Here is a 115,343-nt window from a genome sequence, read left to right as displayed (position 1 = left end):
CTGCCAGTGCTGTAATAAATACAACTAATGGAATAGGAAGTCCAAGAAAATCACTGTTCGCAAAATTAGTAAAACCATCTGGAAAGCCCCCAATCCCTTCATAACCAGTCGCACCAGACATACCCGAGAGCAATAAAGCACTGCCTCCATATAAGTACATGGTACCAAGAGTAATAACGAGTGGGTTGACACCAGTATAGAGAATTAATATCGCATTAATGACACCACACAGTAGGCCAACAGCAAGCGTGAGTATTACACATAATTCAATGGGTAAGCCAAGACGGTATACGACACCCAGTACGATGGCGCAGAGACCAATTGTTGAACCTAATGAAATATCGATCCCACCACTGACAATTACCAAGGTTAATGGTAATGCAACGATACCAATATAAATAAAATCACTGGTACTGTAGAGAAGCATATTAATATCGAGCATTCTTGGGTTTATTATTCCAAAGACAAGTATCTCTGCGATGATTAGCATAGCTAATGCACCTTCCCAATTGGCAAATTTACGCATATTCATAATATGGTTCCTATTTTGAATCGCTGGATTTGGCATCGTGACGAAAACGAGCATATTTTTGAACTTTAATTGCATTTTCGATTGAAACTCGCAGGCGACCATCAAAGACCAGAACGGAGAGTAATACCACGCCAGCAATGAAGTCATTCCACCATGCAGGTAAACGGAGCAGGACCAGAACGCCATCAATTAAGGTTAGGAAGAAGGCACCTAAAATCCCACCAATCACAGTACCAACGCCGCCCATGAGGCTAACACCACCCAACACGCAGGCCGCAATCGCTTTCATATCTAGGCCGTTACCCACAGAATTAGGCACAAACCCAATTTGAGAGGTAAAGACGATACCGGCCATCGCGGCCATAATACCGTTCATCGTAAAGGCAATGATGCGGGTTTTATCAACGTGTACGCCTAATTGACGTGCACCTTGTAAGTTGTCACCCACCGCATAAAAGTTACGTCCAAACTGTGTTTTTAATAAGATGTAGGCAAATGACACACCAAGTAAAATAATGCACCATCCTAAATAGGAGATCCCAATAACATTTGATGAGGATAAAATCTTAATTGATTCAGGAAGGCCTTCAATCCATTTTCCACCCGTCCAGAGCAACATTAAGCCACGGAATAATCCTAAGGTACCAAGAGTCGCGACGATGGCCGGAATTTTGCAGATGGCGACAAGGAATCCATTAAAAGCACCACATGTCGCTCCCACGGTTAAGGCAAAGAGACAGGCGACAGGCAGTGAAAATCCAGCATTGAGGGCGGTACCTACGGCTACTGCAGATAGCCCCATGGTTGAACCGACTGAGACATCAATATTACGGGTTAACATGACCATGGTGGCGCCAATGGCAAGTAGCATCAATACTTGTGAACTTGTAAAGACCCGAGTTAAGGTTGCCATTTCAAAATAAGAAGAATCCATGATTCCAAGAAAAACGAAAAGAATCATAATTGAGAATAGAACCGTGAATTCCCGATTATTTTTTATAAAATTAATCATGGTCTGAACCTCCAAAGGCTATTTTCATGATGTTATCGATATTGATTTGGCTCCCCGTCAATTCATCACTCTGCTCCCCCTGATGTAAAACGAAGACGCGATCAGACAATAATTCTATTTCATCTAAGTCTGATGAAATTAATAGCACCGCCACATTGTTTGCTGCGACGTAGCGAATAAGTTGGTAGATATCATATCGAGCCGAGACATCCACACCGCGAGTAGGCTCATCAATGATGAGAAGCTTAGGTTTGGCCTCTAAGCATTTTGCTACAAGTACTTTTTGTTGGTTACCGCCGGATAAGGTTCTTGCTGGTTGATCCGTTGCGGTAGTGCGGATAGACATAGCCTGAATATAATTATTTAATGTATCACGTTCAGTATCAGTGTCGATCCACAGTGCTTTATTGTTATGTACTAAAGAGCAAATATTCCAGCTGAGTGGTGCATCAAGGAATAATCCTGAAGATTGACGATCTTCTGGCAAATACACTAAACCCTGATTCAAACGAGACATAAAGGACGAAGATGAAATGTTATTACCTAAAAAGAATAACGAACCACTGTATTGCTTACGAATACCGCAAAGTGTTTCAGCTAGTTCTGTACGTCCAGCACCGACAACGCCGGCTAAGCCTAAGATTTCTCCGGCTTTAATTGAAAAATTGATATTTTTGAATCCTTCACCTGTTAAGTTATCTAATTTGATAACAATATCCCCTGGTGTGGTATCGCAAGCGACATCAAAATCAAACTCAGCAATATCATCATGATTGCTTTTATCAATTTTACAGTTTGGCGCGATGGCAGAGATAATTTGATCTGCCGTCACATTACTCATGTCGTCCGATAAGGCAATAATGCCGTCACGCATGACCGTGATTTTATCGGATACTTGCATGATTTCTGGAATTTTATGGGAGATAAAAACTAAGCCTACACCTTGATCTCGCAGTATTTCCATTTGGTTAAATAAGTGCTTTGTTTCCTTAGGCGTCAATGATGCAGTGGGTTCATCAAGAATTAATATTCTAGAATCTCTAATTAGCCCGCGCATGATTTCTACTAACTGTTGGTCAGCGACTTCCAGCATATTAGCTTCAACATCTAAATCGAGTGAACAGTTAAGCTCAAACATCACTTGTTTTAGTTTTTCTTCTGTCTGTGCATTGTTAGGTAGTTTAAAGGTTATATTTTCTCTTACAGTAAGACTGGGAAAGATGAGAGGCTCTTGTGGAACTAAGTAAATTCCTAATTTATGAGCATCAGTTGGGGATAAATTAGAGACTAGCTGATCACAAATACGAACTTCACCACCATCAGCTGTTAATAATCCCGCTATGATTTTCATCAACGTAGATTTTCCTGCACCATTTCCGCCGAGTAATGCATGAATTGAACCTTTATTTAGTGTGAAGTTAATATTCTTTAAAACTTCAACACCAGAGAACTGTTTAGACACTCCTGATACGTTAACGAGTGTGTCAGATAATGGTTGTTTGATCACATTAAGCATACCGCCTCCAAGCTTTTGCTTATCGCAATGGAAGTGAACATTTGTATTTTTGATTTCACTTTGTTGGATAATATATGTGCAAATCAGACAAATCTTGAACATTAGTCACAGAATAATTCAAATGTTCAATCTGTTGATATTTTGAACATCAATCACAGATTGTGATCGCAAATTGTACGAATATGGCCTAAATCGCAAGCAAAGTGTTCGTCTGGGGTGGGTTGTGGAAAAGAGTGATTTAATGTCAGAGGAAGAACAAGTAGCACGAGTTGCCTGGTTCTATTACCACGACAATTTAACTCAAAATGAAATTGGTAATCTTCTTGATTTGCCCAGATTAAAAGTTTCAAGGTTATTAGAAAAGGGACGTAAACAAGGCTTGATACAGGTAACCATTAATTCAAGATTTGAAGGATGCCTGTGTTTAGAAGAAAAAATTAAAGCATTATTTGGGCTGCAAGATGTTCGCATTATTCCTGATTATGATCCAACTGAAGCGAATATTTGCCACCGGGTGAGTATTGGTGCTGCAAATTTATTGATGCACCATTTAGTTCAAGGCCAGTTACTTGCTGTTGGCTTTGGTGAAACCATTATGGCAACGCTAAAAAATTTAGGTCGATATTTACATACCGAAGGCATTGATGTTGTTTCGCTTGCTGGTGGTGTGGGGTCGTACATGAAAGGTGTTGCTCACTTAGATGCGAGTTGTCGGGTAAATTTAGTGCCCGCACCACTTCGAGCGTCATCGGCAGAAGTCGCTAACATCCTTTATAACGAACCGAGCGTATGGGATGTCTTGCAGTCGGCGATAACCGCAGATGTTGCAGTGATTTCTATTGGCTCTATTTCACAAGGTGATAATGCCACGATGTTTCAATCTGGGTATATCACACAAGCAGAGCAGAAATTACTGCAGCGAGGCGGTGCGCAAGGTGACATTTTGGGATATTTCTTCAATGAAAATGGAAAAGTACTCGAAGATGAAAAAATTCATCAACAAATGATTTCAACTCGTCCTGAAAGGCTACGTGAGATCCCGTATGTTGTTGGTGTCTCAGGAGGACAGATTAAAGCAGAGGCAATACTGGCGGCTTTAAATGGTGAGTTTATTGATGCACTTGTTACCAATGAAGCCACAGCAATAAAGATAATTCAATTAGCTGAAAAAAGGTGAGGCTATGGATGATGAATATCTACTGGCGATCGATGCAGGAACCGGCTCAGTCCGTGCTGTGATTTTCGATACGCAAGGGCAGCAAATTGCGGTAGGTCAGCGGGAATGGATACACAATGCAGTGGCTGGTGTTAAAGGCTCGATGGATTTTGATTTGGTTCGTAATTGGCTCTTAACATGTGACTGTATTCGTGAAGCTATTGCAACTTCCAACCTTGATGCAACGCAGATTAAAGGTGTATCAAGCTGTTCAATGCGTGAAGGGATAGTTGTTTATGATAGAGATAAACAACCGATTTGGGCATGCGCCAATGTTGATTCACGCGCAGGTGAACAAGCGATATCGCTTAAATTCTTGCAAGATGAACAGTTTGAAGAGCATGTTTATCATGAAACGGGACAAACTTTTGCGTTAGGCGCTGTTCCTCGGCTGTTATGGTTGAAGCAAAATCGCCCCGATTTGTATGATCGTGTTGCTTACATTTCAATGATCAGTGATTGGATTGGTTACAAGCTCTGTAACAAGATTGCTGTTGACCCATCTAATGCGGGAACGACAGGGATCTTAAGCCTTAAGTCTCGGACTTGGAATTCGGAAATTTTGACTTGTGCCGGATTGAAAACAGAGATGCTTCCTGAAGTACTTGAAACAGGAACCATGCTTGGTGGCGTAACAGAACAGGCGGCAAGGGAAACTGGTCTTTGTATAGACACACCATTTGCGATGGGGGGCGGGGATGTACAATTAGGTTGTCTTGGATTAGGTGTTGTTCGCCCGCATCAAACGGCGGTACTTGGCGGTACATTTTGGCAGCAAGTGGTTAATTTACCAGATCCCATGACTGATCCTGCGATGAATGTTCGCGTTAATCCGCATGTTATTCCTACTCTAGTACAGGCTGAATCAATTAGTTTCTTTACCGGGTTGGTTATGCGCTGGTTTCGTGATTCTCTCTGTAATGAAGAAAAAACGGCGGCATTACAACAGGGGAGAGATGCTTATGAGATTCTAGAAGAAATGGCGCGAACCATCCCCGTTGGTTCATATGGCATCATGCCTATATTTTCAGATGCCATGCATTATAAAAAGTGGTATCACGCTGCTCCGTCGTTTGTAAATCTTTCAATTGATCCTGAGCGTTGTAATAAAGCAGCAATGTTTCGATCATTGGAAGAAAATGCCGCCATTGTATCAGCTTGTAATTTGAAGCAAGTATTTGAGTTTTCAGGAGCAAAGCCTGACTATATTGTATTTGCGGCTGGTGGTTCGAAAGGAAAACTGTGGAGTCAAATATTATCTGATGTTACGGGTATGGAAGTACGTGTTCCGGTTGTAAAAGAAGCGACGGCTTTAGGCTGTGCAATCTCTGCTGGTGTCGGTGCCGGTATTTACGCTGATTTGGCTTCAACGGGAGAAAATCTTGTACAATGGGAACATACGTATTTTCCAGACATGGATAATTATGAATGTTATCAGAGCATTAAAGAGTCCTGGATTAAAATATATAAAGAACAATTAAAGTTGGTGGATGAAAATTTAACGGCCTCTCTTTGGAAATCGCCTGATTTATAAGGATAAAATTATGATCAGAACTAGTGAAAATGACCATGAGTATCGCTGTGTCGATCACGGACCGAAATATTTAGTAAAAGATAAAAACTATGATATGGGTGTGGTTGTATTAAAGCCCGGCCAAGAGTTTGATAAACATTACCATGCTATCGCAACAGAAAGTTTTTTGACTATAGCAGGTGAGGTTCACATGCATGTTAATGATCAAATACACGTTCTAAAAGAAGGGGATGTATTATGTTGCGAGCCAAATGATTCGCATTTTGTTATCAATAGAGGTTGCGTAGACTGGAAAGCTGTTTTTATTAAATCTCCTCCTATTGTTGGTGATAGTATCTATGAAAATATGAGTCATAAAAAATAATTAAACGGTCATCTTGAAATACATTAACAATATATCAAATCTTATACTTTATTGTGATTCTTGTTTAATTTTAGCCTAGTTATGATAAGGCATGAAATTGTTTAAATATAAACGTCATTTATTTAACTACTATAAATAACATTGCGTCTGATTATACTCAGGCTCACTCTGAATCTTGAATCTTGAATCTTGAATCTTGAGGTGGCTTGGGTATATTTTTTTAAATGCATGAAATATTGGTAGTGCCTGAGCTTGTTGAATTGAAGGCTTCCTTGCCTTCACCATTAACGTAATAACGCGTTAAATGGCCTCTTCTATAGGTAGCAGATCTTCTTGCTTGTCTTCTTGGGAACAGGAAAGCTTATCAATCATTATCGCTATTACGCCATCGCCTGTCACATTACAAGCGGTACCGAAACTGTCCTGAGCTAAGTGGAGTACAATTTGCAAGGCAATCATTTCTTCGGTAAACCCAAGCATAGAACCTAGCAAGCCAACAGAAGCCATCACCGCACCGCCTGGGGCACCAGGAGCCGCTACCATCGTAATGCCAAGCATAGCGATAAATGGTAAAGCTTCGAGCAAACTAGGTACTGATCCTGCACCCGTCATGATGATGACGGCGACAGCCACACTGGCGATGCTGATCACTGAACCAGACATGTGAATGTTAGCGCACAGCGGCACAACGAAATTGGCAATGGTCTTTGATACGCCATTACGTTTCGTTTGTTGTAACGTTACTGGGATGGTTGCAGCTGAGGACATGGTACCAATAGCAGTTAAGTAGGCTGGCATCATAGTACGCAGGAGTTTAACTGGAGATTGCTGTTGAATAATACCCGCCGTAATAAATTGGAAAGAAAGCCAAAACCAATGCATAACAATGACGGCAAGCAATACAAAACTGAAGGTGTGCAAAGTCGCAAAGACGGTGCCTTTTACTGTCATATCTGCAAATACACCTGCAATATAAAACGGCAGTGCTGGAATGATGACCTTATTCAGCAAGAGTTCAATGATGCTGCACCCTTGGTCACTTGTTTTTTTTAGGTGATCCGAGTGGGTACTTGAGATCCCCAGTCCAAAAATAAAGGCAATCGCTAATGCCGTCATAATACTCATTATTGGCGGAATTTTTAGCTCTAGAAATGGTGTTAGGACTGTTTTCGCTTCAGGTAGTTTTCCGGCACCACTCAGCAATGCGGGGAATAGGCTCTCTGCAACTGTATATGCAAAAATACCTGCACCTAAAGTCGATAAATAAGATAGCCCGACCGTTTTTCCCAGTAATTTTCCAGAATTTCTAGGCAAGTTTGCAATGCCACTGGTGACGTAGAATAAGATCAATAAAGGGATGGTAAATTTAATTAATTCACTGACTAAAAATTTAGCCGTAATCATCACTCTAATAATCATATCTGGAGCGAACATACCCATTAGTATGCCTATTATTATTCCAGATAGTAACTTAATAATTAAGTTCATATATTAACCTCCAGTTTGTTATTTAGAATCTGATGATGAAACATCAATAAGTGCCAGTAATAATTGACAGTTTTAGATTCAAGAATTGTCAAAATTAATTTGTGTTGGGTCATAACAGTGGAAAATAAACACGTATTATCGACGCCAATTACTTAATTTTATTTACAACATGATGGCATAAACGAGAGATGAGTTGCTTAGATCAAAAGATTCTAGCTTTGCTTCTCACCCTTCATTGGCCGATTCAGGGTTTGACAAACTAGACGTTCACCAAATAAATGCAAACAAAAAGTGGGTTATAATAAAACAATCGATGTTCAACTGAATATTATTTAATGTAATCGCCTTATTTTGAATAAAATCCACCATGCGCTTATTTATTGAACGAAAAGCACCAGGGATTTTCACCGGCGCTAGAGTCAGGATGGCATGGGGCGGTATATTATGTCAGGTAAATATTGGTGGAGATGCCTCCACTCTGTCGCAATATCATACAGTGATTTTGCGTGCTTACTTAACGATATATATAGTTGATCGCTATTTAGCTCTCTAATGTTTCCTTGATTTCATCAGAACTGAAGCCATGCGAGTAGAGGTAAGCATAAGCTTTACTCTTATCTTTTGAATTGGCTAAATCAAAGCGTTTTTTCGCTAAGCGTAACTGGCAGTTTTCATAAAAATCGATAGTGCCATCACGCTCTAGTTTATCTATTTGTTCATCAAACTGTGAAATATCAATCAGTTTTTGCTGTAGTTCTCGTCGAATCACAGACTTGCCTTTTAGCTTACGCGCGAGGCGCTCAATCTCTTTTACAATATCGGTCTTATCTGCTTTGATTTGCATTTTTGATGGTAGTGTAGAAGCGACTGGGTGAGACTGAATTGCTTCACGAACATCTGATGACTTAAAGCCATACTTAGTTAATGTTGCATGCAATTTATCACTCGATAATGAGTATAACCGCATGTTTGCTAATCGATTATTGAGCAGGGTAAGCTCACAAATGTTATCGCGATGAATCACATACCAAATCGCGTCATTAATTACTGATTCGTTAATGCCCTTGTCTTTCAATCTAGACAGGATGAATTGGCTGCCTTTCTCCGCGCTGAACGCCATCTCCGCAAAGTTGATAGCAAAGTTTTTGTCTGATTTTAAATAACCACGCTCAATCAAATCATTGAGTACTGTTTCTATCCACTCTTGGTTGTCTGTTTTTGCGACGAGTTTCTTTCGAAGTTCATCAATAGTTCTGTCTTTGGCTTCCAGATGATAGAAAGCACTGCCATACACATTATCAATGGATTTAGCTTGCTTGATAGGACGTTGGCTTAGCATGAGGGCCTCAGATGATGGCAGAGAAGTATTAACTTGACTGTAAAGCAGATCATTATGGTTTGCGAGAGATATATAAGATTCACATTTGGGTAATCGCTTAAAGGGGGTATATACCGAGAATTTATGGAAATGGTTGAATGTTTATCTAAGGTTGATTGTTTGTTAATGGTTTGACTGTTTTGTCACCCTGTCATCTTTGCTACAATCTCGCGCTTGCTTTTAAAGGAGGTTAAATGAAATTACTGTATTGGTTAGATGAGTGGTTAACTCACTCACGTTCACAGCAACAAGCGCAATTGCCAATGTCTGGGGGAGATCTAGTTGGTGATGTGTTTGTAAAATATGAGTTTGTTGATGTGAATAAACCCTTACTATTCATGTTTTCTCCTGCTGGTACCAATATACAGGAACAAGATCTTCATGAGGACTTTGCCCCTTGGGGTTTCCGTCTGGCGCAAAAGCAGCAAGTGAATATTATTGCTTTTCAGCACTTAGGTAAAAGTAATTGGTTTCGCAACCGTAATTTGATCTTCTTTCTTGAACAACTATCAACTTTGCTGGACCCTTTCACTTATCGGCTAGGTTATGGATTGAGTCGTGGTGGGTTTGCTGTTGGAGCCTTTGCAAATTTGCTACAGCTTGATCAGGTATTGTTTTTCCACCCAGTCAGCACCAAAAATAAGCAGATTGCACACTGGGATGATAGAACCAGTACAGAGATAGCACAGCAGTTTGATTGGGAAGGGGATTATCACGATCTGAACTTGGGCAAAGCCAAGGGGTACATCATTTACGATCCCACCAATAACATTGATCGCTTGCACGCCAAACGCTATCCAGAGCTAACCCATCTGCGGGTGTTCGGTATGGGACATGGCACTCATGCGACTTATCTGAACAAGTTTGGTTTCTATAAACAGGTGGCGGTGGACTTTATTCGTCACCAGAAAATTGATATTGCCCAGTTTCGTCAGCAAACTAAAACGCTGCGATTTAAAGAAGACTATTATCAACGGCTTAATAAAGCCAATGCCAGTTCTGCGCATCGTTTAGGGTTGTTGAGTAAGGCCCATAATATCGTTATTGATGAGAAAGAGGCTCATGTACAAGAGCACCAAGCCCAAATTGATGTGCAGCCTCTGATCGATATTGCTCTAAAGCATCAGGAAGAGTATCCGCAGGATGCTATTCAACTGTTAGAAATGGCCCAGCAGCTGGTGCCTGACGATCCACTCGTAGAGCATAAACTCAAGCAGTTGATTTAGTTTTGATACTTACTTTGAGAGGTAAGTCATCAGATAATTACATGCTTATAATCAAAGGCTTAATTAGGTCTGCTTGATTTACGGCATAGTAATTTAAACGCCCCGTGTTGAATGGGGCGTTGCTTATTATGGTAAAAAATAGGTGTTGGGAATTGATGTCTTTTATCCTATGCCGCCTGACCAACATTGCTGATAATATAGAGCAGCTACATCACACTCCGAATAAAAACTAGGAAATATTCCTATATGGCATGTAAGTGCGTGTATGGTATTCTTTGGTGATCTTATGTCGATATATCAGTAAGTTATTAATCAATGAAAAAGCTAACATTGTCACTTAAAGTAGCATACAGTTATCTAACACTGTGTATTCTACTCGCTGCTGTTGGGCTATTTAGTTATAACCAAATGCTCAAATTAAATAATAATACCAAATTCTTCTCAGAGTCAGTTGTTCCATGTTTCTCCATTTTAAGCTCTATTACTACTGATTTTGCGGATTATCGTCGATATCAATATGTTATTTTAACCTCTCATGGAACAAATGAATATCGAGCTAATATTGAGGAAGCGGTCGCTCGGGCCTCTTTAGTTGATGCTGGCTTAGAGAAATATAAAACATTCTTGCTAGAAGATGATGAGCGAATTATTTTCAGAAAATTAGAATCGATATGGGAAGACTATAAAAAAGGCAACCAACAGGTTCTCCAGTTATTAGAAAATAACCAAGAAAAACAAGCTTTGACTGTTTTGGAAGAGACCCATAGTGAATATAAACAAATCCAACATCATTTAGATCAACTTGCTGATATTAACAATCAATGGGCAAAAGATGGTGTTGCTTCTTCTCAGAAAAGTCTTGATATTGCAATCGTAATTATTAGTATCTCAGTGCTAATTTCGATTGTTATTTCAATCATTATCGGGGTAAGTTTCTTAAGAGATATCCGCTACAAGCTTTCAATTATTACTAACAGTGCAACCAACATTCTTAATGGTAACTTATTACGTGATAACCTTTGTGAATCATTAGATAACAATGAATTTGCTAATGATGAACTAGGCAAAGTTGCTGATGCCATTCGCCAAATGAAAGCGAATTTACACCGTATGGTCTCAGATATTACCTCTGCAACTGAACAGCTTGTGAGTTCATCAAATGTAATGACAGAGATCTCTGATAAGTCTGCTGCTGGCATGGACATTCAAAAGCGTGAGTTAGCCCAGCTAGCCACAGCAATGAATGAAATGCAGTGTACTCTTCAAGACGTAGCGGCTAATACAGCGAATACTTCAGAAGATACTATTCAGGCAACAGAACTCTCTAATTCTGGTAAACACATTGTTGTTGAGACCCTAGGCAATATTGAACAAGTTTCTACTGAACTTGAACAAACCGAAGCATTAATTCAAAAATTAGAACAAGATTGTGTGGGTGTTACCTTAGTACTCGATGTTATTCGAGGTATTGCGGATCAAACAAACCTACTTGCACTTAATGCGGCCATTGAGGCTGCACGTGCTGGTGAAAATGGTCGAGGTTTTGCTGTTGTTGCTGATGAAGTTAGAACACTTGCTCAACGTACTCAAAACTCAACCGTTGAAATTAATGAGATTATCTCGCAGCTACAAGCCCGTTCAAAACATGCGGGTAGTGCTATGATTCACAGCTGTGAACGTATGACCACTTGTGTTGATGGGGCTCGAATGGCTGAGAATCATATTTCAGAGATTGCGCTTGCTATTGAAACTATTGCTGATCGTAATACGCAAATTGCAAGTGCCACTGAAGAACAGTCATCTGTTGCTGAAGAACTGAACCGTAATATTCTCAATATTAAAAATGTCTCTGATGATTTGGCCGAAGATGCACAGCAAGGTGAAGTTGCAAGCCAAGATCTAACAGCATTAGTTAATAATCTTCAGGGAATGACGAATAAATTCACCATTTAATATATCCTAAAAATTATTAACTTAATAAAGCGCTTTCCTTATGTTTAAGGAAAGCGTTTTTTTTGGATAAGTGTTTTTTTGATTTAATTATTATGATAATTACATTTCTTCCTGTGTGCGTTTTATAATATGCCATCTAAATCGACTTTACCTATACTCCCTTATTATCGAGCATGACAAAACAGAGGCGCTATACTCTGGTGGCACGGTGAGCAACTGACTGTCGACGATGAGGTAGGGTTGGTTAGCGCAGCTTTATCAGTGACTACTATCTGGGTATGCTCTGCTTTGTAGTCGGTTAGATTATCAATAATGTATTGACGTTATTATTGTGTTATGTGGGATTAATCAGCCACTTATGTATCAAATACTCACTATTACATTTCAAATATAACTGTATGCATATGAGGGATAATTGATGACACTGTGTGAGCTCTAAAAGAATAAAATATCCATTGCAATTGGATGTATATTAGAAAATCAGGAGAACAGTAATGTCAAAATGTCCCTTCAACAACACGACAGTTGTGAACCCTACGGTAAATCCGGGTAACGGTACATCCCCACGTGATTGGTGGCCAAATCAGCTAAAACTAGAGCTTCTACATCAACATGATCGCAAATCTAATCCTATGGGTGATGATTTTAACTACGCTGCAGAGTTTAAACAACTCGATCTTGAAGCGGTAAAACAAGATCTTCGTGATCTCATGACAGATTCACAGGAGTGGTGGCCAGCAGACTTTGGTCATTACGGTCCGTTCTTAATTCGTATGGCCTGGCACAGTGCAGGTACCTACCGCACCGGTGATGGCCGCGGTGGAGCGGGTACAGGTAATCAACGTTTTGCGCCAATTAACAGCTGGCCTGATAACGTCAATCTAGATAAAGCACGTCGTCTAATCTGGCCGATTAAACAAAAATACGGAAAGAAAATTTCCTGGGCAGATCTTATTATTCTAACTGGTAATGTCGCACTTGAATCCATGGGATTCAAAACCCTGGGCTTTGCGGGTGGCCGTGAAGATATCTGGGAACCAGAGCTAGATGTTTATTGGGGCAAAGAAACAACGTGGCTGGCAGACGATACACGTTACGAAAAAGACGATGAGCAGCGGGATCTTGAAAACCCACTCGCCGCAGTACAAATGGGACTTATTTATGTAAACCCAGAAGGTCCAGATGGTAATCCGGATCCTTTACTTGCGGCGCATGATATTCGTGAAACATTTGCACGTATGGCAATGGATGACGAAGAAACCGTTGCGCTTATTGCTGGTGGCCATACATTTGGTAAGACCCACGGTGCAGGTGATGCTGCTCACGTAGGTCCCGAGCCAGAAGCGGCTGATATCGCAGAACAAGGCCTGGGTTGGATATCTAGTTACGAAAGTGGCAAAGCCGGTGATACGATTTCTAGTGGTTTAGAAGTTACCTGGACAACAACCCCAACAGAGTGGAGTAATGGCTTCTTTAGCAGCCTATTCTATAACGAATGGGAACTGGAAAAGAGCCCAGCAGGAGCTTATCAGTGGGTTGCTAAGGGCGGTGAAGTACATCCTGATGCATTCGATCCAGAGAAAAAACACAAAGCGACCATGCTAACAACCGACATTTCTCTGCGCGTTGATCCTGTGTATGAAAAGATCTCCCGTCGTTTCTTTGAAAAACCACAAGAATTTGCTGATGCATTCGCTCGTGCATGGTTCAAGCTGACTCACCGTGATATGGGCCCTCGTGCTCGTTACCTTGGCCCAGAAGTACCTGCTCAAGAGTTTATCTGGCAAGATCCCATCCCAGCCGTTAATCACGAGCTAATTAAAGAAGCCGATATTGCAAAGCTGAAACGAGATATAGCGACTTCAGGTCTCTCTGTACGTGAGCTTGTATCTACTGCATGGGCGTCAGCGTCTACTTTCCGTGGATCAGATATGCGCGGTGGTGCTAACGGTGCTCGTATTCGCTTGTCACCACAGAAAGATTGGGAAGCGAATGAGCCCGCGCAGCTTGACAAAGTGATTAATGAATTAGAAGGTATTCAGGCTCGTTGCGAGAAAGTTGTCTCTCTTGCTGACCTTATCGTGCTTGCCGGTGGTGTGGGTATCGAAATGGCGGCGAAGAATGCAGGCCATGAAATAACAGTTCCATTTGCACCTGGTCGTATGGATGCATCTCAAGAGCAGACGGATGTTCATGCATTCTCTGTCCTTGAACCCATTGCTGATGGCTTCCGTAATTTTGAGAAGAAGAAATTCTCAGTAACGGCTGAAGAGTTGCTGCTTGATCGTGCGCAGTTACTAAAGCTGACAGCCCCTGAGATGACAGTTCTACTTGGTGGTATGCGTGTTTTAGATACTAACCATGCTCATACTCATTATGGGGTGCTTACTCACCGTAAAGAAGTATTAACAAATGACTTCTTCGTCAACCTACTTGATATGGCGACGGTATGGAAAGCAACGTCTGTTGATGAAGATATTTACATCGGTACAGACCGTAAAACGGGTGAAGAGAAGTGGACAGCCACTCGCGTTGACTTAGTGTTTGGTTCTAACTCACAGCTACGTGCGCTTGTAGAAGTTTATGCCTGTGCAGACGCTGAAGAGAAGTTTATCAACGATTTTGTGAATGCTTGGGTTAAAGTCATGAACGCAGACCGTTTTGATCTAAACAAATAAATACTGAGTACGTTATTTAGCTACTTAGCTTAAAAAAGCGCCCTTTGGGCGCTTTTTTTATGTTGAAAAACCATATTTTGTATAACGCAAGTGCTAAGAAATACCAGCAAAAATCATTCAGTGTCTGCTATGACAATGAATATTATGAATATCTGTATATTTATCATACCAAGGTGTTACGTATTTCATCTTTTTTCTTTTCTTTAGCTATCTTATATTATTACTTATAATTCAGTTACTTATCTTAAAGGTGCAAAATAATCTTGATTTAAATTTAATCAATGAGAATGAAAATGGTTATCACTTTCTTTTCGTTGCTTCGTAAGTGTGTCAAAATGTAACAAGTTCTCATTCTCGTGAATGTTGTGGACGCAACCTTGTTGCATTTGATATGGATAAGAAGAAGGAAAAGCCGTGAAGAAGTCAACGTTAACGCTTGCCATTACTGCAGCCGTTTTTGCCTCAGCTGCGAGTGCCGCAGCTCAAGTTAAAGTTCTGGATAAAACCCACCAACCGGCAGGAAATTTTTTAGCATATACTGAGTTTGAACTGTCAGGGGAGCCTTTGGCGGAATCGCTAGGTTTAGATCTTGATGTGTTAGACCCAAATATTGCGAATGATCCAACTCCATTTGATTTTGCCGCGGGTATTGAAAGTTACGAATACTCAGAAGAAGCGATGTACGCGTTGAACTATCAATCACAGATGGGGCCGCACCTTGTCAATGGTCCGGTTAACCAAGCGCGTGGCGGTAAACTTGTCGATTTAGGTCAGCGTGTTATTGAAATGGCAGCTGCAGTAGGGTTTCCTGCAAGTGAAATCCCACAAAATATGTACCCAATTTCGATTCCGTACGTATCGGGTAATCCTGAATTTGTACAACAACCTGACACAACAACGGTTAACGGCGACGAAGTAGAAATTACCACTGCTAGGGGTAACAGCAAAACCGTTCAAACAGTGGTGCCCGCTTATTTCCGTGACTACAAAACATTGGCCTGGGATGAAACAAGTTTTGATAAGTCTTTTAATCCAGCGGCGACTGGCGGTATTTTGCTAAAAGAAGTGATGTGGTCACAAGATTTCTTAGGTGGCATGCACGTTACTACCACGGACGAGGAAGTTGAAGCGCAATCTGCGACTATGGATCAAGACGGTAAGCATAGCTTAGGCGTGTCAGCCGCTGATGGCTTTAACGGCATGATGCTGACAGAAATGTCGATTGATAAGCTACTTATCATGCAACAGCAATTGGGTTTTGATGGTAAAAAACTGGGTGTAGCGTTTGGTCCTGACTATGATCCGGCGAAAAAGCCAATCTGGTTTGCTCATAATGTCGCGGTGACGGAGGGTGAGCAAAATGGTGTTAAGTCCATTGCTAAGCTGAAGGTAACAGATGGTTCATCAACGCTGCGTGATACCTGGTCAACATTGTGGCCGGTTGCTGAGTTCTTTGCATTTAGTGATCAGCGTGAAGCAAACAGCGGACAAAATGCTGCATTCTTAGCGGTATTCGATGGTGCTCCATTTGCAGCTGCACCAGCTGTTAACACCGATGCAAACGACAACAATGATGTGGTCTCCGATGATGCATTCTCGCTAGCCAATAATATTTCTAACTTACTGTTTAAAAATATTGCTGCACTTCATTACAACAAAGCGTATGGCACGTTTGTAACGGAATACAAAAACGGTAAGCAGGGCAATAAAGTTGACACTTATGATGCAGCATACGCGATTGTTGCGTTATCAATTTACCAACGAGCAAAAGATGCCTTACCTGTCGGTTATGCCTCTGCGGAATCGGGTGACGTGGATTTAAAAACCACTGCAGGCAAAGATGCGTTAGCGATGATCGAAGGGCAAGCTGATTTTATAATTAACCATCTAGTTAGTAGCAATGGTTTAGTCTTCGATGGCTTAACGATCAACAAAAAACTCACTCTAAATAAAGATAAATCACTGGATGCACAATTTGCAGCTATTCGTGGTTTAGTCGCGGCTTATTTGGCAACGGATGATGTGAAGTATAAGCAAGCTGCTCGTTCTATCTACCTTGCTGTTGAGAAGAACATGTTTGATAAAAATATCAACACATGGGCGGCAGTACCGGGTAAAGCCACTATTCATACACCATACACAGAAGCTGCCATCTCTGGTGGTCTGCGTGAAGCCATTCTTCACCTCAAAAATGAAGAAGGTGAAAATGAACCAGCACTCGAGCTGACAACACTGACAAACCGTTATGTAAGTTGGTTCCGCACAGTAATTAACGGTGGAATGCAGTTATCTGAGTGGATGGGCGACTCCGGTGAAAATCAAATTAAAGGCAGTCATTCAACGGATACCGATGAAGACGGCGTGCATCAAATTATCGCTGCGGGTGGCAAGTTTGGTACTGCAATGACAATGGCCAATAAAGCCAGTGTTAAATAATCAGTCATCATAATTTACTACGGTTCAGGCAGTGATTTCTTTCGCTGCCTGTGCCATTTAATTGTTTTGATTGTTTATTGTTCTTTTGTCGATAAGTAATAACGGTAGTGAGTAAGAATTGTTATGGCAGCACAAAGCGTGTCGGAACAGCTTTCGAAGTCCGGATGGTTTAATCAATGGTGGTTAAGGTTAGCTTATCACCATAAGTGGGCTGAATTTTTACTGTATATCATGTTTGTTAGTGGGGTATTGCTCTGGGAGCAGGTGGGTATTGTATGGCACATTGAACGCTGGTTACTGCTAGCGCATATGCTTGCTGGGGCAACGTTATTTTCTCTCATTGTCGGGGCATTTTGGGGAGCACACCGTCGTCTGATTGTTAACAGCAACAAGCCTTTTCTTCGACAAACAGGCACCGTGATTGAGTGGCTATTGATTGCGTGCAGCCTTAGTGGTTTCTACCTGTTTTTTTATGGAAACCCAGGCAACACTCTTGGTGTTGTAATTCAAAATATCCATTTCTATTCATCTTGGTTATTGGCTCCATTGGTGTTTCGCCATGCAATGCGTTGGAGCGTGTTAAACCTATCGAAATTGCTCAAACGATGAAAAATAAAAATCCTGTGGGGAAAGCATGTTAGCCAGTTTTTTAATTACGTTGCGCGAAGGGCTAGAAGCCTTTTTGCTTGTAGGGATTGCCTTATCCTACCTTGCTAAACTAAATGCGCGTCAATATAACAAATATATCTACTTAGGGGTTTTTGTCGGTCTTTTGCTTTCAATGTTGGTCGCGGTTGTTTTTCAAGTTGTCGTCGATCAGTTTAGCAACGAGCTATACCGTCACTATTTGATGGCAGGGATCCTCACCTTCGCTACTGTGGTGTTGACATATATGGCGATCTGGATGCAGAAGCAAGCCAAAAATCAAGTTGCACAAATGCAGCAAGATGTCTCTGATATGGTCAGTTCAGGTAACTTATTTGGCTTAGTCTTCTTGTCACTGTTGGCGGTATTACGGGAGGGATTTGAGACGATTTTATTTTTCTCTGCCTTGATGTATTCCAATTTTGGTGAATTTAGCACGCAAGATGCTCTGATTGGTGCGGTGGCGGGGTTACTTCTTTCGTTGGCGATTGTTTGGTTGATGTTGCGAACGACCCGTAACGTGCCACTACGTTCTTTTTTCCGTTGGACCAGCCTTCTTATTATTGTCATTGCCGCAGGATTATTATCGTCGGCGGTGAATATGCTGCAAGCGGCACACATACTCCCCATCATTCATGCTCAGCTTTTTGATGTATCCAATGTTCTTGATGATCGTGGCGTCTTCGGGACTTTTTTACGTGCCTTGTTTGGTTATAACTCTTCACCGGGTTTACTGCAGTTAGTAGTTTGGGGTGGCTACATGGTGACATTTATCTTTTTCTGGAATCGAGGTTATAAGCAAGCATGACGACAGTCGCTAAAAATAAGCACGTGGCAGTATTGGGCGCAGGGCCTGCTGGTTTGATGGCCGCATGGGAGCTGGTAGAAGCCGGTTACCAAGTGACGATTCTCGATCGTGATGATCATGTCGGTGGAATGTGTGCAACCCAGACATTCACGGGCCAACATGGTGAGTATCGATTTGACTTTGGTGGTCACCGTTTTATTACCAAAAACCCAAAGTTATTGGCTTTTGTTGATTCACTTATGGGCGAAGAGCTGTTATTTGCCCAACGTAAAAGCGTCATTCGTTATCGTGGTCGTATTTACCAATATCCATTGGCGCTGGTGGATTTAATCAAGAATGCACCATTACCATTATTAGTGGGTGGAGCGGTCGATTTGGTTAAGCAAATGTTTAAATCCAAGCCTCAAGATCAATCATCGGTAAGTTTTGCTGAGTGGATTGAAAGCCGCTTTGGCACCACCTTGTATAAACATTTCTTTGAAGGTTATACCGGGAAATTATGGGGTATCGATCCGGCATTTTTATCTGGTGATTGGGCGTCGCAGCGCATTAGCTTAATGGATTTGAAAGATGTTGCTCGCCGCTTATTACCGGGGCGTCGATCATCAGTTCGTACTTACGCTCGCCAATATCGTTATCCGAAATGGGGTTTTGGTCAGCTGTATACTCGGCTTGCGGAAGAGCTGGAAAAGAAAGGTGTCACGATTGTTTTAAATAGTGATGTATGTGGTTTGACAGTCAATACACATCAGCAGATCGAGCAAGTGAAATACCAGTATCAAGGTGAAACGAAAACACTTGAATGTGAACACGTCATTTCAACCTTACCGCTACCGCTGATGTGTAAGCTAACAGGATTCGAGAGTGGCCTGGAGTTTCGTTCATTGCGCTTTATGAATATGCCAATGGAAACCCAAGATATTTCAGATAATACTTGGCAATACTTATCTGATCCTGAGCTGCTTGGTACACGGCTGCAAGAGCCTAAGCGCCGATCTTCATTTATGGCACCCAAAGGGCGTTCATCAGTGATGATTGAAATACCATGTAATAAAAATGATGATGTTTGGAATATGGATGGCGCTCGTCTGCAACAACGCGTCTTGGCTGATTTGGCTTCGTTAGGGATTGAGCCGCAGCTTGCAACCGGTGAGTACTTTACCTCGTACACCGAACATGCCTATCCATTGATGGATATGACATATCAAGCGAAACGCGAAAAAGCGATCACTCATCTTTCGCAATATAGCAATTTAATCATGACCGGTCGTCAGGGCACTTTCCGTTATATTTTCACCGATACTGCAATGGAAATGGGCATGATGGCTGCGCAATCTGTGATTGATGGTAAAGACCGCCGTCGTGAAATTTTCGATTTCCGCAATGAAAAGACAGTCATTGAAGTCCAGAGTGTTGCATAACAAGTCAGGAGGAGTAGGGATGAAACGACTAGGAAATACGACATTACTAATGCGAACCTTGATATTTGGCTTCGCATTATTGGCAAGTTCAATGAGCTACGCCTACTCGTATGCTGCTGCGGGTAAAGAGCCGGTAATTGATGGGCGTGAAGCTATTTTTGCGGCTTTGAGCCAGCAAGACTTTGTTGCGGTACAGCAAGCTGTGGATGGTTTAACCAATGAGTTTACTTACTTGCAAAAAGAGCACCACATCGATTTGATTACGCCTATGCAAGCTGCTGTTGCCGCTAAAGATGCGCAAAAAGTAGAAGCCGTGATGGATCGCGCTGTGGTTGAAGAGATCATTCGTCGCTTAGAGGGCGCGGGAAAAAACTTAGCGGATTACCAAGTTGCGAAAGTACTGGTTGTGAAAAGTAAGCTATTTCTTGATTTGATCGCACCCAAGTTGGATGACCAAGATCGCCAGCAAGCAGACTCCGCGATTCAAGGTGCATTGAAAGCGATTGGTAATCCTGGTGTATTCGGTGTGGGACAAGCACCTGCTGATCCAGATGTATTTACCCAGCAAAGTCAGTTGTTGATTGATGCGATCAGTACATTACACCAGTAAGGCCGTGAGGCAAGGGTGTGTACTGGTCGCCATGCTGGCTTATCTTCTGTGGTGGCACTGGATAGGGAATTTTCCGCTGGATTTGAGCAGTGACGATGCGTTGAATTTTGCACGTGGTGTCGAACGCTTTTCTGTGTTGGAATTTCGACCTCACTTCCCTGGTTACCCTGCTTTTGTTGGTTTTTCTCGATTTGCTGCGTTATGGGTTGAGCCGAATACAGCAGCTATATGGGTATCACTAGTTTCTGCAGCATTGATCCCTTTGGTTATCGTCCGCTTGATTTTTTTGTGTTCGTATTCTTTGGTGGCAGCAACGATTGGCGGTGTATTGATCCTGACACAACCATTATTGGCATCGATGGCCTTGAGCGGTTTATCAGACGCCACAGCTATTTTGTTTCTGCTGCTGGCTTTGGTGGCGGCAGTACAAAAGCAATATTGGCGTACAGGAGCGTGGTTGGGCCTAATGCTCGCGACACGGCCGTCTTACGTTGTGCTCGCATTGGCTACGGCAATGGTTCCATGGTGGCAAGGTGTTCATCGTAAGACCGGTGTAAAAGGTGTTCTTCAGGATTACCTTAAAGCGGGTGTGGTGATTATCATTGTTGGGATGATCTGCCTAGTCTTCATTTGGGCTCATGATGGCGTAGCTTATATCGATGAAGGGATCCGCTTTACGCAGGGTCATTTTGCAATATGGGGCAATACGGTCGAAGGTAATGATGCAACGCTGCGGCAGTGGTTAATGGCGTTATACCGTGGTTTTGGATTGCCTCTGTTAGTGGGATTCGTTCTTTCCTTGGTAGGCGTAATCATCGCTGTGAAAAGGCAGTCAACGAAAATTCAAGATCGCGAAGCTGTATTCGGTGAGCAAATTGAGTCGGCCAATTTAGCTGCTTTAGTCAGCGTGGCCATACTGTATTGGATGTGGATTACCATAGGGCAGAATCCCGATAACTTACGTCATTGGGCTCCCGTTCTGTTGCTCTTTATCGTCGTGATTTCGGCACAGCTATCTGTATCTTCATCGTATAAAAAGGTGCAGTTGGCCGTGATTCTCACACTGGTTTGCTATGAAGGCGGACGTAACCTCGAGATATTGTCTTCAGCCTTGCACCAGCGTCAAGCGCCAATCCAACAAGCAATAACATGGATTCGAGAACAGCCACAGATCAAAGTGGTGGGTACCAATTACAGCGTGAATTTATTACGTACGCAGCTTAAAGATCGAGCCGTGTATGACATGTTTTATCCCAGCAGTGAGCGCGCGTTGCAAATGTATGCACAACGAGAGCTTAACAGCGCGTGGCGTTTATCTGGCGTGCCATTAAGTGGGTATAAGCTGCAAGCTCAGTTCCCGCCCAGATTTATGGGCGAAAGACGTCTTTTTTTATATCAGATAAGCCAGTAATGAAAGCGGCTTATTTGACGGTATGTGAGTGTAAAGGCCAATGAAGTTTAATTGTAAATACCAGCCTATTAACCAGTTTATTTTATTGATTATCGTGCTGTTTAGTCAGCCCGGATTGGCGAGCGAAAAAAGCAGTTCAATGCTTTTTAAAAGCAATAAAACTCAGATTGTTAGTGCGAATTTCGATGCGGGGAGTGTAAGCCTGCTCAATTGTGAAACAGGCGCCATAGAAAAAGAAGTGACGGTTGGTCGCGATATTCGCCGCATAGCACTGACAAATGATGATCGTTTGCTGCTGGCGACGGATTATCTTAATGATCAAGTGGTGTTATTAGATGCAAAAACACTAGCTACTAAACAAGTCACTAAAGTTCCGTCTCGTCCATTTGGTGTGGTATTTGATGCGCACAATCAGCAATTTTATGTGACCAGTTTTGAGCGTGATAAGTTATTAGTAATTGATAAAAATGGCATAGTCACTCAAACGTTGGATACCGCTTCCACGCCACGAGGCTTAGCATTGACTGATGATGGCCGTCTGCTGATCACACATGCGTTATCTGGCGAAGTATCAATCTATGACGTGACTCACTCTGCGCCACAATTGACTAAAGTCGTTCAACTGGTTGAGACACCAGAACATCCGGAGCAAACAACGCCTCAAGGTAAGCCGCGGTTATTGGATAACATAGTGATCTCTCCCGATGGTCAGCAAGCATGGCTTCCGCATGTTCTGTGGTCTTTAGGTCATGATTTTCATTTTCAATCGACCGTATTTCCAACGGTGTCAATATTAGATTTGGAACCGGGTAATGAGCATGAAGTCGTTGATGAGCGTAAGCAGCTATTTAAACAAATTAATATTATTGAGAGCGGTAACCGTATTCGTATCGTTTCAAATCCGCATGATGGTGTGTTCACCGATGATGGTAAAAAAGTCATATTTACCTTAGCGGGATCAGAAGATTTGATGGTATTTGACTTATCACGCCAAGGTAAGAAAAACAAAAACCGTCATCGCCGTAAGAAATTTCAAGGTGGGGTGAAAGTAACTCAGATTTACCGCAATGTACCAGGTAATAACCCTCGTGGCATTTTGGTTACAGGTCATGAGCTATATGTACAAAATGCGATGTCACTTGATATTGCTAAGTTTGATACCGGACCTGCTGGGCCATTTGCCAAATTGAAGCTAACTAAAGCAAACTTTGCAAATCTTGTCAGTGTTGATCCTCTGTCTAAACAGCTGCGTCAGGGGAAAACGCTATTTAATAGCGCGAACATGGCGGACAATCCCAAATTCCCCATGGCGGGTGACTTTTGGATGAGTTGTAATTCATGCCACCTTGATGGTTTTAACTTTACCAATCGTCAATTGATGGACGACGGGAAAAAAGATCGATTCAAGAATGCGTTAACGGGTCACGTTGATGTACGCAAGATGATTGCGGGTGACCCTGTTGGCGCTTACATTGATATTATTCAAAAAACACAAGGTGGAATGGGAGGGGATCCGCGTGAAGAAAAGAGGCCCCCCGTCAGTGTTGAACAGCCGCCGTTAGAAGCGGTAAAAATGATGATGGCATTGAATGAGTATGTTCGTTCATCAGAGAACCTGCCTTATTTATCAACATGGTTGCGTCTGGATGATAATAAGCGTTATACCCATCCTGATGAGTGGGTGAACTCCGCAGAGTGTTCCGATTGTCATACGACAATTTACGACCAATGGGCGGATTCGAATCATGGAATGAATATGGATCATCCATATTACCGATTCCAGGAAGATGTTGCAGCGCAGAGTGAAGGTGAGGAGTTCCGTGTACTTTGCCGGGGTTGCCATGCACCACAAATGGTCATCAACGGTGACAATAAACCGTTATCTGATTTTGGTAATATGCGAGAAAAAGGGGGGCAGTCGCTTAAAGAGGCATTTGCGCATGGTAAATCAGTGAGCGAGCGAGGAACGGGGTGTGTGTTCTGTCACCGCGTCACAAAAGCTGAAAATGCGGGTGGTAATACTGATATCACCGTTAACCTGAAAGATCGCGAAAGCTATGTGTTTGAAGATGTTAAAAACAACATGTTGAAGTGGCTGTCAGAGAAACAAATTAATGCCATGCCTGCCGCTCACAAGGCATCATATTCCAACCCTGATCTTTATCAGAGTTCGTTGTATTGTGCGAGCTGTCACAATGAATTTACTACAGGGCAGGGGGCTAATATTAATGATAATTTTGGTGAATGGCTTGCATCGCCGTTTAATGCACCCAATAACCCAGCCCAGCATAAAACATGTATCGATTGCCATATGACCCAAGATGTCACTAACTTTGATAACAAAGTGGGCGGGAAATCAACCACTAACGGGCCAATGAAATCAAACCTACGGTCACATCATTTGGTTGGTGGGAACTACTTCTTTACTGGGATGCGTAATCCTGAGCATAAGAAGATGAGTATTGATATTTTAAAAACAGCACTGCAATTAGCTGTCGTTAAGCAGGGTAATACCCTAACGGTGGAAGTGACCAATGTGAACTCAGGTCATGACATGCCGGGTGGCGCACGCCGTCAAGTTTGGTTAGAAGTGATTGCGACTGATGTTAACGGTAAGCAAGTATTCACCAGTGGCGTGATGCAAAATGGTGTGATCCCGAAAGATGCACGTAAGTTCGTGAAAGTAGGGGTTGATAAAGACGGTAAACCCGTCGGTCTTCGCTTCTGGCGGTATGTGAAAATCGGCAAAGATACTCGTATTAAATCGGGTGAAACCCGTAATGAGGTGTTTGAGTTACCGACTGATGCACAATACCCGCTGACTGTCTCAACCCGAGTGCTATACCAAGTGTTTGCCAAAGGGCTGACCGATAAAGTACGAGCGGCATATCCTGAAGAAAACATCCCGGATCCTGAAGTTATTGAGCTACAGAAAGTCGTGATGACATACACAAAAGTAGAAAATTAACTAGTTATATCAAAGCTCATCAAAGCGAGGGTAATGCTTTGATGAGCCTCATTGACCAGTTCTGGTCATGCATACTTCCTATCCCCATACTGTTATTTGATTGAATAACAATCATAAAATGTGAACTTTGACGCACTATTTTACATTAGCCATCTAAATTGTAAGGTTGTTTGATTTTGCTCAATTTTTTTCGTCGGTGATTCCCTAAGATATAAGCGTAATAACAATACTTATCATTTACACTACTGTTGGTGTTTAGAGCACACAATGTATGAAGGGTATTCAGGGCGGATCTTTAAGGAATGCGCTTTGAAGCTGGCAAGAATTACGACAGAAATGAGAGAGTTTGCGTATTTTGGTGATTAAATGATAACAGAAATAATTTTTATGTCTGTTTGAGCCACCTGCAGAGTAATCGCTGATGATCTACATTTTATCTGGGAAAATTGACAAATGTTTGGATTTAAAAAGAAGAATAAGAAACAAGAAAATCAAACAAAAACATTGTTTGGTGCAACTCTAAATACACAGCATAAGGTAAAGAGCATTATCCAAGATGATAAGGAAATGGCTTATTTCCTTAATACATTAGGTTGTTTTGAAGGTGAGCCTATTACTATTGTGTCTGTATTATCAGATACTTACGTAATAGCACTTAAAGATGCAAGATATAGTATTGATTCTGATTTGGCAAAAACAGTCGTCATCCACTGACCCGTATTTTTATAGAAAACAAGGTATTCCAGTACTACTTGAGGTGGTAGAGGTCGCGTTGAAAGCTTTTATAAAAAGGTAAAAGCTTTACTAACGTGAGGCCGAACTGTATCTCCAATTAGTTTTGGTTTCATACAAGGAGAGATTACATTGAAAATATCACTAGCAGGTAACCCAAATAGTGGCAAAACAACATTGTTTAATGCACTAACGGGTAAACTTGAACGCGTTGGTAACTGGGCTGGCGTAACGATTAGTAAAAAAGAAGCCCCTTTAAAGAAAGAGCTTTTAGCAGATAACAGTGACATTATCATTGTCGATCTGCCTGGGGCATATTCCATGTCCCCATTTACATTAGAAGAATCTATCACGAGAGATTACATTAAAAGTGAAAACCCAGACGTTATTTTAAACGTAGTTGATGCAACTAACTTAAGCAGAAGCCTTTTTTTTACCACTCAACTTTTAGAGTTAGGTATTCCTGTTGTAATCGCCCTTAATAAAAGTGACTTAAACAAGAATAGAAACTCACTGATCGACACCTCGACATTAAGTCAGCTTCTCGGATGCCCCGTTATCGAAACCGTTGCCCTAGAGCAGAAGTATGGTGCTTTTAACGACCTAATCGCGAAAGCAATTGAAGTGAGTGGCCAAAACCAATTAGCTCCTTTTACGCAGGAATGCGCAGACGTAAAAAATGTAGAAACCATTCAGACATTTGATGCAGAGCGTTTTGAATTTGTGAGGCAATTGGTTGAAAAAATTGAAAGCCGACAAGTTAGTAGTACAGAAAAAACTATTCATGATCAAGCGGATAGAGTATTGGCGCATAAGTGGTTTGGCCTGCCAATATTTGCTTTAATTATGTGGGGCGTTTTTTCAATTTCACAAACTCATGTGGGCCCGTTATTTGCTGATATTTTAGGTGGCTGGATCGATGCATTTTATGGTTTTGTACAGAACGCCATGGGTGAGAATGTGTCGCCATTACTCAGCGCATTGTTACTTGATGGGATCATCGGTGGTGTAGGTGCAGTCGTAGGTTTCCTTCCCCTGATCATGGTGTTGTTCTTTCTGTTGGCATTACTGGAAGATAGCGGGTATATGGCGCGAGTCGCGATCATCATGGATAGATTCTTTAAGAAAGTGGGCTTATCTGGTAAGTCGATCATCCCTATGATTATCGGCACGGGTTGTGCGATCCCTGGAATCATGGCGACGAGAACCATTCAAAACGAAAGACAACGTCGAACCACTGCAATGTTAACACCGTTCATGCCATGTGGTGCAAAGTTACCGGTTATTGCTCTATTTGCAGGAGTATTTTTCCAAGATGCAGCTTGGGTGGGTACAAGCATGTACTTTGCTGGTATTGGCTTGATCATTCTCGGCGCTTTGCTGGTAGTCCGAATTACGGGTGAGAAAAACACACGATCGTTCTTCATTTTAGAGTTGCCTGAATATCGCATCCCAAGCATCAAACTCGCTGTAACATCTACATTATCAAGAGCAAAAGCGTTTATCATAAAAGCAGGTACTATTATTTTGCTTTGTAATGCTGCGATACAAATCATGCAGACATTTACCTGGCAGTTTGAACTTGTTGCAGAAGGTGCAGAGAATACCAGTATCCTTGCAGGCTTAGCATCACCTTTTGCGTTCGTATTGATCCCTCTGGGTTTTGGTGCATGGCAGCTAGCAGCGGCAGCTATTACCGGTTTTATCGCTAAAGAAAACGTGGTTGGTACCCTTGCTGTTGTTTATGGCATTACCAATTTTATTGATACGGAAGAGCTCGCTTTAGTATCAGGCAGTGCAGATGTTGCAACAGTGATGGGGCTGTCTTCTGTCGCAGCGTTGGCATACTTAATCTTCAACCTTTTCACGCCGCCTTGCTTTGCAGCAATTGGTGCGATGAATGCTGAGTTAGAGAATAAGAAATGGTTGCTTGGTGGTATCAGCTTACAATTTGGCATTGCTTATGTATCAGCGTTTACTACCTATCAAGCGGGGACTTTCTTTATTACCGGATCCCTTGGTGATGGCTTCATTTATGGCCTCATTGTTTGTCTTGCACTGCTTAGTATCTTAATTAGTTTAGTGATGAAAGGCTCTGCAAAAGAGAAGCAGAAATTGACGCTAAGTTTCGAGTAAGGGGGACTAAATGGCGAATGTTATCGTATTGCTGGGTATCGTTGTTATTCTCGCACTATCAATCTATAAAATGGTCATGATGAAGCGAAAAGGCTCAGGGTGTGCCGGCTGCGCTCAAAGTGGTAGTTGCCCTTCCCAAAAACATAAGCTGAAATAGGGAGTAAATACGCAATGAGTGGGGCCTTATTTGGCCTCACTTGATCACTCATTCCAATATCCCCCAGAATCAGAATAAATTGCTGACTTAGCCTGCATGTAACTGCTCCGTCTCTAGATGTTTATCCACTAAGCGATAAGCCTTCTACAATTATTTTTTCATTGCTTCTTTTACCGTGTTCTTTAGCTTTTGCATGAAGTTTTTAAAATGCGGCATAAAGTCTGAAAAGAGTGGATGCTTACGGTTTCTCATCATTTCTGGACCTAGCAGGCGCAGCGCAAGACCCAGTTTTGTCGCTGTGTCTGGCTCTAGGCCACTACCATGTTTAAGGTTGTCTATTATTTTGAAGAGGTCTTCACGGTCGTGAAATTCAATCCGTCGTGTTTGCAATGATTCTTGCTCTGCACCGACTTCCTCAACCGTGATGCGGTAATGTTTGTCTTTCCGAATTATGGGGTTCATATCAGTTACCTTTGCTTAATCGTTATCCATCTTGAAATGGTCATTAACTTAGTTGATAATATCAACTATAGTGTTTTGGTTGACAATGTCAACTAGATTATTTGGAGGTCACCTATGCTTGGTAGTCAATCGCAAGAGAGCCTGTTCAAATTGGTTCATTGTCTAAAGCAAAATGTGCTGGAACAAATCGAAGAGCTGGATCTGGACATTGCGCCTATGCACGTGCGTGTTTTGAAAATTATTTCGAGAAAACCACAATGTACTGCTGTTGATATCGCTAATTTTTTAGAGAGAGATAAGGCTCAGGTAACACGTTTACTGAATAGCTTGATAAAGCAAGAATTGGTTGTGAAAGCGCCCAACCCAGAAGATAAGCGCAGTCAATGTCTGCGTATTACTGATTCTGGTCTGGTAATCATGTCCAAGATTGCTGGGGTAGATAAGGCTATGCTTGAGAAGATGAAGCAGGGTATCTCAGAGGAAGAAATGGAAAAATTTCAACGTATTATGGCTAAAATGATTAGCAATCTCAGTAATTAAACGCGGAGATTCACTTGTTTTAAGGTTAGTTATCATACGAGAATTACATTTAATAAATTAATCCTGATTAGTATGATTTTCCGCCTCATTGTCGTTAGTTTTAAATTATAGGTATAAAAAGGCTACTTAAAAATGGCCTTTAATTATGTAGAAAAAACAAAAATCTAATTTTTTGTGCATTCATGTCATTCTCTTCCGATAATTGATATTCTGTTTACTTTGTTAATTCCAGTGTTTATTTTATTTCGTTACCAATACTATTATATTTAACTAGTCTTCATAAATATAGTTAAATATTCGTAGTGGCTTTTACATATAGATAATACATGGCTATCAATATGTTATCTATTCGTCGATGGAGGTAAATAAAGCTAAATTGTAAATTTAACATGAGTAAACATCAGTTAGTATAGCTTGGTTTTGGATAACTGACTATAGACAGTCGCTATGTTGATGTTAAAACACCATTATAAATAACCGCCCATGGAGACGCATTTCCGTCAATCAAAAGAAAGATTATGAGGTGGTTGTAACGATGATTATCGAAATTGACATCATAAATTGCTGTTAAGACTAGTAATTTGAGACTCTACGCACTATTAACAATATTATTTATTGATAGCATGTAGGATTGTATGCATGTAAAGCATACAGTGATGAGGTTGATTGTTATCTCATCATATTGTTATTGGTAGGTTAAGGATTGATGATGAGTAAGGTGGGTTTTAAGCAAAGAATTATGTTGGTGATGACAATGCTAGTTGTTATATCATTAACAATATCTAATTTATTCTCATATACAAATGTTAGAGACGAGAGTATAGCAAGTGTTGAAACGCAAGCTAAAATGACAATAAACAGTGCTAAAAGAAGTATAGAAAATTGGATTTCAGGGAATATAAAAATCATCAGAAACGCTAAGATTCTACTTAATGATAATGATGTGGAAAAAAAGATAGAATCAGCAAAATTACTCGTTACTAGTACGACATTAGATGCGATTAATATTGCTGATTCAAATGGCCTTACAGTCGGTAGTGCCGGTTTGATTCCTGACTATGATGCAACTCAGGAAGACTGGTATAAGATGGCAAAAAAAGCTGACAAATTAATTGTAACTGATATTTACTTTGATAAAGGAATATCAGATAAATATATGTTTAGTGTGTTAGATGTAGAAAATGATGGTGTTATTGGTGGTGATCTTTTTTTAGATACAGTTAATGAATTAGTTAAACGTATCAACTTCCCAGGAGCGATCGTCAGTATATATGATGGACATGGTGGTCTGATTTCGACTACAGGTAGTGAGCAGTTTGGAACAAAAATATCCAGCAGGAATAATCTGATTGATTTTGAAAAACACGTGTTATCAAATAACAATGGAACCTATAAATATAAAGCAAATGGTCAGAGTAAAATAGCGTATTATAGCGAGATTAAAATTGTTGATGGAAAATACTGGCATATTGTAATAGATATCGATGAATCTATTGCTTATGCAAACGTTAACAATGCACTAAAAGAATCCATCATAACTGCATTTACATTAACAATTGTGACACTTATGTTACTTCTATTCATACTAAATAAAATGTATAAACCAATAGTATTGTTAAAAGAAACTATTGTTGGGTTAGCAGAGGGAAATGGCGATCTTACTCAACGATTAGCTGTTAATAGTAATGATGATTTGGGCCAAATAGCACAGGGGGTTAATGGATTTATCAGTAATATCCAGGCCATGATGGTAGAAATATCTTTAGCATCCACTCATATTACTCAAGGTGTCAATCAACTTAATGTGCAATCAGAACGAAATAACCAAGCTTTAATTAATCATGCTTCTGAGACAGAGCAAGTTGTTTCTGCCGTTACTGAAATGAGTTCAACCGCTGATAGTATCGCGAAAAGTGCGACAGAGACGTCCACTAATACCCAAAAAGCTAATGATATGGCACTGTTGTGTAAAGACACTGTGCTTGGGACGTCTAGCAGTATGGTTACCCTTATGGGGGAGGTAGAGGCAGCATCGTCCAGCATTAACACGATGAGTGAAAACACTAATCAGATTGTTAGTGTGTTAGGTGTGATAGGCGAAATTGCAGATCAGACGAACCTTTTGGCTTTGAATGCCGCAATTGAAGCGGCACGTGCCGGCGAACAAGGACGTGGTTTTGCAGTGGTAGCTGATGAGGTACGTTCATTGGCAGCACGGACCCAAATCAGTACTGCAGAAATTAATGAAATATTAGTTAAGCTACGTCAAGATGCTTCCAGTGCAGTAGCCGCGATGACATTGACGAAAACAAGCTGTGAACATACGGTTGAAAGTGCTGAACAAGTAAAAGATAGCTTGGAAATTGTGACCAATTCTATTATTGAAATTAATGATCTAAGTACACAAATTGCGACTGCTTCTGAGGAACAGAGTTTGGTCACTGAAGAAGTCAGCCGTAATACCAACAACATTCGTGATGTGGTTTACGAGTTGACGCAAAATGGACAAGCGACAGTAGACAGCACGCAAAATCTGGCTGCGGCCAACGCCCAACTAGATGCTCTAGTGAGAAAATTTAAATTACAATAGTTAATCGGAAAGAGAGGGCGTTTTAACAGACCGTTACGACAGAAATATGCATCCTTAAAACTAGCCGTGAATCAGTATTTTTGGCTTATGTGTTTTAAATCTGTCGCCACTTTACGATTTTAGGTATAAAAAAGGCCACTCAAAAGTGGCCTCTAATTACTCGAAGATACCGAGTTTATTCTTTACCATACACGTTGTTTTCTTGCTCTTGAACGCGGATGAAAGTGGTGCGTTTTGTTAGCTCTTTAAGTTGCGCTGCGCCGCCACTCTGTTCGTGACCTGCTAGCATACCGCCTAGCATCACGAACACAACACCCATTTTAACGCGAGTAGTACAGGCAGGACGAATCAGGATATCGTATTAAGTGCCTTTAAACCTTGGTAAAGTCTTCGGAAAACTGGTTTACTCGCTTGGCTAAAAAGTCGATACTTTGCTGCCAAAATTCAGCGGAACTGGCGTCTACATTTAGGTGTTTTTTCATCAATTGTTCAATCGTCATTCTGCCTGTATCGCGCAGCATAGCAGTATAGAACGGATAAAAATCAGCACCCATCTGCTGCTTTTTCATCAGCAACCCATTAGCAAACAAATAGCCAAAGACATACGGATAGTTATAGATGTATTGATCGGCTTTGAAAAAATGTAGCTTCGACGCCCATAAGTTTTTATCATTACTTGAGGTGGTATCACCATACCAATGCTGCCAGCTGTTGTTCATCAGCTGTTCGATGTTCTCCTGGCTAACCTCACCATGTTGGCGCTCCGCTAAGAAGCATCGCTCAAAATCAAAACGAACGGGAATGTTGAGCAAGAAGTTTGAGATGGTTTTAAGCTCTTGCCATAAGATTGAAAAACGTTCGGCTTGGGACGTTGAGTGTTCAAGTAACCAATCTCGCACCTGACATTCGTTAAATGTGCTGGCAGTTTCTGTCAGCGTCATTGGAAATACAGTTTCTATGGTTGGCAAATCTCGCATCAACCAATAATGCCAAGCATGTCCGAGTTCATGAGCTTGCTGAGTAATATGGGAAACGGTTCCCATGTAGGTAGAAAATACCCGTGGCTGTTTTAAATGGTCGAATCGAGTATAAAATGCGCCACCAATTTTGTTGTTACTTTCCCGCCCTTCAATCCACTGATTGTCGACCATCATTTGAACGAATTCAGCCATATCTGGATGTACATCCATTAAGCTTGTTTTTACGGTCGTGATGGCTTCAGGATAACTGTATTTTGACACTGAATCAGGATAAATCGCAGGGGCTGGTGCGAGTAAATCACTGACCGCTAACTTCTCGTCACCAAAATAAGGGGCGCGTAACCGGATTGCTTGTTGTGCTAATGCGCGGTTATCTTCTAGCACCTGCATTATTGCCATTAGTGTTTCATTCGATAACTTGTTCTGTTCCGTACTAGGCGTAAGATTATCGACCCCTGCTTTCTCAAACCACGCCAAACGAAGACCAGACATGGCATTTAGCGTGTCACAATACGCTGCCTTATGTTTATCAATGTAGGCATTTTGTGCCTCAAACGTGGTTGCTCGCAAGGTACTATCTGGTGAGCCTTTCAAAATACCAACTACAGCGGCATTGTTGATGTTTTTTTTGCTACCATCTTCCGTTTGCACTGCCAAGAACATGCTGTTGGATAATTTGGCATAATCTCGATTTAATTTCACAAGGTAAGTGTTGTAATCGGTTTGATATTGTAACTGTTGTTCGGCTGAAAGCTTTCTCAACCAACTCTGGCGCTTTTGTTGCAGAGAAAATTGCCAATGAGAGATGGCAGGATTGCGTATTTGCTGAGCAAAAGCTTCCACTGGCATACTAAGTAAATATTGCTCAAAGGGTAGAGCAATTGATTCTAACTGGACCGCAATAATTTGGCTTAAGTGGCTGTTCATTCTCGCCGCGTCTTGGTCGGTATGATCAATGCTGATACAACACTTGCAAAATGCTTGCAATGAAAACAGTCTTTCATCTATTTTATCACGCAAATTAAGATAGCTGACGATGGTTGATGAGCTAATTTCACTTGAGGCGTATAGCTGGCTGATATCTTCAATCAAGGTTTCAATTTCTGCCAGCTGGTTAGTAAACACGGGATGATTAACATGATGATACGCATCGTCTAATCGCCATGCTGGCTGTTGTAGCGTCTGAGTCATAGTGCCTCCAATGCCGCCTACTAGGGTAGACGGCATAATGGGGTTGAAAAAGTAAATTACTTACATTGATAGAGCAAAAGCAAAGAAATGATGCGCGATAAGGCCAATGATACATGGCACTGAGCTGCGCTTAACTAACTCAAAAGGAGACACTTTTAATATACCCGCAAGTGCAACGACTACCCCAGCTACCGGAGACAATGGACGAGCAATAGTCGACGCCTGATGCATCGGTAAAACTAACATGACCGCGGGCACATTGAGCATTTTTGCCATATTTGGGACCATTTCAATAAGTGGGTAAAAAGATGCCCCGTTTGAACCTGCAATAATGGCAACGACCGAAGTAATCATAACCAACAATATAGACATGCCAACACCGCCGATACCAGCCATTGTTGCTAAGTTGACTAATGAATCCAACATGCCAATTGCTTTAAAGCCCTCGGCAAATACACCCGCAGCAATAACTAAAGACACAATCCCGCCTAAGCTTTTACCCATGGCTTGTAAGAAGACACGCATGCCGTTCGCCAGCTCATCAAAGTTTCCACGATGGCGGATCACTTCACAGAACATACCTATCATAACGGACAAAAACATCACACTCGCGATATGTAATGATAATCCGTCTAAACCATATTTGGAGAATAGAACCACAAACACCATCGGTAAGAATGGTAAAATTGCATACACCTTAGGGACTTTCGTACTTGGCCTTTCGATATCGACTTCTAGTTTAAAGCTGTCTCCAACATGATCGGCAACTATCCAGCCATCTTTTTTATCAAGATAACGTTGCCAGAACACATGAGTCAAACCGATAACAATTGCAGTAGGAACACCAGCAGGTAACTTGTAGATAAACACGTAATCGAGAATAGACATGGCTGATGCTTCAGCCGATGCCATGGTAGAGGCCCCCACTAATACTAGGCTCGCTGCACCAGAGGTTGCAAATACTGCACCGATAGCGACAGGGTTTAATCCGTATGCGATAAGCGGTGGCCCGAGCAGGGCCAAACAAAGCACACCAAGCCCAGCAGCACTAGTGATAACCATACTTACAACTTTGGCTAATACAAAGGCAACAAAAATCATTATGTATGGGTTCTTAATCAACCCCATTGGCTTAATTGCAATGTTGACGAATGCATCGTTTGCACCGATGTAAGTCATATAGTTAGCAAAACCGACCATGACCATAATGATCAAGCCTAAGCCCGCCAGACGATAAGAGAACATGTAACGAATGAATTCGACGATATCCAAGTATCCATTACCGGTAGCCATCGCATTAGCAGGTAAAAAACTGCCAAGGTTGAATGCTACCGAACAAGTTAGCATTACAATACCAGCAGTAAATAAAACTAATTGAGGGTATTTCCCCTTTAATATTGCCCGGCCAACAAAAAACACGACCACAAGGCCGATAGTGACTCCTAACATAACCACTCCAAGAAAAGGTGTTAAATATAATAAGCAGATTTGGTTCGAAATAGAGTTTACATAGCGCTAGTGCAATAACCTCTAGTTGATAAATGGCAATCGAAAGCCAAAGATTAACCAGGAAGATAATTAATAAAACAGCAACCGTTTTTCATATGTACTTTAAAAATACTTAAACATAAAAAGGGTTAAAAAGTTTCATTGATTTAATTAATGCTACCTTTATACCACTATTGAGTTTCGGCTTGCTGGCATAGTCCATTCCTTTTACCAGCAAAATTTCACCATTAAAAAGTATACTTGATGAAATAAACCACAATTAAACTTCGTCTCGCAAGGGAATTGAATTTTCCCTAAAGAAATGTGTGAACTACTGCTAAATACACAATTTAAAAGCGATTATAAAGCCAAAATGGAAGCAAAAAATCGCGTGTTAAAAACACTGATTGTTGGCGTGCAAGATAGGGTTATTTTTGTTAGTTAAGTCTGTAACGTAACGGTGTAATGAATTGAGCAGATTTATGAGCAGGAAGGAAAATTATACTTAGCGTATTTAGCTTTACATTAACGTTGAATATGCAGCTCTTGGCATATTGACAATCCAGTGATTTAGGTGATTCCATTTATTCATTCCTAAAGGAGAAACGCCATGTCATCGACGCAGCAACATCTCCATGGCCGTATTAAAGCAGGAATACCACTTTACGATTTCAGGTATAAAAAAGGCCACTCAAAAGTGGCCTCTAATTACTCGGAAATCTCGAGCTTACTCTTTACCATACACGTTGTTTTCTTGCTCTTGAACGCGGATAAAAGTGGTGCGTTTTGTTAGCTCTTTAAGTTGCGCCGCGCCAACGTAGGTGCAGGTTGAGCGCACGCCGCCCATGATATCCTGGATGGTGTAATCAACCGATCCACGGAAAGGCAATAGCACGGTTTTACCTTCAGCTGCACGGTAGTTAGCCACGCCGCCTGAGTGCTTGTCCATCGCGCTTTGTGATGACATGCCATAGAATTTCATGAAGGTTTTGCCATCTTGCTCAACAATGTCGCCGCCACTTTGTTCGTGACCAGCCAGCATACCGCCTAGCATTACGAAATCAGCACCGCCACCGAAGGCTTTAGATACATCACCCGCACAAGAGCAACCGCCATCACCAATAATACGACCACCCAGACCGTGGGCTGCGTCAGCACATTCAATAATGGCTGAAAGCTGTGGGTAACCCACACCGGTTTTAACACGAGTGGTGCACACTGAACCAGGGCCAATACCAACTTTAACGATGTCAGCACCAGCAAGAATTAGCTCTTCTACCATGTCGCCAGTGACAACGTTACCTGCACTGATCACCTTATTAGGGAATGCTTCACGCACTTTTTGTACATACTGTACTAGATGCTCTGAATAGCCGTTGGCGATGTCGATACAGATAAAGATAAGATCATCCGTCAGGGCCATGATGTCTTTGGTTTTTTGGAAGTCAGCATCAGAAGTACCGGTAGAAACCATTGCGTTGTTTAGTACGCTTGCATCAGAGGTTTCAATAAACTCCGCCCAGTCGCTGACAGTATAGTGCTTGTGAATGGCGGTCATTACGCCGTGGGCAGCAAGCGCTTGAGCCATCTGGAAGGTACCAACAGAATCCATGTTGGCAGCAATAATAGGGACACCAGACCATTGACGACCGCTATGTTTGAATGTAAAATCGCGGGTTAATTCAACTTGAGAACGGCTTTTTAGGGTTGAACGTTTTGGACGAAACAGTACATCTTTAAAACCTAATTTCAAGTCTTGTTCGATACGCATTGGTCTTTCCTTATTTAACGACTTTTCTTATCGGATAGTTGCTTTTGGGCATCTTGCTATTGGCAGATAGCAGTTAGATCACCGAAAAGCAGGCACAAAAAAACCGGAGCGTTGGCAGACGCTCCGGTTTTCAGCATTATAGGCCCAGAAACTTTATTAACAAGTCTGATAATGTAATTTTTTTTGTGTTATCTTTACGAAGATAGCGACTATGAAATCATAGATTTACTTTTTGTTCACTTCTTTTTCTTTGCTTACGTCAACTTTCTTGCTCTAGAACTGTGATCTCTAGCACTTGTTTAGTCTCTGCCTGAAAATAATCCTGCCTACTCATCGAAAAGAACAGTCTGTAATACTCAAATTATCTCAAGATACGCGTTTTCGTGAGATAGCTTAGCGTTTAATTAAGCTCGCGATGGGTAGATAAGTGATTGGTAAATCATCGTGGCTCTACGTTAAACACTGAAACGCAGAGTAGTCGCGAAGGCAACTCGTCCTCTGGGAGATACTCTGCATATCCCTGAGTGGCAAATAAGCGGGAAAGGGAATCGCTATTCTCGCGCTTGATGCGTTTCTGATTGCGGCAATATGTATCCAACCGCTCAGGTTTGTTTATATTATTTAACTTTTACACATAGTATTGTTGTTATGTTAATGGAAATTAATATCGTTCGACGTGATTTTGATATCTATATTCTCATCTGAAGTATATTGCCTAATTCCATAGTGACACCCCCCCCTGCTTTGTGAGAAAATTTTAATCTGTTAACAAATTAAATTTTTCTCATGCATGTCAATCATCGTGATGTGAATAATATTAGATATTTTTAATAGAATTTAGGTATTCACTAGGCATCTATGAGCACTTTGTTGCTTTATTTTATAAAAATAAAAATTAGAGGTCATACAATATGAGCGAAAATATCACTTCTCGTTGGTCAAGGAATGTCCCGATCAATGTGCTAATTATTTTCCCCGTGATCGCCACGCTTATTTTATTTGCAGTGGTTGCATTTGTTATTAATAGCAATATTTCGATCATTAAAGATAACATTAGCTTGACGGATAAACGAACAGAACTCAGTAATGAACTCGCTAATATTGACAGCGACTGGAACAGTGCTCGCATTCAGACTCGTGATTTGGTTAGTGCGGATAGTGCTGATATGGATCAGAGATACCAAGCGCTATCGGTCACCGTGAATGGCGTTAACGATATGATAAATAAGGTCATTGATGCTCAAGTGTTGACTGAGCAAGGTCGTACTGAAATGATGAGTATTGTACCAATGACGAAGAAGTATCTTACGGCACTGAAAAGCGAGTATGAGCTTTATAAAGTTATTGATTCGCATTGGTGGCATATGCCGCTATCGTGGCCAGCGATATTTCCGATGCTGAATTCATTAACATCTGAAAATATTGATAAGTCGCAATTGAATCATGATTCTGCAGGATTTGTGAGCGATTTTAATGCTTTCTATCCTCGTTTGAGCCAAGTTGTGTCATTACGTGAATTAACTGATGTCAATAATATGATGCGCTATTTGAATGGTGCTCAATCTTTCGTTAACAAATATAAGCAATATCCAGAAGTTAATACCTTTGATGGTGCAATAATGCACAAATATTTCGATGGAACTAACTTAATTGTTAATAACTTGAAGCGTGCTGCACAATATAAGGCAGAACGTGATGCCGTCGCGAAAGATATTCGTGAGCGTATTGTGACCGTTTATGACCGCAATGTTAAGATGGTTGAGGGCTTAAGTACTACAAGTCTAGATTCTGCGTATAAGTCTTCCCAAGTACAGTTATGGACATGGTTCCTTGCTGCTATCGTTTCTTTATTGATTGGCATGTACATTGCTCGTCAATTTGCCACGATTTTTGGCTTACTTTCAGCATCACTTAACGCGATGGCTAGCCAAGATCTGAGTGTAAGAACGAAGATTGATGGCACCAATGAGATTGCACAGCTGGGATTAAATACTGATAAAACCATTTCAGATACCGTTCGGGTGATCACGCAAATTCGAGACCAAAGTAACGAAGTCGCATCTTCTGCCACTGAATTAGCGGCAGTGATGGTGCAAAGTGCGGCAAATGCGGAAGAGCAAAGTGGACAGATAGAGCAAATTGCAGCAGCAGCGACGGAGCTGTCATCTTCGGCAGAGATGGTCGCAACATCGGTAAATGGTGCAGAAGCTCAGGCTAATGAGGCGATGTCATTGTGTTTGTCTGGGCGTGCTATTGCAGAAGAGAGCAAAGTGCGGGCAGAAGAGCTGACACTGCAATTAACGGAAACCTCGGTTGTTGTTGAAACACTGCGTAGTCGTTGTGAAAGCATCGAAGAAGTGGCGACTGTTATAAATAATATTTCCGATCAAACCAATTTGTTGGCACTTAATGCGGCGATTGAAGCGGCGCGAGCGGGCGAGTATGGCCGTGGTTTTGCTGTTGTTGCAGACGAAGTACGTTCTTTGGCTGCAAAAACGCAGGATTCAACGGTACATATTAAGAACATCATTGAAGAGCTGCAAGGGCACTCTATCGATGCACAATCTAAAGTAAAAGAGTGCTTGGATAAGATTGAATTGACCAAAACGACATCGAATGAATCGTATGAGCAGCTAACTTCTATCTATGGTGCGGTATCGATTATTTCGGAAGGTGCCTCAGAGGCAGCGGTAGCGGCTAACCAACAGTCGTATGCGGCAGAAGAGATCAGCCAGACAGTGAATTTGATCAAAGATGTGATTAGCCAGAACGTCGCAGGTATTACCCAATCGACTGAAGCGTCAAATTTCTTATCTGAATTGGCAGAAAAGCAGAACCAGAATTTGAGCCGATTTAAGCTTAATTAATTCAAAGTAAAAGTTTGCTAGCAAGCCCGTGAAGATTATTCATATTATCTTCACGGACTTTTTTATTCTGTTGTTATATTCAAGCTATCTTACTCAGCGTTTTGCGTCTTGAGTCAAGTTGGTTAAATTCGTTGAATTTAGAGGGTAAGCCGTTCAGTTACCTGATCATTTGCTGAAAAATGTACAGTTATGTCAAAACTCACGGGGATCTTGCGTATTCGCTTCCATTCTCAGTCAATCTTTGCATAATTCTGATGACAGGCTGGTAAGTGGATAGATTGATCTTGTTTCGTAGAAAAAAAATAAATAAAACGTTTCCGCTCGATTTTTACGGTGAAGCGGGAAGTTGGCGATTTATCATCCGAGCAGAGCAGCCGAGTGAAGTGCTTGATGCCATGTATTGGCGAGCCTATATATCGTGCCACCGTAAGGATTTTGATTTGTTGCATATGGCGACAGATAAATTTAATTATAAATACAACTATTCGACCTCCGATGTGTCCGAGTTACATTTTGCTGCGGGGACATCGCCGCTCAGGGTTAATATGATGGGGCCAATTGTGCCTATTTCGGTCATTCTAGACCGAGTAAATCAAGTTCCCTCTACAACCTATATTTAAAAACGCATTAGCCGTACCTTAAACCGCTATAACTCATGTTGATACGCTTAAGGTGCGGCTGAATGCTTCTTATCCTAATTACGCTATAGATCAGTAGGCATTGCCATAACCGTTAAGTCTGGTGAGATAATGAGTTTGGCCTCGGTTGCTGCCTGAATATCATCAAGGGTGACCCCCTCTGCCAATTCTATTAGCATCATTCCCTGTGGTGTAATTTTAATAACGCCCATTTCAGTTACAATCAGATCAACCTGATTCGCGGCCGTCAGGGGCAGGGAGCATTGTTTTAGCAATTTAGGACTGCCTTTTACCGTATGCTCCATCGCAACGATTACCTTTTTGGCACCGACCACTAAATCCATGGCTCCACCCATGCCGGGCACCATTTTTCCGGGAATGATCCAATTGGCGAGGTTCCCCTGTTCATCCACCTGCAGCGCACCCAGTACAGTCACATCAACATGGCCGCCCCGAATGATGGTGAAGGAATCAGCACTGTTGAAATAACAGGCGCCGGATGTGGCCGTTATTCGTTGACCGCCGGCATTAACGAGATCAGGATTGCTGGTGGCTTCTGTCGCCATTTCACCAATACCGATCAGTCCATTTTCTGATTGCAGTAATATTTCAATATCTTGGCTGGCTTCATTAGCGACCAGAGAGGGAAGGCCGATACCTAAGTTGACGACATCGCCGTCATTGAGTTCTTGTGCTACTCGCCATGCGATCATGCGTCGAATCTGGTGTTTTTCACATTGGATAGTCATGATCTCAGGCTCCTTGGTAAATATGGTCAACAAACAGGCCTGGTGTGTGCACCGCTTCAGGTTCAATGCTACCAGCGTCAACAAGTTGTTCTGCTTCTACGATCACCGTTTTAGCCGCCGTTGCCATTAATGGATTAAAGTTTTGCGTGGTCTTTTTGTAGAACACATTTCCTTTTGTATCAACGACTGATCCGCGAATAAGCGCGAGATCAGCATGGAGCGGTTTTTCAAGCAGGAAATCCTGGCCATCAATGTGCATTACCTGCTTACCTTCAGCAACTAACGTACCCAAACCGGTAGGGGTTAATACGCCACCGAGGCCTGCACCTGCCGCTCTGATCCGCTCAGCCAGCGTTCCTTGGGGAACCAGTTCAACCTCAAGTTCACCACTGTTCATTTGCGCACCCGTTTCCGGGTTGGTGCCAATGTGTGACGCATAGAGTTTGCAGATGCGTTTTTCGTGGATCAGCCGGCCGGATCCCGTTGTCGGGGTGCCTGTATCTGTGCTGATCAGGGTAATATTCTTTACGTTTGACGCCAGAATAATATCGATAAGCCCTTCAGGTGCGCCGTTGGCCATGAAGCCACCAATCATAATGGTCATATCATCATGAAGGAGTGCGGTGATCTCAGAGGACGTGATAGATTTTTTCATTTCGAACTCCTGTTATTCTGTCGGGCAACGACGAACGATGATTGCGGTACCCATGCCACCGCCAATACATAGCGATGCTAAGCCATATGTCTGCTGGGTACGCTGAAGTTGGTATATCAAGGATGTCAGGATCCGGTTGCCAGAGGCACCCAGCGGATGGCCCAGAGCAATGGCACCGCCATTGATATTGGTACGTGCTTTAAGCCACTCGGATTCGACACCATGTTGTTCGGTCAGCTCTTTCATTACCCCAAGTGCTTGCGCGGCAAATGCTTCATTGAGTTCGAAGTACTCTATGTCACTTAAATGCAGGTTGGTCTTATCTAACGCATTAGCGATAGCAGGGACAGGGCCAAGTCCCATCAGTTTTGGGGATAGCCCGGCTTGACCACATGCCATAATTTCAGCCAGAGGGGTCAGGTTATAGCGTTCAACGGCTGCGTGTGAGGCGAGAATAATTGCGGAGGCGCCATCATTGATCCCGGATGCGTTACCAGCGGTAACTGTGCCGTCATTTTTGAAAGCGGGACGTAATGATTGAAGCGTTTCGAGCGTGCTATCTGCTTTAGGGTATTCATCAACCTCGACAGTGTATTGGCGGCGACGATGGGTGACGTGAACAGGGATAATTTCAGTGCTAAAACCGTGGGCTTCAATAGCTGCCACCGCTTTTTGTTGACTGGACAAAGCGAATAGGTCTTGTTCTTCGCGGCTGATATCGTGCAATTGTGCGATGTTTTCAGCTGTTATCCCCATGTGGTACTGATTGAATACATCGGTTAAGCCATCTTTGATAATGGTGTCTTCTAGCGTCTGATGTCCCATTTTCACCCCGTCACGTAGTTGACTTGATGAAACAAAAGGCGCTTGAGACATGCTCTCCATGCCGCACGCAAGTACAATCTCTGCTTCGCCAGCTCGGATATGACTCACACCATCCATGACGGTTTTCATGCCGCTTCCGCAAATCATATTGAGTGAGTATGCAGGTACCGTTTCTGGGATCCCGGCGAGTATTGCGGCTTGACGCCCGGGGCCCATGCCCATACCAGCACTTAGAACATTACCAGCAATAACTTCATCAATAAGGCTGGGATCGAGATGACATTGGTCTAGCGCACCTGTGATAGCAACAGCACCAAGCTGAGGGGCTGACAATGGGGATAATGAGCCATTAAAACTTCCAATCGGTGTGCGCTTCGCAGCCACAATATATACGGGTTCCATACAACGTCCTGTAACAGATTAACTGGGTTGGATGTAGTCTATTGAACCTGCGGAAGAAAGTGTTATAGCCAAAAATTCAAATCGTACTTGCGTAAATGCAAAGATAGGATGCGAGTTATATCACTCCATTTCAGCGTGGATGGCTCTAGGCTAGGTGACTATATATTAAGTCACGCGAGGGTTTACCAATGAGCTATTTGATTGCATGTGCGCCATGTTGTTGGGGCGTGGAGTCTTCTGATAATCCGCATAATCCTAATTGGATGACTGTTTTGGCTGAAACGAAGTTAGCGGGTTTTTCAGGTATGGAATTGGGCCCTTATGGCTTTCTGCCTTTGAATGCCGATATGTTAAACACGGCATTGTACCTTAAAGAGTTAGAGGTATGTGCAGGCACCATTTTTGAACCCCTTTCAGATGCTAGTTGCTATCGCGATATTTTGACTAAAACGAAGCGGCTGTGTGCACTTTTGCAGAAAATTGGCTGTGAAAAGCTGGTGGTGATTGATTGCGTGAATGATATTCGCAGTCGCTATGCTGGGCAGCCTGATCTTGCGCCAAGGCTGGGTGATCAACTGTGGCAGCAGATGATGAATACGATTAGGGCCATTAGCGCGATAGCTCGACAATATCAAATCAGAGCCGTGGTGCATCCTCATGCTGGTGGGTATATCGAATATCAAGACGAGCTAGATCGCATGCTGGCAGATTTGGATACCAGTGAAGTTGGCCTCTGTCTCGATACCGGGCATTTGTATTATGCTGGCATGGATCCGGCACAGAGCCTGATTGATTATGCTTCGCGCTTAGAATACGTGCATTTTAAAGATGTTAATCAGGCGCGCTTACAAACAGCGATTTCAACTCAGGTTGGATTCTGGCAAGCCTGCGCGGATGGCGTGATGTGCCCGCTGGGGGAAGGGGCGGTGGATTACGATCAGGTCGTTACTGCATTATCGAGCATTCATTATAGCGGCTGGATCACAATTGAGCAGGAACGAGATCCTCGGCACTCCGCGTCAACACTGCCGGACATTAAGAAAAGCCGCCAGTTTTTGATTGATAAAGGATTAATTCGTTAGTTTGAGGATGGAGTCGTGATGATAAAGGTAGCATGTGCCCCCTGCAGTTGGGGTGTAGAGAGCTCTGAGCAAGGTGATAACCCGAGTTGGGGCAAAGTGTTGATGGAGACACGTGAAGCAGGGTACGACGGGATAGAACTTGGACCGTTAGGCTATTTCCCCGATGATCCTGCAATACTCAAAAGTTCGTTAAGAGTGCGAGGAGTGACAGCGTGTGCGGGAAACTTGCATGATGTTTTTAGTAAACCGGAGGCCAGAGACAGCATTCTTGCCAACGCCCAAAAAGAAATTGATCGGCTTGTGGCTATAGGCGTCGACAAGCTATTGATTATGGACAAGGCAAATGCAATACGTGATGCATATATCGGGCATGGTGCGATTGCACCGAGGTTATCGTTCAGTCAGCAGCAAGCCATGATTGAAACCATGACCGAGGTTGCGCGATTAGCTAGCTCGCATGGGATACGTACATTACTTCACCCCAGCTCAGGTGGCTATGTGGCTTTCCCTGATGAGATTGAGGCTGTTATGAATGCTATTTCGCCGCAGTTGCTTGGGTTATGCCTCGATGTTGGCCATATGTATATTGATGGAATGAAACCCGATGAGATGCTACGCCAGTATGCTAACCGCCTGGAACATCTGCATATGAAAGACATTGATGGTCAGCAGTTACACATAGCATTGCGAGATCGCTGTGGGATCACACGGGCGTATAGCCAGGGACTGACGCGTCCACTGGGGCAGGGTAATATTAATTTCAGCAATATTTTTAATGTGTTGCAAGAAATTGATTACCAAGGGTGGTTAGTGGTTGAGCATGAAAGGCCTGTGTACGATCAGCTGAATGTGAAAGCGGATCTTGCAAAGAGTCGCATGTTTTTGGCTGAATGTGGCGTATAAGGTATTCGCATAATGGTTGTTTCCGATCCTTGGTTTTATATTACAGCAATACCCGCCGTTTTGATTTACGGGATCGGGAAAGGGGGCTTGGGAGGAGCGCTGGGCATCATCGCCGTGCCTTTAATGGCCTTGGTGATTTCACCAACCCAAGCTGCCGCCATTTTGTTGCCAATACTGTGTGTGATGGATGTGTTTGCAGTCAGGCAACATTACCGTTCCGCCGATTATTCGGTATTGCGGCAGATCTTGCCGGGGTCATTATTGGGTGTGTTGCTAGCCGGGATTTTTTTAAGTGTAACACCAGAGACCGGGTTAAAGCTGCTGATTGGCGCGTTATCGCTAGTGTTTTGTCTGCAGTATGCGCTGCAAGGTAACAAAGAGAAAAAGAAACCGGGCCGAGCCAGTGCTTGGTGGTGGGGGGGATTAGGTGGATTTTCCAGTACCGCTATCCATGCTGGTGGTGGTCCTGCAAGTATTTACTTACTTCCCCTTCAATTGGAGAAGGTCACGTTAATTGCGACCATGGCTGTGTTGTTTGCCATTATCAACCTAGTGAAATTGGTCCCCTACAGTCTACTGGGTGAATTTGACAGTACCAATCTGATGACCGCACTGATTCTGATGCCACTCGCGCCAGTTGGTGTGTATATGGGGGTTTGGTTATTACACCGGGTTAGTCAGGATTGGGTTTACCGGTTGTGCTATGTATTTTTGTTTGTGTCGGGGCTAAAGTTGTTTGCAGATGGATTATTAGATAGTCATTTTCTATAAATTATCTGCAACGGATATGAAAGTTAAATACTGCTTGGTTTGTATCATTATATAATTTATATATGGCTCGTTTTCGGTTGAAGCATGGTTTTTCATTCATTATTGAACATTAGTTATAGGGTGAATTATCAATTGTGAATTGCTTCACATATTATTTATCTTTCCATGTATATAATTAAATTACTTCTTATAGGGAATTTGAGATGAAAATGAATGTAAACACATTAATAGTTTTTATTCAGGGCATACTACATGCTCTGATTAATGCTATTTATTCGTGTGTTTGCATCAATAACAATGAAACATTGCTCTCCAGTAGTGATAAAGAACTGGATGAGTTGGCTTCAAATTATAATCAGCTCTACATCAGTGTTGGTGACTTAATCAGCAAGAAGGTTCGCCATTGGTACGGGGTCAGTTGTACCCGTTGGAAGCGTAATTTCTTAACTTGTGAAGCACAGATAAGAACCTTGCTTTCCGTTTTATCATTGATTTACCTGTATTTCGCTAAGCAGGTTTCAGCGAGCGCTTTGGTGAGTTTTTATCGCTATGCGCCAGGTAAACTATTGGTGGCTGAATGTTCAGTCATGGCTTCTTATGATCGTGAAATTGTAAAAAAAGACTTAAATATCAATCAAAAAAGCAGCAATTACCGTGAGGTGGTTGCTGCTTTTTTTGTTTTGTCAGCAATCAACAGCTTAGAAGGCTGTTAATGAGGTGAATATGTTTATTGTTTGTGTAGCTGCTTGTCCTACTGGTATTGCCCACACGTACATGGCGGCAGAAGCGTTAGAGCTGCTTGGTAAGGAACGTGGCTGGGAAGTGAAGGTTGAAACACAGGGAAGCACCGGTATCGAAAACGAAATTACCGCAGAAGATATTGCGCGTGCCGCTGGTGCAATTCTCGCCACGGAAATAGCAATAGACGGAGCCGAGCGTTTTTCGTCTTTGCATACATTGGAGTGTGCCGTTGCGGACCCCATTAAACAACCCGCAGCTGTTTATGAAACGATGATGCATATAATAAATAATAATTAAGGATAAATATTATGGCCCTACTATTAAAAAAAGAAAAATCAGAATTAGATAAGTTACGCGAAGCATTAATGACAGGGGTGTCTTATATGATCCCGGTTATTGTTGCTGGTGGTATGATGTTAGCTTTTGGTTCATTGTTCGAAACAATGACTGGGGTTTCTTTAAAAGAAAGTGATTCACTGATAGCGCAATTAATAAATGACTTAAAAACGTTTGGTTTATATGGATTAACCTTGTTGTTTCCTGTTATTGCCGCATTTGTTGGATTTGGTTTAGCGGGTAAACCTGCAATTGCACCTGGATTAATTGTAGGAATGCTTGCGCGTGATATGCAGATGGGTTTCCTCGGCGCCTTATTAGGCGGTTTGATGGTCGGCTATCTGGTGCGCTGGATGCTAGCCAATATCAAATTGCCAAAAGAGTTTCGTAGCTTGTTGCCAATGGTCATTATTCCGCTGATCGGTACTGCTATTGTTCTGTTCACCATGAAATATATCGTTGGTTATCCATTGATTGCGCTCAACACCGGCATGGAAAATTGGCTAATTGGTATGTCAGGCGGTAACAAGGTACTGATGGCTGTAGTACTTGGGGCCATGGTGGGGTTTGATTTAGGTGGCCCAATCAATAAAGCGGCGATCACCGTAAGTTTGGGACTCTTTGCGCAAGGGATTTATGAGCCAGTCACGGCATCACATATCGCCATCATGATTGCCCCGTTTGGTATCGGTGTATCAACTATCATTGCCAAGCATTATTACACTAAAGAGTTGCAAGAAAACGGGCGCGCCGCATTGATGATGTCATGTGTCGGGATCAGCGAAGGCGCTATTCCATTCATTCTGGCTAATCCTGCGCTTATTTTGGTTAATACCATCGGTAGTGCGATCTCTGCCGCATTAGTCATTATGTTTGACTCGATTGTCCAAGCTCCGGCGGCTGGGATTCTCGCCCTTATTTTGTCGTCAAACTTTTTTACATATTTGATTTCCATTGTCGCGGGTGTGGCCTTTGTTGCGGTAGGAACAACGTTTTTGATGAAGCGCCAGTTTATGAAAAAGCAGGCAGTTGAAACCGCCGAAACTAAACAAACAGAATCAGCATCAGCGTAGAGGCAAGAACAATGTCATTGAATAAGAAAGCGTATATTGTGCCGCATACCCATTGGGATCGTGAGTGGTACTTCAGCACCGAAGAGTCTCAGGTTTTGCTGGTGTTTACAATGCAGCAGATGCTGGAACAGCTGGAGCAAGACGAAGGTCTGCCTTGTTTTGTGCTGGATGGCCAATCTGTCATGCTGGAAGATTATCTCAGTGTCGTGCCTGAGGACACCGAACGAGTAGCGGCATTGGTTAAGCGCGGCAAACTGTTGGTGGGTCCTTGGTATACTCAGACCGATCAGTGCGTGGTACACGGCGAATCTCAACTGCGTAACTTACTTTGGGGTTGCCGGGATGCAGAGCGTTTCGGCGCCATCATGAAAATCGGATATGTGCCGGACTCGTTTGGTCAGAGTGAGCAGTTACCGCAGTTGCTTCAGCATTTTGATATTGATAAATGCGTATTCTGGCGCGGCATCTGGGAAGGTATTACGCAAAATACCGAATTTACCTGGCGTGCGCCTAATGGTAGTGAGGTTACTACGGCGATATTGGAATTTGGCTACAGTGCATTCCAGGGGATGAAGTCGATGGATTGTCATTTAGATGGGATTGACCAAAAAATGACAGACCGTTTCTGGCCCGGTGAACGCGAGCACTTCCTGTTTATGGGTGGGCATGATCAGAAACCGTGGCAGTGCGAAACTGTGGCGGCTATTCAATATGCCAATCATGATCGGGAATACAGTTATCAGCTATGTGGGTTTGATGACTATTTTGCGGCAACGACCCAAGGTACGTTGCCGGTGGTAGAAAGTGAAATGCTTTACGGCAAATATAGCCGGATCCACCGTGGGATTTATTCCACCCGTTATGACATCAAGAAGTTGAATAGCGACGTTGAAAACCTGATGGTTAACCAGCTAGAGCCGTTGCTAACGGTTGCCAATACGTTAGGACTGAAATATCCCTACGGCTTGATGGAGAAGAACTGGAAACAGCTGATGCAGAGCCATGCTCATGACTCAATTGGCGGCTGTAATACTGATTCGGTAAACCAGCAAGTGCAGGCGCGTATTAAGGCGGTGCGTGAAAATGCAGACCGGCTAACGGATATTACCCTGAAGCAGTTGGCTGATGCATCAACCAAAGGGCTGGATGGGGAGTACGTCCTGATCTTTAACCCGCTACCTTACTCGCATGATGCGATGGTGGCATTGGAGCTGGTATTGCCGACTCGTCACTTTGCCATACATGATGAAGGGCGTCCTGTGGCAGTGCAGTCGCAAGATTGTCAGTTAGTAGACATTAACTCGATTGTGCAAGATCCCACCACTTTGGGTGATGAGCGTTTTAGATCTTGGTATCGTCATCGTGTTATTGCTGCCGTTCAGGCGCTACCAGCTTGTGGTTATCGTAACCTAATGATTGAACGCTTGGAGGATGATGGCCTCGATTTGCATACACAGAGCGACGTCGCGGATGAGCAACCACAGCTGAAGACGATTGAGAATGACTACTTAGCAGTCACAGTGGACAGTGCCGGTAAGGTTACGTTAACAAATAAGCAGTCTGGTGAGCATTGGCACGATGTCCTTTCATTAATTGATGGTGGTGATGATGGAGATAATTATGACTTTTCTCAGCCGTACAATGATCATCTTGTCTCATTCGCGACAAAAGCCTCAGATATTCAGTTATCACAAGGCCCGTTGCGATCAGAGATTTGCATCACCTATCAGGCCAATCTACCTCTAAATTTGCAAGAGCGTGCTGATAAGTTATGTACGACGACACAAACCGTTGTGATGGTATTGTCGCTCGATCAAGCCAGCGATCAGATTGAGGTTAATATTCAGCTTGATAACCAAGTCGATGACCACCGTCTGCAATTAGTCGTTAACGGCGAGTTTCTGGGTCAAGAGAGTATTGCCGATCAACCCATTGGCCTGATCCGCCGTGGTAATGATGAGCACGCGTTATCCGTGTGGCAAGAACAGGCATGGACATCGTGCCCTGTGCCGATTTATCCGATGCAAAGTATGGTAGCGGGAGAAACCGCGCAGGGCGGCATTGCTATATTAACGGACGGGATCCGCGAATATCAGCAGTATCCCAATGCCATTGCAATCACTTTATTCCGCGCGATGGGCTATGTGGGTAAGCCAGAATTGAAATATCGGCCAGGACGTTTATCTGGCCTGCCGGATGCAAGCCCAGACTCACAGTTGAAACAGCCATTATCTTTCCGTTTGGCCTTAGCACCTTATCAAGGGAAAGCGATGGATGCCGGTTTGTGTCACCGGGTGAAACACTGGTTAACCGACCCGTTAACCATCCACAATGGCGTGGTACAGCGTTTTATGATTGCAGCGCCAGCGTTTGAGGCACCACAGAGCCTGAGTTTATTCTCGCTATTTAATGCAGAGCTCGCCGTCAGCTGTATCAAGACCTGTGAAGATGATCGCCAAGCGCTGATAGTTCGACTGATAAACAGCAGTAACCAGCCAGTTGCTTTGGGTGATTTGCCGCAGGGATGGCATGTCGACGTTGCTAATGGGATGGAGCAGCCTGTTGGTGAGGTGAGTGCGACAACGACCATTCCTCCTCAAGGATTAATTGCCTTGAGACTGCGCCAAATCAAACAGTAATACCCTATAGGCCAATACGTACTAAGCCCTCACCATGATATTGATGGTGAGTGGCTTTCTACACCCATTTTCAGGTGGGAAAGTTGAGGATCTGATATGACAAAACAATTTGAATTTATCAATGAGCTGGCCAATGGCATTCATGCCAGACCCGCTGCTGAGATAGAACGCCGTACACAAGCATTTCAATCTCACATTACCTTGGTAAATAAAACCAAAGGGTTAACCGTTAACGCGAAAAGTGTGTTGGCGCTGGTAGGGGCTGACGCAGTACTGGGTGACCGCTGTCAGTTTATTTTTGATGGTGAGGATGAAGCGACGGCTTATGAGGCTATTCAGCATTACATAATCCAAGAATTCAGACACTGTGACGAGCCACTGGCACCCATTGTGTCAAATGAGGGGATGCCACTGCCTGTCTCATTGGCGATGGCAGAGCCGTGCTATTTACGCGGTAGCGTTGTATCCCAAGGTATAGGACAAGGTAGACCGGTCTTTTGTCGCCAGATCAATCTTCATCAACTTGCAGAGGAGGCTCCATCACAGAAAAGCGAAACGGTGACTCAGCATTTATCGGCTGGGCTGGAGGCATTGCAACGGCAGCTAGCCACTGCTTTAGCAGCAACAGATCCGGCAGCAAAAGAAGAGTCTGCGATTTTGCAGGCACATTATCAGATAGCCAGTGACAGTGTCTTTTGTGAAACGCTGCTTAGCCATGCCGGACAAGGTCATTCCCTCAAGGCCATTGCCGTGGCAAGCGATGAGCTGAAAGCTCCGCTGCTTAATAGCCAGAGTCAGTACATGAAAGAGCGGGCATTGGATATAGAAGATTTATGTACCCAACTAGCGGCGATTGTGATGGATAAGCCGTTAAAAATCCCATTGGTGTTAACCGATGACAGTATTGTGATTGCAGAGAACCTGACGCCTAGCGAATTGTTGGCGCTGGATAAATTATTACTGAAAGGTATGGTGCTGACCCAGGCTGGGCAGACGTCTCACACGGTGATTTTGGCCCGATCATTTGGTATTCCGGTATTAACAGGGATTGAGCATCTTCAGTCATTTCTCCTCGGGGCTGAGTGGATGATATTGGATGCGCAATACGGTTGTCTGATCCGGGAGCCGGATCAAAAAGTAGCCATGTTTTACGCACTCGAAGCAAGAAAATCAGTAGCAAAATCTGAACTATTGGCTCCTTTTATTATGGCAAAGGGAAAAGCAAAAGACGGTCAACCAATGGCGCTATACGCCAATATCGCTGTGGGAGTTGAAGCAGAAGCGGCGTTTTCCCAAGGTGCGGAAGGTGTTGGTTTATTTCGTACTGAAATGCTGTTTATGGATCAGCCAGAAGCGCCGACGGAAGACATTCAGTTGGCCATCTATCGTGACGTTGTAACGGCATCAAAGGGTAAGCAAGTGATCATTCGAACCCTCGATATCGGTGGCGATAAACCCTTGCCGTATTTAGCATTACCAGAAGAAGAAAATCCATTTTTGGGTTACCGGGCCATACGGATGTATCCGCAGTACCAAGGTCTGATTGAAACCCAGCTGCGGGCGATATTACGGGCAACTGAAGTGGGTGCTATTGATATTATGATCCCGATGATCGCCTGTGTTGAGGAAGTGAAGTGGATTCATCAGCTCTGTCAGCAGTGTGCTGATCAATTGACTCAAGAAGGTCATCAAATGGGTACGTGGCGGCTGGGGATCATGGTTGAAGTGCCATCAGCGCTGTACTTGCTGGAAAAGGTGGCGGGCTTTATTGATTTTGTCTCTATCGGTAGTAATGACCTGACTCAATATTTCATGGCATGTGATCGTGGTAATACGCACATTAATGCCTTGTATGACAGTTTGAATCCGGGATTCATTGCCTTCCTGCGTGATATTGCCGTAACGGCAAAGCGGGCTGGGCTTGAGTTAGGTATTTGCGGTGAAATGGCAAGCGACAGCCGTGCATTACCGCTTCTATTAGCGATGGGATTTGATGAAATCAGCCTGTCATCACCGAATATTGCCATGTTGCGCTCACAACTGAGTCAGCTTGATAGCGCGGCATGCCAAACCTTGTTGACTGACGTTATTGGTCAAGAAAATGCAGCACAGGTCAGGACAAAAATTGATCATTTCTGGCAGCAGCAAACCAGACCGGAGATATTAGATGAACGTTTGGTAGTGTATTGTGATGGTCGCGATAAAGCCAGCGTGATCAAAATGTTGACAGACAATTTGGATGTCCAGGGACGAGTAACGCGAGGCGATGCAGTCGAGCAAGCCATTTGGGATCGTGAAGCGATTTTTGCGACCTCATTAGGGTTCGCGGTGGCAGTGCCACACTGCAAGTCAGAACATGTGCTGCATAACAGCATATCAGTGGCCCACCTTTCAGAACCGATTATATGGAATAGCAAAGATAATGAAAGTGTTTCGACCGTGATTATGCTGACGATTTCCAGTCATGATAAGGATGGTACTCATATGCAAGTTTTCTCGAAGTTGGCCCGAAAGTTAATGCATAGCGACTTTAGGCAAGCATTAATGCCAGCCAACCCTGAGGAAAAGAAGAGCCCAGAGCAAACAATTGCATTGCTTAAAGGGTGTTTGTTTGAACAAGTGGCTTGATGCTTAGTTGTAATTTAGCCGAATTGAAGATGAATTGAGTAAAGTAATGAAGATGTTTTCTTTAAATGTGATGGTCGCAATCAGTGTGTGTCTAGTGGGTTTTCCTTTTCTTTTAGAGAATCCTACCTTGCTGGGGAGTTTAGCTGCTGCCTGTACAACACTGTCCTTTTTGCCACAGGTGATTCACACGATAAAGACGAAAGATACAACAGGCATATCATTGGCGATGTACATTATGTTTGTTTTTGGGGTGTTCAGCTGGCTAGTCTATGGTTATATATCTAATGACTTGCCATTGATGTTGGGAAACGGAATTACACTGATATTATCCAGTGTTGTTTTATATCTTAAATTGAAACATTCAATTAATTCTAATTCACAGGTTGAATATGATTTATAAAATTCACAGTGATGAACTTATTGATAATAAACATTATAATTGATTGTCAGTAATTCGTTCACATCTATAATGATATTATTAAACTTGTAAAGAAGACTATTAGTAATGTGATCTTGGTCTTGGTGTTAAATGGATAATACTGTTACGATTTAATCGTTAACTATTAATCTTGTCGGTGAATGTAATGTTCAATGGAATGATGATATTAAATAAGGTATTAGAGCAAGGGAAAGCTTGTTTGCTTCCTATGCTACTATTACTTGAAAATCTCAGCATTTCATTGTTTCCTGAAACGGACAAGTTAGAAGCACTTGATGATAATGAGCACGATGAGTTAGATGACATTGCGATGCAGTGGTCTAGCTTGTGGAATAGTTTAACTAAGCAGCGAAAGATACGAAATCAGTATTATGTACAAGGTGCTGATTTTATGGCAATAGATGCGGCAAAGACTATTGTTTTGCTTCATGCTGTTGATGTTAAATTACTTTCTCATGTGTACGAGGATTCTGCGGTTAAGCGAATTCAGGCATGTCATCATAATGTGGGTGATCCTGCTCTGGCTAACCAGATTCGTTCTGTCGGCGCTGTATTCCCTTCATTTTATACCTTCAATCAGAATAATATTACGTATATTAAAAAGCACAGAAAGACCATGTTGTCTTTGCTGTGCTTTTTTTATTTTAATCCAGTGAAATATAAAAGAGGTACTTTATGTATTTTGTCTGTGTAGCTGCTTGCCCAACAGGTGTAGCGCATACTTATATGGCCGCTGAGTCATTGATGTTAATGGGAAAGCAATTAGGTCATGAAGTGAAAGTTGAAACTCAGGGAGGTCTTGGTATTGAAAATACAATAACGGATGAAGATCTTATTCGAGCAGACGGCTGTATTATTGCATCTGAAATTGCCATCGCAAATAAAGAAAGATTCTCAAGGTTACCGGTTTTGGAATGTGCAGTGTCTGATCCAATTAAACATGGTGAAGCCGTATTTGAAGCATTATGCGAGGAAATAAATAATGGCTAAGTTTACGATGAATAAACAAGAAAAGTCATGGGGAACCGAAGTAAAGCAAGCCATCATGACCGGCGTTTCCTATATGTTGCCACTGATCATTGCCGGTGCGGTGATCATGGGGATAGCCCGTATTGGGGCCTCATTCTACGGCATAGATAATATTTGGGATGGCAGCCATGCCGATGCCGCGAGCGCTTTGGTGCGCATGTTCCATGCTTTTGATGGTTTTGGGGGCTTGGCGCTGGGGTTAATGTTGCCGGTGGTTGCGGGCTATATTGCGTTCTCTATTGCGGATAAGCCGGGGATTGCCCCGGGCATGGTGGCCGGACTACTGGCTAAGGACTTGGGGACTGGCTTTCTTGGCGCGTTAGTCGCTGGTTTTATTGCGGGCTATATCGTTCGGTTGCTCGTGACTAAGATAAAACTGCCTAAATCGATTGCATCAGCCGGCCCCATTTTTATCATCCCTGTTGGCGGTACACTGCTCTCTTGTTTGATCATGATGTACATCATTGGTGACCCATTAGCCGCCATGAACCGCGGACTCGAGACCTGGCTATTGAGTATGTCGGACAGTAACAAAATTCTATTGGCAGCGGTGGTTGGCGGTATGGTCGGGTTTGACCTTGGTGGCCCTATTAATAAAGCGGCAGTGACCACTGCGATGGCAATGCTGGCATCGGGTATTTATGATCCGAATACTGCCGCGCAGGTTGCCATTATCATTCCGCCGATTGGTATCGGTTTAGCCACACTTATTTGGAAACAGCGTTTCCCACACTCCCTACAAGATGCAGGTAAAGCCTCGACATTAATGGGGTTGATCGGTGTATCAGAAGGTGCCATCCCGTTTGCGTTAGCAAATCCAAAAATCATTATTGTGAACGTACTGGGTTCCGCGGTTGGTGCTGCATTAGCTGTAGGGTTAGGGGCGGTAAACCGCGCGCCAATCTCCGGATTTTATGGCTGGTTAGCCGTTGAAAGCTGGGGAGTGTATGTGCTCGCAATAGCGGTCGGCTCAGGGATCATAGCTGTGGGCTCTTTGCTGGTGTTTAAAGGTGAAGAACTACCGGTAAAGAAAGAAGAAGCAAAACCGAAGTTTAAAGTTACGAAAGCACAATAATAAAAATCATGGAGACTCACGTAATGAAAACGTTCGCAAAAAGCACTGTAGCACTGTTACTTTCATGCGGTCTTGGCTCGGCCATGGCCGCAGAGAATATCCAAGTGGCTTTTATGCCAGATATTCATTTTCACGATGTGTATGGTGAATTTAAAGATGGTAGCTATCAGGGGCTAAAAAATAGCAAGAGTGGTGAAAACGCGACAATTCGTAGTATGCATGCCCAGCTTACGTCTACTCGGTTATTCAATGAAAACTACTTTGCACTGCTGGCGGCATTGGATGATGCCGTCAGGCGAGGTGTAAAGTATATCGCGCTACCTGGTGATTTTAGTGATGATGGCCAGCCAGTACATATTCGAGGCTTGAAGAAGATTTTGGATCAATACGCCCAAGAACACGGCATCGAATTTTTTGCCGCACCGGGTAACCACGATCCTGTCAGGCCGTTTGATCGACCAAGTGGTGAGGGGGACTTCCTTGGTATTGAGGGCAAAACCCAGCGCATGTACAGCAAAGGTGCCAAAGAGTGCCAGGGATACGCTGGTCAATTCGCCGTTATTGATGCCGGTTATGAATTACCGACAGTGTGTACGGAAGAAATTCGCGAGTTAGGCTATGAAGGCTTACTGGCTGAATTGGCCGATTTGGGGTTTTATCCGCAAGCGTCAAACCTTTATTGGGAAACGCCGTATTCAACCTATAGCCAAAAAAATTATACACATGATGTCGCTACGACACAGTCAGTTTTTGCGAATCGTCAATATGAAATTTGCCATCAGGGTATTGGAGGTAAATACAAACAAGCTGATTACACGGCATGCTTTATGGTGCCAGATACCAGCTATTTAGTTGAACCGGTGGAGGGGCTCTGGTTGCTCGCTATTGATGCCAACGTCTATCTCCCCAATGCGGATGCCGATACCAGCCAACCCGCTTTAGCGGCTAATTTCGGTGGTTCAGGTAACTCGGGCTACAACAAAATGCTGACCCACAAAGCCCATGTCATTGAGTGGATGAAAACCGTTGCTGAGCGTGCCGACGCTCAGGGTAAAACGCTGGTGGCATTCAGCCATTTCCCGATGACGGAATTCTATAATGGCGCAGCAGAAACCATTGAGGATATCTTTGGTGCCGGGAAGTTCCAGCTAGCACGCTCACCCAAAGAGGATGTCAGTAAGGCGCTGGCACAAACAGGCATTAAATTGCATGTGGGCGGTCATATGCACTTTAATGACACGGGTGTGAAGCAATACGACGATGGCTCGTTCTTGATTAATGTTCAGGCTCCCTCAATGGCGGCTTATGTACCTGCGTATAAGCTTTTGACGTTTAAACCCAAGCAGCAAGTGGAAGTGGAAACTATTATTTTAGATACCGTGCCTCGCTTCAATGAACTGTTTGAGCACTATGAGCAAGAATGGCAGCACTTGAATGCCAAAGGGGAAAAGCAAATCTGGAATAAAGATGTGCTTACCTCTCGTGATTACTATGAGTTCACTAACTGGCATATTACTGAACTGACTCGGATGCGTTTTCTACCTGAAGAGTGGCCATGCGATCTAAAACAGATGGTCTTTGCATTAAACGGCAGGCAAATGATGGTATTGAGCCAGTTAGATAGTCCGCTTACCCAGCAGCAAGTCGCTCAGTTAACTAATGGGCGTCAGTCGATTGAAATTTGTCAGGCATCATCAGTACCTACGCAATTTGAATCCACCACAATTGCTGATCCGGCATTTGCAATCGCATGGGAAAAAGCGACTCAAAAAGCAGAAAAACTGGCTGAGCAGCATGGCCTGAAGTTGACTGATTTTGCTGAGTGGAACGGGTTTGATCTCGCCGTTGATTTCTATCGGTTAAGAAATGCTGATGAACTGGCATTTAAAGATATCGATCGTTCTCGTATGCCGCAATATGAATTAATTGCGACGACGTTAGCACAGCATATGGCTGTGAATGATATATCAGAATCAGCTCAATTTGGTGAGGTATTCAAGCAGCGATTTGGTGGTTTGTTTGGCATCCTGTCTAAATTTGCCAGTGGTCAGCCTAGCTATCATTTTGAGCTTGATTTAGAGAAGGGCACAATTTCTGACCTTAAAAAGTAAAATCATAAATAGCACTAACAAGTAAATACAGAAAATTATAATACCGTAGGCAGTCAGTTGATAAAATTCAGAATATTATTGGGTTCCTCTGCGTTTGTCCGTTGATTGCCTTTTATTTGTTAATAATAAGGTTATGTTATGAGATTACATTATATTTCGTTAGTCGGTCTACTTATTTTTCCGTGTGTGGATGCTGCAGATTATCCTCGATTAGATGAGGCCTTACCACCAAATGGGATCATTAATGATCTAGAACCTGTTTTTGATTTTGATACTGACGGTTGTTTACCCTCTGCGGGTATAAGTCGCTATGGCGAGCAAAATCTAGGGCTGAATAACTCAGGCCCGATAACAGGTGAGTGTCGTGATGATAGTTTTTTAGATACTTCGAACACATTACATCGCTATGCATGTATGGAGAGTCAAGGTGATAATTATTGCGGCCATTTCTATTCACTGTATTTTGAAAAAGATCAAACAATGGAGGGGTGGGATTGGTTTGGTCATCGGCATGACTGGGAGCATGTGGCGATATGGACTCTGAATGGAGAGATTACCCACGGAAGTTATAGTGCCCATGGTGATTTGAATACCAAGCCGCGTAGTGAGCTGCCGATGGTGGGTGAGCAGGTGAGATTTGTTTATCACAAGGATGGTGGCTTAACTCATGCGATGCGTTTTTCCAAGCCTAACGAAGTGGCTGAAAATAACTATGGTCAATTTGTCACGCCTGTTGTTATCAGTTGGTATGACTTGGTTGGCGATGGTATCAGTAATGAAATGATGAGAAATAAATTAAATAGTTTTGATTATGGAAAAGCAACCATACCGTTGAAAGACAGTAATTTCAGAACGAATTTAAATACATATAGACCTGCCGGATACCCGGAATTTACCCAGGAAAGTATTGAAGCATCAAATTTAAACCGTAACTAAATGCAGGACAGCGAATAATCATTCCTTTTATATCTTATATGGAGATACTAATGAAAAAATTAGCCTTATTTATTATTGCCTCAATGGCGTTGCCTGTTTTTGCTGATGATTTTAATGTCATGTCATTCAATATACGCAATAGCAAAGACAGTATTGTTGGCAGTGAATATGATGGAAAAAACACATGGGATAACCGCAAAACAATTGTTACCGAGATCTTTGATGAACAAGATATCGATATTGCGGGTTTGCAGGAAGCTTTTAGCGATCAGATCATATATCTAGCCCGAGAGTTACCCGATTATGGTTGGGTCGGTGTAGGGCGTGATGATGGCAATGCTAGCGGAGAAGCGGTGCCAATTTTTTACCGTAATGATAAGTACATTAAACTCGGTGGTGGCACATTTTGGCTGTCTGAAACACCAGAAGTGGTTGCCAGTGTTGGCTGGGATGCGGAACTGACGCGGATCACCAGTTGGGTGCGTCTCGAAGAAAAAGACACAGGGAAAAGGGTCTTAGTGTTTAATGCGCATTTTGACCATATAGGTAAAGTTGCTCGCCAGCAGAGTGCGAAGTTATTGAGTGAAAAAGCCAAAGAGATTATCGGCACAGGTAATGATGCCGTTATTGTGCTGGGTGATCTGAATTTTGAACGCAAAGACACCGCATCGTATCAGGCTATCACTGATTTATTTAATGATGCACGGGATATCACTAAGAAGCCTTTCATTGGTGTTAATGGGGTAGAGGGCAAGACGTATACCTACCATGGTTATGATAATGCCCCAACTGAAGATATCGATTATATTTTTGTAAACGACAAGCTGAATGTGAACAGTTTTGAATACTTGAATGTCATCAAGAAAGGGATTTATGCTTCTGATCACTTAACGGTACTATCAAACGTCTCGTATAAGTAAGAATAAAAACAAGAAAAGAGAAGGGGGCTTAAAGCCCCCTTTGTGTGTTTATCTCGTTACTGTACTGCTGATATTTCAACAATCAGTTGTTAACCAAGGAATGATGGCAACATGCCTAGCATACCCATGAAGTGGAATGCGGCAGTTAACAGACCAAAACCGATCACGATGGTGATCATTGCTTGCCCGCCAGGTGCCATGAAACCAGTATTACCCGCGGCTAAGGTACGTGATTTCTTTGCTAGTAGGGCAGGGATAATACATGCCCAAACGGTTGCTGCCGCGCCAGCATAGCCAATGGCAACCACGAAGCCGAATGGGAAAAGCACTGACATGACAAGCGGTGGTAAGAACGTTGCAAGCCAAGTTTTGGTACGGCCTTGCTTGGTGTCTTCAAATTTGAAGAAATCGGCTAAGAAGTCAAACACCCCTAGACCGACACCAATGAAAGAGGACAGAATAGCGGCCATTGAGAAGGTGTTGATAGCGTTAGACACTTTCTCAGACTCAATCACTGAACCGAGTGATTTAAGTAGAATATCAACGTTACCGCCTTGTTCAATAATAGGACCAAATGCATGGCGAGGAAGGTTGCCAAAGATACTGAATAGCCACAAAACATAGAGTGCCAGAGCGATAACCGTTCCGCCCAAAATAGCTTGTTTGGCTTTCTGCTCTTCGCCGTAGTAGGCGCGCATGGTTGAAACCGAGTGGTGGTAACCGAAAGAGGTCAACGCAACAGGTAATAGTGCCATGGCATACGGTGCATAGTTTCTTTCTTCATTTAAGGTATCAAACAGGACGGACATGTCGACTTTGATCGCCAGACCAGATACGCCGAAGACGAAGCTGAGAATCATGAAAGTAATAAGAACAACAGAAATTCTATCTACTGCACGTGTGGAGTGCCAAACGAAGGTTGAGAATACCAATACAAATAAAACAGACGCGATTTTTGAATTGATCCCCAGCATATCTTGTAAAATAAGACCAGAGGATGTGATATAAGCATATAAAAGAATACCGCCAACAAAGTAGACGGTTAAATTATTAATGAAATTGATTTTGTCACCGAGTAGATCTTTGGTGACAGTATTAAATGATACTTTCAAGTCGTAGGATTTAAATGCCTCTAATAACATCCAACCAGAAATAGTCATTACGATCATTGTTATTGTGATTGCGAGGAAAGACCAAACTGTCCATGCACCGGCTCCTGCACTTGGGAGGCCCAGCATGCCTGCACCGACACAGATACTGGCAATAATGCAGGCGCCCCCTAATAAAGATGGACTCTTATTCATGATTTACTATCCTTGAAATTTCACGTTATTGGAATTGTGACTCTAAACGTTATTGTCATATGGGTATGACTTATAAATTATTACGCTTAGCAAAAAGCGCAGCCGGATGGCTGCGCTTTAATTATTATTATTATGCTTCTTCTAATACTTTTGCTTGTGGTGCGGTGTTAGCTTCTACGGTTTCAACTTCTTTTAAGCGAGCGGTAAAGTGACGTAATACCGCTGGCTCGTACGTGAAATCCAGACCTTTAACATTGTGTGCGTTCTTCTTCACTTCACCGAACGCTTCTATGATAAAGTCCATGTGCGTCTGCGTATAGGTTGCACGTGGAATAGTCAGTCGTAGTAATTCCGCCGGACATGGGTGCTGTTTGCCTGTTGCTGGGTCACGACCCAACAGTAGAGAACCGATTTCAACAGAGCGAATACCCGCAACTTTATACAATTCACAAGCCAGTGCGTGTGCAGGGAATTGATCGGCAGGGATATGTGGTAGTAACTTACCAGCATCAACGAATGCCGCGTGACCACCCGCCTGCTGGCAGACTACACCAATGGCTTCAAGGCCATCTACAAGGTACTGAACCTGATTGATACGGTATGCTAACCAGTCTTGACGCATACCGTCGTACAGACCAACAGCAAGACGTTCCATTGCGCCGCCTTCTAAGCCGCCGTAAGTTGGGAAACCTTCCTGGATAACACAAAGGGTACGACACTCAGTATACGTATCCATCATTGATGCGTCTTTGAAGCAAAGTAGGCCACCCATCTGTACCATGGCATCTTTCTTCGCTGACATTGCTAGGCCATCAGCATACTTATAGGTTTCGCGGGTAATTTCTTCAATTGTCCAGTCTTGGTAACCTTCTTCACGCTGCTGAATGAAGTAAGCATTTTCAGCAAAACGAGCCGAGTCCATAATCACTGGGATATCATACTTCTGGCCAATTTCGTATACCGCTTTTAGGTTGGCGATAGAAACAGGCTGACCACCTGCTGAGTTACAAGTAATGGTGCTGATAATGTATGGAACGTTCGCCGGACCCGCTTCAATAATCGCTTGCTCTAGTTTTTCTAAGTCAAAGTTACCTTTGAAATCTGCATTTACAGATGTGTCGAAAGCTTCTTTAGTGTAAACATTTTTCGCTACACAGCAGTTAACCTGAGTGTGGCCTTGGGTAGTGTCGAAGAAGTAGTTAGACAGTGCCACCATTTTAGTACGGTCAAGGCCTTTTTCGATTTCACGCTTTTTGATCAGTACAGGAATGTAGATCTGTTCTGCGCCACGTCCTTGGTGAGTAGGGATGGTTAGCTCATAACCAAAAATGTCTTTTACCGCATTTGATAGTGCGTAGTAGCTACGGCTGCCGCTGTACGCTTCATCACCACGGAACATTGCCGCTTGCATTTCTTGAGTGATTGCACCAGTACCACTGTCTGTTAGCAAATCAATAAATACATCTTCACTGTCTAGCAAGAATGGGTTCATACCTGCTTTTAAGATAGCTTCTTCACGGTATTCACGAGTAGTGCGCTTTACTGGCTCAATAACACGGATACGGAATGGTTCAGGTAAGTGCTTAAAGTTTTCCATGATATATTTTCCTATTATTTTATTCTTTAATACTGGTCGTTTATATTATTCAGCTAATAAAGAATATAATTATACTTAATAACCTGAGATATAATCACAAGGTTGTTTTTAAATAGATGTATTAATATCGAATAAGTAATTACCATATGACAAATTAATTGTCGTGATGAAAATCAAATAATTGATATTTTAATGTGCACGTACAGAGATGTGCGAGAAAGAATTAGTTTGCAGGAAAAAAGAAGGCAATTTTAAAGTCGAGGGTAAACCAGCGACTGTTGAATTTAAGATTATTCATGTTACACCTATTTGAAAATCCACGTTTTAGCTTATAGATATGATTATCTATAAAAAATGAAATGCGTCATCTAAATAAAATACATTTTGAGAACTCACTAACAAAAAAAACACTATAGTGTGCGTTAGGTCAGGTTTGATTGGTTTATTATGTTGATGGTGATCACTAATAGCCTGATATGGCGGAGGTAATTAAATTATTAAGCAGGTGATTATGCTGATAATAGCAAAAGATTTGATATGACTGGCGAACTTCGGGATTTATTGTTGGTATACATTCATAGTCAATGACAAAAATGCAGGCTTATTACGAGATAAGCCTGCAGGATTTAGAGGAATGTGAGCTACGCGTTTGCTTTAGCGGTAGTGACAGGGACTTTTTTGCCCAATTTGGCAGCCATGACTTCTTCCATTTTCTCCAGGCTGACACCTTTAGTTTCAGGTACGTATTTCACGACGATAACCATACAGATAATGGAGAGAAGCGCGAATAACCAGAAGCTAAATGCACCATTGAAATTCTCTTTTAGGTAGGCATTTTCATTGAGCATCGGGAATGATTGGGTCACAAGGAATCCCGTGAACCATTGAGCACCAACTGCAATTGACATTGCACGAGTACGGATACTGTTCGGGAAGATCTCAGATATCATCGTCCAACAGGCACAGCCCCAAGAGGTCGCGTAGGCAACAACATACAGACACAGTGCGAAGAGCGCAGCGTAGCCTTCAGTTTGAGTGTAGAGAACGTAACCGACTACGAACATACCTAAAGCACAGCCTAAAGTACCGTATTTCATTAATGGCAGACGGCCGACTTTATCAATTAGATACATACCCAGAGCGTTACCGAGAATAAAGACGATGCCGACAAAGGTGGTTTGGAATAGCGCGTTTTCAGTACTGCCTGTAATTGGCTTAAGGATCTCAGGGGTGTAGTACATGATGACGTTGATACCAGTTAGCTGCTGAGCGGCTGCAACGAAGGTACCGATAATTAGAATAGCAAACAGTAGTGGTGAACGTAGACTGACGCGTTTTTTATTCGATGAATTTGAATCAACCAGCGAGTCTTGAATTTCACTGATTAAGCGATCCGCATGTTCTGGGTTAGAGATACGAGACAAGGTATCTTTGGCTTTTTTAAGTTGTCCATTGAGTACCAACCAGCGAGGCGATTCAGGAATAAGGAATAATAGACCTGCAAACAGGGCGGCAGGGATCATTTCAGAACCTAGCATCCATCGCCAGCCTAAATCAACCAGCCATTCTTCAGACATTCCTTTTGCAATGAGATAGTTAACATAGAATACCCCTGTCTGACCGATAACTGCAGATTGTTGAAACATACTAACAGCGCGGCCGCGGAAGTCTTTAGGTGCGACTTCTGACATATACATGGGGGAGACAACACATGCCAGACCGACAGCAACACCACCGACAATACGGAGCCAAACATAGAAGGAGAAGGTTTCAGCCAGTGCAGAACCTATTGCTGAAATCATGAAGAGGATAGCGGCAATGAAAAGGGTATTACGGCGGCCGTACTTAAGCGCGGACCAACCAGCGCCGAGTGCACCGAGAATACTACCAAGTACCACACTGGAAACCGCCCAGCCTGTTTGCGCTGCAGATAAGTTGAAGTGATCACGTATAGGGCCAATCGCTCCCGAGATTACCGCTGTATCATAGCCTAGTAAAATGCCGCCTAACGCCGCGATACAACAGATTCTTATAATATAAGCGATATTATGTTTATGGGACAGTGCCCCGGTAGTGGGTGACATGTTCTACTCCTTGATGAGATTCCCGTCTCTTACTCAACCATCGAATAAGTTTGAGTTGGGTAGTAGTCCGATACATCTATTACTGTAGGGTATGGGTATCGGTAGATTATTTTTCGCCAATATTGTTATTAGTGATATTTTTCTTTGAAAATATTTTTCCATTTGGCGATGGTCAAATCATATGCCTTCCTACCTTCGTCTGCTATAGCTGAAAAATGGTTTTATCTTAAAATGTTATCTCAGTCATGTTCTGATAAATATTTTTCAAAATATAGATTTAATGTAACTTGTTGTTTTTTAATTACTTATACCATATGTGATCTTGCTCATAAAACCATCAAAAGCCGCGTGGTTACTGGGTTTTTTCAATATTTAAGACGCGGTTTCAGATCTTTTTTAGTGGTGAAAAATATTTTTCAAAATTATTTTTTCGGTTATAGTGATTTCCAGTGAAGCAAAGGTGAAGATTGAAAAATGATTTTCGGGAATATGACGAAAATATCACCCGGAAAACCAAGTTCAATTTCATCATCTCAATATTAAAAATGACTTTGTTGGAGAACAAACATGAGCAATGTGCAATATGGAATCAGCCCTCTTACTTGGACTAACGATGATATGCCAGAACTTGGCGGTGATATCCCATTGGAAACATGCTTGAGCGAGATGGCTGAGGCTGGCTTTACTGGTACAGAGCTTGGAACGAAATACCCTCGTGAGCCAGAAGTGCTAATTCCGTTGTTAGAAAAGCATGGTCTTGTACTTGCTTCTGGTTGGTACAGCGGCAACCTGATGACACTCACAGCAGAAGAAGAAATTGCAGCAATGCAGAGTCACATTAAGCTTCTGAAAGCCGCAGGTTGTAAGGCAATGGTATTTGGTGAAGTGAGCAACACAGTTCACGGTGATATCAATACTCCACTGTCACAGCGTGTGATTTTAACCATGGACGAGTGGAAAGTGTACTGTGAAAAGCTAACTGTTGTAGCGGATTACTTGCTTAATGAGCACGACATCAAGCTATCTTTCCACCACCACGTTGGCACCATTTGTGAAACAGAAGATGACATCAATCTGATGATGGAACTGACTGGTGACGCGGTTCACTTAACGCTGGACACTGGCCACATCACTTACGGCGGTGGTAACCCAGTGACAATGATCAAGCGTTGGGGTCACCGTATCGGCCATATGCATTTTAAAGACCTGCGTTTGGATGTCATGAAGACAGCGCGTGATGCTGATAAGTCATTCTTGAATGCTGTGCTTGACGGTGTATTTACAGTCCCTGGTACGGGTGATGTTAACTATGACGATGTCTTTGCCGCACTGAAAGAGCGCGACTATAAAGGTTGGCTACTGGTTGAAGCAGAGCAAGATCCAGCTAAAGCCCACCCATTGACTTACGCAAAAACAGCATATGAAAACATCACAGGCTACGCCAATAAATACGGCCTGTAAGTTGTAATCTATGCCTGGGGGTGAAAGCCCCCAATGACACACTGGCTGTCGCAGGATATGGAATAGCGGATAGTCAGAATAGGGATGGCATATTTTTCGGGTAACGAAAATCGAGGAAGACAATGAATACTGTACGCCTGACTGTTGCTGAAGCGCTTGCAAAGTACCTTGCAGCACAAATGATTGAAATTGATGGAAAGAAAGAACAACTTTTCGGTGCTGCCTTTGCTATTTTTGGTCACGGTAATGTGACGTGCTTTGGCCAGCAGCTGAAAAATATCGAAGACAAAATTCCAACTTGGCGTGGTCAGAATGAACAGTCAATGGCGACAGCGGCCATTGCGTACGCCAAGGCTAACCAGCGTCGCCGTATTGGTATCGCAACCAGCTCTATTGGCCCAGGTGCAACGAATATGGTTACAGCGGCGGGTATCGCCCACACTAACCGATTACCATTGCTGCTTATTTCTGGTGATGCGTATGTCAGTCGCCTACCAGATCCTGTTTTACAACAGCCGGAGAATTTTGAAGATCCGTCTGTAACATCAAACGATGCCTTTAAGCCCCTGACTCGCTATTGGGATCGTATATTATCGCCATCTCAGTTAATGCATACGCTTCCTCAAGCGCTGGATACCATGCTGGATCCTGCTACGTGTGGCCCTGTATTCCTTGGCCTGCCACAAGATATCCAGGGTGTTGCGTATGATTTCCCTGAAGTGTTCTTTGCCGAAAAATTGCATCGCATTCGCCGTCCAGAGCCAGAAATGGTGGTACTGGAAGAAGCAAAAGACATCTTAATGCAAGCGAAGAACCCTTTGATCATCTCAGGTGGTGGTGTTCATTATTCATTGGCAACTGATGAGCTGGCTGCTTTTGCTGCCAAGCATAATATCCCAGTGGTCGAAACCATTGCTGGCCGTGCCACGATGCTGCAGGACAATCCGCTAAATGCTGGCCCAATTGGGGTAACAGGTTCAGATTCCGCTAACCATATGGCGAATGAAGCTGACGTTGTACTGGCTATTGGTACGCGCCTGCAAGACTTCACAACCGGTTCTTGGACCGTATTCCAGAATCCAGAAATGAAGTTGATCAGCATTAATGTGGCAAAATTTGATGCGATTAAGCACATGTCATACCCGGTCTTGGGTGATGCGAAAACCTGTATGACTAAACTGTCAGTACTGCTGGGTGACTGGCGTGCAAGTGATGACTGGTCTGATAAAGCTAAAGCTGAAGCGGATGAGTGGAAAGCGTTAGTACACCGCCGTACTCACCCTCAAGAAGGGGATTTGCTACCGGGTATGTCTTCTTATGCAGAAGTGATCGGTAAGTTGAATGTGTCGATGGAAAAAGGCGACACCGTTCTCACAGCAGCTGGTGGGTTACCCGCCGAGCTGTCAATGAACTGGCAAAACTACCAGATTGGTAAGTTTGATATCGACTTTGGCTACTCATGCATGGGTTATGAAATTGCCGGTGGTTGGGGCGCGAAGATCGCCAACCCAGATAACGATGTCGTGGTGCTGGTGGGGGATGGCTCTTACATGATCCAGAACTCAGATATCTACTCATCAGTATTGACTGGCCATAAGATGATTGTGGTGGTGTGTGATAACGGTGGATTCGCGGTTATCAATAAGCTCCAGAACAATACCGGTAATGAGTCATTTAATAACCTGCTGGCAGATTGCCGACGTCCTGCCGGTGAACTCGCCCGTGTTGATTTCGCCAAGCATGCAGAAGCACAAGGGGCAATCAGCGAGAAACTCACATCGATTGATGAGTTTGATGCTGCCTTTGCCCGCGCCAAAGAAGCTGACCGTACTTATGTCATTGTTGTTGATATTGACCCAGTTTCACCAGCAGCATGGTCGGTGTGTGATTGTTGGTGGGAAGTCGGATTGCCACAAGTGACTCGCAATAAAGACACCGCGGCCAAAGTTGCAGGGTGGGAAGAAGGGCGAACACATCAGCGTCGTGGCGTGTGAATACACAATTTATTCAGTAGCAAATTTAACTTTTCCAATAATTTAAATGCAGGTATCGCGGGTGCAAAGGGATGATTTGTTCATTCCGCGATATCGAGCAAGGAGCAAAACCATGTTTAATGAAGAACGTCATTTTGATCAACCAATCCGCTGGGCAATGGTCGGTGGTGGCCGTGGTAGCCAGATCGGTTACTCACACCGTAATGCGGCACAACGTGATGGTCTGTTCAAGTTAGTTGCCGGTGCATTTGATCTTGATGCAGATCGCTGCCGTGATTTCGGTACCAATTTGGGTCTGGCTAGCGACCGTTGTTATGCCAGCTACAAAGAGATGTTCGTAGCCGAAGCGCAACGTGAAGATGGCATTCAGGCTGTGTCTATCGCCACCCCTAACTCTACCCACTACGAAATTTGTAAAGCGGCACTTGAAGCCAACTTGCACGTGGTGTGTGAAAAGCCAATCACGTTCACGACAGAAGAAGCAGAAGAACTTAAAGTGATTGCGGCTAACAACAACCGCGTTATTGGTGTGATGTACGGTTACTCGGGTTTCCCAATGGTTCAGCAGGCGCGTGAAATGGTTAAGCGCGGCGATTTAGGTGAAATCCGTATTATCAACATGCAGTTTGCCCATGGCTTCCACAACGAAGAGTATGAACTCAATGATCCTGGCCTGAAATGGCGTGTAAGCCCATCAGTATCAGGCCCGACTTATGTATTAGGCGATATTGGTACTCACGCATTCTACTTATGTGAAGTCATGACCGGCCTAGAAGTTGACCGCCTATCTTGCATGCGCCAGAGCTTCATTCAGTCACGTACACCGCTTGAAGATAACGCCCATGTGATGATGGAGTTCAAAGGTGGCGCAGTCGGTACACTTTGGGCATCAGCCGTGAACGCTGGTTCTATGCATCAGCAGAAAATCCGTATCGTGGGCTCAAAAGCGTCTATCGAATGGTGGGATGAGCAGCCAAACCAACTTCGCTATGAAATTCAAGGCGAGCCACCACGCATCCTAGACCGTGGCATGGGTTACCTATACCAAGATGTTGCAGGGGTCGCATCAAACCGTGTCGGTGGTGGTCATGCAGAAGGTTACTTTGAATCTTGGGCGAACTTATACCACCGTTTTGCATTGGCATTTGATGCCGCAAACCGTGATGACCAGCAAGCACTGGCTGATATCTGGTTCCCAGGTATTGATGCAGGTATCGAAGGTGTACGCCTTTGTGAGAAGTGTGTTGAATCTGCAGATCAAAATGCAGCATGGGTAGAGTACAAGTAATAGGGCCTTACTATGACAAAGATTGCACTTCAGCAAGATCGTAAGCTGGATGCCATCGTGTTAGGTCGTGCGGGCGTGGATCTCTACGCCCGTGAATCCAACACCGACATGGCAGATATCACTGGATTTAATAAGTTCGTCGGCGGCTCGGCAGCGAATATTGCCGTCGCTATCAACAGACTGGGCGGTAAAGTCGGGTTTATTGGTTGTGTTGCTGATGATGCATTCGGTGGTTACGTTAAACAGTACATGTCAGGTCAGGGAATCAACCTTGATGGCATGATGACTGACAATTCAGGTTCACGCACGTCAGTGGCTTTTACTGAAATGAAGCCAAGTGATTGTACCGTTCTGATTTATCGCAACAAAGCCTCGGACTTGACGATTAAGCCTGAGCAGGTGAGTGCCGAATATATTGCCAGTGCCAAAGTACTGGTGGTAACGGGGACAGCCTTGTCAGAAAGCCCAAGCCGAGAAGCAACACTCATTGCCATGGAGCATGCACGTCGCAGCAATACGCTCGTGGTGTTGGATGTCGATTACCGTCCTTATTCGTGGCGTACTGACGTGGATGCATCGATTTACTACGGTATTGCGGCAGGCTTGTCAGACATCGTGATTGGTAACCGTGAAGAGTTCGACATGATGGAAACCGTGTTGGCTCCGGGTAATACCGATGATGATGCAACGGCCGATCGTTTCTTACGCGCCAATACACAAGTTGTGGTGGTGAAAGCAGGGGAGTTGGGTTCGAAAGTCTACTGCCGCGACGGCCATAAGTTCCAGCAAGGAATTTTCCGTGTCGAAGTACAAAAACCATTTGGTTCCGGTGACTCTTTTGCTGGCGGGTTAATTTGGACCTTAGTGAACGGCGGCGCACTGGAAGATGGCGTGAAACATGGCTCTGCAGCAGCGGCGATTAATGTCAGCGGCAATAGTTGCACCGAGGCCATGCCAACCAAAGAACAGTTATTTGATTTTATTGAGACCAGGGAACAACGCCTTTAGTGATGGGTTTTGAGTAAGTGATTATCTCAAAGCAGTAGCAAAAAGGTATTTTGGTCAGCCGGGCCAGTATTAAGCACTGGACACGTCTAGAAGTGATATACGCACCATCGAGGCCCGGCTTTTTTATTTTTACATCAATGCTTTATTTGTCAAAAAATTAGGCGTTAAACGTTTTGATGTCAGTTATTTAAATATCCAATAATTCATACACGCAGTACTGGCTAGCGAAAGCGAGAGGTAGGGCTGTAAGGAGAAAGAAACATGGGCAAGCATATCCCTCCGTTTGATAATAAGAACCAACCTATCGTCGATGTAAATGATGAAGTTACTCCGCTGTGTTATTTCAATCAGGTCCGTCTATCTCAAGGTGAAAAATATACCCATCAGGTTGTAGGTTATGAATCCGTTATTGTATTAGCGGGTGGTACCTGCTCTATCACAGTCAGTAATGGCGAACAGTCGGTCGTATTCGATAATATAGGTCAGCGCAAGTCAGTGTGGGATGGCAATCCAGAATCTGTGTATGTCCCGCTGGGGTATAGCGCAGAGATCGAATGTGTCAGTGACAATGCCGACATTATGATTGCAGGTGGCAAGTTTGAAGAGTCACTGGAGCCGTTCTGTATTCGTCAGGAAGAAACTGACATTGTCCAATATGGGTCAGATGACACTAAAACACACCGTAAAATCAAGCATGTACTTGGTCAGTCAAATGCGGACAAACGTGGCCGCTTACTAGTGAGTGAACTGTTTACAGTTGGTGCGGGTGGTTGGTCGGGCTTTCCGCCGCATAAACATGATGAAGACCGAATTAAGCCTGACGGCAGTAAAGAAACCCTGTACGAAGAAGTCTACCAATTCCGTTTTAATCCCGATTTCGGTTTTGGCGCGCAGTTTTTATACGAGCATGAAGATGATTTTGGCCCGGTATATCATGTACGAACCGGTTCGGTGATAGCGATAGATAAAGGTTATCACCCGAGCGTGGCCGCCCCCGGTTATGAAATGTATTACTTCACTATCATTGTGGGTAAAACGTCTAAATCGCTGGTTCAGCATTTTGACCCCCACCATGAGTATCAGGTGAATACAATTCCTGGCATCAAGGACATGATTGCCAAGTTTAAATAAGGAGAGATGACATGCTTGTAAATTTAAATGATTTACTGCCTCAGGCAGCAGCATCAAATTACTCAGTGCCTTGTTTTAATGTGTTTGGTTATGAAGATGCGCGTGCCGTGGTTGAAGCGGCAGAGGAAGTGGGTAAGCCCGTGATCCTCGCTTGCAATAAAGATGTGGTGGAGTTTTATGGTGTCGAAGTTGCAGCCGCAATGTTCCTCAACCTTGCCTGTAATAGTACTGTGCCCGTTTGTTTGCATTTAGATCATACCTATGAAGAAGAGATCGTTTTTCGCGCATTGAAGGCAGGGTTTAGCTCGGTGATGTTTGATGGCTCTCAGCTATCGCTGGATGAGAATATTGCCCGTACTCGTAAGGTCGCCGATGTGGCGCATGCGCTTGGTGCATCGGTCGAAGGTGAGATTGGCTCTGTGCCTTATGATGAAGGGCGTGATCATATCAAGACCATTTATACTGAACCTGCAGACGCAGCACGTTTTGCACAAGAGTCAGGGGCTGATTGTGTCGCGATTTCAGTGGGTAATATTCATCGCCTGACAGAGCCTACATGTAGCATTGATTTTGGTTTATTAGATCGTATTGCCAACGCGGTGTCTATTCCTCTGGTCATTCACGGTACCAGTGGGATCCGTGATGAAGATATGCAAAAGTTGAAACTGAGTCGGGTGTCTAAATTCAATATCGGTACCTGCTTACGTCAAGCATTGGGTCATAATTTACGCGATTATATGAACAGTGAACCACAAAAGTTTGATCGCATTTATTTTATGCAAAAGGCAATGCCTTATGTGAAGCAAGAAGCGATTCGCAACTTTATGTTATTGTCATAGAATACCCCTCCCGGGTGGTTATCACCCGGGCATTTTATTTTTACTTTTTATTTTATTTATTAACGGGATGGCGATGGGTTATGGATGTTGAAGAACAAGTTCCCGTGGATTTGGATACGTTACGTGAGTTGATTGTGAAGCGCTATGATGGGCTGAGTCAACGGCTCCAGCAGGTCGCGGATTTTGTCATGGCGCAACCTATGCTGGTGGCTGTTGAAACCATGGCAACCATTGCCGAACAGGCGAATGTACCATTATCTACCCTGAGTCGTTTTTCGAATACCATGGGGTATTCGGGGTTCAGCTCTATGCAGGTGTTATTCCGAGACCAATATCTTAATCGCCCCCGCGACTATAAAGAGCGAGTAAGAAAAGCGCGCGAAAGTGATGAGGTGAGCCAGTATTCCCCTATGGCTATCTTTCAGGATTTTGGTCAAGCCAATATCGATGCCTTGGAAGAACTTCAGGTGGCGGTATCGCCGCAAAAGTTGGATCGTGCCGTTTCATTATTAGAAGGCGCTGAAACGATTTATATCCAAGGTATGCGACGTGCGTATCCTGTTGCATTTTATCTGTGGTATGCCTTGATGAAATCTGACAACAATGTGGTTTTGCTAGATGATCACGGCGGTATGTTGGCACCACTGACTCGGCGGATGACAGAGAAAGATGTGTTATTCACGGTAACATTCAGCCCCTACGCACCAGAAACCAGTACCCTGATTGATGCAGCGCACGAAAAAGGCGTTCCCATTGTTGCGATTACGGATAACCAGATGAATGCTCAAGGCAGTAAGATGGAAGTTTGTTTTGAAGTCCAGGAGGGGGACGTGATGGGCTTTCGCTCGCTCAGTTGCTCTATGTACTTGGCGCAAACCTTGGCTGTGAGCTTAATGTGCCAAGATAATAAATAACGCGGCTTAAATTCTTTTTTAATTACAGTTTCTCTCCTCGTCTTTTAATTCAACAGACGCTATCAATTGGTAGCGTTTGTACCTCTAATATCGATGACACAATGTGTCGCTAAGGATGGACTATGCGTTTTGCTCTGCATGGAATGTGTTCGCTATACAGCAATATTCTCTCTGATATCCGATTAGCTAAGGAAACGGGTTATGAGGGGCTTGAAATACATACTGATAAACTCTGGCGCTATTTAGATGCGGGTTTAACCAGTCAGTTGCTGAATGAGCGCTTGCAAGCTGCAGGTATTAAACCTTCTGCCATTGATATTATTGGTGGCGTTGAAGGCGCAACAAGAGAAGATCAAAAGCGGCTGTTTGAACAAACCGAAACCTTATGCCTGGTAGCCAAAGAGATTGGTGCGCCAACGATTCAGCTTAACGCTTTCGAAGGACTCAATGGACTTTCTATTGCTGACAATATTCGTCTGACAGCTGCGAACATTAGAAGTATTGCTGATATTGGCCGTGATTTTGGTATCCGATTCCAGTATGAAGGGGCAGCCTGGACGCCGATCGCGAGCTTAGATGATTATTTACGCCTGCATGATGCGGTATCTCGTGATAATTTTGGTTTTGTTCTCGATACATGGCATCTCTGGGCTTGCCGAGGTGCAACCCCTGAACAAGTGGTAAAAATCGATAAAGATCGTATTTATAATGTGCATTTTTCAGACGGGAAACGGCCTGCTATCGGCGAGACTTGGCCGAATGAAAGGGCCCTGCGTGGTTATTTATTAGGCGAGGGAGATATTCCCTTACAAGAGTGGGCTAGCGCAATTTTAGAAACCGGATATGATGGCTTCTGTTCTGGGGAATTTCTTAATGATCAGCTGTGGGAGCATGATCATTATGAGCTTGCCAGTCACATGCTTCAGGGAATGAGAGCATTGGTTAAGTAAGGAAAATCAGTCTGTTTATTGGATACATGAATTGGACACATTATTTGGAGGCCGAGTGCCTCCTTCTTGCACAAGGAGCGTTTTACAATGCAATTAGAACGCCGTGCGGATTTAATTCTCGTCGGAACCACGCTGTTAGCGTCCGCGGGATGGATTTTCTCAAAAGAATCAATTCAAGGCCTACCACCGTTTGGGTTCATTGGCTTACGATTTGTCATGGCATCATTTTTTTTACTGCCTTTTTGCTATGCCAAATTTAAACAAGTCGATAATCGTGATATGGCGAAAGCAATGGGAGTTGGGAGCCTGTTGGGAACCGCACTATTGATATGGATTCATGCCATATCTATCAGTGATACCCTCGGGGAAGGGGCGTTTATCATGAGTCTCTCGATGCTGATTGTCCCATTGGTGGCTTGGATTTTGTTCAAAACAAGGCCCCCCCGCGTATTTTGGTTAGCACTACCAGTTGCGTTGTCAGGTCTGATCATGCTGTCGTTTGGTGATGGTGCAGCTTGGCAGTTTTCAGCGAACCAACTCGCGTTTATGGGTTCGGCAGTGATGATGGCAATCCATTTCAATCTCAATAGCAAATACGCCCGTCGGATCCCAACATTATTACTGACTTGTTTGCAGCTATTTGTTATTGGGTGTATGGGGTTAGTTGCATCAGCATTATTTGAAAGTTGGCCTGTCTCTGTGAGCACTACGACATGGGGCTGGTTTACGTTGAGCATGTTGGTGGCAACCAGTTTACGCTATGTTATGCAGACCGCAGGACAAAAAGACAGTTCGCCAGCAAACGCTGCGATTATTATGATCCTTGAGCCTGTATGGACAGTCATACTCAGCGTTATTTGGTACGCAGAACAGATGCCAGCACATAAACTAGTGGGTTGTACGATGATCTTGCTGGCCTTGCTGACCTACCGTGGTGGGCCATTACTGTTTAAACGTATTTACCATCGTCCTTCGCCATTGTAACGTTGGTCTTTGAGTGTCAGCATCTTAAACGTAGTTATTTTGTATTTATTACGGTGTTTATGGCTTTTTCATTATTTTTTTCGTTTGATAGCACAATACCTGACATAACGGCTCCTAATTGAATATATTGCTTGGGTACATGCGCTAATGTAACGCAACAGTATTCGCTATAAAAATAGGGATAATCTATTTCATCAATAGGTATTTGCTATTGGCTTAATCATGCCAACTTTTCACCGTTAACCATCCTGATGAATGACTTGTTATGTTCTCCACAAATTGAATCATTCATTTCATTATTGTTTTGAAATGATAATTCCATTTCTTTAGTATTTGAAATATAGAAGCTGAAAATAAGTCATGAAGGATCGTGATATGTCGAAGTTACTTTCAAAATACAGCGCACCAGATCCAGTCGGAAATACTCAAGCTATCACGCCTGAGTCTGCCGGGTGGGAGTACGTCGGTTTTAACGTGTTTGAGCTAGAAGTCGGTCAACGGCTCACATTATCAGAAAGTAGTAATGAGCGTTGCCTCGTGCTTATTGGCGGGTTTGCTACTGTTTCAACGTCGGAGAAGTCGTTTGAAAATATCGGCGACAGGATGAGCCCGTTTGAACGTAAAAAGCCGTATGCCGTTTTCATGGCAAAAGGTGAAGCAGTGACAGTGGTAGCGAATACCACACTTGAACTTGCGGTATGTGAAGCACCAGGTTGGGGGACTTATCCAACACGGTTAATTACACCGGATGATATTGATGCGGAGCAACGCGGTACGGGCAATAACCAGCGCTATGTACATAATATCCTACCTGATTATAAAGAAGCTGACAGCTTACTGGTGGTCGAAGTGTATACCGATGAAGGGTGCACCAGTTCTTACCCCAGCCACAAGCATGATCAAGATGCAGAGCCAAATGAAACCTACCTTGAAGAGACGTATTACCACCGTCTGAATCCACCCCAAGGTTTCTGTCTGCAGCGAGTGTATACCGATGACCGTTCACTGGATGAGTGCATGGCGGTGTACGACAAAGATGTCGTGAAAGTGCCAAAAGGTTATCACCCGGTCGCGACGGTTGCCGGTTACGACAATTATTATCTGAATGTTATGGCGGGTCCTGTTCGCAAATGGCTGTTCACCTGGGAAGGGGATCACCAGTGGGTGAATGAGAACAGCTATGTAAATAAACATGCATCAAAATGATGTTGTAAGTAATGCACTACGCACAAGCATCTCTTGTGCATCTTCTTTTTAGACTAAGGAGTAAGTCATGTTCAATATTGCGTTATTCGGCGCTGGCAGGATTGGCCAAGTCCATGCTGTTAACATTGCGAGCCACCCTGAGACGTGCGTGTATTCGATTATTGACCCGTATCAGGAAGGCGCTCAAAAACTGGCTGATAAATACAATGCTGTGACTCAGAGTGTTGAGCAAGCAATGGCAGATCCGAATGTTCATGGTGTGTGTATCTGCTCAGCAACGGATACTCATGCCAATCTTATTGAACTTGCAGCACAACATGGCAAGGTGATTTTTTGTGAGAAACCGATTGATCTTGAACTTAGCCGAGTCAGAGATTGTTTAGCGGCAGTGAAACAATATAACGTGCCAATGGTGGTGGGGTTTAACCGTCGCTATGATCCACAGTTTAGAACGTTAAAAAATCAACTTGAAGCAGGGGTTGTCGGAACACCAGAATCTCTGGTAATCACGTCTCGTGACCCATCGCCCCCACCAGCGGAATACAGCAAGGTCTCTGGGGGAATGTTCCGTGACATGACGATTCATGATTTAGATATGGCGCGTTTTATCATGGGTGAGGATCCCGTTTCTATTACCGCGCATGGTAGTTGTATGGTTGATCCTGCGATCGGTGAGGCCGGTGATATTGATACTGCAGTGTTAGTCATGGCATTTCCTTCCGGAGCCATAGCAACGATCCATAATAGCCGGCGTTCTGGCTATGGCTACGATCAACGGATAGAACTGCATGGTTCACAAGGGGTCTTACAAGCCAGCAATATGAAAGAAAACCTGCTCGAGTATTGGGGGGATCAGGGTTGTGTTGCCGCAAAACCGCAGCATTTCTTCCTTGAACGCTACCAAGCGGCTTACATTGCAGAATGGCAACATTTTGTCGATGTGCTCAATGGTCAGCAGCCTGAGTGTACTGGTGCCGATGGTGAATACGCCCTGATGCTTGCCGATGCCGCCATTCAGTCAATGAAAGCGAGACAAACCGTCGTGCTGTAGTGCCAATTAACGACGGATATAAAAACGCCTCGCTGTGACTTAGCGAGGCGTTTTTTTGATTCATGCTGTAGGGTTAATCGCAGTGGATTAATCAATACTTGTCTGAGGATTAACCTTCCGCAATTTCACTGGGGTGTCATTGTTTTTATAGGCCAGTGATACCGCTAAGGTTTGGGCTAGGCACATAGAGGCAGATTGCGAGCGGAACGCGTCCACTTGTGCTTCTTTAACCACAAAACAGACATCACTAAATGCGGCTAATGGGCTGATTTGGCTGTCTGTGATGACAATCTGTTTAGCGCCGGATTGAGAGGCAACCTCACTGAGGGTAACCGTTTCTTGTGCGTATGGGCTGAAGCTAATCGATATGACGACATCGTTAGGCCCAATCATACTGAGTTGTTCTTTGAACATCCCGCCGAGGCCATCAATAAGGAAGGCTCGACGCTCTAGATGGCGTAGCGCATAGGTCAGGTATGAGGCTACGCTGAATGAGCGGCGCAGGCCAATAAGATAGATGTTTTCGGCTCGGCTAAGCATATCGACAGCTGCTTCCAGTTTATCTTCTGGTGTATGTGCAGCAAGCTGCGCCATTGCTTGTCCATTGGCTCGGGCAAATTCTTGCAATATGTGTGCGGGTTTTTCGGGTGTTGGTGAGTCGGTATCGAGTTCTTTGAATAAGCGGGCGCGGTCCGTATAGCTGGCTGTTTCCTCAACCAGATTTCGACGAAATAGCTGTTTCATCTCATTGAAACCACTGAACCCAAAAGCGCTGGCAAAACGGATCAACGTCGAAGGGGGAACATCGGCCTGGTTGGCGATAACCGCGACAGTATCGAAAGCAACACTGTTACTATTATCGAGCACATAGCGGGCGACCTGTTGCAGACGCTTACTCAAGTCGCCATACCTGGTGCGGATTTGGTCTTGTAATTCAGTGAGGGTGGTGGCAACAGTCATATCAAATTCCCTAATGTATTTATACTCAAGTAACCTCAAGATGAAGAATTCAGAGTGAGCTTGGCACGTTTTATTTCAGGGAAATGGTACACAATTGACTATTCCCTTTTAAGCGCATTTTCCCCTTGATCGACTTCACGTTACTTAGCGATATTGTAGAGATTTATCGGTTAGGATGAAATTAAATTTTCAAAATTTATGCTAATTTGCAATATTTTTGGAACGTGCATTTCATTTTTGGTGGTAAAAAAAAGCCACATAACAGGAGAAATATGTGGCTACCTTAATAAAAGGCCTACAGTAAAAGTAATTCTGTAATATTAATTTTTAATATCAATGTCTTGTGACTGTAGTTTATTAATTATTGGCTCTTTTTCTGGCGTTTCATATCGAAAATAACAGCAACGACGATAACTAATCCTTTTACTACCTGTTGCCAGTAAGCGGAGACGTTCAGCAAATCGAGGCCATTTTGCAGCACACCCATGATCATGGTACCGATGATGGTACCCTGAATTGTGCCGATTCCACCCGCGTGTGACACACCGCCGACGGTCGCAGCAGCTATCGCATCAAGTTCGTATGACACGCCTAACCCAGGTTGTCCGGAGTTAATGCGGGCAGCAAGGATCAGAGCCGCAATACCGGCCAGCAAGCCGCCGTAGCTGTAGATCAATACTTTGTATTTATTAACGTTAATCCCAGACACATAGGCGGCGGTTTCGTTACCACCGATAGCATAGGCGTATTTACCAAAGCGGGTATAGTTCAGCAAAATGTAAGAGATGATCGCCATGACAATAAAAATGATAACGGGAACGGGAATACCGATGATGGTACCTTGTCCTATCCATTGGTAAGAATCGATCAGGCTACTGACTGGACGACCATCAGAGTACAGCAATGCCGCACCACGAGCGATGATCATCATACCCAGTGTGGCAATAAAAGGCGGGATCCCGGTATAGGCGATGAGCGCACCGTTAATAAAACCACACAGCGCTCCGACAGCGAGAGCTGCAAGGATCGGGATAATGACCGGTAACTCACCCAAGTTAGGATACATTCGCATACCCCAATCAAGGCTTTGCGCCATACTGGCTGATACCACGGCTGCAACCGCTAGTACAGAGCCGGATGAAAGGTCAATCCCTCGTGTGATAATGATGATGGTGACACCTAGTGCGAGCAGGCCAATACTGGCCATTTGAGTGACCACGTTTAATAGGTTTGCCACGGTGAGAAAGACGGGTGACAGAATTGTCATTACCACGCACATAGCAACAAAAACGAAGTAAATCGCGTATTTTGATATAAACCGCGAATAGTTTCGGGGCGATTTTTCATCTGAGGTTGCTTCAATTATTTTTGCAATCATAACAACTATCCTTGAAAGAATTAGTGCAATTAATTCCCTGAATATCAGGAAAATCGTCAATATTGAGTACTGTTAATGACCACTAATTCAGTGCCATTGACATGATTTTTTCTTGACTGGCTTCGTGTCCGTCCATCATTCCTTTTAGCTTTCCTTCGTGCATGATTAAAATGCGGTCGCTCATTCCGATAACTTCAGGTAATTCGGAAGAGATCATCACTAAGCTTTTACCCATTCCGGTGAGCAGTCGCATCAGCTTGTAGATTTCAGACTTTGCACCGACATCGATCCCACGAGTCGGTTCGTCGAGAAATAGGATATCGGGTTTGGTGAGCATCCAACGGGCCAATAAAACTTTCTGTTGGTTTCCGCCACTTAAGTTATCGATGGCCTCATGCATATCAGGCGTCTTAACTCTGAGTTTTTGGCAGTGGTTTTCGCTGTCTTTACGCATTCTGCGCACATCAAGCACGTTGACGACTTTGTTTCGATAAGCGTCTAGGTGGGCGATAGAGGTATTAGCGAAGATATCCAGCATGAGATAAAGCCCTGACTGACGGCGATCTTCGGTTAAAAAGGCCATTTTGTGTCGAATGGCGTCTTGCGGCGTATGGATCTCAACGTTTTCACCGTTGATCCAAATTTCGCCACAATCTTTATGCCTAACGCCAAATAAGGTTTCGATCAGCTCAGTTCGGCCAGCACCGACTAATCCGGCAATGCCGAGGATTTCGCCTTCATGCAATTTGAAGTTAATGTCAGTAAAGGCGCCGTTTACCGTGAGGTTTTTAACTTCGAGTCGAATTTTTCCCGGTTTGGCTGTTGGAGGCGGGAACACGTCACCGAGATCGCGGCCTACCATCATTTGTACTAATTCATCATTGTTGGTGCTTTGGGCTTCGCGCTCACCGATATAGCAGCCATCACGAAATACCGTAATATCATCACAAATTTGGAATATTTCCCCCATCTTATGGCTAATATAGACAATCGCGACCTCTTTGGACTTAAGCATTTCGATGATTTCAAATAAATGCGTCACCTCTTTATCGGTCAAGGCAGAGGTTGGCTCGTCCATGATGATAATTTTTGAGTGGTATGAAATAGCCTTTGCGATCTCAACCATTTGCATGGTGGCAACGGTTAATTCATGCATCTGAGTGCGAGGGTCTAGTTTTAAATTTAGCCGTTGGAGTAACTCTTCTGTATCACGATACATTTTTGCGTGATCAATAAGTTGTAATGGCCCTTTGACGGGTTCACGGCCTAACCAGATATTTTCGGCGATATTACGATGGAGAATAGGGGATAGTTCCTGGTGAATCATGGAAATACCGGCTTCGAGTGCTTCTTTAGCCCCCGTAAAATTAACGTGTTCATCTTGGTAGAGAATCGTGCCGCAATCTCGCTGATAAATACCAAACAGTACTTTCATTAAGGTTGATTTCCCTGCGCCGTTTTCCCCCATGAGTGCCATTACGCGACCTTTGCGCAGGGTAAGCTGAACATTATCGAGGGCTTTTACACCCGGAAAGGTTTTAGTAATACCGCGCATCTCAAGTAGTACGTCGTTCATTCCTGTTGCTCCGAAAGTGGGCTCTGTTATCTATGTTATTGACCGTTAACAGAGCCGGTTTAGGAAGTGTCGTTGATGTTGAGAATCTAGGAACGTCTGTGTTGCGGGTAGAATGATTTAGCCTTGTTTTGCATTGAATGCCGCTAAATTGTCTTTGGTGACAAGCTCTGCCGGGATCCAAGTGATTTTCTCGAAAGGCTTGTTTTGAACGGCGCTTAACGCAGCATCAATCGCGCCACGCGCTTGGCCACCACCATCTTGGAATACTGTGGCACTGAGGCTGCCTTTTTCGATAGCCATCAAGCCATCAGGGGTCGCATCAACACCAACGACGAGAGTCTCTTTGAGTTTCCCTGCTGCTTGGAGAGCCTGAATGGCGCCCAGTGCCATATCATCGTTGTTGGCAATAATGACATCGAGTCTATCGCCAGAATTCAGCCAGTTCTCCATCACCATCATGCCTTGTGCGCGTTGCCATAGGCCGGTTTGTTTACGGACAACTTTGAAGTCTTCGCTGTTTGCAAAAAAGTCTTCGACGCCTTTGGTTCGCATGATGGCCGCCTCTTGCGTCAACATACCCATGAGGATCCCAATATTGCCGCCTTTTATCGATTCCGCTGCGAATTTGGCCTGAGTCTCGCCGAATTTAAGCTCATCAGAGCCGACATAGAACACGCCATCAGGCATGTAGGATGGGCGACGGTTCAGGAACACTAATTCAATGCCGGCTTTCGATATTTGATCAGTCATTGGCAGTGTTGCGTCAGTATTTACCGGTACCAAAATGATGGCGTCCATTTGCTGAACGATAAAGTTTTGAATTTGACCGAGTTGTTTAGCGGTATCTTCTTTGGCATCAACAAAGGTGAGTTCTAGTTTGCCATCGAACTGTTTTGCATAGTTATCCATGGAATCTTTCATGTACACCATAAAGGTGTCATCAAAGTTAGGAATGGCTACGCCGATACGGGTGACGTCACTATCAGCCTTATCACCACCGCAGGCCGTTAATACAAGAAGCCCTGACACTAGCATCATATTTTTCAGGCGTTGTTTGGTGTGATGGGCAAGCGTCATGAGTGTGCTATGTAAAGCGCGAGGAAGTCGAGCAGTAAATCCGTTAATTGCTGATGGCATGGTAGCCTCCTTCATTTATAAAGTCATACGGGTCGCCGAACACGGCTTGAAATGTATGTTTCATTATGTCAGGCGTTTGTATGCAATTTACTTCTCAGCGGAATAAACATCATAGAGTGAGAAGCGGGTTTTACGTTGGTTGAAATATATTTTTTATTGGAATGAGAGAAACTATATGGCTATGTGTAAATAATAACCACATATTGTGTTGTGGAATTATTGGAAGTGTTAACTTGATCTCGTTGGAACTATTGTTTCATGTGCTGAATCAGGTGTAAGTAATTGATTTTGAATGAAGTAATATTTAATCTCATTGTTGTTTGCTTTTAAGTTATTGAATTACAAATGAATATGAAACTAATATTTCAAGTTGAAAATACGCTTGTCGCATATGGAAAATATTTATCGCCATAATGATCTTTATTGCGGAAGTGAAATAAGAAGTAAAAAGTATAGCTGGATCACAAAGCAAATCTCTTGTTTCGCAATTCCTTGAAAATGAAATGTACGTTTCGTATATTGGCTTTAAGCGATGACTACAAGCTGGCTATCCGCAGTGTGAATATGATGGCTAATAAAAGGAACTATCAATGTTGGCGCCGGGGTGTTGTATCGGACCATTGGCAAGGAGTGAGAACATGTGTACCAACAGTAAGCAGCTCGATCTTATTTGTATGGGGCGAGTAGCAGTTGATCTTTATGGTCAGCAAATTGGGGCCCGTCTGGAAGACATGGGCTCGTTTGCGAAATATCTGGGCGGGTCTTCGGGCAATGTTGCTTATGGTACCGCACGGCAGGGGTTGAAATCGTCAATGCTGGCACGGGTTGGTGATGAACATATGGGGCGATTTCTGCGTGAAGAACTGCAGCGGGTCGGGGTTGATACCAGCCATTTGATCACAGACAAAGAGCGCCTGACCGCCTTGGTAATATTGGGCATTAAAGATGAAGAGACGTTTCCGCTGATCTTCTACCGTGATAACTGTGCCGATATGGCGATTACTGCTGATGACGTTGATGAAGAGTACATCGCTTCTGCGCGTTGTCTGGCCATAACGGGGACGCACCTTTCTCATCCCCATACTCGTGAAGCGGTGCTCACCGCACTACGCTATGCCCGTAAACACGGTGTAAAAACCGCCATTGATATTGATTATCGCCCTGTTCTTTGGGGATTGACGACACTTGGTGATGGTGAAACCCGCTTTATTGAATCAGGCAAAGTTACTGAGCAGTTACAAGAAGTGCTTGGATTGTTTGATTTAATTGTGGGAACAGAAGAAGAGTTTCATATAGCGGGTGGGTCAACCAATACTGTTGAGGCACTACAGGCTGTACGTGCGGTTAGTCAGGCTGAGTTGGTTTGCAAGCGTGGGCCATTAGGATGCTCGGTCTTTACTGATGTGATCCCCAATGATTTGGATGAAGGGATCACCGTCAATGGTGTACGTGTTGATGTGCTGAACGTACTTGGGGCAGGTGATGCTTTCATGTCAGGTTTACTGCGTGGGTATCTCAATGAAGAGGGCTGGGAGAAGGCCTGTACTTATGCCAATGCTTGCGGTGCCCTAGTCGTGTCGCGCCATGGCTGTGCCCCTGCGATGCCATCAAAATACGAATTGGATGATTACCTGCAACGCGCTCATGACGTCGCACGTCCAGATCAGGATACACAATTAAATCATCTACATCGCGTGACCACGCGTGATAAAGAGTGGGATGAGCTATGCGTGTTAGCGTTTGATCACCGCATTCAGTTTATCGATATGGCCCGTGAAGAAGGGGCGGATATTGGTCGGGTTAAGCGACTTAAACAGTTAATTCTTCAAGCCAGCCGTGATGTTGCAGAAGAAGCTGACTTGCAGGGGAAAGCGGGATTACTTTGTGACAGCAGTTTCGGTCAGGATGTATTGAACGAAGCTACCGGATCGGGCTGGTGGATTGGTCGCCCTGTCGAGTTACCCGGTTCTCGGCCGCTAGAATTTGAGCATGGCAATATTGGTTCTCAGCTTATCGACTGGCCATTAGAGCATGTAGTGAAGTGCTTAGTCTTTTTCCATCCGGATGACCAGCATGCTCTGCGGCTGGAACAAGAGAAGAAAGTGCTCGAGGTGTACGCGGCCTGCTGTAAAACCGGACATGAAATGTTGCTTGAAGTCATTTTACCCGCCGATATGGCACACAGTGATGCCCTGTACTTACGGGCGATGCAACGCTTCTATAACTTAGGTGTGAAACCTGATTGGTGGAAATTGCCGCCGATGGCAGCCGCCAGTTGGCAAGCTGTCAATGAGTTGGTTCAGGCTCGAGATAGCCATTGCCGAGGTGTTGTACTGCTCGGGCTGGATGCCCCAGAAGCCGAACTGAAAGCGGGCTTTAATGCCGCTGCCGGCCAGACCATCGTTAAAGGATTTGCCGTTGGCCGTACGATTTTTGGTCAGCCTTCACGTCAGTGGTTGGCAAATAAGATTGATGACGCAGGCTTAATTGCGCAAGTGAAAGCGAATTATCACAACCTGATCGCGCTATGGCGAGCACGTGGCGAGCAAGGAGAATAATCATGATGAAAGAAACCACCATTCGCCTGACCATGGCCCAAGCCTTAGTGAAATATCTCCAGATGCAGAAAGTGGATATTGATGGTGAAATAAAACCGTTGTTCGCCGGCGTGTTCGCTATTTTTGGTCACGGTAATGTTGCGGGGTTAGGTGAGGCGCTTTATCACGCGCAAGAGAGCTTGCCGACATATCGTGCGCACAATGAGCAGGCGATGGCACACAGTGCAATTGCTTTTGCCAAAGCCAATAACCGCCAGCAGATGATGGCAGCGACAACATCCGTAGGACCCGGCGCGCTCAATATGGTGACCGCAGCCGCGTTGGCCCATGTGAACCGCTTGCCTGTATTGTTATTGCCTGGCGATACTTTTGCCACTCGTGAGCCAGATCCTGTCCTGCAGCAAATTGAAGACTGGAATGATGCCACGATTACCCCTAATGATTGCTTTAAACCGGTGAGTCGCTTTTTTGATCGTATAACCCGTCCGGAGCAATTGCTGAACAGTTTGCCGCAAGCGATGCGAGTGTTAACTGACCCGCTTGAGTGCGGCCCTGCAACCATTGCTATCCCGCAGGATGTACAGACGATGGCATTTGATTATCCGTTGCATTTCTTTAATGAGAAAGTGCATCGGGTTCGTCGCCTAGGAGCCGATGAGGCTGAATTAGCCGCCGTTATCGATATCATTCAATCAGCAAAACAGCCTTTGGTGATTGCTGGTGGTGGGCTGCACTATTCCAGTGCGCTGGAAGAATTCCTCCATTTCGTTGATACCTATCAACTGCCTGTTGGCGAAACACAAGCGGGTAAAGGGGCACTGCCATGGGATCATCCATCGAATCTGGGTTCAATAGGGGTAACAGGATCGACGGCAGTGAATACTTTGGCAGCAGAAGCTGATGTTGTGATTGCCGTTGGTAGTCGCTTGCAAGACTTTACGTCTAGCTCTCGTGCATTGTTTAAACCTGAGGCCAAGATAATCTCACTGAATATCAATGGCTTTGATGCTAATAAGCATTATGGATTGCCGTTAGTGGCAGATGCCAAGCGAACGTTGCCTCAGCTAACCGCAGGGCTAAGAGGGTGGCAGGTAAGTTTTAACTGGTTGACTCAGGCTGAAATGTTGCGTCAGCAGTGGAATGAAACCGTATCCATCGCGATGACGGATCGCGGCAGTGACTTGCCGACAGATGCTGAAGTGATTGGGGCGGTGAATCGTGCTGCGGGAGATCAGGACATTGTTGTGTGTGCCGCGGGGGGACTGCCTGGTGAGTTGCATAAATTGTGGCGTACCCAGTACGACAAAGGCTATCACGTTGAGTATGGCTTCTCGTGCATGGGGTATGAGATCGCTGGCGGGCTAGGGGTCAAGATGGCCAAGCCGGATTCAGAAGTCTTTGTCATGATTGGCGATGGTTCCTACCTGATGCTGAACTCAGAAATAGCCACATCCGTCATGCTGGGTAAAAAGCTGGTGCTGGTGGTGTTGGACAATCGTGGTTACGGCTGTATCAACCGTTTACAGCATGCCTGTGGCGGTGCGGGGTTTAATAATCTACTCAAAGATTGCAACACCGTAGAAGAGGGCGCACCGAAAACAGATTTTGCCGCTCATGCCCGTTCACTGGGAGCTGTGGCCGAGAAAGTTGCCAATATTAATGAACTTGAGCAAGCCCTGAATCGCGCCAAATTGTCATCGGTCACTTATGTGATCACGCTTGATACGGATCCATTGAGTACCACGGAGTCCGGTGGTTCATGGTGGGAAGTCGCTGTCCCCGAAGTCTCTGAGCGTGAACAAGTACGAGCAGCCAGAATACGCTATGAACTGGCAAAGCAGCAGCAAGTCATTTAAGGAGAAGAGAAATGGCTGTTCAATTAGGTATCAATCCACTGACATGGACCAATGATGACTTACCGTCATTAGGTGCTGAAACACCATTAGAAACGTGTTTGACAGAGGGACGTCAAGCTGGATTTGCAGGGTTTGAGTTGGGCAATAAGTTCCCCCGTGATGCCAGCATTCTGGGGCCAATTTTAGCGAAGCATGATGTAAAACTCGTATCCGGTTGGTACTCGGGAGAATTATTAACCCGCTCGGTAGAAGAAGAGATTGCGGCGGTACAACCTCACTTGACACTTTTGCGAGAGCTTGGCGCAACGGTGATGGTATTTGCTGAAGTGACTCACTGTATTCATGGTCAGCAAAATACGCCAGTGCGTCTGCGTCCTGTTTTTCCGGCAGAACAGTGGCAGGAATACGGTCGTAAGCTGACTGAATTTGCTCAATACACCCAAAGTATGGGAGTACAAGTTGCCTATCACCACCATATGGGCACGGTGATTGAATCCGCTGACGACATTGATCAGTTGATGGCGCATACCGGGCCAGAAGTCGGATTACTGCTTGATACCGGTCATTTGACCTTTGCTGGTGAAGACCCGGTTGAAGTGGCTTGTCGTTGGGCACACCGTATTAACCATGTGCACACCAAAGATGTCAGAGCTGACGTACTGGCATATGTGAAAAATCGCAAAACCAGTTTTTTAAATGCCGTACTTGATGGCGTGTTTACCGTTCCCGGTGATGGTTGTGTGAATTATCCGGCAGTATTTGAACAATTGCATAAAGCAAACTATCAGGGATGGCTGGTGGTGGAAGCGGAACAGGATCCAGCCGTTGCTCATCCAATGACTTACGCCACACTGGGTTTTAATAATCTACATCAACTTGCGCTTGAAGCTGGCTTGCTTCGCGATTAAGGCTAAATCAAATTTAGGAGTTCAGAATGGAAACGGTACAGAATTTTATTGATGGTCACATTAGCGAAAGCCATAGCCAGCGCTTTGCACCGGTATTTAATCCCGCGACAGGTGAACAAACCCGTCAGGTAGTGATGAGCTCTGCTGCTGAAACAGCAGAGGCGATTGCTGCGGCTCATATTGCATTCCCTGCGTGGGCTAAAACATCTCCGCTGAAGCGTGCGCGAGTCATGTTCAGGTTTAAGGCGTTGCTTGAAGCTAATATGGATAAGCTTGCCCGTATTATCTCGAACGAACACGGCAAAGTGTATTCAGATGCGGTGGGTGAGGTGACTCGTGGTCTTGAGGTGGTGGAATTTGCCTGTGGCATCCCGCATCTCCAAAAAGGTGAGCATTCCGCCAATGTTGGTGGCGGCGTCGATAGCCATTCACTAATGCAGCCTCTTGGTGTGTGCGTTGGGATCACCCCGTTTAATTTCCCTGCAATGGTGCCGATGTGGATGTTCCCGATTGCATTAGCCACGGGTAATACCTTTATTCTTAAGCCATCCGAAAAAGATCCGTCACTGGGGCTAGTGTTGGCTGAATTGCTCCAAGAAGCCGGATTACCGGACGGGGTTTTCAATGTCGTCAATGGTGATAAAGAGGCGGTTGATGTGCTACTGACAGATAGTCGTGTTCAGGCTGTCAGCTTCGTTGGATCGACACCGATTGCAGAATACATTTACACGACAGCATCTGCGCATGGTAAACGTTGTCAAGCTTTGGGTGGCGCGAAGAATCATTGTATCTTAATGCCTGATGCAGATTTGGATATGGCTTCCAATGCTATCATGGGAGCGGCCTATGGCGCGGCGGGTGAACGCTGTATGGCTCTGTCGGTAGTGGTGGCAGTTGGTGATGAAACGGCAGAGTCAATCATCGCCAAGCTATCGGAGCAGATCGGTGCGATGAATGTGGGGCCCGGCATTGTTGATGGTCGTGAAAATGATATGGGGCCTGTTATTTCAGCAGCGCACAAAGCGAAAATTTGTGACTACATCCAAAGCGGTCAGGATCAGGGCGCAAGCTTACTGATTGATGGTCGAGATATTCGTATTGATGGTCATGAAAAGGGTTATTTTGTCGGTCCGACATTGTTCGATAACGTGTTACCCGAAATGACGATTTATCAGGAAGAGATTTTCGGCCCGGTATTGTCGATTGTCCGTGTACCGGATTATCAAACAGGGTTAGAGCTGATCAATCGTCATGAATACGGCAACGGCACGGCAATTTTCACCCGTGACGGTGAAACTGCGCGGCAGTTCAGTGAAGATGTGCTAGCCGGTATGGTTGGGATCAATGTGCCAATTCCTGTCCCTATGGCATTCCATAGCTTTGGTGGCTGGAAGCGCTCGGTATTTGGTCCATTAAATGTTCACGGTAACGACGGTGTACGTTTCTATACCCGAATGAAAACCGTGACCAGCCGTTGGCCAGCCAGTATCCGTCTTGAGCAGCATACTAGCAGCTTTGTGATGCCAACGATGGATTAACTGATCACCGAAGTGATGACATTGGAAAGATAGAACGCCTGAGCTTGCTCAGGCGTTTTGTTCTGTCTGGTCGATATTACTTGTTGATAGCCTTATAAATTATTTCGCATGCCGTCTAATCACGCTAAAATGTGTCATTATCTGATTCGTCGTTACGTTGAGCGACTATTACCCGAGAGGGTGAGAGTAATTAATGCAAACCAGCTACCGCACACATTTGGACACCTTACATTCGTTAGGGATGAACGCATTCAAAACACACAGCCAAAAAATCAACCCGGGTGATGTGTTCGTTTGTCGTCAGGGATTAACATGGGACAGCCATCTTTCTGTTGATGATGCGATTGAGCGAGGAGCGATCGGCGTGATTGCCAATCGGCCTCTGGATATTGATGTGCCGTGTTTGATCACGCCCAGTCACAGTACGGCGATCAGCCTCATAAATCAGTATTATGCATATCCTCAAGACAAGATTAAGCATATAGGTGTGACTGGTACCAATGGTAAGACAACGGTAGCCTATTGTTTGAGTCATATGCTTAATCTTCAGGGTAAATCGGCTTATACCGGCACATTAGGCAGTAGCTTTGATACTGCATTTTACCCACTGGATAACACAACGCCTGATGCCATCACCTTGCTTAATTTGTTCCATGCGATGGAATGTGCTGATGTTTCACACCATGTGATGGAGGTGAGCAGCCATGCCTTGTCACAAGACCGTGTGACTCATATTGATTTTGATGCGGTGATTATTACTAATATCGGCACCGATCATCTGGATTATCATAAGCATCGCGAAGATTACATTCAGGCAAAACTGCGCCTTATTGACCGATTAAAGCCGGGTGGTATTGCGGTTGTGAATCTTGATGATGAGCAGGTTTTGTCAGTCATGGAGCGCTGTCGTAGTCGTTGTGATGTCGTGACATTCAGTTGCGAAGACCGGAGTGCTGATCTTTTTGCCGATGAGATAATCTCTACCTGCCAAGGCAGTCACTTCTTACTGAATTATAAGGGCGAGGTATTTAACGTTGCCTCGCCGTTGCCGTTTCGTTTTAATGTCGAAAATATCCTTGCGATGATGGGATTACTCGTCGCGATAGGTTTCACTATGAGTGACGTGATTGACAGGGTAGCGGAGCTAAAAGCAGCACCGGGTCGCAGCGAAGTGTATCCGTTGGTTAACGATATGACTGTGATTTTAGATTATGCTCACAATCACGACAGTCTGCAGAACTTGTATAAAAATGTCCGTGAACACTGTCAGGGGCAGGTGGTTACCGTGATAGGTGTTACGGGGGAGCGTTTGGCGGATGCGCCAGAGATAGGTCAGTTGTGCAAAGCACAATCAGATTTCGTTTTCTTTACGACGGATAACCCGTTGGGAGTTTGCCAAAACGCGTTGTTTGATGCGTTGTTAAGCAAGATTGATAGCGGTACTCATGTAAAATGTATTCATGATAGGCAACAAGCGATACTGGAAGCGGCTGCATTGTTAGAACAGGGTGATGTGTTACTGCTTTGTGGTAAGGGGCATGAGCAATATCAATATATCAGCAACAACAAAAACGATGCTGAACTTTATATCGGCGATCTGGCTGCCTTACAGCTAGCCGTAAGTTAACTCAACGATCACTGCTGTCAGAGTGGTTATCAGGATGGGGGATAACACGTAACCAAAAACGATTAATGGGTTTTGGTTACGTGTTATAAATTCGTTGCAGTGTATTAGAAGTGTAACTGGATCACAGATTCAGCCACACAGCCAGGGCGGCGAACACCTTCAATGTGCACAGTTAATTCTTGTACTATCTCAAGGCCACGCTTAACAGGAGTGACAGATTTAATTTTGGTTGTGGCACGAATACGGTTATTCGATTTTACCGGGTAAGGGAATCGGATCTGATTGAACCCCATGTTCACAGTCATTTTAGCTGTTGGGTATTTTTGCTTTTCAGGATCAACACTGTCTGTCAGTACCGATAACAATGACAGTGTAAGGAAACCGTGTGAAATCGTCGTTTTGAATGGAGACTCTGCGCTCGCTCGCTCTGGGTCAGTATGGATCCATTGGTGATCTTCAGTTACGTCTGCAAATTTATTGATACGCGTTTGATCAACCATTAGCCATTCGCCGGTATGGATAACTTCACCAAGAGATTCAGTCAATTGGATATACAACGCTTCAGCTTCAGGTTTCATAACGATAGCAGCAGGTGCCGTTGCAATCACTTCACTTACTGCAGGTTGAGTGGCGACATCATCATTTGACGCTGATTGTTTTTCAAAAATAAACGCGCCTAACTGTGACTTATTTGTTTTATTGACAAAATCAAGCCAGTGCTCGCGTAAAGACGGTGAGAGTAAGTCTTTTAGCTCAAACGAATGTAGTGATAGACCTTCTCGTTTTTGCTTTAGAAAATCGACAACTTTCATGACTTGGAACCTTATTAAAAACTGCCCATATCTGGAACAAGGTGGTGTATTGTAACGGTAAATACAAACAATAAAAGGAAAATGTGTCACGGATCTCAATAATGCACAGGTCAGATGAGATAAATTGATTAATAATCAATAGCTTGCGGGTTGGTGATAATTGGGGCAAAAAAATAGACTGTTGATTGAAATAACATCAAACCTGACAGAAGCTTAACAAATTGGCTATTTTTGAGCTTACAACTGTTTCGCTATCCGCAGTATTATGTGATTAAAAGGAATAGACGTTATCCACTATTTTAAGCGTACACGTGTACGCAAAAAACAGTATTTTTAATTTAAAATAAACTATTCGCTAATTTAATAACCTGATTTTATCCATTTATTCTAGAGCAAAAAGAGTTACTTTTCTTATGGATGACGTCATATTTTTAATAGCATTGATTCTCATTGGCGAGAAGTGAGTATCATGGCCTTAGCAACTACGCTTATTGTGGTTTTCTGCTCAGGTAGTGATATTGATGAATGGGTATCAGAAGCTGTGCTATGCAACATATTTGACCATCTCTACCCAAAGCATTGCCGCGCCGCACGATCAAATGGCTATAGAGCTAGATAAATATGTGAAGGGAGTGGTAAGCAAAGGGGTGCCGGGTGCATCGTTAGCGGTTGTGATCAATGGTGATATTCGATTATTGCGTGGTTACGGCGTCACAAAAAAGGGAGGAAAAGAAAAAGTCGATTCAGCGACGGTATTTCCTTTGGCTTCTATTTCAAAGACATTTGCTTCTGCGGCTGTATCTATTCTTGTTGATCAAGGTGTTATTGAGTGGGATACACATATTATTCCGTATCTTGATGGGATTGAATTTAATAATGTGGAGTTAGGGAAGTCACTGACCTTGAGGCATGTTCTATCCCACACGACAGGGTTGGTCCCTCAGGCGTATTCTGATTTACTGGAAGATAATGTCAGTTATAGCCGAATATTACAGATGCTGAATCGGGTAAAGTTTGTTTGTGATCCGGGTAAATGCTACGGCTATCAAAATATTGTTTATAACCTCTCTGCTGACATGCTAAGTCTTGCTATTGGTAAAGATTATCCATCTTTTGTTAAAGAGCAGATATTTATTCCACTCAACATGGAACATGCATCTTATGGTATAGAGGAGTATAAAAAGGCTGACAATCGTGCAACGCCACATGTGCGAGTTAAAGCCGGTTGGGCGGCAGTAAAACCCGCACCTTATTATTACCGTGTGCCTGCTGCTGCTGGCGTGAATGCAAGTGCACAGGATCTGGCAAAATGGATGCTGGCACAGTTTGGCCATAATCCATCACTCTTGTCACCATCATCTTTGGCGGTTATGCATAAGCCTCATATTCGAGCAAACCAATATCGCTATCGGTCTAAACTAAGCAATGTACATTATGGCTTAGGTTGGCGAGTATTTGACTATCAGTCAATTACGGGGTTTATTCATCATGGCGGCTGGGTAAAAGGGATCCGGACTGAAATGGTGTTTAATCGTGTAACACAAACCGGCATCATCTTTTTGGCAAATTGTGAAACGGTTGCAGCACGTGAAATTGTGCTGCACTTTCTTAAATTGTATCGGCAGTATTATCCACCAGCCAAAAAATAAGCTAAAATCGGTTGAGTCCATAGGGGGAACGAGATGACCCTAGACCAAATGAGGAAACGATGATGAGTAAGTACAAATTGAAAGTCGCTGAGAATATTCAGCCAAATGGGCAACAGGGTACGCCTGAAGATACAGATCATGGACGCGGTGTTATTCGAGATAATGCATTAAAGGCCGTTGTGACCAGTACACTATTTCGTACCCGTATTGTTAAAGCGAAAAAAGGGAAGGGCAGCTTTCAACGTAAAGACAAACATTTAGGACGAGAGTCCTATTCAATAGCCGCTTAATTAAGCAACTACTGAATAGGACTTTTATTCTTAACTGAACAATTTGCTGCTGGCGTAAGTAAGCTGTGAAAATTGTCGTGCTAGTTCACGGTTAAGCCAGAGATAACCGAAGTAACTGATGTCACTGGTATCATCGTGTGGATGAGGGTGGCGTTTAGGCTGTAAGCTTAAAATGGTAATGTCTTGGGCAAGTACAACAAGGATTGATTTTTTTGCAACTTGTTCGCCCAATCGTTGAAATTGATTCGCTAATTGTTCTTTGGCGTGAGTTAAATCCGGCATATTGCTGATTTTATCTTTACCTTGCTGGGTGTCCCACTGCGTACTGATTAACGTTTCTAAATCAGCATATATCCGCTTTTCTATTAATAAGATATCTGAATATGTACTACTATTTTCTCCCGCTTCTTTTAGCACATGGGGCAGTAGACCTGCTTGCTTGTCAATAATACTCGCAAGTTTATCTGCGTGCATTGGGTCGAAAATATTGAGTGCCATCTCTTGGTTGTGGCGATGATAGTACAGGCAACTTTCTTGCAAAAATTGATTGAGTAAGTAAGTGAATTGGCTGGTAGCGCGGGTCGGGAAAATATAAAGGCTGGCGAGGATAGTCAAGATTCCTGCCCATAACACATTTAATACCCGCCATATTGCGGCATCAAAGTCTTCTGGCCCGCCACCTGCAACAACGACAAGCGTGACAGCAACAATGAGGGCGGCATAAGTGTATTTTTCTTGGGTGTAATACATCGAGCCGATGAGTAACGCGAGGAACATTAAGTGATGGGTCCAGTGCCATTGCACGGGGATGAGGAAAAGAGCCAGACCAATTACACCACCGATGACAGTACCTAAAATACGTTCTTTCGCTTTAGATAGCACCCCCCCGATGTATGGAATGGTACCTAAGATGGTAACGGCTGTAATTAGCGCCCAGTAGCCATAGGGGATATTGAAAATTCGGACCGTGAGCAAAATAAAGCTCATAACAATAGCCACACGTATCATATACAACAGACGTATATGCTGAATGGCAAAAAGTTCATAACGCATAATAAAAAGTACTTTGATGAAACGTGATCTTCTAATCATATAAAAAGTAGAGATAGATCACGAATTTTTTCTAATAGTGATTTTGTAAGTGAAAAAAAAAGCAGCAAATCAAATTGCTGCTTTCTTGTGACGAGGGGTCTTGCTTAATTAAACTGACGGGCAGTATGATGACGTGTTATTGAACAATTTCACCGCTTTCTACAACAGTTTTACGCACTTTGTCAGCAAACTTGAGTGCTTCTTCGCGGATCTTATCTTCATCAACCGTCAACATAGTACGATCGCTCATTAACACCTTACCATCGACGATAGTGTGCTTAACATTGGTCGCATAAGCTGAGTAGACTAGGGTTGAGTATGGGTTGTACATAGGCACCATGTTAGGTGCTTTTGTATCCACGACGATGATGTCAGCTAATTTGCCTTTTTCTAGTGAGCCAATGGAGTCTTCCATGTGAAGGGCACGCGCAGCGCCCATGGTTGCCATTTCAATCACTTTTACTGGGGGCATCGCTGCTCGATCTTTGTTGACCAGCTTATGGACTTTGGCAACTTGGTTGAATTCATCAAAGGTACTGATGGTGTTGCCAGACATTGGCCCATCGGTACCTAGGCCGATACGCAAACCATCATCAAACATTTTCAGTGCAGGCGAAACGCCTTTGGCTGATTTGATGTTAGCGCTCATGTTATGAGCCACACCCACATCATGCTTTTTCAGCAGTGCAATGTCGCTGTCACTAACATTAATCACGTGGGCACCGACAAGGTTTGGTGTAAGGGCACCAATGTCTGCCATGTATTCAACCGGTGATTTACCGCCACTGCGCTCAGCAATAACTTGATTCTCACGCTCAGATTCCGCTAAATGGATCATTACAGGTACGTCGTACTTCAGTGACAGCTTGGTGATTTTCTGTAGTGTTTCAGTTGTATTGGTATACGGAGCATGCGGCGCAAATGCAGGTGTAATACGAGGATGATCTTTATATTCTTCAATAAAGTTCACCGCATAATTAATGCCTTCGTCGGCATTGGCGGCATCAGCAACAGGGAATTTAATGACAGTTTCACCGAGTACCGCGCGCATACCGATCTCATCAACGGTTTTAGCCACTTCATCTTCAAAGTAGTACATATCAGCATAAGTTGTTACGCCACCTTTGATCATCTCAACATTACCCAGTTGAGCGCCAATGCGAACCATGTCACGAGAGACCAACTTGCTTTCAAGTGGGAAAATATAACGGTGCAAGCGATCAGGCACGTCATCAGCCATTGAGCGGAAAACTGTCATTGAAACGTGTGTGTGGGTGTTGATTAGGCCTGGCATCACAATGTCGCCATCGGCATCAATGATTTTTTTCGCTTTGTATTCTTCGATATCAGTGCCATCAGTTACTGCAAAGATTTTATTTTCTTTTACTGCAACTAAACCGTTTTCATACACGGTTTTGTCTTTGTTCATTGTAAGAACCGTTGCATTTTTGATCAAAAGGTCAACGTTTTCAGCTGAAAAAGCAGAGGTACTTACAAGGGATGTCGCTGCCAATGAAACAGCGAGAAGAGTTTTCTTGAACATGGTTACCACTAAACATCGATAGAATTGCGCAAATAATACCTAATGGCGATGTGTTTGAAATGAGTATTGTAATTGGGTGATACAAACTGTGACAAACGTCACTGAATGGCAGTCGTTAAGCAGTCTTTTCGTTTAAAAAAGAAGCCAATTAGAGCAGCGAAACGTTTGCTTTGCACGGTTTGTCGAGATTTATATGGTACAAACCAAGATGTGTGGTGTGACCCATACACATCTTGGTGATGCTGTTTTTGCGGGGAATTTATCTGATAATATTAGTCAATCGCATTCGATTCACGAATTCGATCTAATCGTTCCAGCTCTTCATTAAAAGCAGCGCTAATTTCGTCAAGCACCGTATCGACATTCACGACGGATGTATCATCCTCAAATAAACCGGTTAAAATGGTTTCAGGCGTTAATTCACCTTTTTCGTACAATGCCCACATTTCATCTGCATATCTTGTCTGGCGCAGTTCAGGTGCAAATTGTGAGTAATAATTGCGCATATTATTCACGTCACGGGTAAGCATGGCTTTGGCGTTGTTGTTGGCTGAAGCATCAACCGCTTGCGGCAAATCAATAATGACAGGACCATTTTGATCAACCAGCACGTTAAACTCGGATAAGTCACCATGAACAATACCGGCACAGAGCATTTTGGTCACGTAAACTATCATGGTAGCGTGATCGTTTAATGCTTGTTCTGCTGTTAGGGTCACGTCGTTGAGACGTGGGGCAACATCACCATTTTCGTCGGTGATTAATTCCATCAATAGTACGCCATCAATACAGGTATATGGTTGGGGAACTCTTACACCAGCAGCAGCACAGGTATAGAGAGCATCAACTTCGGCATTTTGCCAGGCTTTTTCTTGTTGCTCCCGACCGTATTTGGAACCTTTTTCCATCGCCCGGCTGCGACGGCTATTTTTACTTTTTCTACCTTCTTGGTATTGGGCCGCATTTTTAAAGCTACGCTTAATGGCATCCTTATATACTTTAGCGCAAGAAACCTCTTGGCCACATTGAACAATGTAAACAGTGGCTTCTTTGCCACTCATTAATTGACTGATCACCTCATCAACAAGGCCATCGTCGACTAGTGGTTGTATACGTATTGGTGTTTTCATAGCGTCGTTATACCTTACTTGGACGCAGAATATAAGCGATATATTGACCGCGAATACTCTTTATTATTTCTTTTCGTAATCGGCCCAATAATCACGTCAACAAGTATGGTGAGGAAGGGGCGAAATGGGATGATGGATTACTGCCAGCAATGTGCAGTAAGTAGTAGATATTTATGAACTATTTTACTACCGCTCTCTCGTTTTAATGGGTGGTGGATCTGAAACTGACACTGCGTCAACGGTAGTTTGGAAAGCTGTTCGGCTAAACTCATCTCCGGTGAAAGTAAACGGATACCGTCTTGCTGATAGTCCAATACATTGTCAGGTAATGCGCCTAACCACCAGGCCGGAATTTCTTTGCTGGCTTTACTGCGATCAAACCAATGATCAGCGACTATCACTAAGTGTTGTGGTTGGTTATCAGGCATCATTGACTGGGTGTTCATGATGGTGTTAACGAGGTTTTGTCTGCATGCGAGGTTGGCACTGAGTAGTCGATGCGCAATAACCCAGACAGTAAATTCATTGGTTTGAATGTGAAAAACAGGTTGTGGCAATAATGCACTATTTTGATGCTGAGTTAATTGGGCATGAATACCTGTTTTTTCCAGTGTGGTGACAATGCGTCGGCAGAGCGCTTTACCTAAGTGGTTTTCACACATACCTCGGTTATGAACCGTTGGATAATGCTGTTCACACAGCTGTAAGCAATCAGCTTGAAACCGTTGAATGCTAGTTGAAAGAATGTCAGAAAACAAATAGTGCCCTACCAAACCACAATGTTAACTAGAGGGGGAGTCCGTGCTTCCTCCAGTCATTACACAATAAATAGATCAATGCGTTTTTTAATCGAAAAACGCTAAACAATAATGCGTTGAATATCGTATCAGAAATCATGACTTCTTCTATCACATTTCAATTGTTTAGTGATCTTAGTGGTGGCTTTAGCGCCGAGTTGCTGATAATGACGACCAAGCCCGCAGAAATGTTTTATATCGATACGCTAATAAAATCAATGCAACGAGTATGTAAAGCGCAGGTTCAGTCACTCCCGATTTTACTGACCAAAAGTAATGGATAGGGGAGAGAAGTAGTGCAAGGTATACCCAGTTGTGCAGTTTTTGCCAATTAGCCCCCATCTTGCGCTGAATGTCCTTGGTTGATGTGATCGCGAGCATAAGTAGGATCAACCACGAGATTGCACCCAACGCTAAATAGGGACGGCTGATAATCTCTGAGACAATGAGCATGCCATTGAAGTTGAGGTCTAACGCCAGATAAATAACGAGATGAAGCACGGCCCAGAAGAAACTATAGAGCCCGATCAATCGACGGACTTTCATTAATTGCCCCTGTTTGAACTGTTTAGAGAGAGGGCTGATCATTAGCGTAATCAGTAATGTATTGAGTGCCGCTTTACCTGTAAAATGGCTTAGGCCTTGTACGGGATCCGCCCCTAGGCTCCCTGACAGGGTGAGTATGATAAGCTGAGCGAGAAATCCCAGAGAGATAACGTGAATGACTCCTTTTAACCATACAATGTGTTGAGGTGTCAGCCTTGGGATCTTACGGTGAAAGTCAGATGAACCTTGTGCCTTTTCCATTAATAGTTCCTCTTCAGATCCATGCCTTTGTATAAGCTGGCGACCTCTTCGGCATAGCCATTGAACATTTTGGTTGGCTGGCGTCGACTACTGAATAGATTTCCTTCGCCAATAAAGCGTTCACTGGACTGACTCCACCGAGGATGGTCAACCGTTGGATTGACATTGGCATAAAAACCGTACTCACTTGGGCCCAATACATTCCAAGTGGTAGGCGGTTGCCGGTCTGTCAGGGTGATTTTGACAATCGATTTGATACTTTTGAAGCCATATTTCCAAGGAACGACCAGCCTTAGCGGCGCGCCGTTTTGCGGTGCTAACGTTTTCCCATACAGCCCGACAGCAAGGAGAGTGAGTGGATGGATTGCTTCATCTAACCGTAACCCTTCAACATAAGGGTAGTCAATTCCTCCACCGATACGACGGGAAGCCTGACCAGGCATCTGTTTGGGGTCATATAGGGTTTCAAAAGCAACGTATTTAGCCGTACTGATTGGGGATACTTTTTTAAGTAAGGCAGCTAAAGGAAAGCCAATCCACGGAATATTCATCGACCAAGCTTCCACACAGCGTAATCGGTAAATACGCTCTTCTAACGGAAAAGCACGAAATATATCGTCATAGTCTAATGTTTGTGGGTGGCGAACCATTCCACCAACTTGTATTTGCCATGGGTCCGATTTAAAGTGCTGAGCCCGCTCCGCTGGATCGGATTTATCGGTGCCGAATTCATAAAAGTTATTGTATTGCAGTATCTTATTTTCAGGCGTTAATGCTAATTTTCGATCAGAGAGGGGAGATAACTGCGTCTCTAGTGGCCGTCTGTTATCGTTTGGCTTGGTTTTCTCATCACTGAAAATATCCAATATGCCAGCATGTGCCTGACTGGCAAGTGGCATTCCGATAAGCGTTATTCCCAGCTTTTTTAATATATCACGTCGTTTATGATAGATAGATTCTGGTGTGGCTTCGTTTTCTGTGAGCGACCAGCGCGCAGTTTTCTTGATCAGCATAGCTCTTCCTTATTTGGACATAACGCACAGTATGTCGCTCTAGAAAGATATAGACCCGCGACGAAGATAAATAATTTCATGTAGTCGTGTTAATTACTGTTGATAGATCGAAGGTTCAAGGGCTGCTGCTGGCGTAACCGTATCCTCATTTACGATTATGTTAATAATGAAATGTGTTTTATTTCTTGATATTAGATGAAAAATCAGTAGTGTTTCCCCGAAATTCGGTTACCTATAGCTAATTCTGTTGAGGTAACTTAGTTATATACCCAAGCTATCTCAAGACGCTCGTTTTAGCACACTTACTTCGGTGTCTAATCTACTTGAATGGGAATAGTCATTCCGCGCTAAAAATCCTTGAATGGAGCGAACTGACTCCACTCTGAGTCCTGCATATCGTGGTAACTTGGGTATAAGTAGTATCAAGGAACAATAAATGAAAAAGATCGGATTGTTTTGTGCCGCTGCTTTAGCGTTTTCGGTACAGACTCAAGCAGCCACAATGCCTTTTACTGCTGGTGTGTTCTTGGGGACGCCCACATCAGGTGTAACGGTACAATATTGGGATAGACTCCAGTTTGCGGTAGGCCTAGATACCTTCAGCGTCAGCGCTGATGCAAAGTGGTATTTTAATGAATTTACGGGAAGAACAGATTTAGCACCGTTCTACGTCTATACCGGTCTGCAATGGGTTGACGATAATCAACAAGAATGGGGGCCGCGTACCGGTGTTGGTGCTTCGCTTTATTTCCCTCGCTTTCAACTTTATGCAGAAGGAGGCCCAACATGGTACCTTCAGGATGAATCCAGTGTTGAATTTGAAGGATCGCTTGGGGTAAGGTTTCACTTATAACACGCTTTTAAGCTAAAAATTTGTAGTGAGTGAGTAAATGCAAGCCGTCAATGATTTCCATGCCAATTTAGAGTTGCAACATATTTACCTTGAAGCGTATTCAGAACGCTATCACTCACTGCGTCAATATTTCGAATCTTATTACTGCTATCGACACAACTTGATCACCCGCCAAAGTAAGCCTGACTGGGAGCAAATTTTTACGGTTGCGCCTCATTCACTGGAAGCTCTGTCATGTGCCGATCGGAAACAGACAGTTCGTGAATTGATGTTGCCACTGGTGGTTTTGATCGGAAAGCTTAAGGTCTTGGTCCGTGATGAACAATTGACCTTGGCTTCTATTCAGGCATTACTCGATGCTGAGCTTGATTATGTGATTTTGTCTCGCTCACAATGGCAGCAGTTGAAAAAAGAGGGCTTGCTAGAACGGATGCCTGCAGCATTTTATCAGCCTGATAGCCCTTATTATCGAGATTCCCTTTGCCGTTTTACGCTGGCAAATATTCAATTTTAGCGTCGCCGTATATCTGTTTTTTGTTAAGTATCTGTTTAGATATGGCTATTATTATAGAGTCAAAAAACAGAGGTAATGGTTATGGTTGAATTGGAACCAACGAATAAACCGGTATCTGCATTGGTTGTAGAGGGCGGTGCGATGCGTGGCATATTTGCCGCCGGTGTGCTTGACCAGTTTATGGATGTTGATTATCGACCATTTGATTTTTGTATCGGTGTATCAGCCGGGTCTACCAATTTAGCGGCTTGGCTTGCCAATCAGTATCGACGTTCTCACCGCGTGATTACCGACTATTCCTGTCGTACCGAATTTATTGATTTATACCGTTTCATTAAAGGCGGTCACTGGCTAGATTTAGATTGGCTTTGGGATATCACCATCCGTGAAATTGCCTTAGATCGCGAAACGTTGATGAATCAGCCAATCCCGTTATTTGTCGTCACCACTAACATTAAAACAGGAGAGGCGGCGTATATTCAGGCAACGGCTGAGAACTTACATGATTTGCTTAAGGCATCATGCTCGGTGCCCATTGCTTATCGGGATTATCCGACAATCGAAGGACAGGCAATGACAGACGGTGGTGTCGCTGATTCCATACCTGTTGTAAAAGCGTATGCCATGGGCGCAAGAGATATCACTGTCGTACTATCACGACCACGTGGATACCGGAAAGAGGCGCCACGTAGTCAATGGTTAGTGAGAAAATTGTTGGCAGATACACCCGTATTGGCGGACGCGATGTTGAAACGGGCCGAAAACTATAATAAAGCCATGGACTTTATCGATAACCCTCCATCGGACTGCAAACTGACTATTATCGTACCGCCTGATGATTTTAAGGTTGGCCGATTAACCACCGATCTCAACAAATTAGAACTCGGTTACCAGCAAGGTATGCAGGCGGGGCAACTGGGTCATAGTATAAGATAAGGTTAGATTTACCCCACTCACGTTGCTATTTTTATTTAAGTGTTTAAAGACATCCTTCGAATTTATATTGAACCGCTGACCATTAGCGGTTCATTGCTATTAATCATCTCAGACCAGATTAAGAAATAATGAAGTTTATCAGTTTCATTTTTCTATTAATAATCTCCACACTTGTTTATCTCCCTCTTGTTTTAATCCACATAATTCGTATTGTTATTCGCATATTTGCACGCCCGATACTGATACGGGAATAGGTGTTTTTGTCTTACTTTAATTTAGAACAAATGGGGTTGCACAATGGGAAAACCTGCCGCTCGTCTTGGTGATAATCATGTCTGCCCTAAGGTAACGTCTAAAGTGCCGCATGTGGGTGGGCCAGCTGCTGCGGGCTCTCCCAACGTTTTCATTAACGGGATGCCTGCCGCTCGTCAGGGCGACATGATGGTATGTATTGGCCCGCCAGACTCGATCAAAGGCGGCTCGGCCAGTGTGTTCATCAACGGAAAACCTGCCGCTCGGATGGGAGATACAACTGAACATGGCGGGATTATCATTAGTGGCAGTGGCAATGTGTTTATTGGTGATAAAGCAGGGGCGAGTGCTGGCCAAACGAAAACCTTATCATCCTCAGCGCCATTCTGCGAAGAATGTGAAGCGTGTAAGGACGGCGAGTGCGCGATTTAATTGTTGAGGGAAACGACGGTTGAAAAGGTGCTTAGTGTGCAGTTAGTGAGGTCGCATGCCGAGAAAAATGTCACCCAGGCGGATCATTCGGCCTCCGTCACTGTGGCAGAACAAGCTTTGGCTCAATGGTTAGCTGATGTTCCACTATCAGATCAGATTTATGCGGTAGTGAGCGGTGTTTGTGAAACAGAGCCGTTTGAACGTTATCAAGCACTAGAGCCACGACCGCATTTTTCGCCGCTTTATACTATTGAACCGTACGATATGTGGCTGGATGTCATGCCAAGGCTGGTCGCTATTGAAAAAGAATCACCTTTCTTGGATTGGTGTGCTGCTCAACCGTCGCGTGAATGGGGATGGTTGTTGAGTTCGCCGTTACCCGCGCATACGTTAGTGGATTATTTTTCCGGTTTAACCCAAGTAAAAACACAGCAAGGAAAAGCAGTGTTTTTTCGCTATTGGGACGGTCATTTTTTTAACATTATTTGCAATGTGATCGGTGATGAAATGGCACATTGGCTGCCTGTGGTGAATCGTTACTGGGTAAATGGTATCTCTTATACCACGCCAGCGACTTCGCCTGTATCACCGCCTCAAGTTTCACTATGGTGGACGTTGCCAAGGGGTTTGATGGAGGCCATTGCCCACGCAGATCCTGCGCCAGTCATTGCTAACTTATTGCAATTTATCAAGGAAGAAAAAGCACACCTGTATTTCAGTTTTCCTGAGCCAGCAGTTAGAGCCAAAGTGACACACTTTTATCATCGTTGGCAACAGCAGGAAGCGCACTGTGCTGAGCGGGTAGAAGATAACTTAAGCAGAAATAACAACGTGTTATTGTCTGCATTATGTCAGTCATTAAGCGATGACATGATTTTATAACTCTCTTCTTATTTAGCTACTACCAAAATAAAACGGAATGTCATTGAGTATGGATACCAACGCGACCTTGTTACCTGTCGATCAGATAAAAACTGATATTGTCGAAAGTTATCGCAACTGCCTATCTACTTATCGAGAGCAGACAGAAGAGGTGTTCTACAGTGGTTTATTGCGTGGCTTTCGTATGGACCAGCGATTGGTTGTCGAAGGCAATAATAAGAACGCTTCCATCATTGATATGGGTGATGGCCGTGCGTCAGTTACAGCAACATGCCCTAAAAGCGGCAAGTTAACCATCTACCATACATTCCAGTCTGTTTATTATTTGCCTATTGCTAATACACCATTTCAAGTGCGAAAAGGGGCAGTGCGAAATAGTTCAGGTTATGGTTATACCCATGGTGAGATTGTAAAAACAGGGACAATTGGTTCTGACGGTAAAGCGACCATTGAAGGCTTAGAACCCGGTGAGCGTTATCAGGTCGTTTTTTATCCCGATGTAAATGACGGGGATCTAAAAGGACTCTTTTCCTCTTACGATACCGTAATCAATACCAATATTGGGTGGCTGAATACACAGTGGGCGACCTTTGAACCTGAATGGGATCATTGGCTAAGTTTAACTGAGGGAGAGCAAGCCCTGCTGTTAGCCGAAAATACGGCAGAAGGGGTGGTAAAAGGCATTGGTGCGATATTGGAAGGCATGTGGGGAGTGCTAAAGAGTGTATGGGATGCACTGAAAGGGCTCATGAACTTTCTGCTTGATCCGATAGGAAATACTTTTAGCCTCGCAGAATCCATGATGGATTTTGATTTGAGTCAAATCCCCGAGTTACTCAAAAAAGCCAACACTTCAATCAGTAATGGCTTAGCCATTTTACAAGATGAAGCTTACCTGTATTTATTTGGTGCTGCATTTATTGCTTGGGCCAAAATGATCCCACCACAAACATTAGCGGCACTCGCTGGCGATCTGTTGATCGGCATCGTGTTTGATGTGGTCATTGGTGTCGTGCTTACTGGCGGGATAGGGCTAGCGGTAAAATACGGGGGTAAAACAGTAAAAACGGGCGCTAAGTTGGCGGATAACCTCAACGGGCTCAGAAAAGCGCCGGATGAAGACACGATCATCGCTGCGGTTGCCGATTTGCTCGGCAATGCCAAAGCATTGATGAAGCCGCATTTAGCGAAATCTAAAAAAATTCATGGTAATTCTCTCGCACCATTAGACCCAGACTACAGTGGTGAGACGCAATACAAAAAACCACAAGGTACCTCAGCCGCACAACAGCCCTCAGTCAGCACCTCACAACGTGACGTTGCCCCAGAAGCCCTATCAGGTAAGCAGGAAGACTTCATACCGAGCGATGAGCCTTCGACTTCGGTAACCAATGAAGGCCAACCACACACCACATTGGTGGAATCAAAATTAACCGATTCGGAAAAAACATCCAGTACCAACGACAATGGTGATGTTGCTAAGTCCGATAGTAAAACGACCAAAAAGAGTGAACCCATCTCCATGGTGACAGGGGAAGAGTTACTAACGCTACACGATGCCTCGCTAAAAGGGATGATGGCGTTTGACTGGCAACGCTATTACCGCACCAGTGCGGTTGAGCAAGAAGGGGTATTAGGCCACGGCTGGGTACACAGCCTAGAGCATCGACTGTGGGTTACCGATGGTCAGGTCTATTGGCGTGATCATGAAAGTCGTACCAACCAGTTTTCTGTACCGACTGTCTCTAAACCTGCGATTGTGAACTATAACGCAGGTACCGCGATCTACTTAGGGCTATCCCCAACATCGAGCGAGCAAGCCCAGGGGGTCATTGCGGAATACATACTCTGTCAGCCCGGGCAGCCGTTCTACCATTTTCGTATTGTACGCTCTGAAGATGCCTCACTGGAGGCCACAGGCTACCTAGTTGCATTGAGTGATGCATACAATAATCGTTTGGCTGTGCGCTACGATAAGCACTCGCGCATCAGTACCCTTGAAACCGAGCACAACACCGCGTTGCGTTTTAGCTATCAGAAGGTTGCCACTCGTACAGGCTTAAAAAAACACCCTCGCGACCGCTTAACGAGCGTTGAATTTGAATCTCGCGTTGACTATTTCGCCGACCCCAGTCGCACGACCCTCATGCGCTATCACTATAACGATGTGGGCCAACTCACGATTGTCGAAAATGCCGCCGGTGAACGGGAATATTACGACTACGACGCCGATCATGTGCTGATTTCCCGCCAATTTGGTGGCGGGCTGAAAATCCAATGGCAGTGGCAGGGTAAAGGCAAGCAGGTAAAAGCCCTTGCGTGTAACAGCAAAGCTCCCGCGCTCAAGGCTCAATTCCAATGGAAACCAGAATCAGGGAAATCCGTCGCGCGTTTTGATGACGCCACCGGCATAACCTATTTTCATGATGAATACGCCAACTTAGTCAAACAGGTGGCGGCCGATGGCACCACCACATTGTATGAGTACAACGACGATGGCTTGTTGCTGCGCGAGGAAGATCAAGATGGCATCGGCAAATCCTACCATTACGACAACAACGGAAACGTCAGCACACTCATCGACAAAGACGGCACCGTCACCCACTTTGACTACCACAAAGGCTACCTCCGTAAGGTCGAACGCGGTGATCAACGCTGGTTGTATCAACGCAATGATCAAGGCGACATTATCGCCAAAACCGACCCAAGCGGCGCGCTCACTCAGTATCAATATACCGAACAGGGCAAACTCAAAGAGATCCGCTATCCCGATGGTGGGTTGCATCAACTGGAATGGAACCATAGCGGCGAACTGGTCGCAGAGCGCCTGCCAACTGGGGATCACCGCACCTATCGTTATGATGAGCGCCACCGCCTGATCATACTGAAAGCTGAAAATGGTGCGATCACTCAATATGAATACGATGCCCTTGATAGGGTTATCTGTTTACGCGATTCAGGTAACCACACTCAGCATTACCGTTATAACGCGTTGGATAAAGTAACCCGCTATACCGATGAACTAGGGCGCACCACGCAATATCTCTACGATGTCGATACGGGGTTATTGCGTGAACAACATAACCCCAATGGCACGAAGCTACGTTATCAATATGATGAGCAGCGTGGCTTAATCACCGATGTCGAAAATGAATCTGGCGAGCATTATCGTTTAAAATACGACGTCAATGGTCGTGTCATTCAAGAAATTGACTTCGCGGGCCGTAACACCCAATACAGCCTCAATGCGCAAGGCTACCTAATAGCCAAAAAAGAAATCGGCAGTGCTGCGTTTGACTCCCCTGAATTAATCACCGAATTTGACCGTGACGTCATGGGGCGTATTACCCAGAAGCGTTTAGCTGATGGCAGGGTGATTGACTACCAATACAACGAGCAAGGCAAACTGCTGTCGGTGGACGATGGCGAACGACCATTGTTCTTTGAATATGACGAACTTGGCCAGCTAACTGCTGAGCATCAAGACTTCGCCACCTTGCGTTATGGTTATGATGAGCAAGGGCGTTTAACCAAAATGAAGCTGCCCGATGGTAACCGCCTCCGCTATCACTATCAGGTTGGCAGCTTACTCAACGGCATTGACCTAAACGGCGAGCCGCTCACTCGCCATGGCTACCAATACGGGCAAGAGATCTCACGTCGGCAAGGACAAGCACAAAGCCATTATACTTATGACGAGCAAGGGCGATTAACCCAGCAACAGCTGACCTTTGGCAATAGTCATCACGCCAATACCCGCGTACACCATGGCAGTGATTACAGTAAAGTGTTGCAACAACGCGACTACCGTTACAACGCCACCGGGCTGCTGGCAGAAATCACCGACAGCCAAAAAGGCAAGCTGTGGTACGACTATGATCCGCTCGACCGACTCACCGCTGTGCGCGGCGCGGTAGAAGAGCGGTTTGAGCATGACGCTAGCGGCAATGTGCGAGGCATGCACAACCAAGACGAGGCGCATAGCCAGGACAGATACGCGTCCAGCGAAGTAAAAGGCAACCGCCTGACGGTACAAGGTGATCGCAAGTTCGCCTACGACGCCTTTGGTAACGTTGCAACTGAATACCGTGGCAAAGGGCACAAGCTGGTCACCCATTATGAATACAACTGCCAGCATCGCCTAAGCAAAGTGCACCTGCCTAACGGCACCATCGCACAGTATTTCTATGACCCCTTCGGACGCCGTTACAAAAAACAGGTGAATGGCACTGAAACTTTGTATTTCTGGCAAGGTGAACGGTTAATCGCCGAAGAGGTAGCAGGTCAAGGCTACCGCAGTTTCATTTATGAGTTAGGCACCTTCCGGCCACTGGCGCAATTGGAAGGGGAAGGGCAACACGCCGAGTGTTATTACTATCAGTTAGACCACCTTGGCACACCACAAGAACTGTTCAATGCCAACGGCAATCTGGCGTGGATGGCCCAGTACCGCGCCTACGGTAATGTGAAGCGAAAAGTGGTGCACATGGTTGACACGCCACTGCGCTTCCAAGGGCAATATTTTGATGAAGAAACCGGCCTGCACTACAACCGCCATCGCTACTATAACCCCAGTACCGGCCATTTTTTGACCCCCGACCCAATAAAGCTCGCGGGCGGAATAAATAACTACCAGTATGTGCCTAACCCGATAAACTGGGTGGATCCGTTGGGGTTAAGTGCGGAAACGGGTTGCCCACAACCTCCTACTACTGCAGAACAAGATCAAAAGAGGCAAAAGCAAAATAATGAGATGCTTCAGGGAGTTGAACCTACAACTGTAGATTTTTATGTCGGCCCATCTGGACCAAGCTCAACATTACCGAGCACGGCATATAGATATGACCGCTATTTAAATGATGATGGCACCTTGAATGAGTGGGGGGGGAAAATGCTTGAAACAAAACAGGGGCAAGTTACATATTTTGGTTTTGATAAAATAGACTCTGCTAGTCAAGTTGCTGATGCATTTCAAATAAAAACATTAAAACACGTTGATACATCTGATCCATTTGATAGATCTTGGAGTGATGCTAGATTACGAGGTGAATTTAATACTCTTCAATTATATGATGAAAATGGCGTTCCAAAAGTGAGAGTTCCTAGAAAATTTGGAGATGCTGAGGATGAAGAGTTTGAGTATTTCACAGAAGCATATCCAGAATTTGGTAGTGGTGGAGCGCAACAATTACATGCTGATAGAAAGGTTATATATTTTGATGAAGTTGATATTCTTGAGGATTAAGTTATGGGTATGAGAAACGATTATCCATATCAAGAGGCAATATCTGATTTGGAGAAAATATTTGATAAATCAATATCGGATAAAAAGGTCAGGAGAGAAATGCAAGATCTATTAGATAAATGTAGGGAAAAAAAATCAGTACCTATGAGGTATATATACGAAAAATTTATCAAATATAGACGTGATACTTCTGACTTTACTGACGCTTCAGATGAGGATAAAAAAACGATAGATGATTTATTTCATTTTTGGGGATAGCCAATTTCACAAAGTGTAGTGGAATGGTAAATTTGGCCTTCTAATTGAAGGCTTTTTCGATCTTGGGGTAAATATCATCGTTATTCGGTCTGTTGAGCACATTCAAAGCGTTGTGTTAAACCGAAAAAAGCTAAAATTGAACAACAACTGGAGATTAAAAGGGTATACCCCAGCGAAACCACTCACCGCCCCGCATTGCAGTAGTTGCAAAACCACTTATAATGAACCAAATTGGGGAACCAACTTAAAATAAACCGATTTGGTGATAATGATGCTGATCCGTGCTTACCTGCGAGCTTCGACCTCAGAGCAAGATGCCCACCGGGCAAAAGATGAATTACGCGAGTTCATTACTGGCTTTAATCACCGCATTGCCGGTTACTACACCGAAAACCAATCCGGCACCAAGTTGGAACGGCCAGAGCTCAATCGGCTGATAGAAGATAGTGAATCCGGTGATGTAGTGCTGATTGAAAAAATGGATCGCCTCACGCGCTTGCCCTGGGGAGAGTGGAAAACCTTAAAGGCAAGGATCATGACTAAGGGGTTGGTGATAGTGGTGGCCGATCAGCCTATGACCCATGCCGTATTCAGTTCGGGCAAGCAAAATAGTATTACTCTCGCATTAACGGAATTTATGCTCGATCTCGGGGCAGCCATGGCCCGTGATGATCACGAAACTCGCCATAAACGCCAAGCACAGGGAATTGCTAAAGCTAAAGCCGATGGTAAGTATCGTGGCAGGCGTGCAAACGTGGCCTTGCATCAGGATATACGCGATCAGTTAACGTTAGGCCGCAGTTATTCGCAGATACAAGAGAAGTTGGGGTGTAGTCGGGCGACGATAGCGCGAGTGGTGAAGGAAAGTTAGGGTTTTGGTTTGATATGGGGGGGCTTCATAACACGGTTATGCCCCAAACCTTCTCAGCCCCACGAACTGGCCGTTTAACGATCACTGTAATAAGATGATCAAGGTCGCTCCGGCGGCCTTTTTCGTTTAGCGCGATTAGGGTGATCAGTTAACGTTAAGCAGTAGTCAACAAGATAAGTTAGGGGTAGCGGGGTGGCGCTACCCCAGTTTAGCTAATGCTTCTGGCTGTCTTTAAGGTGCTGTTTTATCAATCCAAAATAAAGAGATCAACACCATTAAAAAATCGCGAGTAGGTCAGTTTCATATCTTAATCCTTTAAACAGATGTTGCTCACAGAGTTCTTTAAAATGTTCCGTCGCATAAAGGGCTTGGCATCCCTGAAGCTTTGACTTGAAGAGGTAACGTCCTGCCACATCTATGTCGTCAAAAAAGAGTGTATCTATCCCATCTTCGATCCCATCAAGGTACTTTTTTACACAGGTAGTTTCGTCTTCTTGCCCAAATGACAGGCAGTTGAAAATATAATAATTTTCACCATCAGCTGTAATCGGCAGAAACTCACCTTCATTACACAGTTCTTCATTTAATGAAGCATAGGCTTTAGCGTTTAAGACTAAATATGTGCTGGCCCAAAGTGAGACATCCGGTACAACAGAATCCTTGCCTAATACATCGCCAAATGTGGATTTTACGTTTTTCCAGATAGGTAACAAAGATGTGTTTTGAGATCTTTGTTTATGTAGCGCCATTAGGTGCTCTTCACCAATCTGCTCAAGTAAATCATCGAGTCCAAGCTGTAATTCTCTAAAATCTTCAGGTCGTTCTTTTAATTGGTAGATTTGCATCATTCACCTTTCCACTCTAGGGTCTTTTTCTCAATAATCTGTGTTGGGTATGTTCCTGTTTTAAGTTTGTTTTTTATACTCCTTAACCGATTGACATAAACAGATTCCGGCAATGAATCGTTGGATAATAAAGAGGTAATCCATGTTTCGTAGTTATAGCGGTGGATCTCTTTATGAGCCGGTGCAAGTGGTGATGCCCAATGCCCTTTATCAGCCTTCGTTCTCGGTAACCAAACACCATTAATTGGGTCGTTGATTCCAATGCCAAAGACATGGAGATTTAATCTGGCTAACATCATTTGCATCTTACGAAATCGCCCTGTCCCCATGACGATGTGATGGGGATCGTGAATAGTACTCGGTTTCGGCTCACCTATTGCGGTAAGGTTCCGTGATAATACCGTTGTAGGGTGATGCGGCTCTTTTTTTAGCTCATTGGGGGACTTTTCTTTATTGCTTTCACGGTACTCTGTTAGTGATGTTTGGATCTGAACTTGCGCTGCAAGCATACGCCTCTGTCGCTTGAGGTGTTCCCAATCCTGGTTAAAATCTTTTTCTCTTTTAGCCTGTGACTTTAACGTTTCATTAACGACAGATTGTGCCGCTCGTTTGTTGTGAAACGTGATCGCTTCACTTCATAACGATGTATGGCCAACTCAAGTGGTCTGGGGTTAGAGGGTCGTTGTGGGATCGCCAAGGGTTTGTATTTCTGCATTACTATCATCCATGTAGTTGCATATTCGAGATAATGTAACTACTCAGGCAAGCTTAATCAATTAAGGTTTTAAGCAAAGAGGATTAAAGGGAAGTGGTTTAACGAAATTTGCGATGAGATCTAGCTTAAACGTCCAGTTCTCCTTTTTCTACTTGCTAGAAGTAACCGTGTTTCCCACAATTTTTGAAACATAACCACATGATTTTAAATCGTTAAATAAAGTTACGTAAGTTATTCTTGTTCCGTAAGGTTCATAAGTTACGTAACTCTATTAAATGAGTTTGAATCGGTTCGCTTTCCACTCTGCACCATCTATCAGGCCGTGATGATCATGTAACCCGCCATAAACGCCAAGCACAGGGGATCGCCAAGGCCAAAGCCGAAGGTAAGTATCATGGCAGGCGTACAAACGTGGCCTTGCATCAGGATATACGCGATCAGTTAACGTTGGGCCGCAGTTACTCACAGATACAAGTGAAGTTAGGGTGCAGTCGGGCGACGATAGCGCGGGTGGTGAAGGAGAGTTAGCGCTTAGCCAGCTTTGTCATAGTGTATGTAAGATTTAATAAAGCCGTTTTCTAGTAAAGACATACCGTGCTAGGTAACGCCTCGTGTTGATAGGCAAATGGGTTCTAGGCGCGATTTAAAGGGGACTTTCAGGTGTATTGGAACAGTCCATGCAACTTACTTTTGCAATGGGTTTTAGTGAAAATGTCGTCGTTTTTCTCTGTTATTGATGTCGAAATGATGCTTTTATAGCTTATCCTCCCTCTTTGTATTTTTGGCTATCTCTCCGTCTAAATTGAAGCGATATCATACGTGCCTATTTATCGTGGAAAATGGTTGGGCGATGTCTCATTGTGAATTGATACAAAAAAAATTGCCTCTAGCTCTGGAGGGGGCTACAAGCCTCTTCATGATTGTGAAATTGAAAAACCTCAAGAACCTCAAGAGCGTAAGGAAACGTTAAGAGAGTGTTTTCGTCGCCAACAACTTGAGCGTAGAGGTGAACTGGCTTTTACACCAGAAGACGAGGCGCGATGGGCGGCCAATTGTAATCGTGCGCTTGCTGAGCGAAAAGTTTTTGCGAAGTCATGCTCCCAGCTTCTTGGTAATACAAACGCGTGTTCAGAAAAGGAATCCATCAGTAATGCCTTTCGTTTTTGGGGCTTCTTTTTTGGTACGGCTGAAGCGGCTGTACCTATAGCCGCTGTGGCGAGCTCTGAGACGGTGCTTGGTGTTGGTGCGGCACAAAATAGAGCAACCAATGAAAAAGCAGCCTTAGCGTTGACTAAAGTAGCGGGTAACTTTAAAGATAAAGCGTTAGATAACTATCGCTTTACGGTTGAAACCTCACCCGTTATGTCTGTTGCGATAATGCTTTTTAAAGCATTACAAATAGGGGATAAAACGCAGTATACGGAAGATGAATTACGAGAAATGAAAGAGGCGCAAAGCCGTATTCGTGTTCACCTCAGCGAGCCGGAGATTGGTTATATTTACCCTACGGTGCGCGCGTATCATGTTAATGATACTCGTATCCCTGTTCGTTATGTCGGAAAAAATGAACAAGGCCAATATTCGGTTGCATTAGAAGAAAATGGGTCGACAATCTATTGGTCTCCTGATGAAAGTGGTGAGCAAGTACCGCATACCCCACCATCACAAGATGATGGGGAGTCATTCAGTGATATTTGGGTAAATCCACTGAGTGATGCAGCTAATGACCCATCAACTGCATTACCCATCCCCGAAGAGAGTGATTGGCGTGATGCGATTTTGGTGTTTCCTGTTGGTTCAGGTATCGAGCCACTGTATGTGGTGTTTCAATTAAGAGGACCGAATGGAAGGTTTATTTCATCAGGTGAGCCAAAACCATCATTACAACGTCCGTCATTAAGGGCAGAGACAAAACGTCAAATTGAGGCTAATGCAGAAAAAGATGCGAATGGTAATTTTATTGATGGAGATGATGAGATCATTTTAGAATGGCATTATGGGCATAAAACTGGAGTGGAAAATCGCCGAATATTGAAAGCTGCAGATGAAATAGGGATGTCTCAAGAAGAATTGAATGATTTTATGAACTCTCGACCCGATTATTATCAGATAGAAGATGCTAAGAAAAACTTAAGTCATAAGGATGAGAAGTCGGGAACTGGAGAGTTGAACAAAATTAAACGTGATATGAAGAAATTTTTGAACAAAAAGGTAACCCATAATGAGTTATGAACTTTATGAAGCAATTGCAGATGGCGACCTAGATAAAGCTGATCAGATTATATCTAGCGGAGAGAATGTTAATTTCGTTACGGCTAACGATAAATGGACATATTTACATCAAATAGCCGATACAGATGATGCACCAATAAAATCTATTCAATTCTTACTCGATAAAGGATTAGACGTCAATGCTATTGATTCTTACGGTAACACTCCTTTGATTTACGCTGTTCGTCAGCGAAATCTAGAGGGTGTTCGTTTGCTGTTAGAAAATGGTGCAGATAAATTAATAGAACATGAAAATCTTGATGCTGTAAGTGCTTTGAGAATGACTTTAATCGGTGGTGGTTATAATCATGATGTGATAAGAGCATTGTTAGAATATGGTGCAAACCCTGACAAGAAAAACCACCGAGGTAAGACTGTTAGAGATAGAGTTAAAATAGTCGCAGGATTGCCAAATAATATACAAGCTCTGTTTGCAAAGTATTAAGTTACTTAGTAATCTTTTTCGGAATGACATCGAGTTAGTACGCATAAAATATGTGATGTTAAATGACCGCCCATCGTGGCGGTTTTTTTGTTTGCCCAGCGAAGCTGGCAAACCCGTCAGGTTGCAAGAAACCTGAATCACCCCGACTGAGGGGAAGATAATCCGAATCGCAAGGGCGTTGCTGGCCAACGGCAGGGTCTGAAGGAAGCGATAGGAAGTTAACAGTACACAACGAAAGTGAACCTGATTCGGCAGTCTAGGTGGGTAAGCGTGCAAAATA

92 protein-coding genes and 1 pseudogene (1 of these 93 running past the window's edge) are annotated in these 115,343 nt (G+C 43.9%); 63 read left to right on the top strand and 30 right to left on the bottom strand.

The annotated features are described in order from the left end of the window. The 3 genes in view from lsrD to lsrA are tightly spaced (at most 43 nt apart) and all read right to left on the bottom strand, a layout consistent with a single transcriptional unit that may run on beyond the window. On the bottom strand, positions 1-532 hold the 5' portion of the coding sequence (gene lsrD, locus L4D12_RS11625) for an autoinducer 2 ABC transporter permease LsrD (protein WP_428448003.1). The gene continues 497 nt to the left of window position 1, outside the view; only the first 532 of its 1,029 coding nucleotides appear in the window; its start codon is at positions 530-532; its stop codon lies off the left edge, out of view. 10 nt (positions 533-542) lie between these two features. After that, positions 543-1,493, bottom strand: coding sequence for an autoinducer 2 ABC transporter permease LsrC (gene lsrC / locus L4D12_RS11620; RefSeq protein WP_428448019.1), 951 nt, complete (start codon positions 1,491-1,493; stop codon positions 543-545). 43 nt (positions 1,494-1,536) lie between these two features. Beyond that, the gene (lsrA, locus tag L4D12_RS11615) at positions 1,537-3,060 is read right to left on the bottom strand and encodes an autoinducer 2 ABC transporter ATP-binding protein LsrA (protein WP_428448002.1); all 1,524 of its coding nucleotides are present in this window, start codon (positions 3,058-3,060) and stop codon (positions 1,537-1,539) included. Positions 3,061-3,301: 241 nt separating this feature from the next. On the opposite strand from lsrA, the gene L4D12_RS11610 reads away from it, so the two are divergent. The 3 genes from L4D12_RS11610 to L4D12_RS11600 are packed head-to-tail and all read left to right on the top strand — an operon-like array spanning position 3,302 to position 6,174. Then, a complete protein-coding gene (locus tag L4D12_RS11610) occupies positions 3,302-4,237 on the top strand; it encodes a sugar-binding domain-containing protein (RefSeq protein WP_428448001.1) in 936 nt (311 codons plus the stop codon). A gap of 4 nt (positions 4,238-4,241) precedes the next feature. Beyond that, entirely contained in the window at positions 4,242-5,810 is a 1,569-nt protein-coding gene (gene lsrK, locus L4D12_RS11605) for an autoinducer-2 kinase (protein ID WP_428448000.1), read from the top strand. 10 nt (positions 5,811-5,820) lie between these two features. Further along, positions 5,821-6,174 carry a cupin domain-containing protein gene (locus L4D12_RS11600; protein ID WP_428447999.1) on the top strand — a complete coding sequence of 118 codons (354 nt, stop codon included), beginning with the start codon at positions 5,821-5,823 and terminating at the stop codon, positions 6,172-6,174. Between the two features lie 300 nt (positions 6,175-6,474). Here L4D12_RS11600 and L4D12_RS11595 read toward each other — a convergent pair whose 3' ends face one another. Together L4D12_RS11595 and L4D12_RS11590 are read right to left on the bottom strand one after the other, a co-directional pair. Continuing rightward, complete coding sequence (locus L4D12_RS11595; RefSeq protein ID WP_428447998.1) at positions 6,475-7,662, bottom strand: dicarboxylate/amino acid:cation symporter; 1,188 nt, start codon at positions 7,660-7,662, stop codon at positions 6,475-6,477. Between the two features lie 541 nt (positions 7,663-8,203). Next, positions 8,204-9,001 carry a RecX family transcriptional regulator gene (locus tag L4D12_RS11590; protein ID WP_428447997.1) on the bottom strand — a complete coding sequence of 266 codons (798 nt, stop codon included), beginning with the start codon at positions 8,999-9,001 and terminating at the stop codon, positions 8,204-8,206. Positions 9,002-9,234: 233 nt separating this feature from the next. Between L4D12_RS11590 and L4D12_RS11585 the strand changes: the two genes are divergently transcribed. From L4D12_RS11585 to L4D12_RS11525, 13 genes are all read left to right on the top strand, one after another. Beyond that, entirely contained in the window at positions 9,235-10,266 is a 1,032-nt protein-coding gene (locus L4D12_RS11585; protein WP_428447996.1) for a cytosolic protein, read from the top strand. Positions 10,267-10,581: 315 nt separating this feature from the next. Next, complete coding sequence (locus tag L4D12_RS11580; RefSeq protein WP_428447995.1) at positions 10,582-12,219, top strand: HAMP domain-containing methyl-accepting chemotaxis protein; 1,638 nt, start codon at positions 10,582-10,584, stop codon at positions 12,217-12,219. A gap of 494 nt (positions 12,220-12,713) precedes the next feature. Then, the gene (gene katG, locus L4D12_RS11575; RefSeq protein ID WP_428447994.1) at positions 12,714-14,897 is read left to right on the top strand and encodes a catalase/peroxidase HPI; all 2,184 of its coding nucleotides are present in this window, start codon (positions 12,714-12,716) and stop codon (positions 14,895-14,897) included. A gap of 414 nt (positions 14,898-15,311) precedes the next feature. Further along, complete coding sequence (locus L4D12_RS11570) at positions 15,312-17,333, top strand: hypothetical protein (RefSeq protein ID WP_428447993.1); 2,022 nt, start codon at positions 15,312-15,314, stop codon at positions 17,331-17,333. A gap of 123 nt (positions 17,334-17,456) precedes the next feature. Then, on the top strand, positions 17,457-17,942 hold the full coding sequence (locus L4D12_RS11565) for a hypothetical protein (RefSeq protein ID WP_428447992.1): 486 nt from the start codon (positions 17,457-17,459) through the stop codon (positions 17,940-17,942). A gap of 25 nt (positions 17,943-17,967) precedes the next feature. After that, entirely contained in the window at positions 17,968-18,786 is an 819-nt protein-coding gene (locus L4D12_RS11560; RefSeq protein ID WP_428447991.1) for an FTR1 family iron permease, read from the top strand. Continuing rightward, the gene (locus L4D12_RS11555; RefSeq protein ID WP_428447990.1) at positions 18,783-20,207 is read left to right on the top strand and encodes an FAD-dependent oxidoreductase; all 1,425 of its coding nucleotides are present in this window, start codon (positions 18,783-18,785) and stop codon (positions 20,205-20,207) included. The genes L4D12_RS11560 and L4D12_RS11555 overlap by 4 nt, the downstream gene beginning before the upstream one ends. A gap of 19 nt (positions 20,208-20,226) precedes the next feature. Beyond that, positions 20,227-20,817, top strand: coding sequence for a hypothetical protein (locus tag L4D12_RS11550; RefSeq protein ID WP_428447989.1), 591 nt, complete (start codon positions 20,227-20,229; stop codon positions 20,815-20,817). After that, a complete protein-coding gene (locus L4D12_RS11545) occupies positions 20,792-22,228 on the top strand; it encodes a hypothetical protein (RefSeq protein WP_428447988.1) in 1,437 nt (478 codons plus the stop codon). Before L4D12_RS11550 ends, L4D12_RS11545 begins: the two co-directional genes overlap by 26 nt. A gap of 40 nt (positions 22,229-22,268) precedes the next feature. Further along, positions 22,269-25,196: a cytochrome D1 domain-containing protein gene (locus L4D12_RS11540; protein WP_428447987.1), complete on the top strand. Its 2,928-nt coding sequence runs from the start codon at positions 22,269-22,271 to the stop codon at positions 25,194-25,196. A gap of 453 nt (positions 25,197-25,649) precedes the next feature. Continuing rightward, the gene (locus L4D12_RS11535) at positions 25,650-25,910 is read left to right on the top strand and encodes a FeoA domain-containing protein (protein ID WP_428447986.1); all 261 of its coding nucleotides are present in this window, start codon (positions 25,650-25,652) and stop codon (positions 25,908-25,910) included. Between the two features lie 150 nt (positions 25,911-26,060). Then, positions 26,061-28,064: a ferrous iron transport protein B gene (gene feoB / locus L4D12_RS11530; protein WP_428447985.1), complete on the top strand. Its 2,004-nt coding sequence runs from the start codon at positions 26,061-26,063 to the stop codon at positions 28,062-28,064. A 10-nt stretch (positions 28,065-28,074) separates the two neighbouring features. Beyond that, positions 28,075-28,221: a FeoB-associated Cys-rich membrane protein gene (locus L4D12_RS11525; RefSeq protein WP_428447984.1), complete on the top strand. Its 147-nt coding sequence runs from the start codon at positions 28,075-28,077 to the stop codon at positions 28,219-28,221. A 150-nt stretch (positions 28,222-28,371) separates the two neighbouring features. Here the strand turns inward: L4D12_RS11525 and L4D12_RS11520 are convergent, their stop codons facing one another. Further along, a complete protein-coding gene (locus L4D12_RS11520) occupies positions 28,372-28,683 on the bottom strand; it encodes a DUF3861 domain-containing protein (protein ID WP_428447983.1) in 312 nt (103 codons plus the stop codon). 114 nt (positions 28,684-28,797) lie between these two features. Here L4D12_RS11520 and L4D12_RS11515 point away from each other — a divergent pair, with 114 nt between their 5' ends. Continuing rightward, positions 28,798-29,223 carry a MarR family winged helix-turn-helix transcriptional regulator gene (locus L4D12_RS11515; protein ID WP_428447982.1) on the top strand — a complete coding sequence of 142 codons (426 nt, stop codon included), beginning with the start codon at positions 28,798-28,800 and terminating at the stop codon, positions 29,221-29,223. Positions 29,224-29,929: 706 nt separating this feature from the next. After that, on the top strand, positions 29,930-31,813 hold the full coding sequence (locus tag L4D12_RS11510; protein WP_428447981.1) for a methyl-accepting chemotaxis protein: 1,884 nt from the start codon (positions 29,930-29,932) through the stop codon (positions 31,811-31,813). Positions 31,814-31,988: 175 nt separating this feature from the next. Here the strand turns inward: L4D12_RS11510 and L4D12_RS11505 are convergent, their stop codons facing one another. From L4D12_RS11505 to L4D12_RS11490, 4 genes are all read right to left on the bottom strand, one after another. Beyond that, a complete protein-coding gene (locus tag L4D12_RS11505) occupies positions 31,989-32,132 on the bottom strand; it encodes a hypothetical protein (protein ID WP_428448020.1) in 144 nt (47 codons plus the stop codon). A 52-nt stretch (positions 32,133-32,184) separates the two neighbouring features. Next, positions 32,185-33,984, bottom strand: coding sequence for a gluzincin family metallopeptidase (locus L4D12_RS11500; RefSeq protein ID WP_428447980.1), 1,800 nt, complete (start codon positions 33,982-33,984; stop codon positions 32,185-32,187). 60 nt (positions 33,985-34,044) lie between these two features. Continuing rightward, positions 34,045-35,433: a C4-dicarboxylate transporter DcuC gene (gene dcuC / locus L4D12_RS11495; protein ID WP_428447979.1), complete on the bottom strand. Its 1,389-nt coding sequence runs from the start codon at positions 35,431-35,433 to the stop codon at positions 34,045-34,047. Positions 35,434-36,199: 766 nt separating this feature from the next. Further along, entirely contained in the window at positions 36,200-37,243 is a 1,044-nt protein-coding gene (locus L4D12_RS11490) for a GMP reductase (protein WP_428447978.1), read from the bottom strand. 911 nt (positions 37,244-38,154) lie between these two features. Here L4D12_RS11490 and L4D12_RS11485 point away from each other — a divergent pair. Then, a complete protein-coding gene (locus tag L4D12_RS11485; RefSeq protein ID WP_428447977.1) occupies positions 38,155-40,110 on the top strand; it encodes a methyl-accepting chemotaxis protein in 1,956 nt (651 codons plus the stop codon). A gap of 269 nt (positions 40,111-40,379) precedes the next feature. Beyond that, the gene (locus L4D12_RS11480) at positions 40,380-40,730 is read left to right on the top strand and encodes a hypothetical protein (RefSeq protein ID WP_428447976.1); all 351 of its coding nucleotides are present in this window, start codon (positions 40,380-40,382) and stop codon (positions 40,728-40,730) included. 83 nt (positions 40,731-40,813) lie between these two features. Here the strand turns inward: L4D12_RS11480 and L4D12_RS11475 are convergent, their stop codons facing one another. Genes L4D12_RS11475 through L4D12_RS11465 form a run of 3 tightly spaced genes read right to left on the bottom strand, consistent with a single transcriptional unit; the run spans position 40,814 to position 43,379 of the window. Then, on the bottom strand, positions 40,814-41,497 hold the full coding sequence (locus L4D12_RS11475; protein WP_428447975.1) for a 3-oxoacid CoA-transferase subunit B: 684 nt from the start codon (positions 41,495-41,497) through the stop codon (positions 40,814-40,816). A gap of 4 nt (positions 41,498-41,501) precedes the next feature. Next, positions 41,502-42,152 carry a CoA transferase subunit A gene (locus L4D12_RS11470; protein ID WP_428447974.1) on the bottom strand — a complete coding sequence of 217 codons (651 nt, stop codon included), beginning with the start codon at positions 42,150-42,152 and terminating at the stop codon, positions 41,502-41,504. Between the two features lie 12 nt (positions 42,153-42,164). Beyond that, entirely contained in the window at positions 42,165-43,379 is a 1,215-nt protein-coding gene (locus tag L4D12_RS11465; protein ID WP_428447973.1) for an acetyl-CoA C-acetyltransferase, read from the bottom strand. 188 nt (positions 43,380-43,567) lie between these two features. On the opposite strand from L4D12_RS11465, the gene L4D12_RS11460 reads away from it, so the two are divergent. The 15 genes from L4D12_RS11460 to L4D12_RS11390 all read left to right on the top strand — a co-directional run bounded on the left by L4D12_RS11460 (position 43,568) and on the right by L4D12_RS11390 (position 60,062). Beyond that, the gene (locus L4D12_RS11460; RefSeq protein ID WP_428447972.1) at positions 43,568-44,461 is read left to right on the top strand and encodes a TIM barrel protein; all 894 of its coding nucleotides are present in this window, start codon (positions 43,568-43,570) and stop codon (positions 44,459-44,461) included. Between the two features lie 18 nt (positions 44,462-44,479). Beyond that, entirely contained in the window at positions 44,480-45,364 is an 885-nt protein-coding gene (locus L4D12_RS11455) for a sugar phosphate isomerase/epimerase family protein (RefSeq protein ID WP_428447971.1), read from the top strand. Positions 45,365-45,376: 12 nt separating this feature from the next. Then, positions 45,377-46,135, top strand: coding sequence for a sulfite exporter TauE/SafE family protein (locus tag L4D12_RS11450; protein WP_428447970.1), 759 nt, complete (start codon positions 45,377-45,379; stop codon positions 46,133-46,135). Positions 46,136-46,338: 203 nt separating this feature from the next. Then, positions 46,339-46,848, top strand: a complete 510-nt coding sequence (locus L4D12_RS11445; RefSeq protein ID WP_428447969.1) for a hypothetical protein — start codon at positions 46,339-46,341, stop codon at positions 46,846-46,848. A 10-nt stretch (positions 46,849-46,858) separates the two neighbouring features. Next, entirely contained in the window at positions 46,859-47,173 is a 315-nt protein-coding gene (locus L4D12_RS11440) for a PTS fructose transporter subunit IIB (protein ID WP_428447968.1), read from the top strand. A gap of 11 nt (positions 47,174-47,184) precedes the next feature. Next, entirely contained in the window at positions 47,185-48,285 is a 1,101-nt protein-coding gene (locus tag L4D12_RS11435; protein ID WP_428447967.1) for a PTS fructose transporter subunit IIC, read from the top strand. Between the two features lie 11 nt (positions 48,286-48,296). Next, positions 48,297-50,924: a glycoside hydrolase family 38 N-terminal domain-containing protein gene (locus tag L4D12_RS11430; RefSeq protein ID WP_428447966.1), complete on the top strand. Its 2,628-nt coding sequence runs from the start codon at positions 48,297-48,299 to the stop codon at positions 50,922-50,924. Between the two features lie 96 nt (positions 50,925-51,020). After that, the gene (ptsP, locus tag L4D12_RS11425) at positions 51,021-53,552 is read left to right on the top strand and encodes a phosphoenolpyruvate--protein phosphotransferase (RefSeq protein WP_428447965.1); all 2,532 of its coding nucleotides are present in this window, start codon (positions 51,021-51,023) and stop codon (positions 53,550-53,552) included. Positions 53,553-53,598: 46 nt separating this feature from the next. After that, positions 53,599-53,952: a SemiSWEET transporter gene (locus L4D12_RS11420; protein ID WP_428447964.1), complete on the top strand. Its 354-nt coding sequence runs from the start codon at positions 53,599-53,601 to the stop codon at positions 53,950-53,952. A gap of 184 nt (positions 53,953-54,136) precedes the next feature. Further along, complete coding sequence (locus L4D12_RS11415) at positions 54,137-54,685, top strand: hypothetical protein (RefSeq protein WP_428447963.1); 549 nt, start codon at positions 54,137-54,139, stop codon at positions 54,683-54,685. Next, entirely contained in the window at positions 54,667-54,981 is a 315-nt protein-coding gene (locus tag L4D12_RS11410; RefSeq protein WP_428447962.1) for a PTS fructose transporter subunit IIB, read from the top strand. Before L4D12_RS11415 ends, L4D12_RS11410 begins: the two co-directional genes overlap by 19 nt. Then, positions 54,974-56,095, top strand: a complete 1,122-nt coding sequence (locus L4D12_RS11405) for a PTS fructose transporter subunit IIC (protein WP_428447961.1) — start codon at positions 54,974-54,976, stop codon at positions 56,093-56,095. The genes L4D12_RS11410 and L4D12_RS11405 overlap by 8 nt, the downstream gene beginning before the upstream one ends. A gap of 23 nt (positions 56,096-56,118) precedes the next feature. Then, complete coding sequence (locus tag L4D12_RS11400; RefSeq protein WP_428447960.1) at positions 56,119-58,206, top strand: metallophosphoesterase; 2,088 nt, start codon at positions 56,119-56,121, stop codon at positions 58,204-58,206. 138 nt (positions 58,207-58,344) lie between these two features. Further along, on the top strand, positions 58,345-59,142 hold the full coding sequence (locus L4D12_RS11395; RefSeq protein ID WP_428447959.1) for an NPP1 family protein: 798 nt from the start codon (positions 58,345-58,347) through the stop codon (positions 59,140-59,142). A gap of 50 nt (positions 59,143-59,192) precedes the next feature. Then, positions 59,193-60,062, top strand: coding sequence for an endonuclease/exonuclease/phosphatase family protein (locus L4D12_RS11390; protein ID WP_428447958.1), 870 nt, complete (start codon positions 59,193-59,195; stop codon positions 60,060-60,062). An 89-nt stretch (positions 60,063-60,151) separates the two neighbouring features. On the opposite strand, the gene L4D12_RS11385 is transcribed toward L4D12_RS11390, so the two are convergent. From L4D12_RS11385 to L4D12_RS11370, 4 genes are all read right to left on the bottom strand, one after another. Then, on the bottom strand, positions 60,152-61,366 hold the full coding sequence (locus L4D12_RS11385; RefSeq protein WP_428447957.1) for an aromatic amino acid transporter: 1,215 nt from the start codon (positions 61,364-61,366) through the stop codon (positions 60,152-60,154). 130 nt (positions 61,367-61,496) lie between these two features. After that, a complete protein-coding gene (tnaA, locus tag L4D12_RS11380) occupies positions 61,497-62,963 on the bottom strand; it encodes a tryptophanase (protein ID WP_428447956.1) in 1,467 nt (488 codons plus the stop codon). A gap of 223 nt (positions 62,964-63,186) precedes the next feature. Further along, positions 63,187-63,261 (bottom strand): tryptophanase leader peptide, encoded by a 75-nt coding sequence (gene tnaC, locus L4D12_RS11375; RefSeq protein ID WP_428448018.1) that lies wholly within the window; start codon positions 63,259-63,261, stop codon positions 63,187-63,189. Positions 63,262-63,604: 343 nt separating this feature from the next. After that, positions 63,605-65,047, bottom strand: a complete 1,443-nt coding sequence (locus L4D12_RS11370; protein WP_428447955.1) for a sugar porter family MFS transporter — start codon at positions 65,045-65,047, stop codon at positions 63,605-63,607. Between the two features lie 567 nt (positions 65,048-65,614). Between L4D12_RS11370 and iolE (L4D12_RS11365) the strand changes: the two genes are divergently transcribed. The 11 genes from iolE (L4D12_RS11365) (at position 65,615) to iolG (ending at position 77,873) form a co-directional block, all read left to right on the top strand. After that, entirely contained in the window at positions 65,615-66,508 is an 894-nt protein-coding gene (iolE, locus tag L4D12_RS11365; protein ID WP_428447954.1) for a myo-inosose-2 dehydratase, read from the top strand. Positions 66,509-66,630: 122 nt separating this feature from the next. Continuing rightward, positions 66,631-68,502: a 3D-(3,5/4)-trihydroxycyclohexane-1,2-dione acylhydrolase (decyclizing) gene (gene iolD, locus L4D12_RS11360; protein WP_428447953.1), complete on the top strand. Its 1,872-nt coding sequence runs from the start codon at positions 66,631-66,633 to the stop codon at positions 68,500-68,502. Positions 68,503-68,614: 112 nt separating this feature from the next. After that, entirely contained in the window at positions 68,615-69,790 is a 1,176-nt protein-coding gene (locus L4D12_RS11355) for a Gfo/Idh/MocA family protein (RefSeq protein ID WP_428447952.1), read from the top strand. A 12-nt stretch (positions 69,791-69,802) separates the two neighbouring features. Beyond that, a complete protein-coding gene (gene iolC / locus L4D12_RS11350; protein WP_428447951.1) occupies positions 69,803-70,798 on the top strand; it encodes a 5-dehydro-2-deoxygluconokinase in 996 nt (331 codons plus the stop codon). 261 nt (positions 70,799-71,059) lie between these two features. Then, on the top strand, positions 71,060-71,929 hold the full coding sequence (locus L4D12_RS11345; protein ID WP_428447950.1) for a 5-deoxy-glucuronate isomerase: 870 nt from the start codon (positions 71,060-71,062) through the stop codon (positions 71,927-71,929). Positions 71,930-71,940: 11 nt separating this feature from the next. Next, positions 71,941-72,768 (top strand): class II fructose-bisphosphate aldolase, encoded by an 828-nt coding sequence (locus tag L4D12_RS11340; protein ID WP_428447949.1) that lies wholly within the window; start codon positions 71,941-71,943, stop codon positions 72,766-72,768. Between the two features lie 80 nt (positions 72,769-72,848). Continuing rightward, entirely contained in the window at positions 72,849-73,682 is an 834-nt protein-coding gene (locus L4D12_RS11335) for a MurR/RpiR family transcriptional regulator (RefSeq protein WP_428447948.1), read from the top strand. 122 nt (positions 73,683-73,804) lie between these two features. Continuing rightward, complete coding sequence (locus L4D12_RS11330; protein WP_428447947.1) at positions 73,805-74,632, top strand: sugar phosphate isomerase/epimerase family protein; 828 nt, start codon at positions 73,805-73,807, stop codon at positions 74,630-74,632. Positions 74,633-74,719: 87 nt separating this feature from the next. Further along, positions 74,720-75,616 (top strand): DMT family transporter, encoded by an 897-nt coding sequence (locus tag L4D12_RS11325; protein ID WP_428447946.1) that lies wholly within the window; start codon positions 74,720-74,722, stop codon positions 75,614-75,616. A gap of 375 nt (positions 75,617-75,991) precedes the next feature. Continuing rightward, a complete protein-coding gene (gene iolB, locus L4D12_RS11320; RefSeq protein ID WP_428447945.1) occupies positions 75,992-76,822 on the top strand; it encodes a 5-deoxy-glucuronate isomerase in 831 nt (276 codons plus the stop codon). Positions 76,823-76,889: 67 nt separating this feature from the next. After that, entirely contained in the window at positions 76,890-77,873 is a 984-nt protein-coding gene (gene iolG / locus L4D12_RS11315) for an inositol 2-dehydrogenase (RefSeq protein ID WP_428447944.1), read from the top strand. Between the two features lie 87 nt (positions 77,874-77,960). Here iolG and L4D12_RS11310 read toward each other — a convergent pair whose 3' ends face one another. From L4D12_RS11310 to L4D12_RS11295, 4 genes are all read right to left on the bottom strand, one after another. Then, positions 77,961-78,833, bottom strand: coding sequence for a MurR/RpiR family transcriptional regulator (locus L4D12_RS11310; RefSeq protein ID WP_428447943.1), 873 nt, complete (start codon positions 78,831-78,833; stop codon positions 77,961-77,963). 361 nt (positions 78,834-79,194) lie between these two features. Beyond that, entirely contained in the window at positions 79,195-80,211 is a 1,017-nt protein-coding gene (locus L4D12_RS11305; RefSeq protein ID WP_428447942.1) for an ABC transporter permease, read from the bottom strand. 82 nt (positions 80,212-80,293) lie between these two features. Beyond that, positions 80,294-81,787 carry a sugar ABC transporter ATP-binding protein gene (locus tag L4D12_RS11300; protein WP_428447941.1) on the bottom strand — a complete coding sequence of 498 codons (1,494 nt, stop codon included), beginning with the start codon at positions 81,785-81,787 and terminating at the stop codon, positions 80,294-80,296. A 117-nt stretch (positions 81,788-81,904) separates the two neighbouring features. Further along, the gene (locus L4D12_RS11295) at positions 81,905-82,924 is read right to left on the bottom strand and encodes a sugar ABC transporter substrate-binding protein (protein ID WP_428447940.1); all 1,020 of its coding nucleotides are present in this window, start codon (positions 82,922-82,924) and stop codon (positions 81,905-81,907) included. Between the two features lie 638 nt (positions 82,925-83,562). Between L4D12_RS11295 and L4D12_RS11290 the strand changes: the two genes are divergently transcribed. The 5 genes from L4D12_RS11290 (at position 83,563) to L4D12_RS11270 (ending at position 91,411) form a co-directional block, all read left to right on the top strand. Next, positions 83,563-85,482, top strand: a complete 1,920-nt coding sequence (locus tag L4D12_RS11290) for a bifunctional 5-dehydro-2-deoxygluconokinase/5-dehydro-2-deoxyphosphogluconate aldolase (RefSeq protein ID WP_428447939.1) — start codon at positions 83,563-83,565, stop codon at positions 85,480-85,482. 2 nt (positions 85,483-85,484) lie between these two features. Then, entirely contained in the window at positions 85,485-87,338 is a 1,854-nt protein-coding gene (iolD, locus tag L4D12_RS11285; RefSeq protein WP_428447938.1) for a 3D-(3,5/4)-trihydroxycyclohexane-1,2-dione acylhydrolase (decyclizing), read from the top strand. A gap of 11 nt (positions 87,339-87,349) precedes the next feature. Next, the gene (gene iolE / locus L4D12_RS11280) at positions 87,350-88,246 is read left to right on the top strand and encodes a myo-inosose-2 dehydratase (protein ID WP_428447937.1); all 897 of its coding nucleotides are present in this window, start codon (positions 87,350-87,352) and stop codon (positions 88,244-88,246) included. A gap of 26 nt (positions 88,247-88,272) precedes the next feature. Continuing rightward, entirely contained in the window at positions 88,273-89,784 is a 1,512-nt protein-coding gene (locus L4D12_RS11275; RefSeq protein ID WP_428447936.1) for a CoA-acylating methylmalonate-semialdehyde dehydrogenase, read from the top strand. A gap of 193 nt (positions 89,785-89,977) precedes the next feature. Next, positions 89,978-91,411 (top strand): Mur ligase family protein, encoded by a 1,434-nt coding sequence (locus L4D12_RS11270; protein WP_428447935.1) that lies wholly within the window; start codon positions 89,978-89,980, stop codon positions 91,409-91,411. Between the two features lie 104 nt (positions 91,412-91,515). On the opposite strand, the gene L4D12_RS11265 is transcribed toward L4D12_RS11270, so the two are convergent. Beyond that, entirely contained in the window at positions 91,516-92,223 is a 708-nt protein-coding gene (locus L4D12_RS11265; protein WP_428447934.1) for a MaoC family dehydratase, read from the bottom strand. Between the two features lie 521 nt (positions 92,224-92,744). On the opposite strand from L4D12_RS11265, the gene L4D12_RS11260 reads away from it, so the two are divergent. Continuing rightward, positions 92,745-93,872 carry a serine hydrolase domain-containing protein gene (locus L4D12_RS11260; RefSeq protein ID WP_428447933.1) on the top strand — a complete coding sequence of 376 codons (1,128 nt, stop codon included), beginning with the start codon at positions 92,745-92,747 and terminating at the stop codon, positions 93,870-93,872. 62 nt (positions 93,873-93,934) lie between these two features. Further along, positions 93,935-94,200: pseudogene (locus L4D12_RS11255) on the top strand (alternative ribosome-rescue factor A). Here L4D12_RS11255 and L4D12_RS11250 read toward each other — a convergent pair. The 6 genes from L4D12_RS11250 to msrP form a co-directional block, all read right to left on the bottom strand. Beyond that, positions 94,193-95,215, bottom strand: a complete 1,023-nt coding sequence (locus L4D12_RS11250; RefSeq protein WP_428447932.1) for an FUSC family protein — start codon at positions 95,213-95,215, stop codon at positions 94,193-94,195. The pseudogene L4D12_RS11255 and the gene L4D12_RS11250 overlap by 8 nt on opposite strands. 175 nt (positions 95,216-95,390) lie before the next feature. Next, the gene (locus L4D12_RS11245; RefSeq protein ID WP_428447931.1) at positions 95,391-96,797 is read right to left on the bottom strand and encodes an amidohydrolase; all 1,407 of its coding nucleotides are present in this window, start codon (positions 96,795-96,797) and stop codon (positions 95,391-95,393) included. A 272-nt stretch (positions 96,798-97,069) separates the two neighbouring features. Next, positions 97,070-97,927 (bottom strand): PA4780 family RIO1-like protein kinase, encoded by an 858-nt coding sequence (locus L4D12_RS11240; protein ID WP_428447930.1) that lies wholly within the window; start codon positions 97,925-97,927, stop codon positions 97,070-97,072. Positions 97,928-98,064: 137 nt separating this feature from the next. After that, positions 98,065-98,589 carry a hypothetical protein gene (locus tag L4D12_RS11235; RefSeq protein ID WP_428447929.1) on the bottom strand — a complete coding sequence of 175 codons (525 nt, stop codon included), beginning with the start codon at positions 98,587-98,589 and terminating at the stop codon, positions 98,065-98,067. Between the two features lie 282 nt (positions 98,590-98,871). Then, complete coding sequence (gene msrQ / locus L4D12_RS11230) at positions 98,872-99,531, bottom strand: protein-methionine-sulfoxide reductase heme-binding subunit MsrQ (RefSeq protein ID WP_428447928.1); 660 nt, start codon at positions 99,529-99,531, stop codon at positions 98,872-98,874. Further along, entirely contained in the window at positions 99,531-100,544 is a 1,014-nt protein-coding gene (gene msrP, locus L4D12_RS11225; protein WP_428447927.1) for a protein-methionine-sulfoxide reductase catalytic subunit MsrP, read from the bottom strand. Before msrP ends, msrQ begins: the two co-directional genes overlap by 1 nt. Positions 100,545-100,980: 436 nt before the next feature. On the opposite strand from msrP, the gene L4D12_RS11220 reads away from it, so the two are divergent. The 8 genes from L4D12_RS11220 (at position 100,981) to L4D12_RS11185 (ending at position 110,787) form a co-directional block, all read left to right on the top strand. Further along, the gene (locus tag L4D12_RS11220) at positions 100,981-101,397 is read left to right on the top strand and encodes a hypothetical protein (protein ID WP_428447926.1); all 417 of its coding nucleotides are present in this window, start codon (positions 100,981-100,983) and stop codon (positions 101,395-101,397) included. 37 nt (positions 101,398-101,434) lie between these two features. Continuing rightward, a complete protein-coding gene (locus L4D12_RS11215; RefSeq protein WP_428447925.1) occupies positions 101,435-101,911 on the top strand; it encodes a hypothetical protein in 477 nt (158 codons plus the stop codon). Positions 101,912-101,992: 81 nt separating this feature from the next. Next, positions 101,993-102,847, top strand: coding sequence for a patatin-like phospholipase family protein (locus L4D12_RS11210; protein ID WP_428447924.1), 855 nt, complete (start codon positions 101,993-101,995; stop codon positions 102,845-102,847). A gap of 297 nt (positions 102,848-103,144) precedes the next feature. After that, positions 103,145-103,531 (top strand): PAAR domain-containing protein, encoded by a 387-nt coding sequence (locus L4D12_RS11205; RefSeq protein WP_428447923.1) that lies wholly within the window; start codon positions 103,145-103,147, stop codon positions 103,529-103,531. A 36-nt stretch (positions 103,532-103,567) separates the two neighbouring features. Next, complete coding sequence (locus tag L4D12_RS11200; protein WP_428447922.1) at positions 103,568-104,413, top strand: DUF4123 domain-containing protein; 846 nt, start codon at positions 103,568-103,570, stop codon at positions 104,411-104,413. A gap of 49 nt (positions 104,414-104,462) precedes the next feature. Then, positions 104,463-109,658, top strand: coding sequence for an RHS repeat-associated core domain-containing protein (locus L4D12_RS11195; RefSeq protein ID WP_428447921.1), 5,196 nt, complete (start codon positions 104,463-104,465; stop codon positions 109,656-109,658). A 3-nt stretch (positions 109,659-109,661) separates the two neighbouring features. Further along, positions 109,662-109,916 (top strand): hypothetical protein, encoded by a 255-nt coding sequence (locus tag L4D12_RS11190; protein WP_428447920.1) that lies wholly within the window; start codon positions 109,662-109,664, stop codon positions 109,914-109,916. Between the two features lie 271 nt (positions 109,917-110,187). Further along, entirely contained in the window at positions 110,188-110,787 is a 600-nt protein-coding gene (locus L4D12_RS11185) for a recombinase family protein (protein ID WP_428448017.1), read from the top strand. Between the two features lie 275 nt (positions 110,788-111,062). Here the strand turns inward: L4D12_RS11185 and L4D12_RS11180 are convergent, their stop codons facing one another. Together L4D12_RS11180 and L4D12_RS11175 are read right to left on the bottom strand one after the other, a co-directional pair. Continuing rightward, positions 111,063-111,635: a hypothetical protein gene (locus tag L4D12_RS11180; protein ID WP_428447919.1), complete on the bottom strand. Its 573-nt coding sequence runs from the start codon at positions 111,633-111,635 to the stop codon at positions 111,063-111,065. Beyond that, entirely contained in the window at positions 111,632-112,141 is a 510-nt protein-coding gene (locus L4D12_RS11175) for an AHH domain-containing protein (protein ID WP_428447918.1), read from the bottom strand. The genes L4D12_RS11180 and L4D12_RS11175 overlap by 4 nt, the downstream gene beginning before the upstream one ends. Before the next feature lie 1,436 nt (positions 112,142-113,577). On the opposite strand from L4D12_RS11175, the gene L4D12_RS11170 reads away from it, so the two are divergent. Both L4D12_RS11170 and L4D12_RS11165 read left to right on the top strand, forming a co-directional pair. Further along, positions 113,578-114,579 (top strand): S-type pyocin domain-containing protein, encoded by a 1,002-nt coding sequence (locus L4D12_RS11170; RefSeq protein ID WP_428447917.1) that lies wholly within the window; start codon positions 113,578-113,580, stop codon positions 114,577-114,579. Then, positions 114,569-115,063 carry an ankyrin repeat domain-containing protein gene (locus L4D12_RS11165; RefSeq protein ID WP_428447916.1) on the top strand — a complete coding sequence of 165 codons (495 nt, stop codon included), beginning with the start codon at positions 114,569-114,571 and terminating at the stop codon, positions 115,061-115,063. Before L4D12_RS11170 ends, L4D12_RS11165 begins: the two co-directional genes overlap by 11 nt. The last annotated feature ends 280 nt before the right edge of the window (positions 115,064-115,343 follow it).

This window comes from Photobacterium nomapromontoriensis, assembly GCF_050336815.1.
Taxonomy (GTDB): domain Bacteria; phylum Pseudomonadota; class Gammaproteobacteria; order Enterobacterales; family Vibrionaceae; genus Photobacterium; species Photobacterium nomapromontoriensis.
Note: the sequence above shows the minus strand (reverse complement) of the source record. Positions and strands in the feature narration are given on the sequence as shown.

What these genes read in the sequence shown, in the direction of transcription:
- L4D12_RS11260 (WP_428447933.1), top strand. Translation starts at nt 92,745, where the DNA reads ATGAATGGGTATCAGAAGCTGTGCTATGCAACATATTTGACCATCTCT.
- msrP (WP_428447927.1), bottom strand. Translation starts at nt 100,544, where the DNA reads ATGCTGATCAAGAAAACTGCGCGCTGGTCGCTCACAGAAAACGAAGCC.
- iolG (WP_428447944.1), top strand. Translation starts at nt 76,890, where the DNA reads ATGTTCAATATTGCGTTATTCGGCGCTGGCAGGATTGGCCAAGTCCAT.
- L4D12_RS11440 (WP_428447968.1), top strand. Translation starts at nt 46,859, where the DNA reads ATGTTTATTGTTTGTGTAGCTGCTTGTCCTACTGGTATTGCCCACACG.
- L4D12_RS11195 (WP_428447921.1), top strand. Translation starts at nt 104,463, where the DNA reads ATGGATACCAACGCGACCTTGTTACCTGTCGATCAGATAAAAACTGAT.
- L4D12_RS11410 (WP_428447962.1), top strand. Translation starts at nt 54,667, where the DNA reads ATGTATTTTGTCTGTGTAGCTGCTTGCCCAACAGGTGTAGCGCATACT.
- L4D12_RS11190 (WP_428447920.1), top strand. Translation starts at nt 109,662, where the DNA reads ATGGGTATGAGAAACGATTATCCATATCAAGAGGCAATATCTGATTTG.
- L4D12_RS11205 (WP_428447923.1), top strand. Translation starts at nt 103,145, where the DNA reads ATGGGAAAACCTGCCGCTCGTCTTGGTGATAATCATGTCTGCCCTAAG.
- L4D12_RS11185 (WP_428448017.1), top strand. Translation starts at nt 110,188, where the DNA reads ATGCTGATCCGTGCTTACCTGCGAGCTTCGACCTCAGAGCAAGATGCC.
- L4D12_RS11235 (WP_428447929.1), bottom strand. Translation starts at nt 98,589, where the DNA reads ATGTGTGAAAACCACTTAGGTAAAGCGCTCTGCCGACGCATTGTCACC.
- L4D12_RS11580 (WP_428447995.1), top strand. Translation starts at nt 10,582, where the DNA reads ATGAAAAAGCTAACATTGTCACTTAAAGTAGCATACAGTTATCTAACA.
- iolE (WP_428447937.1), top strand. Translation starts at nt 87,350, where the DNA reads ATGGCTGTTCAATTAGGTATCAATCCACTGACATGGACCAATGATGAC.
- dcuC (WP_428447979.1), bottom strand. Translation starts at nt 35,433, where the DNA reads ATGTTAGGAGTCACTATCGGCCTTGTGGTCGTGTTTTTTGTTGGCCGG.
- lsrK (WP_428448000.1), top strand. Translation starts at nt 4,242, where the DNA reads ATGGATGATGAATATCTACTGGCGATCGATGCAGGAACCGGCTCAGTC.
- L4D12_RS11265 (WP_428447934.1), bottom strand. Translation starts at nt 92,223, where the DNA reads ATGAAAGTTGTCGATTTTCTAAAGCAAAAACGAGAAGGTCTATCACTA.
- L4D12_RS11465 (WP_428447973.1), bottom strand. Translation starts at nt 43,379, where the DNA reads ATGGAACCCGTATATATTGTGGCTGCGAAGCGCACACCGATTGGAAGT.
- L4D12_RS11290 (WP_428447939.1), top strand. Translation starts at nt 83,563, where the DNA reads ATGTGTACCAACAGTAAGCAGCTCGATCTTATTTGTATGGGGCGAGTA.
- L4D12_RS11540 (WP_428447987.1), top strand. Translation starts at nt 22,269, where the DNA reads ATGAAGTTTAATTGTAAATACCAGCCTATTAACCAGTTTATTTTATTG.
- L4D12_RS11415 (WP_428447963.1), top strand. Translation starts at nt 54,137, where the DNA reads ATGTTCAATGGAATGATGATATTAAATAAGGTATTAGAGCAAGGGAAA.
- L4D12_RS11420 (WP_428447964.1), top strand. Translation starts at nt 53,599, where the DNA reads ATGAAGATGTTTTCTTTAAATGTGATGGTCGCAATCAGTGTGTGTCTA.
- tnaA (WP_428447956.1), bottom strand. Translation starts at nt 62,963, where the DNA reads ATGGAAAACTTTAAGCACTTACCTGAACCATTCCGTATCCGTGTTATT.
- L4D12_RS11215 (WP_428447925.1), top strand. Translation starts at nt 101,435, where the DNA reads ATGCAAGCCGTCAATGATTTCCATGCCAATTTAGAGTTGCAACATATT.
- L4D12_RS11445 (WP_428447969.1), top strand. Translation starts at nt 46,339, where the DNA reads ATGAAAATGAATGTAAACACATTAATAGTTTTTATTCAGGGCATACTA.
- iolC (WP_428447951.1), top strand. Translation starts at nt 69,803, where the DNA reads ATGACAAAGATTGCACTTCAGCAAGATCGTAAGCTGGATGCCATCGTG.
- L4D12_RS11550 (WP_428447989.1), top strand. Translation starts at nt 20,227, where the DNA reads ATGAAACGACTAGGAAATACGACATTACTAATGCGAACCTTGATATTT.
- katG (WP_428447994.1), top strand. Translation starts at nt 12,714, where the DNA reads ATGTCAAAATGTCCCTTCAACAACACGACAGTTGTGAACCCTACGGTA.
- msrQ (WP_428447928.1), bottom strand. Translation starts at nt 99,531, where the DNA reads ATGGAAAAGGCACAAGGTTCATCTGACTTTCACCGTAAGATCCCAAGG.
- L4D12_RS11210 (WP_428447924.1), top strand. Translation starts at nt 101,993, where the DNA reads ATGGTTGAATTGGAACCAACGAATAAACCGGTATCTGCATTGGTTGTA.
- L4D12_RS11245 (WP_428447931.1), bottom strand. Translation starts at nt 96,797, where the DNA reads ATGTTCAAGAAAACTCTTCTCGCTGTTTCATTGGCAGCGACATCCCTT.
- L4D12_RS11405 (WP_428447961.1), top strand. Translation starts at nt 54,974, where the DNA reads ATGGCTAAGTTTACGATGAATAAACAAGAAAAGTCATGGGGAACCGAA.
- L4D12_RS11330 (WP_428447947.1), top strand. Translation starts at nt 73,805, where the DNA reads ATGCGTTTTGCTCTGCATGGAATGTGTTCGCTATACAGCAATATTCTC.
- iolB (WP_428447945.1), top strand. Translation starts at nt 75,992, where the DNA reads ATGTCGAAGTTACTTTCAAAATACAGCGCACCAGATCCAGTCGGAAAT.
- L4D12_RS11400 (WP_428447960.1), top strand. Translation starts at nt 56,119, where the DNA reads ATGAAAACGTTCGCAAAAAGCACTGTAGCACTGTTACTTTCATGCGGT.
- L4D12_RS11175 (WP_428447918.1), bottom strand. Translation starts at nt 112,141, where the DNA reads ATGCTTGCAGCGCAAGTTCAGATCCAAACATCACTAACAGAGTACCGT.
- L4D12_RS11520 (WP_428447983.1), bottom strand. Translation starts at nt 28,683, where the DNA reads ATGAACCCCATAATTCGGAAAGACAAACATTACCGCATCACGGTTGAG.
- L4D12_RS11455 (WP_428447971.1), top strand. Translation starts at nt 44,480, where the DNA reads ATGATAAAGGTAGCATGTGCCCCCTGCAGTTGGGGTGTAGAGAGCTCT.
- L4D12_RS11395 (WP_428447959.1), top strand. Translation starts at nt 58,345, where the DNA reads ATGAGATTACATTATATTTCGTTAGTCGGTCTACTTATTTTTCCGTGT.
- L4D12_RS11510 (WP_428447981.1), top strand. Translation starts at nt 29,930, where the DNA reads ATGATGAGTAAGGTGGGTTTTAAGCAAAGAATTATGTTGGTGATGACA.
- L4D12_RS11545 (WP_428447988.1), top strand. Translation starts at nt 20,792, where the DNA reads ATGCGATCAGTACATTACACCAGTAAGGCCGTGAGGCAAGGGTGTGTA.
- L4D12_RS11335 (WP_428447948.1), top strand. Translation starts at nt 72,849, where the DNA reads ATGGATGTTGAAGAACAAGTTCCCGTGGATTTGGATACGTTACGTGAG.
- L4D12_RS11295 (WP_428447940.1), bottom strand. Translation starts at nt 82,924, where the DNA reads ATGCCATCAGCAATTAACGGATTTACTGCTCGACTTCCTCGCGCTTTA.
- lsrC (WP_428448019.1), bottom strand. Translation starts at nt 1,493, where the DNA reads ATGATTCTTTTCGTTTTTCTTGGAATCATGGATTCTTCTTATTTTGAA.
- iolD (WP_428447938.1), top strand. Translation starts at nt 85,485, where the DNA reads ATGATGAAAGAAACCACCATTCGCCTGACCATGGCCCAAGCCTTAGTG.
- L4D12_RS11535 (WP_428447986.1), top strand. Translation starts at nt 25,650, where the DNA reads ATGTTTGGATTTAAAAAGAAGAATAAGAAACAAGAAAATCAAACAAAA.
- L4D12_RS11500 (WP_428447980.1), bottom strand. Translation starts at nt 33,984, where the DNA reads ATGACTCAGACGCTACAACAGCCAGCATGGCGATTAGACGATGCGTAT.
- L4D12_RS11325 (WP_428447946.1), top strand. Translation starts at nt 74,720, where the DNA reads ATGCAATTAGAACGCCGTGCGGATTTAATTCTCGTCGGAACCACGCTG.
- L4D12_RS11515 (WP_428447982.1), top strand. Translation starts at nt 28,798, where the DNA reads ATGCTTGGTAGTCAATCGCAAGAGAGCCTGTTCAAATTGGTTCATTGT.
- L4D12_RS11600 (WP_428447999.1), top strand. Translation starts at nt 5,821, where the DNA reads ATGATCAGAACTAGTGAAAATGACCATGAGTATCGCTGTGTCGATCAC.
- L4D12_RS11450 (WP_428447970.1), top strand. Translation starts at nt 45,377, where the DNA reads ATGGTTGTTTCCGATCCTTGGTTTTATATTACAGCAATACCCGCCGTT.
- L4D12_RS11305 (WP_428447942.1), bottom strand. Translation starts at nt 80,211, where the DNA reads ATGATTGCAAAAATAATTGAAGCAACCTCAGATGAAAAATCGCCCCGA.
- iolE (WP_428447954.1), top strand. Translation starts at nt 65,615, where the DNA reads ATGAGCAATGTGCAATATGGAATCAGCCCTCTTACTTGGACTAACGAT.
- L4D12_RS11610 (WP_428448001.1), top strand. Translation starts at nt 3,302, where the DNA reads ATGTCAGAGGAAGAACAAGTAGCACGAGTTGCCTGGTTCTATTACCAC.
- L4D12_RS11460 (WP_428447972.1), top strand. Translation starts at nt 43,568, where the DNA reads ATGAGCTATTTGATTGCATGTGCGCCATGTTGTTGGGGCGTGGAGTCT.
- L4D12_RS11475 (WP_428447975.1), bottom strand. Translation starts at nt 41,497, where the DNA reads ATGACTATCCAATGTGAAAAACACCAGATTCGACGCATGATCGCATGG.
- L4D12_RS11585 (WP_428447996.1), top strand. Translation starts at nt 9,235, where the DNA reads ATGAAATTACTGTATTGGTTAGATGAGTGGTTAACTCACTCACGTTCA.
- L4D12_RS11560 (WP_428447991.1), top strand. Translation starts at nt 17,968, where the DNA reads ATGTTAGCCAGTTTTTTAATTACGTTGCGCGAAGGGCTAGAAGCCTTT.
- L4D12_RS11275 (WP_428447936.1), top strand. Translation starts at nt 88,273, where the DNA reads ATGGAAACGGTACAGAATTTTATTGATGGTCACATTAGCGAAAGCCAT.
- L4D12_RS11250 (WP_428447932.1), bottom strand. Translation starts at nt 95,215, where the DNA reads ATGCGTTATGAACTTTTTGCCATTCAGCATATACGTCTGTTGTATATG.
- L4D12_RS11565 (WP_428447992.1), top strand. Translation starts at nt 17,457, where the DNA reads ATGGCAGCACAAAGCGTGTCGGAACAGCTTTCGAAGTCCGGATGGTTT.
- L4D12_RS11165 (WP_428447916.1), top strand. Translation starts at nt 114,569, where the DNA reads ATGAGTTATGAACTTTATGAAGCAATTGCAGATGGCGACCTAGATAAA.
- L4D12_RS11355 (WP_428447952.1), top strand. Translation starts at nt 68,615, where the DNA reads ATGTTTAATGAAGAACGTCATTTTGATCAACCAATCCGCTGGGCAATG.
- L4D12_RS11435 (WP_428447967.1), top strand. Translation starts at nt 47,185, where the DNA reads ATGGCCCTACTATTAAAAAAAGAAAAATCAGAATTAGATAAGTTACGC.
- L4D12_RS11240 (WP_428447930.1), bottom strand. Translation starts at nt 97,927, where the DNA reads ATGAAAACACCAATACGTATACAACCACTAGTCGACGATGGCCTTGTT.
- L4D12_RS11180 (WP_428447919.1), bottom strand. Translation starts at nt 111,635, where the DNA reads ATGATGCAAATCTACCAATTAAAAGAACGACCTGAAGATTTTAGAGAA.
- L4D12_RS11595 (WP_428447998.1), bottom strand. Translation starts at nt 7,662, where the DNA reads ATGAACTTAATTATTAAGTTACTATCTGGAATAATAATAGGCATACTA.
- lsrA (WP_428448002.1), bottom strand. Translation starts at nt 3,060, where the DNA reads ATGCTTAATGTGATCAAACAACCATTATCTGACACACTCGTTAACGTA.
- L4D12_RS11485 (WP_428447977.1), top strand. Translation starts at nt 38,155, where the DNA reads ATGAGCGAAAATATCACTTCTCGTTGGTCAAGGAATGTCCCGATCAAT.
- L4D12_RS11310 (WP_428447943.1), bottom strand. Translation starts at nt 78,833, where the DNA reads ATGACTGTTGCCACCACCCTCACTGAATTACAAGACCAAATCCGCACC.
- L4D12_RS11505 (WP_428448020.1), bottom strand. Translation starts at nt 32,132, where the DNA reads ATGGGTGTTGTGTTCGTGATGCTAGGCGGTATGCTAGCAGGTCACGAA.
- L4D12_RS11470 (WP_428447974.1), bottom strand. Translation starts at nt 42,152, where the DNA reads ATGAAAAAATCTATCACGTCCTCTGAGATCACCGCACTCCTTCATGAT.
- ptsP (WP_428447965.1), top strand. Translation starts at nt 51,021, where the DNA reads ATGACAAAACAATTTGAATTTATCAATGAGCTGGCCAATGGCATTCAT.
- L4D12_RS11270 (WP_428447935.1), top strand. Translation starts at nt 89,978, where the DNA reads ATGCAAACCAGCTACCGCACACATTTGGACACCTTACATTCGTTAGGG.
- L4D12_RS11555 (WP_428447990.1), top strand. Translation starts at nt 18,783, where the DNA reads ATGACGACAGTCGCTAAAAATAAGCACGTGGCAGTATTGGGCGCAGGG.
- L4D12_RS11590 (WP_428447997.1), bottom strand. Translation starts at nt 9,001, where the DNA reads ATGCTAAGCCAACGTCCTATCAAGCAAGCTAAATCCATTGATAATGTG.
- L4D12_RS11430 (WP_428447966.1), top strand. Translation starts at nt 48,297, where the DNA reads ATGTCATTGAATAAGAAAGCGTATATTGTGCCGCATACCCATTGGGAT.
- L4D12_RS11340 (WP_428447949.1), top strand. Translation starts at nt 71,941, where the DNA reads ATGCTTGTAAATTTAAATGATTTACTGCCTCAGGCAGCAGCATCAAAT.
- L4D12_RS11220 (WP_428447926.1), top strand. Translation starts at nt 100,981, where the DNA reads ATGAAAAAGATCGGATTGTTTTGTGCCGCTGCTTTAGCGTTTTCGGTA.
- iolD (WP_428447953.1), top strand. Translation starts at nt 66,631, where the DNA reads ATGAATACTGTACGCCTGACTGTTGCTGAAGCGCTTGCAAAGTACCTT.
- L4D12_RS11490 (WP_428447978.1), bottom strand. Translation starts at nt 37,243, where the DNA reads ATGCGTATCGAACAAGACTTGAAATTAGGTTTTAAAGATGTACTGTTT.
- L4D12_RS11345 (WP_428447950.1), top strand. Translation starts at nt 71,060, where the DNA reads ATGGGCAAGCATATCCCTCCGTTTGATAATAAGAACCAACCTATCGTC.
- L4D12_RS11525 (WP_428447984.1), top strand. Translation starts at nt 28,075, where the DNA reads ATGGCGAATGTTATCGTATTGCTGGGTATCGTTGTTATTCTCGCACTA.
- L4D12_RS11370 (WP_428447955.1), bottom strand. Translation starts at nt 65,047, where the DNA reads ATGTCACCCACTACCGGGGCACTGTCCCATAAACATAATATCGCTTAT.
- L4D12_RS11390 (WP_428447958.1), top strand. Translation starts at nt 59,193, where the DNA reads ATGAAAAAATTAGCCTTATTTATTATTGCCTCAATGGCGTTGCCTGTT.
- L4D12_RS11385 (WP_428447957.1), bottom strand. Translation starts at nt 61,366, where the DNA reads ATGAATAAGAGTCCATCTTTATTAGGGGGCGCCTGCATTATTGCCAGT.
- L4D12_RS11300 (WP_428447941.1), bottom strand. Translation starts at nt 81,787, where the DNA reads ATGAACGACGTACTACTTGAGATGCGCGGTATTACTAAAACCTTTCCG.